Source organism: Paenibacillus sp. FSL P2-0136 (assembly GCF_037975325.1).
Taxonomy (GTDB): domain Bacteria; phylum Bacillota; class Bacilli; order Paenibacillales; family Paenibacillaceae; genus Paenibacillus_AQ; species Paenibacillus_AQ silagei.
Map to the genome: position 1 here is coordinate 5879566 of NZ_CP150244.1, position 115343 is coordinate 5994908.

103 protein-coding genes, 1 pseudogene and 1 riboswitch (1 of these 105 running past the window's edge) are annotated in these 115343 nt (G+C 52.9%); of the genes and pseudogenes, 33 read left to right on the forward strand and 71 right to left on the reverse strand.

Features of this window, described 5'->3' with window-relative positions; translation table 11 throughout:
* Positions 1-136: 136 nt before the first annotated feature.
* On the forward strand, positions 137-1111 hold the full coding sequence (locus tag NYE26_RS24900) for an NAD(P)/FAD-dependent oxidoreductase (RefSeq protein ID WP_036721965.1): 975 nt from the start codon (positions 137-139) through the stop codon (positions 1109-1111).
* Between the two features lie 132 nt (positions 1112-1243).
* Here NYE26_RS24900 and sda read toward each other — a convergent pair whose 3' ends face one another.
* Positions 1244-1387, reverse strand: coding sequence for a sporulation histidine kinase inhibitor Sda (sda, locus tag NYE26_RS24905; protein ID WP_036721967.1), 144 nt, complete (start codon positions 1385-1387; stop codon positions 1244-1246).
* Between the two features lie 327 nt (positions 1388-1714).
* Positions 1715-2377 (reverse strand): YheC/YheD family protein, encoded by a 663-nt coding sequence (locus NYE26_RS24910; RefSeq protein WP_036721970.1) that lies wholly within the window; start codon positions 2375-2377, stop codon positions 1715-1717.
* A gap of 199 nt (positions 2378-2576) precedes the next feature.
* Between NYE26_RS24910 and NYE26_RS24915 the strand changes: the two genes are divergently transcribed.
* Complete coding sequence (locus NYE26_RS24915) at positions 2577-2786, forward strand: hypothetical protein (RefSeq protein ID WP_036701644.1); 210 nt, start codon at positions 2577-2579, stop codon at positions 2784-2786.
* A gap of 341 nt (positions 2787-3127) precedes the next feature.
* A complete protein-coding gene (locus tag NYE26_RS24920) occupies positions 3128-5923 on the forward strand; it encodes an O-antigen ligase family protein (protein ID WP_339250908.1) in 2796 nt (931 codons plus the stop codon).
* A gap of 438 nt (positions 5924-6361) precedes the next feature.
* Here the strand turns inward: NYE26_RS24920 and NYE26_RS24925 are convergent, their stop codons facing one another.
* The 13 genes from NYE26_RS24925 to NYE26_RS24985 form a co-directional block, all read right to left on the reverse strand.
* The gene (locus NYE26_RS24925; protein ID WP_339250910.1) at positions 6362-6913 is read right to left on the reverse strand and encodes a GNAT family N-acetyltransferase; all 552 of its coding nucleotides are present in this window, start codon (positions 6911-6913) and stop codon (positions 6362-6364) included.
* A 23-nt stretch (positions 6914-6936) separates the two neighbouring features.
* A complete protein-coding gene (locus NYE26_RS24930; RefSeq protein ID WP_339250912.1) occupies positions 6937-7416 on the reverse strand; it encodes a DinB family protein in 480 nt (159 codons plus the stop codon).
* A 122-nt stretch (positions 7417-7538) separates the two neighbouring features.
* Positions 7539-8312 carry a VOC family protein gene (locus NYE26_RS24935; protein ID WP_339250914.1) on the reverse strand — a complete coding sequence of 258 codons (774 nt, stop codon included), beginning with the start codon at positions 8310-8312 and terminating at the stop codon, positions 7539-7541.
* Positions 8312-9127 carry a pyrroline-5-carboxylate reductase gene (gene proC / locus NYE26_RS24940; RefSeq protein WP_339250916.1) on the reverse strand — a complete coding sequence of 272 codons (816 nt, stop codon included), beginning with the start codon at positions 9125-9127 and terminating at the stop codon, positions 8312-8314. Before proC ends, NYE26_RS24935 begins: the two co-directional genes overlap by 1 nt.
* Before the next feature lie 16 nt (positions 9128-9143).
* Complete coding sequence (locus tag NYE26_RS24945; RefSeq protein ID WP_339250918.1) at positions 9144-9977, reverse strand: MetQ/NlpA family ABC transporter substrate-binding protein; 834 nt, start codon at positions 9975-9977, stop codon at positions 9144-9146.
* Positions 9978-9989: 12 nt separating this feature from the next.
* Positions 9990-11009 (reverse strand): uroporphyrinogen decarboxylase family protein, encoded by a 1020-nt coding sequence (locus tag NYE26_RS24950; protein ID WP_339250920.1) that lies wholly within the window; start codon positions 11007-11009, stop codon positions 9990-9992.
* A 27-nt stretch (positions 11010-11036) separates the two neighbouring features.
* Positions 11037-11696: a methionine ABC transporter permease gene (locus tag NYE26_RS24955; protein ID WP_036721991.1), complete on the reverse strand. Its 660-nt coding sequence runs from the start codon at positions 11694-11696 to the stop codon at positions 11037-11039.
* A complete protein-coding gene (locus NYE26_RS24960) occupies positions 11671-12714 on the reverse strand; it encodes a methionine ABC transporter ATP-binding protein (RefSeq protein ID WP_339250923.1) in 1044 nt (347 codons plus the stop codon). The genes NYE26_RS24955 and NYE26_RS24960 overlap by 26 nt, the downstream gene beginning before the upstream one ends.
* A 42-nt stretch (positions 12715-12756) precedes the next feature.
* Positions 12757-13917: an amidohydrolase gene (locus NYE26_RS24965; protein WP_339250925.1), complete on the reverse strand. Its 1161-nt coding sequence runs from the start codon at positions 13915-13917 to the stop codon at positions 12757-12759.
* A gap of 21 nt (positions 13918-13938) precedes the next feature.
* Positions 13939-14601, reverse strand: coding sequence for a GntR family transcriptional regulator (locus NYE26_RS24970; RefSeq protein ID WP_036722000.1), 663 nt, complete (start codon positions 14599-14601; stop codon positions 13939-13941).
* 302 nt (positions 14602-14903) lie between these two features.
* Complete coding sequence (locus tag NYE26_RS24975) at positions 14904-15386, reverse strand: hypothetical protein (RefSeq protein ID WP_339250927.1); 483 nt, start codon at positions 15384-15386, stop codon at positions 14904-14906.
* A 133-nt stretch (positions 15387-15519) separates the two neighbouring features.
* Positions 15520-16125 carry a hypothetical protein gene (locus NYE26_RS24980; RefSeq protein WP_339250929.1) on the reverse strand — a complete coding sequence of 202 codons (606 nt, stop codon included), beginning with the start codon at positions 16123-16125 and terminating at the stop codon, positions 15520-15522.
* Positions 16126-16297: 172 nt separating this feature from the next.
* The gene (locus tag NYE26_RS24985) at positions 16298-16657 is read right to left on the reverse strand and encodes an iron-sulfur cluster assembly accessory protein (RefSeq protein WP_036722005.1); all 360 of its coding nucleotides are present in this window, start codon (positions 16655-16657) and stop codon (positions 16298-16300) included.
* A gap of 381 nt (positions 16658-17038) precedes the next feature.
* Between NYE26_RS24985 and mqnE the strand changes: the two genes are divergently transcribed.
* Together mqnE and NYE26_RS24995 are read left to right on the forward strand one after the other, a co-directional pair.
* Complete coding sequence (gene mqnE / locus NYE26_RS24990; protein WP_339250931.1) at positions 17039-18145, forward strand: aminofutalosine synthase MqnE; 1107 nt, start codon at positions 17039-17041, stop codon at positions 18143-18145.
* A gap of 78 nt (positions 18146-18223) precedes the next feature.
* On the forward strand, positions 18224-19285 hold the full coding sequence (locus NYE26_RS24995) for an NAD(P)/FAD-dependent oxidoreductase (protein WP_339250933.1): 1062 nt from the start codon (positions 18224-18226) through the stop codon (positions 19283-19285).
* A gap of 14 nt (positions 19286-19299) precedes the next feature.
* Here the strand turns inward: NYE26_RS24995 and NYE26_RS25000 are convergent, their stop codons facing one another.
* On the reverse strand, positions 19300-19554 hold the full coding sequence (locus NYE26_RS25000; RefSeq protein ID WP_209875904.1) for a YuzB family protein: 255 nt from the start codon (positions 19552-19554) through the stop codon (positions 19300-19302).
* Between the two features lie 82 nt (positions 19555-19636).
* On the opposite strand from NYE26_RS25000, the gene NYE26_RS25005 reads away from it, so the two are divergent.
* Positions 19637-19885 (forward strand): NifU family protein, encoded by a 249-nt coding sequence (locus NYE26_RS25005; RefSeq protein WP_036701687.1) that lies wholly within the window; start codon positions 19637-19639, stop codon positions 19883-19885.
* A 182-nt stretch (positions 19886-20067) separates the two neighbouring features.
* Here the strand turns inward: NYE26_RS25005 and NYE26_RS25010 are convergent, their stop codons facing one another.
* The 14 genes from NYE26_RS25010 to NYE26_RS25075 all read right to left on the reverse strand — a co-directional run bounded on the left by NYE26_RS25010 (position 20068) and on the right by NYE26_RS25075 (position 36223).
* Positions 20068-20943 (reverse strand): MetQ/NlpA family ABC transporter substrate-binding protein, encoded by an 876-nt coding sequence (locus NYE26_RS25010; RefSeq protein ID WP_036722014.1) that lies wholly within the window; start codon positions 20941-20943, stop codon positions 20068-20070.
* A gap of 58 nt (positions 20944-21001) precedes the next feature.
* On the reverse strand, positions 21002-21661 hold the full coding sequence (locus NYE26_RS25015) for a methionine ABC transporter permease (RefSeq protein ID WP_036722016.1): 660 nt from the start codon (positions 21659-21661) through the stop codon (positions 21002-21004).
* Positions 21661-22677, reverse strand: coding sequence for a methionine ABC transporter ATP-binding protein (locus NYE26_RS25020; RefSeq protein ID WP_339250936.1), 1017 nt, complete (start codon positions 22675-22677; stop codon positions 21661-21663). Before NYE26_RS25020 ends, NYE26_RS25015 begins: the two co-directional genes overlap by 1 nt.
* 100 nt (positions 22678-22777) lie before the next feature.
* A riboswitch (SAM riboswitch) is annotated at positions 22778-22913 on the reverse strand.
* Between the two features lie 92 nt (positions 22914-23005).
* The gene (locus NYE26_RS25025; RefSeq protein ID WP_036722024.1) at positions 23006-23752 is read right to left on the reverse strand and encodes a Cthe_2314 family HEPN domain-containing protein; all 747 of its coding nucleotides are present in this window, start codon (positions 23750-23752) and stop codon (positions 23006-23008) included.
* Positions 23753-23778: 26 nt separating this feature from the next.
* Positions 23779-25551, reverse strand: a complete 1773-nt coding sequence (locus tag NYE26_RS25030) for a UbiD family decarboxylase (RefSeq protein WP_339250939.1) — start codon at positions 25549-25551, stop codon at positions 23779-23781.
* A gap of 61 nt (positions 25552-25612) precedes the next feature.
* Positions 25613-26548, reverse strand: a complete 936-nt coding sequence (locus NYE26_RS25035) for a COX15/CtaA family protein (protein WP_209875898.1) — start codon at positions 26546-26548, stop codon at positions 25613-25615.
* Positions 26549-26656: 108 nt separating this feature from the next.
* A complete protein-coding gene (locus tag NYE26_RS25040) occupies positions 26657-27001 on the reverse strand; it encodes a thioredoxin family protein (RefSeq protein WP_036722030.1) in 345 nt (114 codons plus the stop codon).
* An 86-nt stretch (positions 27002-27087) separates the two neighbouring features.
* Positions 27088-28716, reverse strand: a complete 1629-nt coding sequence (locus tag NYE26_RS25045; RefSeq protein ID WP_209875896.1) for a polysaccharide biosynthesis protein — start codon at positions 28714-28716, stop codon at positions 27088-27090.
* Between the two features lie 26 nt (positions 28717-28742).
* Entirely contained in the window at positions 28743-29228 is a 486-nt protein-coding gene (locus tag NYE26_RS25050) for a DUF456 family protein (protein WP_339250942.1), read from the reverse strand.
* 122 nt (positions 29229-29350) lie between these two features.
* Positions 29351-30130 carry a Cof-type HAD-IIB family hydrolase gene (locus NYE26_RS25055; RefSeq protein WP_339250943.1) on the reverse strand — a complete coding sequence of 260 codons (780 nt, stop codon included), beginning with the start codon at positions 30128-30130 and terminating at the stop codon, positions 29351-29353.
* A gap of 93 nt (positions 30131-30223) precedes the next feature.
* On the reverse strand, positions 30224-32338 hold the full coding sequence (locus NYE26_RS25060) for a penicillin-binding transpeptidase domain-containing protein (protein WP_339250944.1): 2115 nt from the start codon (positions 32336-32338) through the stop codon (positions 30224-30226).
* 33 nt (positions 32339-32371) lie between these two features.
* Entirely contained in the window at positions 32372-34438 is a 2067-nt protein-coding gene (locus tag NYE26_RS25065) for a penicillin-binding protein 2 (protein WP_339250945.1), read from the reverse strand.
* A 150-nt stretch (positions 34439-34588) separates the two neighbouring features.
* Positions 34589-35728: a transglutaminase domain-containing protein gene (locus NYE26_RS25070; protein ID WP_209875885.1), complete on the reverse strand. Its 1140-nt coding sequence runs from the start codon at positions 35726-35728 to the stop codon at positions 34589-34591.
* 51 nt (positions 35729-35779) lie between these two features.
* The gene (locus tag NYE26_RS25075; protein ID WP_036722049.1) at positions 35780-36223 is read right to left on the reverse strand and encodes a hypothetical protein; all 444 of its coding nucleotides are present in this window, start codon (positions 36221-36223) and stop codon (positions 35780-35782) included.
* Between the two features lie 253 nt (positions 36224-36476).
* Between NYE26_RS25075 and NYE26_RS25080 the strand changes: the two genes are divergently transcribed.
* Positions 36477-37655, forward strand: a complete 1179-nt coding sequence (locus NYE26_RS25080; protein ID WP_339250946.1) for an MFS transporter — start codon at positions 36477-36479, stop codon at positions 37653-37655.
* A gap of 109 nt (positions 37656-37764) precedes the next feature.
* A complete protein-coding gene (locus NYE26_RS25085) occupies positions 37765-38124 on the forward strand; it encodes a DNA primase (protein ID WP_036722053.1) in 360 nt (119 codons plus the stop codon).
* A 107-nt stretch (positions 38125-38231) separates the two neighbouring features.
* On the opposite strand, the gene NYE26_RS25090 is transcribed toward NYE26_RS25085, so the two are convergent.
* Together NYE26_RS25090 and cyoE are read right to left on the reverse strand one after the other, a co-directional pair.
* Positions 38232-38849: an SCO family protein gene (locus tag NYE26_RS25090; RefSeq protein WP_036722056.1), complete on the reverse strand. Its 618-nt coding sequence runs from the start codon at positions 38847-38849 to the stop codon at positions 38232-38234.
* A 31-nt stretch (positions 38850-38880) separates the two neighbouring features.
* A complete protein-coding gene (cyoE, locus tag NYE26_RS25095; RefSeq protein ID WP_036722057.1) occupies positions 38881-39813 on the reverse strand; it encodes a heme o synthase in 933 nt (310 codons plus the stop codon).
* Between the two features lie 206 nt (positions 39814-40019).
* Between cyoE and NYE26_RS25100 the strand changes: the two genes are divergently transcribed.
* Both NYE26_RS25100 and NYE26_RS25105 read left to right on the forward strand, forming a co-directional pair.
* Positions 40020-41024 (forward strand): metal-dependent hydrolase, encoded by a 1005-nt coding sequence (locus NYE26_RS25100; RefSeq protein ID WP_339250948.1) that lies wholly within the window; start codon positions 40020-40022, stop codon positions 41022-41024.
* 611 nt (positions 41025-41635) lie between these two features.
* Positions 41636-41827: a hypothetical protein gene (locus NYE26_RS25105; RefSeq protein WP_036701722.1), complete on the forward strand. Its 192-nt coding sequence runs from the start codon at positions 41636-41638 to the stop codon at positions 41825-41827.
* 1 nt (position 41828) lies between these two features.
* Here NYE26_RS25105 and trpS read toward each other — a convergent pair whose 3' ends face one another.
* Positions 41829-42818, reverse strand: a complete 990-nt coding sequence (trpS, locus tag NYE26_RS25110) for a tryptophan--tRNA ligase (RefSeq protein ID WP_036722062.1) — start codon at positions 42816-42818, stop codon at positions 41829-41831.
* A gap of 447 nt (positions 42819-43265) precedes the next feature.
* On the opposite strand from trpS, the gene NYE26_RS25115 reads away from it, so the two are divergent.
* On the forward strand, positions 43266-44237 hold the full coding sequence (locus NYE26_RS25115; RefSeq protein ID WP_339250951.1) for an aldose 1-epimerase: 972 nt from the start codon (positions 43266-43268) through the stop codon (positions 44235-44237).
* Positions 44238-44339: 102 nt separating this feature from the next.
* On the forward strand, positions 44340-44573 hold the full coding sequence (locus tag NYE26_RS25120) for an alpha/beta-type small acid-soluble spore protein (RefSeq protein ID WP_036701727.1): 234 nt from the start codon (positions 44340-44342) through the stop codon (positions 44571-44573).
* Between the two features lie 114 nt (positions 44574-44687).
* Here NYE26_RS25120 and NYE26_RS25125 read toward each other — a convergent pair whose 3' ends face one another.
* Entirely contained in the window at positions 44688-45062 is a 375-nt protein-coding gene (locus tag NYE26_RS25125; protein WP_339257611.1) for an O-methyltransferase, read from the reverse strand.
* A gap of 392 nt (positions 45063-45454) precedes the next feature.
* Positions 45455-47254, reverse strand: coding sequence for a M3 family oligoendopeptidase (locus NYE26_RS25130; protein ID WP_339250953.1), 1800 nt, complete (start codon positions 47252-47254; stop codon positions 45455-45457).
* A gap of 105 nt (positions 47255-47359) precedes the next feature.
* Here NYE26_RS25130 and NYE26_RS25135 point away from each other — a divergent pair, with 105 nt between their 5' ends.
* Together NYE26_RS25135 and NYE26_RS25140 are read left to right on the forward strand one after the other, a co-directional pair.
* Positions 47360-47551 (forward strand): YycC family protein, encoded by a 192-nt coding sequence (locus NYE26_RS25135; RefSeq protein WP_036722071.1) that lies wholly within the window; start codon positions 47360-47362, stop codon positions 47549-47551.
* On the forward strand, positions 47548-47778 hold the full coding sequence (locus NYE26_RS25140) for a hypothetical protein (RefSeq protein ID WP_036722073.1): 231 nt from the start codon (positions 47548-47550) through the stop codon (positions 47776-47778). The genes NYE26_RS25135 and NYE26_RS25140 overlap by 4 nt, the downstream gene beginning before the upstream one ends.
* Positions 47779-47897: 119 nt before the next feature.
* Here NYE26_RS25140 and NYE26_RS25145 read toward each other — a convergent pair whose 3' ends face one another.
* Both NYE26_RS25145 and NYE26_RS25150 read right to left on the reverse strand, forming a co-directional pair.
* Positions 47898-48602: a DUF2225 domain-containing protein gene (locus NYE26_RS25145; protein WP_235191738.1), complete on the reverse strand. Its 705-nt coding sequence runs from the start codon at positions 48600-48602 to the stop codon at positions 47898-47900.
* A gap of 29 nt (positions 48603-48631) precedes the next feature.
* Positions 48632-49015, reverse strand: coding sequence for a globin (locus tag NYE26_RS25150; RefSeq protein WP_339250957.1), 384 nt, complete (start codon positions 49013-49015; stop codon positions 48632-48634).
* A 441-nt stretch (positions 49016-49456) separates the two neighbouring features.
* On the opposite strand from NYE26_RS25150, the gene ylbJ reads away from it, so the two are divergent.
* The 4 genes from ylbJ (at position 49457) to NYE26_RS25170 (ending at position 54495) form a co-directional block, all read left to right on the forward strand.
* Positions 49457-50728 carry a sporulation integral membrane protein YlbJ gene (ylbJ, locus tag NYE26_RS25155; protein ID WP_339250959.1) on the forward strand — a complete coding sequence of 424 codons (1272 nt, stop codon included), beginning with the start codon at positions 49457-49459 and terminating at the stop codon, positions 50726-50728.
* A 132-nt stretch (positions 50729-50860) separates the two neighbouring features.
* The gene (locus NYE26_RS25160; RefSeq protein WP_036722084.1) at positions 50861-51658 is read left to right on the forward strand and encodes an NAD kinase; all 798 of its coding nucleotides are present in this window, start codon (positions 50861-50863) and stop codon (positions 51656-51658) included.
* A gap of 172 nt (positions 51659-51830) precedes the next feature.
* On the forward strand, positions 51831-53009 hold the full coding sequence (locus tag NYE26_RS25165) for a stalk domain-containing protein (protein WP_339250961.1): 1179 nt from the start codon (positions 51831-51833) through the stop codon (positions 53007-53009).
* Positions 53010-53043: 34 nt separating this feature from the next.
* The gene (locus NYE26_RS25170; protein ID WP_036722086.1) at positions 53044-54495 is read left to right on the forward strand and encodes a S41 family peptidase; all 1452 of its coding nucleotides are present in this window, start codon (positions 53044-53046) and stop codon (positions 54493-54495) included.
* A gap of 147 nt (positions 54496-54642) precedes the next feature.
* On the opposite strand, the gene NYE26_RS25175 is transcribed toward NYE26_RS25170, so the two are convergent.
* Both NYE26_RS25175 and lipA read right to left on the reverse strand, forming a co-directional pair.
* Complete coding sequence (locus tag NYE26_RS25175) at positions 54643-55320, reverse strand: YutD-like domain-containing protein (protein WP_339250966.1); 678 nt, start codon at positions 55318-55320, stop codon at positions 54643-54645.
* 459 nt (positions 55321-55779) lie between these two features.
* Positions 55780-56685: a lipoyl synthase gene (gene lipA / locus NYE26_RS25180; protein ID WP_339250968.1), complete on the reverse strand. Its 906-nt coding sequence runs from the start codon at positions 56683-56685 to the stop codon at positions 55780-55782.
* 233 nt (positions 56686-56918) lie between these two features.
* Between lipA and NYE26_RS25185 the strand changes: the two genes are divergently transcribed.
* A complete protein-coding gene (locus NYE26_RS25185) occupies positions 56919-58028 on the forward strand; it encodes a M23 family metallopeptidase (protein ID WP_339250970.1) in 1110 nt (369 codons plus the stop codon).
* Positions 58029-58089: 61 nt separating this feature from the next.
* Here the strand turns inward: NYE26_RS25185 and NYE26_RS25190 are convergent, their stop codons facing one another.
* Complete coding sequence (locus tag NYE26_RS25190; RefSeq protein WP_339250972.1) at positions 58090-59790, reverse strand: alpha amylase N-terminal ig-like domain-containing protein; 1701 nt, start codon at positions 59788-59790, stop codon at positions 58090-58092.
* Between the two features lie 116 nt (positions 59791-59906).
* Between NYE26_RS25190 and NYE26_RS25195 the strand changes: the two genes are divergently transcribed.
* Positions 59907-60935: a LacI family DNA-binding transcriptional regulator gene (locus tag NYE26_RS25195; protein WP_339250974.1), complete on the forward strand. Its 1029-nt coding sequence runs from the start codon at positions 59907-59909 to the stop codon at positions 60933-60935.
* Positions 60936-61114: 179 nt separating this feature from the next.
* Here NYE26_RS25195 and NYE26_RS25200 read toward each other — a convergent pair whose 3' ends face one another.
* From NYE26_RS25200 to NYE26_RS25210, 3 genes are all read right to left on the reverse strand, one after another.
* Positions 61115-61786, reverse strand: a complete 672-nt coding sequence (locus NYE26_RS25200) for an alpha/beta fold hydrolase (RefSeq protein ID WP_339250976.1) — start codon at positions 61784-61786, stop codon at positions 61115-61117.
* 163 nt (positions 61787-61949) lie between these two features.
* A complete protein-coding gene (locus NYE26_RS25205; protein ID WP_339250978.1) occupies positions 61950-62528 on the reverse strand; it encodes a hypothetical protein in 579 nt (192 codons plus the stop codon).
* Between the two features lie 23 nt (positions 62529-62551).
* Positions 62552-63088: a hypothetical protein gene (locus NYE26_RS25210; protein WP_339250980.1), complete on the reverse strand. Its 537-nt coding sequence runs from the start codon at positions 63086-63088 to the stop codon at positions 62552-62554.
* A gap of 956 nt (positions 63089-64044) precedes the next feature.
* On the opposite strand from NYE26_RS25210, the gene NYE26_RS25215 reads away from it, so the two are divergent.
* The 4 genes from NYE26_RS25215 (at position 64045) to NYE26_RS25230 (ending at position 71536) form a co-directional block, all read left to right on the forward strand.
* A complete protein-coding gene (locus NYE26_RS25215) occupies positions 64045-64863 on the forward strand; it encodes a DUF6385 domain-containing protein (protein ID WP_339250982.1) in 819 nt (272 codons plus the stop codon).
* A gap of 162 nt (positions 64864-65025) precedes the next feature.
* A complete protein-coding gene (locus NYE26_RS25220) occupies positions 65026-67095 on the forward strand; it encodes a glycosyltransferase (protein ID WP_339250984.1) in 2070 nt (689 codons plus the stop codon).
* The gene (locus NYE26_RS25225; RefSeq protein WP_339250986.1) at positions 67095-68912 is read left to right on the forward strand and encodes a glycosyltransferase; all 1818 of its coding nucleotides are present in this window, start codon (positions 67095-67097) and stop codon (positions 68910-68912) included. The genes NYE26_RS25220 and NYE26_RS25225 overlap by 1 nt, the downstream gene beginning before the upstream one ends.
* Before the next feature lie 515 nt (positions 68913-69427).
* Complete coding sequence (locus NYE26_RS25230; protein WP_339250988.1) at positions 69428-71536, forward strand: glycosyltransferase; 2109 nt, start codon at positions 69428-69430, stop codon at positions 71534-71536.
* A gap of 428 nt (positions 71537-71964) precedes the next feature.
* Here NYE26_RS25230 and NYE26_RS25235 read toward each other — a convergent pair whose 3' ends face one another.
* The 13 genes from NYE26_RS25235 to NYE26_RS25295 all read right to left on the reverse strand — a co-directional run bounded on the left by NYE26_RS25235 (position 71965) and on the right by NYE26_RS25295 (position 87411).
* Positions 71965-72855, reverse strand: coding sequence for a glycoside hydrolase family 43 protein (locus NYE26_RS25235; RefSeq protein ID WP_339250990.1), 891 nt, complete (start codon positions 72853-72855; stop codon positions 71965-71967).
* A gap of 33 nt (positions 72856-72888) precedes the next feature.
* Complete coding sequence (locus tag NYE26_RS25240; RefSeq protein WP_339250992.1) at positions 72889-74730, reverse strand: beta-L-arabinofuranosidase domain-containing protein; 1842 nt, start codon at positions 74728-74730, stop codon at positions 72889-72891.
* An 18-nt stretch (positions 74731-74748) separates the two neighbouring features.
* Positions 74749-75519 carry a carbohydrate ABC transporter permease gene (locus NYE26_RS25245; protein ID WP_209880110.1) on the reverse strand — a complete coding sequence of 257 codons (771 nt, stop codon included), beginning with the start codon at positions 75517-75519 and terminating at the stop codon, positions 74749-74751.
* Positions 75520-75575: 56 nt separating this feature from the next.
* The gene (locus NYE26_RS25250; protein WP_339250994.1) at positions 75576-76463 is read right to left on the reverse strand and encodes a sugar ABC transporter permease; all 888 of its coding nucleotides are present in this window, start codon (positions 76461-76463) and stop codon (positions 75576-75578) included.
* A gap of 21 nt (positions 76464-76484) precedes the next feature.
* Positions 76485-77888, reverse strand: a complete 1404-nt coding sequence (locus NYE26_RS25255; RefSeq protein WP_339250996.1) for a sugar ABC transporter substrate-binding protein — start codon at positions 77886-77888, stop codon at positions 76485-76487.
* Between the two features lie 128 nt (positions 77889-78016).
* Positions 78017-79783: a sensor histidine kinase gene (locus NYE26_RS25260; RefSeq protein WP_339250998.1), complete on the reverse strand. Its 1767-nt coding sequence runs from the start codon at positions 79781-79783 to the stop codon at positions 78017-78019.
* Complete coding sequence (locus tag NYE26_RS25265) at positions 79780-81375, reverse strand: response regulator (RefSeq protein WP_339251000.1); 1596 nt, start codon at positions 81373-81375, stop codon at positions 79780-79782. Before NYE26_RS25265 ends, NYE26_RS25260 begins: the two co-directional genes overlap by 4 nt.
* A 278-nt stretch (positions 81376-81653) precedes the next feature.
* Positions 81654-82490 (reverse strand): sporulation protein YunB, encoded by an 837-nt coding sequence (gene yunB / locus NYE26_RS25270; protein WP_339257614.1) that lies wholly within the window; start codon positions 82488-82490, stop codon positions 81654-81656.
* Positions 82491-83254: 764 nt separating this feature from the next.
* Positions 83255-83524, reverse strand: a complete 270-nt coding sequence (locus NYE26_RS25275; protein ID WP_339251002.1) for a hypothetical protein — start codon at positions 83522-83524, stop codon at positions 83255-83257.
* A 128-nt stretch (positions 83525-83652) separates the two neighbouring features.
* Complete coding sequence (locus NYE26_RS25280; protein WP_339251004.1) at positions 83653-84267, reverse strand: VTT domain-containing protein; 615 nt, start codon at positions 84265-84267, stop codon at positions 83653-83655.
* Positions 84268-84475: 208 nt separating this feature from the next.
* A complete protein-coding gene (locus NYE26_RS25285; RefSeq protein ID WP_339251006.1) occupies positions 84476-85363 on the reverse strand; it encodes a glycine betaine ABC transporter substrate-binding protein in 888 nt (295 codons plus the stop codon).
* Positions 85364-85378: 15 nt separating this feature from the next.
* Positions 85379-86215: a proline/glycine betaine ABC transporter permease gene (locus tag NYE26_RS25290; RefSeq protein WP_036732574.1), complete on the reverse strand. Its 837-nt coding sequence runs from the start codon at positions 86213-86215 to the stop codon at positions 85379-85381.
* Positions 86212-87411, reverse strand: coding sequence for a glycine betaine/L-proline ABC transporter ATP-binding protein (locus NYE26_RS25295; protein ID WP_036732571.1), 1200 nt, complete (start codon positions 87409-87411; stop codon positions 86212-86214). Before NYE26_RS25295 ends, NYE26_RS25290 begins: the two co-directional genes overlap by 4 nt.
* Before the next feature lie 255 nt (positions 87412-87666).
* Between NYE26_RS25295 and NYE26_RS25300 the strand changes: the two genes are divergently transcribed.
* Positions 87667-88221, forward strand: coding sequence for a transcriptional regulator (locus NYE26_RS25300; protein WP_036732568.1), 555 nt, complete (start codon positions 87667-87669; stop codon positions 88219-88221).
* A 260-nt stretch (positions 88222-88481) separates the two neighbouring features.
* Here the strand turns inward: NYE26_RS25300 and NYE26_RS25305 are convergent, their stop codons facing one another.
* Positions 88482-93635 carry a carbohydrate binding domain-containing protein gene (locus NYE26_RS25305; RefSeq protein WP_339251009.1) on the reverse strand — a complete coding sequence of 1718 codons (5154 nt, stop codon included), beginning with the start codon at positions 93633-93635 and terminating at the stop codon, positions 88482-88484.
* A 315-nt stretch (positions 93636-93950) separates the two neighbouring features.
* On the opposite strand from NYE26_RS25305, the gene NYE26_RS25310 reads away from it, so the two are divergent.
* Positions 93951-94976, forward strand: coding sequence for a LacI family DNA-binding transcriptional regulator (locus NYE26_RS25310; protein ID WP_036732636.1), 1026 nt, complete (start codon positions 93951-93953; stop codon positions 94974-94976).
* A gap of 241 nt (positions 94977-95217) precedes the next feature.
* On the opposite strand, the gene NYE26_RS25315 is transcribed toward NYE26_RS25310, so the two are convergent.
* Positions 95218-96234: a ketoacyl-ACP synthase III gene (locus NYE26_RS25315; RefSeq protein WP_036732566.1), complete on the reverse strand. Its 1017-nt coding sequence runs from the start codon at positions 96232-96234 to the stop codon at positions 95218-95220.
* Positions 96235-96438: 204 nt separating this feature from the next.
* Between NYE26_RS25315 and NYE26_RS25320 the strand changes: the two genes are divergently transcribed.
* The 4 genes from NYE26_RS25320 to NYE26_RS25335 all read left to right on the forward strand — a co-directional run bounded on the left by NYE26_RS25320 (position 96439) and on the right by NYE26_RS25335 (position 98929).
* Complete coding sequence (locus NYE26_RS25320) at positions 96439-97008, forward strand: TetR/AcrR family transcriptional regulator (RefSeq protein WP_051478698.1); 570 nt, start codon at positions 96439-96441, stop codon at positions 97006-97008.
* Between the two features lie 12 nt (positions 97009-97020).
* Complete coding sequence (locus tag NYE26_RS25325; protein WP_036732563.1) at positions 97021-97530, forward strand: flavoprotein; 510 nt, start codon at positions 97021-97023, stop codon at positions 97528-97530.
* Positions 97527-98165 (forward strand): hypothetical protein, encoded by a 639-nt coding sequence (locus NYE26_RS25330; RefSeq protein WP_036732560.1) that lies wholly within the window; start codon positions 97527-97529, stop codon positions 98163-98165. Before NYE26_RS25325 ends, NYE26_RS25330 begins: the two co-directional genes overlap by 4 nt.
* A 350-nt stretch (positions 98166-98515) precedes the next feature.
* Positions 98516-98929, forward strand: coding sequence for a hypothetical protein (locus tag NYE26_RS25335; RefSeq protein WP_036732557.1), 414 nt, complete (start codon positions 98516-98518; stop codon positions 98927-98929).
* A gap of 339 nt (positions 98930-99268) precedes the next feature.
* Here the strand turns inward: NYE26_RS25335 and NYE26_RS25340 are convergent, their stop codons facing one another.
* From NYE26_RS25340 to NYE26_RS25365, 6 genes are all read right to left on the reverse strand, one after another.
* A complete protein-coding gene (locus tag NYE26_RS25340; RefSeq protein WP_339251015.1) occupies positions 99269-100612 on the reverse strand; it encodes a glycoside hydrolase family 28 protein in 1344 nt (447 codons plus the stop codon).
* Positions 100613-100713: 101 nt separating this feature from the next.
* Positions 100714-101823: a glycoside hydrolase family 88 protein gene (locus NYE26_RS25345; RefSeq protein WP_036732550.1), complete on the reverse strand. Its 1110-nt coding sequence runs from the start codon at positions 101821-101823 to the stop codon at positions 100714-100716.
* A 113-nt stretch (positions 101824-101936) separates the two neighbouring features.
* On the reverse strand, positions 101937-102812 hold the full coding sequence (locus NYE26_RS25350) for a carbohydrate ABC transporter permease (protein WP_036732546.1): 876 nt from the start codon (positions 102810-102812) through the stop codon (positions 101937-101939).
* A gap of 21 nt (positions 102813-102833) precedes the next feature.
* On the reverse strand, positions 102834-103802 hold the full coding sequence (locus NYE26_RS25355; protein ID WP_339251019.1) for a sugar ABC transporter permease: 969 nt from the start codon (positions 103800-103802) through the stop codon (positions 102834-102836).
* Positions 103803-103918: 116 nt separating this feature from the next.
* Positions 103919-105478: an extracellular solute-binding protein gene (locus tag NYE26_RS25360; protein WP_339251021.1), complete on the reverse strand. Its 1560-nt coding sequence runs from the start codon at positions 105476-105478 to the stop codon at positions 103919-103921.
* A gap of 1006 nt (positions 105479-106484) precedes the next feature.
* Positions 106485-106781, reverse strand: coding sequence for a hypothetical protein (locus tag NYE26_RS25365; protein ID WP_339251023.1), 297 nt, complete (start codon positions 106779-106781; stop codon positions 106485-106487).
* Between the two features lie 197 nt (positions 106782-106978).
* On the opposite strand from NYE26_RS25365, the gene NYE26_RS25370 reads away from it, so the two are divergent.
* The gene (locus NYE26_RS25370; protein ID WP_339251025.1) at positions 106979-107185 is read left to right on the forward strand and encodes a ribbon-helix-helix protein, CopG family; all 207 of its coding nucleotides are present in this window, start codon (positions 106979-106981) and stop codon (positions 107183-107185) included.
* 141 nt (positions 107186-107326) lie between these two features.
* A pseudogene (locus NYE26_RS25375) lies at positions 107327-107611 on the forward strand (DUF6809 family protein).
* 105 nt (positions 107612-107716) lie between these two features.
* On the opposite strand, the gene NYE26_RS25380 reads toward NYE26_RS25375, so the two are convergent.
* Entirely contained in the window at positions 107717-108139 is a 423-nt protein-coding gene (locus tag NYE26_RS25380; protein ID WP_339251027.1) for a GNAT family N-acetyltransferase, read from the reverse strand.
* Between the two features lie 252 nt (positions 108140-108391).
* Between NYE26_RS25380 and NYE26_RS25385 the strand changes: the two genes are divergently transcribed.
* The gene (locus tag NYE26_RS25385; protein WP_339251029.1) at positions 108392-109534 is read left to right on the forward strand and encodes a Fic family protein; all 1143 of its coding nucleotides are present in this window, start codon (positions 108392-108394) and stop codon (positions 109532-109534) included.
* A 96-nt stretch (positions 109535-109630) separates the two neighbouring features.
* Here the strand turns inward: NYE26_RS25385 and NYE26_RS25390 are convergent, their stop codons facing one another.
* The 6 genes from NYE26_RS25390 to NYE26_RS25415 all read right to left on the reverse strand — a co-directional run.
* On the reverse strand, positions 109631-109795 hold the full coding sequence (locus NYE26_RS25390) for a hypothetical protein (protein WP_339251031.1): 165 nt from the start codon (positions 109793-109795) through the stop codon (positions 109631-109633).
* Between the two features lie 445 nt (positions 109796-110240).
* Positions 110241-111638, reverse strand: a complete 1398-nt coding sequence (locus NYE26_RS25395) for a transcriptional regulator (RefSeq protein WP_339251033.1) — start codon at positions 111636-111638, stop codon at positions 110241-110243.
* Between the two features lie 247 nt (positions 111639-111885).
* Positions 111886-112884, reverse strand: coding sequence for an NADP-dependent oxidoreductase (locus NYE26_RS25400; RefSeq protein ID WP_339251035.1), 999 nt, complete (start codon positions 112882-112884; stop codon positions 111886-111888).
* A gap of 425 nt (positions 112885-113309) precedes the next feature.
* On the reverse strand, positions 113310-113753 hold the full coding sequence (locus tag NYE26_RS25405; RefSeq protein WP_339251037.1) for a GNAT family N-acetyltransferase: 444 nt from the start codon (positions 113751-113753) through the stop codon (positions 113310-113312).
* Positions 113754-113787: 34 nt separating this feature from the next.
* Positions 113788-114249 carry a GNAT family N-acetyltransferase gene (locus NYE26_RS25410; protein WP_339251039.1) on the reverse strand — a complete coding sequence of 154 codons (462 nt, stop codon included), beginning with the start codon at positions 114247-114249 and terminating at the stop codon, positions 113788-113790.
* A 67-nt stretch (positions 114250-114316) separates the two neighbouring features.
* Positions 114317-115343 carry the 3' portion of an extracellular solute-binding protein gene (locus NYE26_RS25415; RefSeq protein WP_339251041.1) on the reverse strand. The gene runs 443 nt beyond the window's last position, so 1027 of the gene's 1470 nt are visible here — the last part of the coding sequence; its start codon lies off the right edge, out of view — the gene reads right to left on this strand; its stop codon occupies positions 114317-114319.

Sequence of the window (115343 nt, forward strand, 5' to 3'; positions counted from 1 at the left end):
CACACTTTTTCTTTGAAATCAAGGCCTTTGCAGGCAGGTGAGACTATGTTTATAATGAGTAGGTACGCTTGTATGGCAAATTGAAACTATCAACTCGGAGGTGTAATATTACGTGACATTAGAGCAAACCGTTCCTATGAGCGATCTGCTGATTATAGGCGGAGGACCAGCCGGTATGTTTGCCGCATTTTACGGCGGTATGCGCCAGGCTTCAGTAACCCTTATTGAGAGTATGCCCCAACTCGGAGGGCAGCTTGCTGCTCTGTATCCTGAGAAATATATTTACGATGTCGCCGGCTTCCCCAAAATTACCGCACAGGAGCTGGTGGACAACCTGTCCCGGCAGATGGAGCTGTTCCAGTCCGATATCCGTCTGGAGGAGAAGGTCGTATCGGTTGTGAAGCAGGGTGAGCGCCATTTCACCGTCACCACCGACAAGGCTGAATATCACAGCAAAGCCGTTATCATCACGGGAGGCGTAGGCGCATTTGAGCCGCGGCGTCTGGAGGTACCGGATGCACAGCGCTTCGAGAAAGCCAACCTGCATTATTTCGTAAATGATCTGAATGCTTATAAGGATAAAAAGGTGCTGATCAGCGGCGGCGGCGATTCCGCTGTGGACTGGGCGCTGATGCTGGAGCCGATCGCTGAACAGGTAACCCTGATTCACCGCCGCGATAAATTCCGTGCGCATGAGCATAGTGTAGAGAATCTGATGGCCTCTAAGGTAAATGTGATTACGCCGTCCGAGATCACTGAGCTTCACGGTGAAGAATTCATTACCAAGGTCACCTTGTCCCATATCAAGACCAAGGAAACTCAAGAAATCGAAGTAGACAGCGTTATTGTCAATTTCGGCTTTGTCTCCTCTCTGGGCCCGATTGCCGAGTGGGGAATCGACATTGAGGGCAACTCCATTGTAGTTGACTCCCGCATGGAGACCAGCATTCCGGGAATCTTCGCCGCTGGCGATATCACGACTTATCCGGGTAAGCTGAAGCTGATCGCTGTAGGATTCGGAGAAGCGCCGACAGCAGTCAATAACGCCAAGGTATATATTGATCCGGATGCGAAGCTGTCTCCGGGACACAGCAGTAATCTTAAGCTCTAGGTTGTCTATAACCTTATAGCCATAATAAAAGGGTATCCTTTCAGGTTGATTCCACCTCAACTTGAAAAGATACCCTATTCCTTGATGCTTGCGGTTTAAAGAAGTCCAATGCTGCAGGATGTGCTCTGATCTTTAATGCAGAACCGCATGGTCTGGAGAGTGTAAGTTCCGTTTGCGAATTTCAGCGAGAAGCAGGGCGATGAAATCATGCTCCAAATGCAGCTCTATCGCTCTGTGATAAGAGTCAAGCAGCATCTCATCCGACAATTCAACCATAACGTTCACCTACCTTTCCTTTATTTGGATCTGAATCTATCATAGCAAACTATCATTTTTCGAACAAGCGTTCTCATTATCCACAAGCTGCTGTGGAAATCCTGTGTATAATATGTGAGTAAGGGTTATAATGTCAGCAATTGCGCAGTGGACTATGGGGATAACAGTTATGCACAGGGCTGAAACCTGACATCTCCACACAAAAACTTTTTTAGAATGTTCATAATTGGCTGGGATATTTCTTGTTGTATTACCTCTGAATCTAAACAACTAAACGCAATATTATCCTATTACTGTATTTATCGTCAAATATAAAAATTTTATTAATTATTTTGGTCTTGTATTTACTTCCAGAATCCAAATCTTCCCCCGATGATCTACAGCATAGTCGAAGCCCAGTTCACCGATCCCCGGAAAATGCCGCTCCAGCAGCTCGGTACAGATTAGGGTCAGCCTGCGCATTTCCGCCTTTTTGGATGAGGTCCCCACTCTTGGCAATGATCTTCGCAGTCCCTGGCGGCAGCTGAGCATCGTACCTCCTTTGCAGAGATTCGTAACGAACAATCCCGGCCGGGCGACTCTCCCTACCATAGATCGGAACTCCCAGTGCTCGCCGTTCTTCACTACTTTGACCCGGTAATCAATCGGACGCCCGGAGATCCGTGCAAGGGAAATTCCCTGCTGGATCAAATATTTCCGTTTCACCTTGAATCTGTCCAGTGCCTGGCGCATGGAAGTAAAGTCTCCATAGATACGTGTGCTCTGCATATACGTGAAGCCATACCCCCTATGATCCCGGAACACCTTGATGACACCATATCCTCCTCCGCCTACAACCGGCTTGATGACAACATTGCCGTATCTTCCAAGCATCGCGGACAATCCGGCAGCACTATATTCCCGCGTTCTCGGAATGTAACCGGCAACCCGTGAATCGCTAAGCAGCGCCGCCGTCTTCAGCAGCTTGCTTGCCAGTTCTCTCCCCGCCATTATTTGCCCTCTCCTTTCGCATTCCCAGCCTACCCTATAGATTACTCACGAAAGGCCGTGCCCTCCTGTATGATTGTCCGTGGTATAGCAGGCCACAGCAAAAAAGGGCATATGGCTGCGGGGCCTTATGTCCCTGATTCATTTGACTGGAAAATCATTAAAATTCGTTGTATTATTGCCTGAAAGGGAGGGTTTCCTAATGGCTGAGTTTTTTGAAATCCTGTATTGGTTTGCGATGATCGGCATGTCTGTTGTACTGGCAGGAACGACAATACTCGTCTGTGCGCTTGGCTTCAAATTCATCAAGGACCGGCGCAGAGTGCTCGGTGCCGGCTGCATCGCCTTTTCCCTGGGGGCCTCCGCCCTGATCGTGTTCATGATTAACCTGAAATTCATTATCCCCGCCTGAAGCTTGTTCCCGGCAGCAGTGGCCCAGGATGCGGATTGCGCGTTCCCCTGCCGTCATTGCTGCCTTCGGGCGGAACTCTTAAGCGTCCATTCTTACATGAATCATAGATTCGCTCCGTTACCTTATTCTATGAAAACTGCTTCAGGCTGGCCTGTGCGGACAGACTGCTTCATTCGCTGAGCAGGTTCCGGCCTATTCCCCACTTTTCCGTTCCCTCCTCTCCTGCAAGACACTCCAATCTTTGAAATTTCCGTTCAGACAACAACTTTTTCACTTTATATCCGTAATATGTATGTGCAATAAATTGGAAGACCTACTATTTTGAAAAAGGAGATTCTATCGTGTCGAAACCTGTGTACGGAAAACAGGCGGCTTCTGTCAAAGCTACGGACAAGCTTTCAGGGGCAGCTTGGATGATTTGCGCTGCGTTCCTGCTGTTTTTTGGCTGGGCCGCTTTTCAGATCGGATTGTTCAACGGAATGAGGGCGGAGTTCGAGAAGCCTATCTATGTAGCTGCATTGGTGAGCGGGCTTCTGATGCTGGCCTCTGCGATCCTGTATCTCAGAACCTTCAAGCTGGAGAGTCAGCGTGACCTGCTCACTGCAGCGGCCATTCTGCTTCCCGTAACCTATGCCCTGTCGCTATTCGGCGCAGCTTCCCGGTACTCGGCGATGAACATGCTGTTCACCCAGTTCACCTATGCCGCAGTCTTCATCATCAGCATCCTTCTGCTCCGGCACAAGCGGCTCAATTCCGCCGTCCAGCATAGCGTGCTTACCCTCGCTTACCTGATCGTAGGCTTCGGACTGCTCAACTGGCTCGGAAGCTGGAAACTGGCTGGAAGCCTGGTGGGCTGGTTCTCAGAGACCGTAATTAACGGCAGGTATAACGATGCAGTTATGACTGATTCGAACGGCCTGCGCCTGACTTCCATTTTTCAGTATGCCAATACATATGCAGCCTTCCTGATGGCGTTTCTGTTCGTGGCCGTCTTCGCGCTGATCCGCTCCCGCAAATGGGCCGGACAGCTGTTGCACGGCTTCATGCTGGTGCCAATCATTGTCTCGCTGCTGCTTACCTTATCCCGTGGCGGACTCGTGCTGCTGCCGGTAGTATTCATCCTCCTGCTGCTCTTCCTGAAGCCTGTGCAGCAGATTCTGTGGATTGTACATCTCGTCATTGCCGGCCTATGCTCCCTTCTGATCACAAGCCCGGTCACACGGCTCGGCCTGGAGCTGAATGCGGAGTTCAACTCGTCTGCTGCCCTTAAGGGCTGGGGCTATCTGCTCGGAGCCTCGGCCATTGCGGGTGCGCTGAGCCTGGTGGTCCAGCGTTACCTGGCTCCTTGGCTGAGCCGCAAGCTCGGCAGACTCGAGTCCCGCCGCATGAGCGGATTGTGGATTCCAGCCGTCTCTGTGGCTGGCGTCGCGATCATCGCCTTCCTGTTCATCGGCACCAGCGCGCGTAATATTCTCCCGGCGAATATCGGAACACGGCTGGAGAATATCAACTTCAGGCAGCACAGTGTCCTGGAGCGTTTTACCTTTTACGAGGATGCCATGAAGGTCGTCAAGGATTACCCGGTACTGGGCGCGGGCGGCGGCGGCTGGGCTACACTCTATGAGCATTATCAGAACAACCCTTATCTGAGCCGCCAGGCGCATAACTTTTTCCTGCAATATCTGATTGAAGTCGGCATTGTCGGCTTTCTGGTGTTCATGGGCTTCATCCTGTTTATCTTCTACAAATTCAGCAGACAGTACCTGAGACGGGAGACCGATGACTATAACAACGGATTCTTCTATCTCATTATCGCCTTGTCCATTCTCGTTCACAGCCTGCTGGATTTCAACCTCAGTTATGCGTTCATGGGTATGCTCGTCTTCCTCTCTCTGGGGGGAATGGCTGTGGCCATGGAGAGCAAGCCGCTCCGCTTTACGTGGAACAAGCTGTGGATCAGAGCTGGCTATTTCACAGTACTCGGAGTCGGCACAGGCTACCTGCTCTTCCTGTCTCTGGGGTACATCCGGTCAAGCTCTGAGGCTTATGCCGCCAAGAAGCTGATCCAAGTGAGCCAGTCCTATGAGGAGATCAAGGCTCCTTTGGTAAAAGCACTCAACATCCGCCCCTACCACCCCGAATCCGCTATGTACTTGTCCTTGCTGGATCAGAAGGTGTATGAGCAGACCAAGAACGAGCAGTTCCTGGACGAGGCCTATGCGGTATTGACCCGTGCGCTGAAGGATGAGCCGTCCAACAAAGAGCTGCTGACCCAGCTCGCCAGCTACTATGACCTGAAGGGCGAGAGCGATGCCGCCTATCATGTCTACCTGGACAACGCGGACAAGTTCATGTGGGATATCAACTGGTATGCCCAGTTCATCAGCCGGGCTTCACTCCTTGGACAGCAAGCTTATTCCAAGCAGGATGAAGCCGGGCAACAGACGTATTTCGCTTCCGCGCTCTCCGCGTACAGACATGTAACGGACGGCATTGCGCATTTGAAAAGCCTCCCTCCTGAGCAGCTTCAGGGCCGTGAATTCTTCGTCACACCTACAATTGGCCTAAGCGCAGGGAGAGTACAATTCCTGTCCGGGGACAAGGACGCGGCTGCCGCGGCTGTGAAGCAGGGCTTCACGGGCGGATACGAGGATCTGACCGACAGCGAAAGCCTGTGGACAACCGCCTGGTACAGCGGAGTGATTGCCCGGTCCCAGGAGCTGGGAGCCGCAGCCCTGAAGCGGTCGCAGGAAGCTGCGGCCGAGGGCAAGCTGGAGATCAAGGACCAGGAGACGCTTAACAAGCAGCGGTATTTCAAAACCGGACTGGATGCCTATACCTACGCCGCCGCAGATCGGGATGCACAACAGCAGGGCGTTACCGTCACGCCGGATATGCTGCTGAATACCGGTAAAATCCAGTATCTGTCGCAGGACATGCAGGCCGCAGAAGCCACACTGAAGCAAGGCCTCAGTGAGGACTACAGCAACCCTGTCAACCGTGAGCTTGCCCGGTGGCTGCTGGCCGTTCAACAGAGACTGCAAAGCGCCCAGGATCAGGCGGTCTATCAGAAGCTGATCGCTGCTGACCCGGAAGAAGCGGCGAGGATTAATGAAGTGGCGGGAATGCCGCTGTAACCGTACAGTATCACTTGTGACATCAAGAACAGCAAAGAGCGCCTGCCTGCGGCAGTGCGCTTTTTGCTGTGTACGGGGGCTGAGCCGCTATGTTATGCCCATTGGCAACTGACAACTGTGCTCCCATGTGCCTCCTTATTTTTGCTAGTAGACCATCAGAATTAAACAAGTGATTTCATTCCATAAATGTGGTAGGAATGAAGCCGTGTTCGTAGAGAAAAAACTGGGATAAGTGTATTCTGCGCAACTAAAAACAGTGAAACGGGTGAACTTCCTCTTCTAATTGTAGTCTGTACAACTAAATTTGCCCGGATGGGCGAAAATCCAGGTATAGGGGCATTTTAATTGCACGAACTACATCTAAACTGAGATTTGGCGGCACATCGGACGATTTAGTTGTACGAATTGCAATTAAGCCTGCAGCTGCACCCTTCAACCCTACAGCCCGGCACGCGGGTGCAGCCCCCTATACTCATCCTCCAGAATCGAATATTGGTAGGAGTCCATCCACTTCTCTTTATGATACATATGTCCTCTAAGATGCCCTTCGTATGTCATGCCAAGCTTCTGCATCACACGCGCGGAACCGATATTCCCGGGACGGCAGGTGGCATAGATCCGGTGAAGCTCCAGCTTATGAAAGCCCAAGTCCAGCAGCACAGCAGCAGCCTCGCTCGCATAGCCCTGTCCCCAGTACAGCCTGTTGTAGCAATAGCCAATCTCTCCCTGGCCTGTTCCGGTAATATGCAGGCCGCAGCCTCCGATCAGCAGCCCGTTCTCCTTCAGAACTACCGCATACTCGAAGCCCTGGCGCGGCTCCTCCTGCTGCAATGTCAGCGTATGGCGGATATATTCGCCGGTATCCTCCAGAGAATTGGGCCCCCAGATCGAATGCGTTACTACTGCCGGATCAGATGCATACTCGTGTACCTGCCCTATATCCTCTGGAGTGAACTCTCTGATGATCAGACGTCTGGTCTCAAATTCCATATCTCTGTGGCCTCCTTACGCTTCTATTTGTCGAACAACCCTCTGCCAATCAAATTAGCTGTCACCGGCGGCTTGCCGATCTCCCGCGCCCATACCGAGAGCTGGCCGATATGATGGATCTCATGGGCGATCACATGCCGCATCACTTCCCCGTAGGGGTGGGGCTCGCGTTCCCCTTCATCCGTAATATCAACCATAATCCGGTCTTCCAGCTCATCCGACCAGCCATAGACAAACGGAGCCAGCTCCGCATGGCAGCGGGCGGAGAAATCCTGCACAAGCTCCAGGCTGGCGATTTCCCCGAATGCTGGAATTTCAATGACTCTCTCCTGAATGCCGCCGCAGATCCAGCCGTATTCAACCGCTACAATGTGATACAACGTGGGCAGGATATAGCCTAAGCCCCCGGTGCGCGGCTTCATCAATTCGTCCCTGTCCACCCCTCTGCACCAGTTGAACCAATCCTGGCGCACTTGCCAGTTATACTCAAATAGCTTCTGCATCCGCTGCCTCCATTCTCCATATATTCCCTTACTCCATTCTTGTGTCACACTTTAACATAAAACAGGACAGGCCCGCTACCGCTAATTGCGGCAACAGCCTGTCCCCTAAGCTTGTCCTGCATTTATTCAAACACGTACTCGCCTTCGCCAACAGTCAGCGTCTGTCCCTTCAGTTGAGGGGAGTTCGTGCGGAACACGATCCGGCTGAGCCGGTTCTCCTCCCCTGGCGTGAATTCAAACGTCTGGTCTCCGGCCTTAAGGCTGTAGCTGCCATCCGAACCATCCGCAGATGCGCTCACCGGAAGACCAAACAGTTCACTCCAGTGGCTGGCGGCAGCGGCCGGATCGCTGACCCGGAAGCCTGCACTGACGACCTCCACCTGGCCTGCAGGGTGAGGACGGTTGATTCCCGCACTGTTCAGACTAGCCAGCCGCTGCTCATCCCTCTCGTTCCACTGAATAATGAACGGATAGGGCAGTCCCTGGAAGTCACCGTCAATGGTCATCATCCGCCACTCGATCCACCGGCCCTGATCATCCAGACGGCGGCCGTCAATGACCGGCGACAATAACAACCCCGCTTGCCTCAGGGTTGCCTCAACAGCTTCAATATCATCCGTGCGCAGCACCACCCGGCTAAGCACTTCATGCTCCGGCAAAAGCGTGACGGCATCCCGCACCACCACATTATGCTTGGTCGCCCGTGCCAGCTCCAGGTTCTCGATGCCGAGGAACTCCAGGTAGGTGAGCCCGAAATAACTGAGGGCGTTATACGTTCCCCAATCCTTATGCGATCCGCCCCGGAAGGCTGTTAGTCCATGCTCCGCGAAGAGCTGAACCGGCTGGTCCAGATCATTCACATAATGTACAAGGTGATCCCATTTCAGTACGGCCATTACTTCTTCACTCCCAGCTCCGTGGTCCTCTTCACCGCGGCCAGTACACTCCGCTGCAATCCGGCAGCGAAATCACTGTTGTTCAGCTCATACAAGCCGTGCATACCGACGCCGCCAGGCGAGTTGTTGATATCCAGCAGTTGTCTTGGATGCAGTCCGGTCTGTTGCAGCATAGCCACCGCTCCCAGCATATTTTCCAGCGCCACCTTCCAGGCTTGCTCCCGCGGCAGTCCGGCAAGAACTCCGGCATCCGTGAAAGACTCAATGAAATAATAGATGTAGTTCGGTCCGGCTACCCCGAAGCCTGTGAAAATATCAATATAGGATTCCTCCAGAACCTGCACCTTGCCGAAGCCCAGCAGAAATGCTTCTACCTGCTCCAGAGAAGCGGCAGCATTCAGAGCTACACCGCTGTATCCATAACCGGTATCGGTCAAGGTATTCGGGATCACGCGGACAATCGGACGTTCTGCTCCGAAATAATCTCCAAGCTGGGCAATCGTTACCCCCGCTACAATCGATACAATGACCGCAGACGGTGAGGCAGATTGCTGGATCAGAGTTCCAAGTGCAGCCAAATTATCCTGCGGACGAACAGCGATAACGATCAGCTCTGCCCCGGAGAGGCCCTCTTCTTGCGTGCTCTCCGTGTTTACATTATATTTGGTTTTTAGAAGCTCAAGCCGGCCCTCATTAATATCTGACACACTGATCTGTCCGGCAGCCAGCGTGCCTCCTGCCAGGCAGGCCCGGATGATCGCTTCCGCCATCTGCCCGCCGCCAATGAAATGAATCTTGCCTTTTGACACTTCCATTCACTCCCTGATTAGATTAGTTATTGGCCCAAGCCTCCGGCAGAATGAACCCGGCATATTTCTCCTGTCCCAGGATGTATTCCTCGAACTCCTTGGATTCATACGCAGCCTTCAGATCCTTGGCCCACGGGGTATCCTGGTCCTTCTTGTTCACCGATACGATGATTCTGTGCTGCATAGGCGTATTCTCAATCTTCAGCGCATCTGTAATCTTGCGGTCGGGAGCGTTAGCGATATAATTCCCGTTCACTACACCATAATCAACGTCCTGCAGCGAGACCAGAATCTGTGCCGGGTCCAGCACTTTCAGGTCAATCTTGAACTTGTCCGGCTCCACGCTGTTGACATTGAAGTCCGCTACCCCGGCGCCCTCTTTGATCTTGACCCAACCCAGCTCCTCTAGAATCCGCAGCGCGCGCTCCTGATTAACCGGGTCGTTCGGAATCGCGACGGTAGTGCCGTCCTTCACATCGTCAAGCGTCGTGTGGTTAACCGAGTACAGCCCCTGCGGTGCACCTGGAACATAAGCAATGCCTACCATATCGGCGCCAATTTCCTTATTGATCGCATCCATATAGGCCGTACTCTGGAAGATACTCGCGTCAATCGAGCCTTCCTTCATGGCCGGGTTGACCTGCATATTCTGCGAGAAGGTTTTGATATCCACAGTATACCCTTTCCCTTCCAGGATCGGGAGAATGGATTGCCGGAACTGCTCCTCATACGTACCTACGCCGAATCCGACTGTGATTTCCTTTTTATCCCCGGAGCTTGCCGCTTCCTTATTGTTACCGCAAGCCGCCAGCACCGCCATCGAACTAATCAGTAGAACCGCCAGTAATTTTCTCATCACTCTCATCCCCTATCCTAATACTGTGTTTTTAAAATGCACTAATGCCTCGTCTGTAACCGTCAGCGGAATGGCGCAGTTGGGCGACAGAATAAACGGCTGCCCCTTCATCTTGGCCATGGCTTCCTTAGCCTGCTGTTCAATCTGCTCCAGATGATTTCCGGCAAACAGCCCGTGATCCACTCCGCCCACCTTCGTAGCCTTGAGATCGGCGTCCAGCCCGGGATTGCCTTCGGCTACCGTATCCCAGCTGATCCCGTCAATCCGGTAATCATTGAATTTCTCAGGCTGGGCATGAGCACCGCAGGTATGTAAAATATTCTTGCCATAGCTCGCCGCCTCCAGCACGATGGAATCATACGGTCTCGACAGCTCATCGAACATCGCTTCATCAAATAAGCCGGGGTGGGCTGTGCCTGTCACCGCATAGAACAGTCCATCTGATCCCGCCTGCCGCAGCTCCTGCACATAATCGGCCAAGGTTAAGGCAATCGCATGCAGGGCATGATGCGCAGCGGCACGGTGTTCCTTGAAGAGCGATTCCAGCGTCACCGGCTGCTCAATCCCGAATACGGTCTCCGTAACATAAGCAGAACGTCCTACTATGAACAGCAATACCGTGAGCGGTGAGAATACCGTCTGAATCAGCGGCGTATCCGGCAAGCCCTGGCGGATCTTCCTTACCGCCTCCAGATGCTCCAGCAGCGAAGGGGTTTGTGCGGCTTTTTTCACCTCAAGATCCCAGAGATTCGCGGCTGCCGGAACTGCCGTAGTCAGCTGTCTCGGAAATACCGTCCGGTAATCTGCGAAGTTATACTCATTTCCCCAGGCTTCCGCCAGATAGGTCGCTCTCGGGTTGATTTTCACCCAGTCCCAATCATATTTCTCCGTAAAAGAAATCGTAGACGACGCCAAGTCCTCAGCGTTCTGCTCCTTGTCAATAAAGTGGCGCCATCCGCTGATCATCGGCCGGTCCGCAAGTTCCCCGGATAAGATCGCCTGAAAACGCTCCTGCTTGCTCCATACACTCATCTGCCTATCCCCTTTGTCTCGTAATCTCTAGTAACGGCGAATCTTGCGCGCCAATGTGTTGCCCAGGGACTGAATACCCTGCACCAGAATGATCAGAATAATAACGGTAGCAACCATGACCACCTTGTCAAAACGCTGATATCCGTACACGATAGCCAAATCACCAACCCCACCGCCGCCTACGGTTCCGGCCATTGCGGTTGCCCCGATAAGCCCGATGGTCGCTGTGGTCAGGGAGAGGATCAGCGAGCCAATCGCTTCCGGCAGCAGGAAGTACCATATGACTTGTAACGGCGTAGCTCCCATTGCTTCCGCTGCCTCTAGAATACCCGGATTGACCTCCAGCAGAGAATTCTCCACCAGCCGTGCGATATAAGGTGCGATGTAGATAATCAGCGGAACAATCGCGGCACTGGTCCCAATCGAAGTATGAACAATTGCCCGTGTTACCGGAATGATAGCGACAAGTAAGATAATGAACGGAAGCGAACGGATAATGTTGATCAGCGGATTGAGCACCGTATAGAGCGCCTTATTCTCCAGTACCCCGCCTGGGCGGGTAATGACAAGCAGGATGCCAAGGGGGACCCCCAGAAGCGAACCTACAAAAAGCGACACGCCCACCATCTGAATCGTTTCAATAATTGCCTTCAGGAATTGCTCACTTGTGATCGATGTCGAGAACATAGGACTTCACCTCCTCTACCCGGACCTCATGCTGCTTCATGTAATTCAAGGCCGCTTCCATCTGTGCCGGATCACCTTGCAGTTGAACGATAATCGTACCGAGCGTCGTCTCTTGAATCTCTGTCGTATTCGCAAACAGAATGTTAACCTTGACGCCATAGGAGCGGATGATCTCATACAATACAGGCTCAGAAGCGCTCTCTCCGGCAAAATTCAGCTTATACACCCGGCTCCCCTGCTCAGTCTTCAGAGTTCTGCGGACGCTTGAGGTCATACTGTTCTGAATGACTGTTTTGACGAAATTCTGCGTCGTCTGATGCTTCGGTTCTCCGAACACATTCAGCACGCTGCCCTGCTCGATAATCCGTCCCTCTTCCATCACCGCTACCTTGTTGCAGATCTCCTGAATCACCGACATCTCATGCGTGATGATCATCACGGTGATGTTGTATTCCGCGTTGATCCGCTTGAGCAGCTGCAGGATGGACTGTGTCGTCTGCGGATCCAGAGCGGAAGTAGCTTCATCGCACAATAGTATGGAAGGGTTCGAGGCAAGCGCCCGGGCAATTCCAACCCGCTGCTTCTGTCCCCCTGACAGCTCGCTCGGATAGCTTCCAGCCTTGTCGCTTAGCCCGACGAATTCGAGCAGCTCCTCCACCCGCTTGCGGATTTCCGCCTTGCTCTTTTTCAGCAGAACGAGTGGAATGGCCACATTGTCGAACACCTTTTTGGACTCCAGCAGATTAAAATGCTGAAAAATCATGCCGATGTTTTTCTTGGCTGCCCGCAGCTCTTTGTCGCTGTACGCGCCCAGATCGTACCCGTCTACCAGCACCTGGCCCTCAGATGGCCGTTCCAGGTAATTGACCAGGCGGATTAACGTGCTTTTTCCGGCTCCGCTGTAGCCGATGACTCCGAAGATATCGCCCTTCTCCACCTTCAGGCTAATCCCCTTCAGCGCTTCTATCTTCACCTCTTTGCGGGTGAACGTCTTGTACACATTCCGTAGTTCAATCATAGTTGTTCCCCTCAATCATCTGGTAAATTTAGGATTCAGGATTCAAGTCTGCTGTTTCAGCTTCGCAAGCGCCTCTTCTGCCAGCAGGGCGAAATACTTAGCCGCCGGCAGGATGGCCGCCTCATCGACATCGAAACGGGGATGATGCAGCGCATGGTTCGGGCCGGTACCAATGTTCACAAAAGCACCCGGGATCTGCTGCAAATAATAGGCGAAATCTTCTCCGCCCATCTGCGGCGGAATATCATGTACCTCATAGCCTGATTGTGCCGCGACCTCTTTGGTGAAGTCTGTCCATCCTCCGTGATTGACCGTAGCGGGCGGGCCGGGATACCAGTGCAGCTTCGCCTCTGCTCCGGCTGCGGCTGCAATCCCTTCTATGATCCGCGTCATTTGGGCCGGGATGCTGCTGCGGATCTCTTCGTTATAGGTACGTACTGTACCTTCCAGCTCCACCTTCTCCGGCAGGACATTCCAGGTGAAGCCCCCGTTGATCCGGGTCACACTGAGCACGACCGGCTCTTGCGTGTTATTCAGGCGGCTGACTACGGTTTGCAGCATCGTAATGATCTGCGCGGCAGTCACAATGGTGTCTACCCCTTTCTCCGGTGTAGCGGCGTGAGCGCCGACCCCTTGCACCGTAATCTCAAAGCGGTCCACCCCCGCCGTTAAAGCTCCCGTTCTTGTGCCGAACGCCCCGTTAGGCAGGTCCGGTGAATTATGTAATCCGAAGATGGCCTCCACCCCGCTTAGCCCGCCGGATGCCAGTACATCCTCCGCACCGTGTCCCGTCTCTTCAGCCGGCTGGAACAGGATTCTGACCTTGCCCGGCAGTTCATGCTCACGCTGCTTCAGCAGGCTGGCCGCGCCCAGGATGACAGCGGTGTGGAAGTCATGGCCGCAGGCATGCATGGCTCCCGGAATCTCTGATGCGAACGGCAGGCCCGTCTGCTCCTCAATCGGCAGGGCATCGATATCGCAACGGATCGCTACTATGCTGCCATCACCTTTCCCCACCTCTGCGATCAGCCCGGTCTTCAGAGGAAGGTCCAGCACACGTATTCCCGCTTCATTCAGCCATTTACGCAGCTTCTCCGTGGTTCTGTACTCCTGATTGCTAAGCTCCGGTTCACGGTGCAGGTTCCTCCGCACTTCGGTTAGCCGGGCTGCCAGTGCTTCTTCCGTCTCATGCTGTGGTCTCATATTCCTGTTCTTCCCCCTTCATTACGTATGTTCAATTCCTCTAATCCGCTCCAGTGCAGTCGCGAGGCTGCTTAAGATATGCTCCCGCATCGCCCGCTCTGCCCCCTCCTCATCCCTGGCTACAATCCTCTGCAGAATCACAAGATGCTCCTCATCCGCCTGCGTATTCCAGTCCCCGTGCAGAGAGACATAACGGCAATACCGGAGGGAACGGTCTCTTAGCTGGTTCAGCACCTTCTCAAAAGTCTTCAGCGCGCTGATCTCCCACAAGTAATCATGGAATTCGAAGCCATAGGATACAACATCCTGCTGATCCCCCATCTGGAAGGATTGCTTCAGCTTCTCCAGAATCAGCGTTAACCGCTGAATATCCTTGATAGTAGCGTTTCTGGCAGCGCTTCTGGCGATATGGCCTTCAAGCATGCTGCGGATCTGGAAGATCTCTTCGACCTCCTTAATCGTTAAAGGGGCTACCCGCAGCCTGCCGTTGGGCTGGCGCACCAGGAAGTCCTCATTCTCCAGCCGCTGAATCGCTTCCCGTAACGGAGTCCGGCTGACCCCGAGAAGTGCCGCCAGGCTCTCTTCGTTAACCGCCTGATCCGGCTCCAGCTCGCTATCTATTATTTTTTGCTTAAGTGCATAGTAGGTATTATCCTTCGACAATCTTCGTGAACGCATTTCCATAGATTTCATTGCTCCTCGCCACTCATTTGCGGGTCGCCCGGTCAACTGTATAATTGTATACAATTAATAAGAGGAGAGAGATTTAAGATAAAATGAAAGTATCGGTTGAAAATCTCTCTGTGCAATCAAGCTTTTTTCATACTATAATCCCATTATCCCCACTAGTCAAGTATGTTTTATAGGGTAATTGCGAATCGACACGAATTGGACAAAAAAACCTGAAGATGCAGGGTATTCCCTAACACCTTCAGGAGGCTAATCTTCCGCATGCTACGGCTGCCTTCAGGATCGTGAGTTTGACTTTAATCACTTACCTGAACAGACTTTCGATCTGTTTCTATTTTATAGATTTCACTACCTTCTCCGCTTTGAACCGAAAATTCCGCAATCGCCGAAATTTCGTATGTGCCCGATTTTTCAAACCGATATTGAGAACTTTCTGAAATGATATCTCCATCCGACATTTGACGTAAAACTCCAACATCCTTTCTTGCACTTGAATTAATCACCTTGTCGGTATTATCCCGTACGGCAAAATAAAATATCGGTTCTCCAGTTGTAATCTCCAGATCCCGTCTAGCTTCATTTTTTAACTCAACAGAAATTTTAAGTTCCTGATTTGCTTTAACTTGTTCCGGAATTGAGATATGAGCTGAAAAAAGTTCGCTTTTGATATTTTCTGAGGCAGATGGGATAGGTCTCGTCTTGGCAGCTATGGATTCATTCGGTTCCGAGGAATCGCACGAAATTAAGGTCATGAAAAGGAGAATAATCAGGTTGTTCAAAATAAACACCTCCAACTTCATTAACGTAATGGAAGCCTGGATTAGACGTTGTGGAAAGTGGATTGTTTGAGATATAGCGTAAACGATAAATAACCCTCCAACACCTAATAGGTGTGGAGGACTATTCACCTTACTAAGGTTCAAATACTATCTCATCACTTGCCTCACCCATCTTGAACGGGTGACTGTATTCTTTGAACCTAAATTGAATTCCTGAAATCTCATCAGGTAAGGGTGGAGAGACTACATATTTATATGATGCATGATCTGATCTGCTTCCACCATTAATCATTCGGCAATCATATTGGTCATTAATATATAGTTCGTAATGCCTATGTTGATGAGAGTTGGAGTCAATATCCTGCTCATTGTCCCAATCAATATTTAGTGTTAATACACTTGCATTGGTGTATTGTTTCATAGATGTTAGAGTATAGAAACGCTCCCCTTTCACGACTGATTTCAGAATTGCAATGTGTTGTCTAAATCCGGCTGGTTCGATCATTGGTTTAAATTGTTTTTCATTCATCATACTTGAGAATAAGGAGTTTAGGAAATCTTCATAGAGTTCAAAGGCTTCTGACCATTTAGTAATATACTCAAGCGGAGGAAATCCTGGATTATTATCCGAGACTTCCTTTCTCTTCTTGATCAAAGAGCAAATGTCTTGATCGATATCAATAATCCGTTCATCATAATGCTCTGTTGGACGTTCAAATGGCATTCTCATTCGTATCATTGTTACCCTCCTCGCAGATCCATTAATTGTTTCATCACCATATTTTAACATATAATGGTTTAAGTCAACATAAAAAACCTCCTAATTAAGTACAGTTTGCACCATACATAATTAAGAGGTCTCGAAAGCCATAATCCACGCTTACTTTATCAATAATTCAGCATTCACAGGTTTAGCAAGGCTCCGCCGCCGGATTCCCTGCTTCTTCCTTCGTGCGGAACGAGGAGCCGCAGCCGCATGTAGCGCTGGCGTTGGGATTATTGATGGTGAAGCCGCCGGTCATGCCGGATTCCTCGAAGTCGATCTCCAGGCCGTTGAGGTAACGGATATCGTCTTTGCTGACGACCACCTTCAGACCTGCAACGTCCATGTAGATGTCCTGCTCAGTCTCGGTATCATCGAAGCCCATCGCGTACGAGAATCCGCTGCAGCCCCCGGCGGTTACGCCCAGACGGAGAAACATATCCGGCACTTCCTGCTCCGCAAGCATGGCCTTCAGCTGGCCTGCCGCTGTCTCACTTATGTTAATCATAATAACAACCTCCTTAGGGTTCATTGTATTGGAATCAAGCAGCCTTCAGGCTGTACGTAATGAAATCAATGCCTTGCGCGAGAAAAGAATGAGTATGATGTATATCATTTTCATCGGCTCTTTCAATCAGTATACTCCACTATTCTTCTGCCCTCAAGTCGTAAACCGGGCGCAGGTAAGCCATTTATCCCGGAAGACCTGCAGTTTCTGGCGGTTGCTCACCCTACGGGAGAAGTTTATAATGAGAAAAGCGATAAATTTTCGAAAAATTGTCACGGGGGTTGCAGTTAACCTCTATTTATAATGCCGGCTGTTGCCGGATATTCTCAGGTACACGATTATGCGATGCAATTGCCTCGCCAACCTTCAGGAGGAACTTATATGTCTACCCTTATTACACCCCACACAGATGCCCGGATGGCGAACATCATTGAGAAGGTTCGCGGCGGAGAACGATTGAATTTGGAAGACGGCGTTTATTTATATGAGAGCAACGATCTGTTAACGATCGGGCAACTCGCTAATGAAGTCAACATGCGAAAAAACGGGAATAAAGTCTATTTTATCGAGAACATGAGTCTATATTTCACCAATGTCTGCGAATCCCGCTGTGCCTTCTGCAATTTCCGCAAGGATGAAGGCGAAGAAGGGGCCTACACCCTCTCCGGCCAGGAGATGGTGGAGTATGTGCAGCAGCATATTCATCCCGGCGTGCGCGAGTTCCATATTGTAGGCGGGCATAATGATAATGTGCCCTTCCAGTACTATGTTGATTCGCTGCAGGCTCTGAACGAGCATTTCCCTGAAGTGACTCTCAAGGCCTATACAGCGGCAGAGATCGACTTCTTCACCCGCATCAGCGGACTTAGTATCCGTGAAGTGCTGGAGCAGCTGCGCGCCGCCGGACTGAAGACCCTTACCGGAGGAGGGGCAGAGATTCTGTCTGACCAGTACCGCAAAAAAATGCGCGTCGACAAAGCCAATGTCGAGGAATATCTCGAGGTGCACCGCACCGCCCATCACCTTGGCATGAAGACCCATACCACGATGCTGTACGGGTCGATTGAGTCCCGTGAAGACCGCATCCGCCATATGCTGCAAATTCGTGACCTGCAAGACGAGACCGGCGGTTTCATGGTATTCATTCCGCTGTCCATGCAGCCTAAGAACAAGAATGCTGGCATTATGCGCCGAAACTCCGCGAATGAGGATCTGAAGACCATTGCCGTCAGCCGCCTGATGCTGGACAATTTCGATCACATCAAGGCCTACTTCATTAATATCGGGCCCCAGTTGACCCAGGTTGCCTTGAACTTCGGCGCTTCCGATGTGCACGGAACGATCCTGAAGGAACGGATCAGCCACGCTGCCGGCGCGCTGACACCGGAGGGCTTGACCCGGGATGAGCTGATCTGGCTCGTGAAGGGCGCAGGACGGATTCCTGTAGAACGGGATACCTTCTATAACGAGATCAAGGTATACGAATAAGAACAGAACAAGCTTACCTCAGCCAGTGAACGCAGAACTGCCTTGTCCATTATGTACCCGAAAGGAAGATCAGTTGGCATGAGAACCCTACTTGTCTTGGGCGGCGGCTACGGCGGTCTTGCCCTCATTCAGCAACTGCTGGATAATCATCTCCCCCCTGATGTGGAAATCATCCTGGTGGACCGGATGCCGTATCAGGGGATCAAGACCGAATATTATGCACTGGCCGCAGGCACCGTCACCGATTACCATTTGCGGATTCAATTCCCGGTGCACCCCCGCCTGACCGTACGTTACGGGCAGGTGGGTTCCATTAATCTGGAGAGCAGGCTGGTCCTGCTCGATTCCGGGGAGCCGGTAGCCTATGATATCCTGGCGATTGCCCTCGGCTGTACGGATAATTACCATAACATTCCGGGTGCCGAGGAATACACCTGCAGTATTCAGAGCTTCGCCGGAACCCGGGAAACTTACCGCCGGCTGAACGATGTGAAGCCTTATGGAACCGTCAATATTGTCGGCGGGGGACTGAGCGGCGTAGAGATTGCCTCGGAGCTGCGGGAGAGCCGGCCGGATCTGAATATCTCTCTGATGGACCGGGGAGAACGTATTTTATCTTCTTTTCCGGCCAAGCTGTCCAGATATGTCGAGGAATGGTTCAGTGAGCATCAGGTGGAGACGATTGGCGGAGTGTCGGTCTCTCATGTCGAGAAGGATGCCATCTTCAATGGCACCCAAGCTATTCCGGCAGATGTGACGGTATGGACTGCCGGCATTCAGCCGGTGCAGGTCGTGCAGCAGCTTGAGCTTCCGAAGGACCGCGGAGGCAGGCTCATTGTGGGGGAATATTACAATATCGCTGAATATCCTGAGGTCTATGTGATCGGGGACTGTGCCAGCCTGCCCTTCGCCCCCAGTGCACAGGCGGCGGGTGCCCAGGGCGAACAGGTGGGCCAGATTATTCAGGCGCTATGGCGGGGAGAAACCCCGAAGCTGCATAAGATTAAGCTGAAGGGAACTCTCGGTTCACTCGGTAAAAATGCCGGCTTCGGCCTGATGGGCCGCCGCTCCGTCATGGGCCGGGTCCCGCGCCTGCTGAAGAGCGGCGTCCTGTGGATGTCCAAACGCCATTTCGGCTAAAGAATCCCGGCGGCTTAGTCTATCTCCAGGTTATCCCAGGCCTCTGCCTCTCGTATAGCGGCTTCTATGGCCTCTTCCAGAGCAGCGGGGGAATCAGCCGTAATGATCTCCCCGTCAACCATGGCGAACGGCTGGAGATAACACTCTCCGCAGTTGTTCAGACAGCCGTATTCCACTACATCATATTCAGGGTTTTGCTCCAGCTTAAGCTTGAGCGGTTCAGTGCCGTGGCCGATGTTGCTGGCACAGAATTCTATAATTGGTCTCATGATGATCTCCCTATTCTGCCTTAACCATTTTATTTTTTAACTTTTTGTACTATAATAAACATACGAAAGGAGTGATTGAGAAATGAGTGAGAATGTACAAAGCGCAACCATGTACGATGAAGTACTGGAAGTCCTTGATAAACTTCGTCCGTTCCTGCAGCGCGATGGCGGTGACGTGGAACTGATTGATGTTGAAGACGGCATCGTTAAGCTGAAGCTTATGGGTGCATGCGGCAGTTGCCCAAGCTCCACGATCACGCTAAAAGCCGGGATCGAACGCGCCCTGATTGAAGAAGTAGAAGGCGTGGAAGAAGTCGTTCAGGTATTCTAATCCCGTTTCATAAACCATCCCGGCCTCCGCTAAGAGGCCGGGATTTTTTTTATTATAGAGGATTTCGTCTGTAGGATCAACCACCCGGCGATTCAAAAAGACCAGAAGCCGCTCCGCCAGCCATTTCTGGCTACGGGCTTCTTCTGGTCTCATTAGATTATTCCGCTTCCCTAGGCTTAAGCTTAGAATGCCGGGATAATTGCTCCGTCATATTGCTTTTCGATGAATTCCTTCGCTTCCGGGGAAGTCAGCGCTGCTGCCAGCTTCTGAATGGCATCGGAATCCTTATTGTCAGGACGGGCTACCAGCAGGTTAGCATACGGGGAATCTCCGCCTTCGATGAACAACGCATCCTTCGTAGGAGACAGCTTGGCATCCAGTGCGAAGTTGGTGTTGATCAGCGCCAGGTCCACTTCATCCAGCTGACGGGGCAGCATGGCTGCATCCAGCTCAATGATATCCAGCTTCTTAGGGTTCTCGGTGATATCCGCTTTGGTGGAAGCAATATTGGTGTCATCCTTCAGCTTGATCAGACCGTTCTTCGCCAGCAGAATCAAGGCGCGGCCTCCGTTCGTTGCATCATTCGGAATCGCAACCTTCGCACCTTCTGCCAATTCATCGATCGATTTGATCTTTTTGGAATAGGCGCCAAATGGCTCTACATGAACAGCAGTTACAGATACGAGATCTGTGCCGTTCTTGGTGTTCTGATCATCCAGGTAAGGCTTGTGCTGGAAGAAGTTCGCATCGAGCTGCTTCTCGGCAAGCTGTGTATTGGGAAGAATATAATCTGTGAATTCTTTGATCTCCAGCTTAATGCCTTGGGCTTCAAGCAGTGGGGCAATTGCTTTGAGGATCTCCGCATGCGGTACAGGAGAAGCACCAATCACCAGGGTTACCGGGTCCGCAGCAGGCTCTGTAGTCGGCTCTGCAGCAGCCGCTTCTGTAGGTGCCGTTGTCGCAGCAGAATTCGTGGTGTTATTCGCCTTGTTGTTTCCGCAAGCGGCAAGCACCAATATCAAGGTCAGGCTGAAGAATGTAAGCAGTACTTTTTTCATCTGTAAATCCCCCTCTAATCCATATGGTTTATTGAATAAGGCTATATGTGGACGTACCTTATTTCCGTGTAAAATGTCTTACCAGCCGGTCACCGGCCATTTGCAGCAGCTGCACCAGAATCACCATCAGCGCTACCGAGATAAGCATGACTTCCTTCTCATAGCGGTAATATCCGTAGCGGATCGCCAGGTCACCCAGTCCGCCGCCGCCGATCATGCCGGACATTGCGGTATACGAGACAAGGGTCACAACAGTAATGGTTACACCGGCAAGCAGACCCGGACGAGCCTCCGGCAGCAGCACGCGCATCACGATCTGCCCGGTGGACGCTCCCATGCCCTGCGCTGCTTCAATAATTCCCCGGTCAACCTCCCGCAGTGCCGTCTCCACCAGTCTGGCGAAGAATGGCGCCGCGCCGATCACCAGTGCCGGAATCGTCCCAAGCACACCAATCGAAGTGCCCATAATGGCCTTGCTGAACGGAATCAGGGCAACCATCAGAATGATAAAAGGAACCGAACGCAGGATATTCACAACGAAGGATAATACCGAGTAAACCACCCTGATAATAACGTTATTTGACTTGCCCCATAAATATAACACAATTCCAAGCGGTAAACCAAGGATTATTGTGAATATTCCTGAAATAGCGATCATTTTGAGTGTAGCAATCGTAGCTTCCAGCATTTCTTCCCAATTGATTGTGCTAAAATCCATTACAAAATCACCTCCACATCAAGACCTTGCGCTATGAGCTCAGCGAGCGTGGCTTCGACCGCACCCTCAGGTCCTTCGAACCGGACGATCAGCTGGCCGTAAGGAACATCCTTGATCGTAGAGATGGTGCCATGAAGAATGGCGAAGTGAACCCCGGTTCCCTGAACCACCTGTGAGAGCGTCGACCCGTAAGTCTTTTGCCCGAGAAAAGTGATTTTGACCGACTTCGTGTAACCTGGCTGCACAGCATCAATCGCTTGCCGGAGCGGTCCGTCCGACTGGGTCTCACTGCGGATGAATTCCTTGGTAACCTCATGCTTCGGCTTCAGAAAGACCTCGGCCACTTCACCCTGCTCCACAATACCGCCGCCATGGATCACGGCAACACGGTCGCAGATGCTCTGAATGACATGCATCTCATGGGTAATCAGCACGATGGTCAGATGGAATTTGCTGTTGATATCCATCAGCAGGCGCAGAATGGAGTCTGTGGTCTGCGGATCAAGCGCCGAGGTCGCCTCATCGCATAACAGAACATCCGGATCACTTGCCAGCGCCCGGGCGATTCCGACACGCTGCTTCTGTCCGCCGGATAGCTGAGCCGGGTACTTATTCCAATGCTCCTCCAATCCGACCAGGGCGAGCAGTTCCTTGACCTTTTGTTCAATCTCGTTCCTTCCGGCTCCGATCAGCCGCAGCGGAAACGCGATATTATCATAGACTGTAGCCGATGAGAGCAGATTGAAATGCTGAAAAATCATTCCAATCTTACGCCGCTGCTCCTGCAGCTGTCCCTGGCTGAGCGCTGTCAGCTCGACACCGTCCACCCACACCTCGCCCGCAGTCGGACGTTCCAGCAGATTAATGCAGCGGATCAGCGTGCTTTTGCCGGCCCCGGAGTGACCGATCACCCCGAAGATTTCCCCCTTCTTAATCGACAGGCTCAGCGCAGAGAGTGCAGTTGCCTGCTTACTGCCTTTGCCATACACCTTGGTTATATCCTTCAATTCTATCAACCGCTGCGTCCCCCTTCTGTTCTAGCTTCCATCATTGCAAAAAAGACCCCCTACGATCCATGCAGATCGCAAGAGGCCCTGTGTGTATAATGACAATGCCTTCTCATCTGCCAAAACCCCCGAATCCGGCGGCATTGTAGGAATTAGCACCATGACATTTGGATGCAGCGTAAGGCTGTATTCAAACCGGTTGCCGGGCTTCATCGGGCCTATCCCTCCGCCGCTCTCGATAAGATCATAGTATGAAGTTATAGACTCCGTATCCTGTCAGAAGTTAATGTATGCCTAAGTATAATTCAGTTTCGAGATTTTTGTCAAAGGTAAGTTTTTACGGACGGGCTTGTCCGGATTTCGGGCCTGGGGCCGCTTTGTTCTTGTGCCATTGTTCATTCCCGTAGCTGTATGCGGCGGCCAGTGACTGGCATACCATCTCCAGGCTCTGCTTCAAATCCTCCAGGTGGCTGTCGAGATCCTCCAGACGAATCTTGTCATGCAATCCCTGGTGACGCTGCCAGAGGTCGTCGGTCATCTCCGCGTTCATGTAATGGATCTCAGCGTTGCGCCGCTTGCGCAAATTCTCAACCGGCTCCCGGTAGGAATTCCTGATTCGCTCCAGCTTCTCCGCCAGCGGATGATGCGGGTGAAGCAACTGAAATTGCCTCAGCACCGTGAAATAAGAGAAATGCGTCTTCACCTTGCCTGTATTGAGATTGTACAGATTATTCAGCACCGTGCCCAGCTTGTCCAGCAGCGAGAAGACACGGATGAAGCCATCCTTGTAGAAATACACATATCTGGCGTACTCCCCCTGCTCCGTGGACGACATGTCGTCCATATAACCGGCTATCACTGACTTCCGGAAAAAGGCTGCTGCGAACCAGCTCTGCTCCAGCTCATCCAGAGAGGAGATCAGGCCGCGTGTCCAAATTTCCAGCTTGCGGTATTCATGGTCATGGTCTTCATGTGCCGCCATCTCCTTGCGCAGCATGGAGGCTGCCTTCGCCATGGACTCCATAGCTTCAGCCAGCACACCGCTGTTCACGCGGGGCGGCTCTCCAAGTAACGTCCGCAGCATATTTTGACCCTCCTTAAAATTCACTTCTACGCCAGAGGAAAATAACGGTTCCAGTTGCGGTCTACCCGCTTCGCAATATCCTCGCTCGGAGCCAGTTCCTCCGGGTATCCCGGCTTCATCCGGGCATCTATAATGATCGGCAGTGTATAGCTGACGCTGCCCCGGTGTACCCCGGCCGCCGAATAGATATCATCCGCCGGATTGAAGCGGGTGAATACGGTCCACAGGAAGGAGGTCTGCGTGCTTACCGCCTCTTCCGCCTGATCCACCAGCACAATCAGCGGCCAGGCGGTCTCCCTCTCCTTGAAGGCAGCCACCAGCCGCTCCGGCAGCTCCGGGTCCTCTTCATAGGATGCACCGGAAACGGCTAAACATCCTCCGCAATAAGGCACAGCGGCGGTGATTGATGGAAGCAGACCCTCTGTATAGGTCCTTGGCAGCTCACGGACCGGGCTGCCAATGCCCGCCATCACCGCCTTACTGCCATGATTCAGCTTACGTCCGGTATAATCCAGTGTATCCATGGAGGTATTGGCAAAGATCGTCAAATCCGATTGTGGATTGAAGCGCTCAAGCACCGTTTCCAGCAGCTTGGGGAAATCCGTTAGCTCCACCTGCACATTAGTCAGCAGCAGGAATTTGGTTAAGGAGAGCTGACCTTCCCCTAAGATACGAAACGCTGACACCATATACTCACGGGGATAGCTTTCCCTCACAACCGCTGAGGTCAGTGAATGCGAACCGGATTCGGAGTAGGACCAGAGCGCTTTGACCGAAGGAATCAGCATAGGATAGGCTGGAGCGAGCAGCCGCTGCAAATAATCCTTCAGATAATAATCCTCCTGACGCGGCTTGCCGGTGATGGTCGCCGGGTAGATGGCATCCTTGCGGTGCCACATCCGCTGAACATGCATGACCGGGAAATCATGCTGCATGGAATAGTAGCCGGACTGGCTGCCGTAAGGCCCTTCCGCTCTCCGCTCCAGCGGAGACACGCGTCCCCGGATGGAGAATTCCGCCTCAGCCGGAATCCGGTGCCCGCCCAAGGGGTCCTGCACCATGGGAAGCTTGCCGCCCAGCATCAGCGAAGCCAGCATCAGCTCCGGAATCCGTTCCGGCACCGGTGCCACTGCCGCTGCAATCAGGGCCGGCGGCCCGCCGATGAAGACAGACACCGGCAGGGTCTCGCCGAGAAGCTCTGCCTGCGAGTGATGGAAGCCGCCGCCCTTGTGAATCTGCCAGTGAATACCTGTGGTGCTGTCGTCATACATCTGAATCCGGTACAGTCCGAGATTATGATCCTTGGGGTTGGTGATATTCTCCGTATAGACCAGAGGAAGCGTGATGAACGCCCCGCCGTCCTTAGGCCAGGCCGTAATCCGGGGCAGCTCCTTCAGCGGATCGCTGCTGCTGCAGACGCCGAGTACCGGAGCCTCTCCTTGCGGTATATTCTTGGTTCCTGCCCTCAGCAGCTCCAGCAGCACCGTCTTCTCCCGCCATAAGCCGGCGCCTGAAGGCGGAATCAGCTGATCCATCGCCGTTGTCAGCGACTTCAGCAGCTGCTCCGGTCTTGTCCCAAAGGCCTTGTTGACGCGCTGAACTGTACCGAACAGGTTCGTAGCGACCGGGAACGGTGTTCCTTGCACGTTCGTGAACAGCAGTGCCGGGCCTTCCTCCTCCACCACCCGGCGGTGAATTTCGGCAAGCTCCAGATAAGGATCAACAGGGGTATCTATCACTGCCAGATCCTTATCCCTGCGGAGCTGCTCAATCCATTGTCGTAAATTACCGTATCGCACTATAGCGTTCCTCCTCAAACAGGACCTTATGCTTATCCCATCCACCGTTGCCGTTTACTTATTACTTGCTGCCCCTGCCGGCTCCGCTTAACTGCCAGACCCTTACACTCATGTAGCACAGAACCCCGAAGAGTCCGGAGATCAGCACGATATGAGACAACGCAGCAAATATGTACAATCTTTCATTATTCAATGTGTATACTACTGCGGCTCCGCTGAATACCTGCATCAGGCATAACAGAACTGCCGCTACTCCCAGAGCCCTCAGCTCCGGCAGCTCCTTATGCTTCCAGAAGGCCAGATGCCCAAGTATAGCCGTCAGCAGGAACAGAATCGCCGCCGCCATCCGGTGAATGAATACAATCCCTACTCCGCCGCTCATCTCCGGAATCCATTGTCCGTTACACAGCGGCCAGCCGGAACACCCGCCTTGGGAGCTGGTATGGCTTACGTAGGCCCCGATGTAGACCACGATATATGAATATACTGCAGTAACCCAGGTTAAGTTGCGGAAGGCTGGGCGGACTTTGGGACTTCCTGTGCTGAATTCCGCTCCTGGAGCGAATGTCCGTCTGGTCCCAAGCGCCAGCATCAGCGAACCGGCGAAGGCAATCAGCGAGAAGCCCATATGCAGGGCCATAACCGCAGCCGACTGCGATTTCACTACTGCAAGCGCTCCCATCCCGCCTTGAACGATGACGAAGATCAGGGTCAGCAGGGCATAAGCCAGCAGATCTCTGCGGTGCCTGGCATAACGCCAGAAGGCAACCATGGAAGCCAGGGACAGCAGGCCAGCCAGGCCGCTGAACAAGCGGTGGGTATATTCAATCAGAGAGCCGATGGTATAGGCCGGAATCAGCTTCCCGTGGCACAGCGGCCACTGATTTCCGCATTCCAGTCCCGAGCCGGTCTTAGTCACCACAACCCCGCCGAACAGCGCCATGAACATAATGAGACAGGTCAGATAGCTGAGCCATTTTAATTGAAGTGTCGTCAATAGTATCACCCGTATTGTATAGGAATGAGTATGAAACATATAAATGCTTATATTATTAGAAAAAAAGCACCGCTTCTGCTCGGATAGGGCGAAAGCGGTGCTGCGTAATTACTTGTGAATGCTGAGATAAACGTCCAGCGCCGTATCAAGGAACTTCTCGATTTCCTCCCGGGACTTGCGGAGCTTGTTCACAAACCGGACCAGTTCCCGTCCATCGGTGTACGCGACAAAGCTTGGAATGCCCAGTATATTCTGTTCCTGGCTGACATCGCCTACGGCATCAACATCCACTTCGACCAGGGTAAGACGCTCTGCATATTTCTGTTCCACATCCGGCATGAACGGATCAATGAATTTGCAATCCACACACCAATCTGCCTTGAAGACTGCCACCGTCAGGCGCGGAGACTGAATTGCCACCTGGAACTGGGCAGGCGAGCTGATTTTGTCCATTTATTGACCATTCCCTTCTATCAGAAAGTTACACAAGAAGCTTGCTCTTTAAGTGAAGCAAAATGTACGGAATAAGTCAAACATCATTATTCACCGGCACGAACACGGGCGGGCTGCAATTTCATTAAAGGACCCAGCAGCTTGCGCAGCGGACGGGGATAACCGGCAATCTCCTGGCTGCTGAGTACACCCAGAATGATCAGGAGAACCAGATACACAATCACGACTGCCGCTCCAACCACCAGACAGGTAATCAGGAAGGCCAGACGGGCCGGCATAAGATCAGTCATCAACAGGCCTGCTTCATTCAGACCATAGCCGATGCCTGCCGAGGCCAGAACCGCAATGGAGAAGCCTCCCCAGCGTTTGCCGAGAATGGAGAAGGGTACGATTTTTTTGAGCATCCGCAGATTCAGCAGTGTAATGACAATGAAGCACAATGCCGTAGAGCCGATAATGCCGTAGATGCCGAACCACTGGCTGAACAGGAAATTGGAGCCAAACTTCACGAGGATACCAACAAGTACATAATACATAGATATCCGCGATTTGCCCATTCCAAGCAGGATCGAGTTCGTGGTCATCATCGTAATCTGGAAAATGGTGCCGAGCGTCAGCATGGCTACAATTCCGCTGCCATCCAGTGTTTTGAACAGCAGGCCATTAACGGAATACGCCGCCACGACCAGTGAGAGCACAACCGGTGTGCCGGTTAGAATGGACACCCGCATGGCGAGTGTGACCTGACGCTGCAGGTGCTGTTCATCTTTGCGGGCGAAGGCGGCAGATATAATCGGAATCAGCGATGCACTTAGGGCGATCGACAAGACCGGAGGAATCCCGGCCACGCTCTGTGCCCTGCTGCCGAAGATCCCCAGTGTCCACGTAGCTTCCTTCAAGCCGATTTGTCCGCTAAGCAGCGGCACAATAAAGGTTGTATCAATGAAGTTCACTACAGGCACCGTAACGGAAGACAATACAATTGGTATGGACAGCTTGAAAATATCCTTGTAAATCTTCAGCAGCGGGATACGGGCTTCACTCGATTCATATAATGCAACCTTCTCCTCGCTGCGGCGCAGCTTCATGGCATAATACAGCATCACGCCGAAGGCGCCGATACTGCCGAGCACACTCCCGAAGGATGCGCCTGCTGCCATCCAGGTGTTGCTGTAACCCTGGCGCAGCAGAATGAAGGCAAGCAGAATGGCCGTGGATACCCGGGCAATCTGCTCAACAATCTGTGAGATGCCGCCGGCCATCATATTGTTACGCCCTTGGAAATACCCGCGCATCATCGCGATCGCGGGGAATAGCAGCAGCGCCGGGGCAATCGCCCGTATGGCCAATGTACTCTCGGGAACCTTGCTGGATTCCGCATAATAAGGAGCAGCTATGTAGAGCGCCACACTCATAAGCACACCAACCACAGCCGCAAAAATCAGCGCCGCCCGGTACACCTGCTGTGCTTCCTGCGGGCGGTTCAGCGCATAGCGCTCGGACACCATTTTACTAAGTGTGCTGGGAATTCCCGCTGTCGCCAGCGGCAGCAGCAGCAGATACACGTTGTTGGCTTGTGTAAACGCAGCGTTACCGACTTCATTGAATAAATGCTCCAGCGGCACCCGCTGGGCAAGCCCGAGGACACGGGCCACCAGTGCGGCTGCCGCCAGAATAAGCGTGCCTTTGACAAAGGATTCTTTCTTGGTGGACAAGCTGTTTCGCCTTCTTCACAATAAATTTAGTAACGTCCGATCCAGATAAAGAAGAGGACGATCATCACAATCTGCAGAATAATCTTGACGACTGTGCTGCTGAACAGCCCGAGCAGAGCGCCGAAGCTGACCTTAACCGCTTTACCTGCCTTCTCGCCGGCAATCAGCTCGCCGATGAAGGCACCCAGGAAGGGGCCAATCAGCAGGCCGAACGCCGGAATCAGGAACGGACCGACAATCAGACCGATGGTGCTGCCGATCACCGAGGCGCGGGAGCCGCCGAACTTCTTGACGCCCCAGGCCCCGACCACGTAGTCGGCAACGAACAGAACGACAACGATCAGGGTCTGGGCAATCCAGAACCAGGGACCGAAGGAGTCGAAGGAAAAGAACCAGCCATATACAAAGAAAGCCAGGTAAATCGCAAGCGCCCCCGGCAGGATCGGATATACCGCCCCCGCCAGCCCGATTGCGAATAAAGCAATGATCAGAATCCAGCCCAGAATTGTCAATTCCCTCAACTCCTTAAGTTTGTTTCGATAGGTAAACTCACTGGAATTCTCTAATGGTGTTGGTCATTATCTTTTCATGTATTACGTTAAACCTTTCCAAACCACTTTACTCGCCCCTCAGCCTAAGCCTGCTTAGAAATCCTGCCCGCCGAGGTTCCGGCCTCTGTCAGGATGTACTTCTGGATCACTTCCGCGATCCCGTCTTCATTATTCGTAGCTACTACCGCATCCGCTTCCTGCTTGACAGCTTCCTGGGCGTTACCCATAGCCACTCCAAAGCCGGACTGCTGGATCGCTGCCAGGTCGTTGAGGCTGTCGCCTACGGCAACAACCTGGGACATGTTAATGCCGAGCAGCTTGCATACTTCAAGGATGCCTGAAGCCTTATTGACGCCAAGCGGATTAATCTCCAGGTTGAACGGCGAGGAGTTGGTGATCTCCAGCCCGCCCAGCTCCTGCAGGCGCATCAGCAGCTTATGACGGATATCGTTATCCTCGGTGGAATAGCCGAATTTCAGCCATTCCCTGCTGTCAATCTCCCCATCCCAGCTATCCCGGTTGTACACTTCATCTACGGAGTAGGCCCAGAACCAGATATCGAATTCTTCAGCGATCTTGTGCATCTCCCGGACCAGTTCAACATCCATCAGGGACCGGCGATACAGCTCATGAGGCGCACGCCAGACTTCACTTCCGTTGACCATGATCATCGGAGTATTCAAGCCAAGCTGTTCAGCATACGGCATCGCACTGCGCGAGGAGCGTCCGGTAGACAGGCAGACATGTACGCCGGCTTCCATCGCTTTTTTGATCCATTCCACCGTAAGCGGGGTAATCTTCTGTTCGTCGTTCAGTAGGGTTCCATCCATATCCAATGCTAGCAGGCGGTATTTGGCAGTCATTTGCCACCCCTCCATTCTTGGTTGCTCTTTCGTTTGAAGGCAACCGTATATTTGGTATTACGCAGATCCATCTCCTACTCGATTATAATATCATCAGTTTGTTGCAGGAGTATTATCGGCACTGTCACCGGAAGCAGCGCCGTCATTTGAGTTCGCTGTTTTCAGGCTTTTCTTAGGCACACCGTCCAGTCCGTACTCCCAATCATAAGCATCGAAAATTTTACGCGCAACCGGAGCGGCACTGTTGGAGCCGAAGCCGCCTTCCGGAATGACCACAGCCACCGCTAACTTAGGATTATTACGCGGGGCGAAGGCAATAAATACCCCGTTATCGCGTAATTGTCCTTTTCCCAGCTGCTGTGAGGTCCCTGTCTTACGGGCAAAATCATAAGGGAAATCTGCGAATGCGGAGACCTTACTGTTCATGCCCTTTTTAATCTCTCTCCAATAGGACTTGTCAAAGGTCGTCACTTCATCCAGCACCTCGCGCTCAAACTTCTTGACCACCTTGCCCGATGAATCCGTAATCTTGCTGACAAGCTGCGGCTTAATCCGCACCCCTTCATTCGCAAGCGTCGAGGCATACTGGGCTAGCTGCAGCACCGTATAACGGCCCTGCTGTCCGAAGGAGGCATAGACCAGCGCGGCTTGCGCACTGCCCGCTGCCTTAGTATCTGTGTAGTTGATCTGTCCCAGGTATTCATTAGGCAGACCGCTCTGCGTAGATACGCCCAGGCCGAATTCTTTCATATACTTATCCCAGATATTAATGCCCTCACCCTTGTAATGCTCATAAAGCTTCTTACCGACCATATCCACCATGAACACGTTGGAGGAATCCTCAATCGCCTTAGCCGGACCCATCCGGCCGTATACGTGACCCGAGGAATTTCGGACAGAGGATTTATCATCCTTACCGAAATAGGCAATCCCTTTGTCAGTGTACGTATACGAAGTGCTGAAAAAGCCTTCATTCAGACCGATCAGCACCGTCAGCGGCTTAATGGTGGAACCGAGCAGTACCGTGGAACCAAATCCATGACCGGACAGGCCGGAAGAATACGGGGTGATCGTCCCGTTCTGGTAATTGCCCATGATCTTGTTCCATGTATCTGAATCCAGCTTCTCCGCTGTCCAGACATTGGTATCGTAATCAGGCATACTGGCCATGGCCACGATATTGCCGGTATCGACCTCCATCGCCACGGCGTAGCCTGTCTTGGCGTCAGGATGAGTCTTGCCCTGTACAGAGTTGCGGTGCAGCCAATTAATCTGTTCGGTGATGGCCTGCTCCGTCTTAAGCTGAACATTCTTGTCAATCGTCATCCAGATGTCATTACCCTTGACAGGCGGCACAACCTCTTCCACCTTCTCGGCCATGTTCTGCGGATTCACCGAGATGACCTGATAGCCGTTCTTGCCGCGCAGCTCCCGCTGATATTGCAGCTCCAGACCGTCGAAGCCGACGAATTCATCGTCTTTATAATTCAGGCCGGGATCTGCGCCGATCTTCTTCATGGCGCTCTGAATATTCTTGTAGATGTTGAGCGTATTGGAGGATTTGAAGGGCTTGATATAGCCGACCGTCTGCACGGCAACGGTATCCTTGTCGTAATGACGCACGCCTTCTTCTACGATCTCCAGACCGGGGAACTCGCTTTTGTGCTCCATGAAATAGGCGATTTCCTTGGTGGTCAGACCGGATTTGATCTTGCGGGCCATATAGCCCGAATATTTCTTGAAATATAAATCCAGAGAATTAATCACTTCATTAACGGTCAGCTTCTCGCCGTTCGGGTCGCCATATTCGTCAAATTTCGCAACCAGATTATTCGCCAGCGCATACGCATTGGCTCTTGCCTCCGGCTTCAGCGAGCTGATCCCCGTCTCCTTGTCCACCGCCTTGGCTGTATATTCTTTCGTAAGCGTAACATACAGCGTTTGAACGGAGGTGGAGTAGGCAATTTGCTCGCCTGCGGCTGCGCGGATGCCTCCACGGATGGAGGCGAGAGGGACACTTTTGGTATCCCGGCTGGTCTCCACCTCGGTAAGCGTCGGTCCCTCAACGAATTGAATAACTGCGAGACGAATAATAATCACACAAAAAATGACAAACGTGCTGAAGAAAAACACGTTAAGCCGCAGGCCAAGCGAGCTCTTGCTGTCCTTCTCTTCCGGGGGGGAGGCCTGCTTTCGGAAAACACCCACAGTTTTTCACTCCTCTACATCAAAATAAACCGTTTAATCCACCCTTGACTCTGGCACATTCTTCTTAGGGACTCCATCCAGTCCATACTCCTGGTCATAGGCTTCAAAGATCCGGCGGGCTACCGGTGCTGCACTGTTCGCTCCAAAGCCGCCTTCCGGAATAATCACGGCCACCGCAAGCTTAGGATGCTCACGCGGAGCATAAGCAATGAATACCCCGTTGTCTCGGGTGGCCCCGAAGGCTTCCATCTCAGAGGTTCCTGTCTTGCGGGCGAAGTCATACGGGAATCCGTCAAACGCCTTAACCTTAGTATTCATCCCGCGCTTGATCTCCTTCCAGTAAGAAGGGTGAAACGAGATGCTGTCCAGGACTTCCCGTCCAAATTGCTTAACCGTCTTCCCATCGGGATCTGTAATCTTACTGACGAGCTGGGGCTTAATCCGCACACCTTCATTCGCAAGTGTTGCCGTATACTGGGCAAGCTGCAGTGCGGTGTATTTCCCCTTCTGGCCGAAGGAGGCAAGTACCAGCGCTGATTGGGCAGAGCCTGCCTTCTTCGGATCAAGATAATCGGCAACTCCGGCACTTTCACCCGGAAGCCCGCTTTGCGTAGACACCCCAAGGCCGAATGCCTTCATATATTTATCCCATATGGCAATGCCTTCTCCCGGATACTTCTTGTACAGGGCATTACCGACCCACTCTACCATAAAAGCATTCGAGGACTCCTGAATAGCCTTCGCTGGACTAAGCGGGCCCAGGACATGGCCGGAGGAATTCCTGACCGAGGAGCTGTTATTCTTACCGAAATAACCAATCCCTTTATCCATGTAAGTATCCCCGGTAGTGAATAAGCCTTCTTCCAGACCGATCAAGACACTTAACGGCTTAATCGTGGAACCCAGGAAGATCAATGACTTCAGCCCGTTACCGGAGATACCGGAGGAAATATCTGTAATCGTCCCGTTCTGATAATAGTCCTCAATTTTGGCCCACACTTCTGTCGGCAGCCTCTCAGCATTCCAGACATTCGTATCATAGTCCGGCATATTCGCCATTGCCACTACATTGCCTGTATCGACTTCCATCGCAACGGCATAGCCGGTGAGCGCATCCTTATGAAGCTTCCCCTGTACAGGGTTGCGGTGCAGCCAGTTGAGCTGATCCATAATCGCCTGTTCTGTTCTCATCTGCACCTGCTTGTTAATCGTCATCCAGATATCGTTGCCCTTGACGGGCGGGACCAACGCGATAACCTCTTCGGCCATATTCTGGGCATTGACAGAGATCGTCTGATACCCGTTCTTCCCTCTAAGCTCGCGCTGGTATTGCTGTTCAAGACCATAGATGCCGACGAACTCATCTTCCCTGTAGCTAAGTCCCGGGTCCGCACCCGTTTGTTTCATGGCGCTGCGGATATTTTTGTATAAATTATATCCTGTTTCTGTAGAACGGAATTGCTTCATATAACCAACCGTTTGGACAGCCACCGTGTCCTTGTCATAATGGCGGATACTCTCCTCCACCACTGACACCCCGGGATAACGCTGCCTGTTCTCCATCAGATGGGCGACTTCCTTCATCGTAAGACCGGCCTTGATCTTGCGCGGTACATACCCCAGTGACTTCTTGTAATCAAGGTCCAGCAGTTGCAGGATATCCTCCTTAAGCAGCTTCTTCGCAGAAGGGTCACCATACTGTTCAAAAACGGATGACAGCCCCGCCACCAGCGCCTTCGTATTTGCCTTGGCTTCAGCAGTGGGTTCATATAAGCCGGTGTTCTTATTCTTGACCTTCGCGGTGTATTCTTGGGTTAACGTAACGAATAGCGACTGAATCGGTGTGGAATGTGCGATGTCTTCCCCGCCCGCCGCGTGAATAGTCCCCCGGATCGCCGCAAGCGGAACATCCTTGGTCTCCCGGCTGGCCTCCACCTCGCTAAGCTCGGGACTCTCTACAAACTGCAGTCCCGCAAGCCGGATCATAATGATCACAAAAATAAAAAAAGTGCCAAAGAAAAACAGATTTATGCGTAAGCTCAGGTAGTTGCGGGTCTCTCCATCACCTGGGCCGGAGCCCGGCTTACCGAACCATCTCACAGCAAGTCCTCTCCTTGTATGGTTTGCAGTACTGCTTATCCTTCAGATCAGGGGCAAGAGCTAACGGTACCGTCCTTTGAAAGGACGGCACAGCCGTCTCCACTTGCCCGCTGTTATTGTACCATAGATACAAGAGCGTCCGCTTCCTTCTCAGAGGATGTTCTCCTTGATATGCGTGGAGTCGAAATCCCCCGGATTGAACCAGTTGCCGCTGCTGGCCCAGGTGGAATCGAGCGGAATCCAGGCTGCGCTGCTGCTGATATAGACCTCATTCCAGGCATGCGGGCCATAACCGCCTTGACCGTCATAGCCCTTGCCGGTGACGACACGCACCTGAAGACCTTGCGAGCGGGCCATCATGGCATAGAGCCGCGCGTAATCAATGCATACCCCAAGCCGTGTATCCATCGTATCCTGCGGGGTCTGCTCGTGCCAGATCCGTCTCTCTTCATAATTCTTCGCCTTGTTATAGTCGTAGGCAATACGCGAGCCTACCCAGTCATAGAGCAGCCTGGCCTTTTCTTCATCGCCGCTTGCTTGTCCGGCGATCTCTGCGGCTGCACCGGCAATATCCGCCGAAATATCATGGTCAATCACCTCATATTTACGACGGAGAATGTCACTCATCTCGGCGGCTACCGCCTTGGTCAGTACCGGAAGCTTGCCTCTGACCTGTTCACCGGCCAGCGGCTCAAATACCGCTTCCGCACTCTGGCTGTAGACCGGTGATGATTGCACATAGCGGCTGAAGCCGCTGTCCGGGTTCAGGGCGACACTGATGAACAGGACAAAGACCAGCACCATGGCCCGGGTAAGCCCTGCGGCGGTGCCAAGCACTGCCCCGACCAGCCGGCTGGCGCCTGTGATCCGCCCTGAGCCCCTCCCGGACTGGCGCGGCAGGCGAAACGGCAGCAGCAGGAACAGCAGACCCAGCAGCAGACGAATCAAGGTATAGCACAGCAAGAGCAGCAACAGAAACCGCACTACCGGTGAATTCGCCAGTACAGAGGCACCGGTATAATATAGCTGCTGCCATTGGCTTAGCTTGTCCTCCGGCGGAGTAATGCCGGAAGCCCAGTTCCCGGCAGCAGGCGAGAGGTATACGGCTGCGGGAATCGCCATCACCAGCGAAGCTGCCGCAAGCACTCCTGATCCGAGCATGCCGAACAGCCCTCCGGCTGCTCTGCGGAAGCCCCGGCCCCAGCCCTGCAGTGCAGAGAAGAGGACGATCAGCAGCAGAACAATGGAGATGATATTGGCTTCACGAAGACTTTCTATCCAGGTATTCAATGAATCACTCCTCCTTCTGCTGCTGCAGGTAACCCTGAGCCCGCTGCACTATTACTTGCCCGCCTGCTTCCGGGCTTCGTCGATGAAGGTCTTGGTTGTATCCGTAACGCTCCACTTCCCGAGGCTGACTCCGCGGAAGACCACTTCCACCTTGTCCTCTGCAGCGGAGCCCTTCACCTCCAGATTAGGAGTAGTGATGGTGAAGGTGCCGTCACCGCCGGAGGTATAGACCGCCTCCTGCGCTTCTTTGAGCATAACCTCCTGCGCCTCATTCTTCAGCGTGCTGACTGTCCCGTCCGCCACTTTGTTAACGGCATTACCGATCTGATCCATGGTCACCCCGCTATAAATGAATAACCCCACCACAATAACGACGACGATAGCCCATTTCAGCATAGTCTTAACGATGTTAACGACTGCGAACAGCAGGACAAGCGCAATAACAATAACAAGCCAATTCTCTCTGATAAACTGTGACCACACTTCCGGATTCATCAATTTCACAACACCCCAATCGCAAATTTCGCCACTCCGGGACGCTGTCCCGTCAGACATTTCATTAATATTAATTATTATACATGAATGACCCTTATAATTCATGGTTGCCGGAATGCAGAACTGCATACAGGGGCTGGCCAAGAAAATGGTATAAGCCCCCGCTGCCGCACGTAAAGTACAAGTAGGCTGTTCCCTCTGCTGGAATCCGTTCCGTCATCAGCGGCTGGCCGCTAATCTGGAGGTGTTATCCGTGAAAACTGCAATGTGGCTGTACCTCTTCATGTTCCTGGCGTTCTTCGATTTACATGCCCAGTACCCTATCCTGACACCCTTTGCCATGTCCCTGGGAGCGGGCCCGGCCTTCATCGGCTGGATGATGGGGATGTATTCCCTGACCCACCTCCCGGGCAATCTGCTGGCCGGTGTACTTGTAGACCGCAACGGCAGCCGCCGCTATATCGTATTCGCCCTTACTGTAGCAGGTCTGATCCTGCTTCTGCAGGCGCATGCCCAGCTGCCCTGGCATCTGCTCCTGCTGCGGGCAGCGAGCGGGTTCGCCCTGGCGTTCCTCTCCCCTGCCTGTATGACTCTCTTGGCCTCGCTCTCGTCTGACCCTGCGACCCAGGGTAAATACATGTCAGGCAACGGAATTATTCACACGCTAGCTTCGGTTGTCTCCCCTGCCGCCGGAGCCTTCATCGTCGCCAAAGCCGGTTACTCCGGCACGTTCAGTACATTGGGGTGGCTCCTGATCTTCACCGGTGTGATGGCCTTCTTCAGTGTGCCGAAGCATAATCCGGCCCTGGCCCTGCCGGGGCCAGTACTCCCGGTGAAGGAGAATCTGCCGTCTGGGGCGGCCGCTACCGGCCAGCCTGCTGTCTCCAGGCGTTACTATCTGCTGCCCTTCTTCGTATCCTGCTCCCAGGGCGTACTGTTCTTCGAGCTTCCGCTGTCACAAGGACAAGACGGGATGGTCTCTACCGGAATTCTGCTCTCCCTGCTCAGCCTTGGAGCGCTGGCGACCCTCTGCCTGTTCTTCCTGAACCGCCTCTCGCCGGGCATCCGCATTGCCGCTGCCTTATTGGGGATGGCTCTCTGCTTCTTCACCCTGGCTGCCTTCCGCAGCATCCCGGCCGGAGTGGTCCTCTTCCTGCTCGGCTCTGCCAAGGGCGTGTTGTTCCCGGCTATGGCCTCCCTCTTCATCAGCCTGGGCGGCGCTAGGCGGCTGGGCCGGACCTTCTCGCTGCAATCCATCGCCATGTCCCTCGGGGCCTTCGCCGGACCCGTCGCTGCCGGGCAGCTAAGGGAGTACGTGTCCCCGTACTTCATCGCCTTCGTGCTGCTGATGACAGCTCTCCTGCTGCTGCCTCCGGGCAGATCCGGCCGCCTCTCCTCCTACGCCCCCGACTGGAACAGCCCTGCCGCCTGAATGCGACATTTCCCGGGGAATGAATACATATTGTTCAACAAGCTGTTAAAAATAGCGCAGCTTAGGTACAATATCGTCATAACAACTAAGATCCGGGGGCTGATTGCATATGTCCATCACCATTATTGTCGAAGGCAAGAACGACCGCAGCAGACTGAGGCGGCTGCTTGAACCAGAGGTCGACATTCTGTGCACCTTCGGTACGCTGAATACCCTGAAGCTGGAATCCCTGCGGAATACCATCCGGGACGGGGAAGTCTACCTGTACATGGACAATGACAGCTCAGGCAAAAAAATCCGTGCAGTCCTGCGTGATGCCTTTCCCGATGCCATTCATATGTATACCCGCAAGGGTTATGCCGGCGTGGAAGGGACTCCGGATGAATATAACATCACCCAGCTGGAGAAGGCCGGACTTGAAGATTTCATTATTTACCCCCAGCCGTATCCGCAGGGTATAGAAGGATAATTCATCGCATGAAGCATATACATTCTTAACCTTTCACCACAAAACGAGGGTGTCCTGTGCAGCAGCTCCACTGCTCCACGGACACCCTCGTTTATTGCGTTCCTGTGCTATTCACGGGCCAGCTTCTTAACCGTTCTGGCCAGGAACTCCGGCGTTACATTCTCCGTATCCCCGGCATCGTACAATCCCCGGAGCCGGTTGTTCTTGTCCACCAGGCCAATAAGGTTCGCGTGGGCGAAATCATCCTTGCTCGTGCCGTAGATCAGCACCTTGAAGGACTCCGCTGCCAGCTTGCGTACCTGCTCCTGATCCCCCCGCAGGAAGTACCAGCCGTTATAATCGGCATGGAACTTGTCGGCGAAGGCCTTGATCGCTTCCCTTGTATCATTCTTCGGATCGAAAGATATCGAGACGAATTCAACGTCTTTGCCGAAGCTGCCGTCTTTAACCAATATATCCTGCGTCTCTGACAGCATATAGGTGGTAATCGGACATACATCGGGACAGACCGTGAAGAAGAAATAGACCAGCCTTGCTGTGCCTGCCGTATCCGCCAGACTGATCTGCTTCCCGTCCACATTCTCCAGAGAGAAGTCCTGTACCTGACCGATGACAGGCAGCTTCTTCTCACCGAACCCAAAGGACTGGACTGCCAGATAGCCAGCCATAATTATTGCAATCAGCAGCAGCAGCCAGGTCCACTTGTAGCGCTTCAAGGTCTGCACAGGACGCCCTCCCCCTCTATCCTAAGAATACTTACACGTGAATGGTATTCAGCACCAGGGCAATCAGACTTAACGTCAGATAATTAATGGAGAAGAGGAAGCTTTTCTTCGCCCATACCTCATCATCCTTTGCCTTGAATCCGATTAGAGTTAAGTAGAGCCATGCCACCGACAGTCCCAGTGATACAATCAGATAATATATACCTGCATAATCATAGGCGTACATCAGCACAGGCACCGGTAGCAGCAATGCCACATAAGGAATCATCTGGAATTTGGTGCGGCGCGTCCCCTTCACAACCGGAAGGAGCGGAAATCCTGCTGCTCTGTATTCCTCCTTGCGGCGGATGCCAAGGGCCCAGAAATGGGGCGGTTGCCACAAAAAGAGCATTGCGAACAGCAGCCAGGCGCCGAGATCCACTGTTCCTGTAACAGCCACATAGCCGATGACAGGAGGCATGGCTCCCGAGATCGCACCTACCGAGGTGCTCCAGGTGGAGGTTCTTTTGAGCCAAAGGGTGTACACTACAACATATACGAACATGCCGACTATGCCGAATAATCCGGCTAGTACGCCGCAGAAGGCGAACAGCACGCCCAGCCCGGCAATGCCGAGCCCAATGCCATAGATAAGTACCGTTGTCGGCTTCAGCCTTCCTGTAGGCAGCCCGCGTTCCCGGGTCCGTTCCATCTTCATATCCAAATCGCGGTCAAAATAATTATTGAAGACACAGGCTGAAGCCATGACCAGCATGGTGCCGAGCAAAGTCAAAATCAGACGGCCATACTGTACATCCCAGCCTGATGCCACCCAGTAGCCTGCGAATGCCGCAATCAGATTGGAGCGGATAATGCCGGGCTTCGTAACGGTAATAAAGTCGCGCCAGCTTGCACCTTCCGGTGGAGACTTGGCAGACATTGATGCGGAATCAGAAGAAGCTTGATATCTCAATTGATTGTCCACGTATCGGGTTCCTCCTTCTAGGGAACTTCTTACACTCCGCTATTAACTTTATCATAGCAAACTGGGAAAGACTTTGACAATCATTGACCAAGATGTTCATTAATTCGACAATTACGTGACGATATTTATTTTCCCGTCCTTAAATAACTTAGCCCAATAATGGGTAGTTATTAATAGAGAACTTCCGTACAAAGGAGATCTGACTAATGGATACTGCCACACATTTTGTTATGGGACTTGGACTTGCAGGTCTGTCCTTCGTCGATCCGCTCGTCGCTTCGAATGGAACGCTTGCCGGAGCGGTGATGGTAGCTACTGTACTGGCTTCTCAGGCACCGGATGCCGATACCGCCCTGCGTCTGAAGGATAACGCGGTATACATCCGCAATCACAGGGGGATCACCCATTCCCTGCCCTTCTTACTGCTGTGGCCGGCATTGATCACCGTGGTCATCGGGCCGTTGTTCGGCTTCACGGACCTGAGCACCTTAAGCCATATCGCACTCTGGAGCTTCATCGGCGTTGCCGTCCATGTATTCTCCGATCTGTTCAACACCTACGGGACTCAGGCCGCACGCCCGTTCACCGAGAAATGGATCGCCTGGAACATCATCCATATCTTCGATCCGTTTATCTTCGGCAGCCATGCAGCGGCGATTATTCTCTGGATCAGCGGACTGGTGCCGCCCGCTCCCCTGTTCATCACCTTGTATGTCTGCATCGTCTTGTACTACATCTGGCGGACCCTCGTTCATGCCCGCATTACCCGCAGCATCAAGAACAAGGATGTTCACCATAATGCAGGCGACCGTTACTATGTGATCCCAACCATTTCGCCAACGCGGTGGAATCTGGTCAAAGCCAAGCCCGACGGAAGCTACAATGTCGGGCTGCTGAACAGCGGACGGCTGGAATGGTTCAAGCATGCGGTGTGCTCCACTCACCCCGCTGTCGAGCGTTCCAAATCCCATCCGGATATTCAGGCCTTCCTGTACTTCACCTCGTACGCTGTCGCGGAGGTGGAGGAGCTGCCCTCTGGTTATATTGTACGCTGGGGAGATGTCCGTTATTTACACCGTAAGCAATTCCCGTTCGTGGCTGTACTGGTAATGGACCATGAGTATAAAGCGCTGAATACTTATGTCGGCTGGCTGAGCAGCGAGAAGCTGGATGAGCGCTTCGCCGTTGATCCGGGAACCGTCAAGCTGTAGGAAGTTTTTTGAAGACAGGTGGCATCTGCCGGGGCAGGTGCCTTTTTTAATTACATTAACTACCTAAAATGCATAAACGAATTAAAACTACAACCAGCTCCAGACAAGCAAGCCTTCAACACTTAGTAATTATTTGTAATATAAGTGTCTTCATCACGGACAGTCTGCTGTTGCAGGGAATGGAGTTAAGCCCACCTGTGCGGTCAAAGTTCACGCCGAGATGTTGTAAATATTGCAACTCTGGAACAGGGATTAAGATGTCGCTGTAGGGATTGTTGCATGAAATGCAGGAATTTCCCCGCTCCGCCGTTTGGGGGAGGAAGATTGTGGCCTTTTGTGCAACATTATTTGATTTGGAGCGATTTATTAATCGAGATGTTGCAATTTGTGCAGGATTATGCAGCTCACCTAATACGTTATAGACTTTATTTAACGGGGATCTATTCTCTTGCCCCCCTCTTGACGTAACGGGACCGCATAAGGCACAATCAACAACAAAAGCGGTTACAATTCAAAGCCTATACGCTCACTTTACGTGAAATCCCGGCATGCTGCGAGCACACCGGGATTCACTTGTACATTATTTGAAGCAGAAAGGAAGGCTGGAACATATGGGTAAAGGTCTGTCACTGTGGTTCGCCTGCTCTTCAATTCTACTCCTCACAGCAGCTTCCATCTCGATCAGCTATAACATTTGGCTGGCGCTGCTGCTCGGCGCGCTGTGCGTGCTTAACATCGGCTGGGGCTTCATCGTCAAGGCCAGGCTGAGACGCAAGGCGGAGAGCAACCAGCCGACCCCTTAACTTAACGGGTAGGCAGGAAGCCCATCCGTTCCTTCACGCCCTCCAGGGTACGGGCGGCACTTATACGTGCACTTTCGGCACCCTGAGCCAGAATATCGCTGAGCATCCCTGAGCTGCGGATGTCCTGATATCTTTGCTGGATTGGCTCCAGCAGCGCTACGACCACTTCAGCCAGCTCTTTTTTGAAGCCGCCGTACATTTGGCCTTCATATTTGTCGGCAATCTGCTGCAGGCTCATTCCCGAGCACTCGGCATAGATGCTCATCAGATTGCTGATCTCCGGCTTAGCCGCCGGGTCGAAAATAACCTCACGGCCGGAATCCGTTGTGGCCCGGCTAATCTTTTTGCGAATTACATCAGGCGGGTCCAGGAGTCCGATTCTGCTGCCGGGGTTGGGATCGCTTTTGCTCATCTTCTTGGTGCCGTCATCCAGGGACATGATCCGCGCCCCGACCTCCGGAATGTAAGGCTCAGGTACGGTGAAGAAGTCACCGAACCGGTGATTGAAGCGTCCCGCCAGGTCACGTGTCAGCTCCAGATGCTGCTTCTGGTCTTCGCCTACCGGTACCAGATCCGCATTGTAGACCAGAATGTCGGCGGCCATCAGCGACGGATAGACGAACAGACCTGCGCCTACGGATTCTTTGCCGGCCGACTTATCCTTGAACTGTGTCATCCGTTCCAGCTCACCCATGGCAGTGAGCGTAGTCAGAATCCAGCCCAGCTCGGCATGCTGCGGCACATGGGACTGCATATAGACATGCGCGATCGATGGATCAATGCCTGCTGCCAGATACAGCGCGGCTACCGATTCCGAATTCTCGCGCAGGGCTGCAGGGTCCTGGGCTACCGTAATGGCATGCAGATCGACCACCATGAAGTAACATTCGTATTCCTTTTGAAGCTTGACGAAATTCTTGATTGCCCCGATATAATTACCGAGTGTGAGTGAACCGCTGGGCTGTATGCCCGACAATACTTTTTTAGCCATCCTCTTATCCTCCATCATCATTATGATTGTCCGCTGGTGCAAGGAACGCAAAAAGGCCCCACATCCGCAAGGGACGTGAGACCGTGGTACCACCCTTATTCGCTGCCTGGAGTCCCCGGAGGGATCTATGCAAACAGCCTTGGCTTCCGTTAACGGGGAAGAGACGGCCGGTCTACTTAGGGCTTCAGCAGCCTGTTCGAGCGCGGCGCTCAAGGGTCCATTCAGTCAGAGGTGCACCACCGGTTCACATCAGCCACCGGCTTTCTGGAGGTACAGTCCATGCTTACTTGTCCCTGTCATCGCATTACTTGTGTTAATTGATGCCTCCATCATAGATCGGCCCGGAGAAGTTGTCAAATCCCTAACCTCCGCCGGATAAATCTGGTATGATAAAGGTATTCGTGTGTATGTAATCCGATTACAGCTTATCAAAGGAGCATATCTCTTATGAAACAGGTGACCAAAGGGCAATGGAACGGTTATGATACGTATATTTTGCATAGCCGGGAACTGGAAGTCACGCTTCTGCCCAGGCTGGGTAATAACGTAATTTCATTATGGGACCGCACCATGGAGCGGCAGATCCTCCGTCAGCCTGAAGAAAGCGACTTGGCATCATATATGCAGAAGCCTTATCACTTCGGCCTTCCGCTTCTTGTGCCGCCTGGCCGCATACGCGGCGGAAGCTTCCTGTTCGACGGAACAAGCTACCAGTTCGACCGGAATGCGGGAGAACATCATATTCACGGGCTGCACCGCACCCAGGCTTGGTGTGTCAGTGATATTGAGGAGGACGAGTTCGGCTGTGCGGTCACCACTGAGTTCATAACCACAGATGATCCGGAGTGGATCAGACAATTCCCTGAGCCGCTGAAGCTTGAAATGACCTTCCGGCTTCAGGATGACCGGCTGCAGCAGACGCTCAAGGTCACTCATCTCGGCAGCAAGCGTGTTCCTTTTGGCGCAGGCTACCATACCTGGTTCATGCTTGACGGAACCCCGTCCCGCTGGAATGTTACCCTTCCTGCCGGAGCCGTCTGCGAGCTGAGTGAGGATCTCCTGCCTACCGGACAGCTATTGCCGCTCGGAGAGCTTACGAGCCTGCACACCCGGCTGAATCTTCAAGGTGCGGACCTGGATACCGTCCTGCGTATAGCAGAGGGCCAGCCTGCCGAGGCCGTGCTGATGCGCGATGATGGATACGGGCTGCGTTACTCAGCCGATACTGACTTCTTCCGCCACTGGATTCTATATACCAAAGGCGAGGCCGACCAGTTCCTGTGCATTGAACCGCTCACCTGGCTCCCGGATGCACCTAATCTCCAGCAGGACGCCTCCGCTACCGGGCTGATCACGCTTGAACCCGGACAGACGCTGGTGCTGGGGGGCACCCTGCAGATGATCTACCCGGAACGATAAATTTCATAATAATTACCATCCTATAAAACTTCAACATCCGTGCATGAATTCTCCCTCCCGCGCTCATACTATCTTCACAACGGGCGAAGGAGGTGAGCACACATGGGTCAAGCAGGTCAACAAAGTCGTGGTAGCCGTTCTAACAACCTGGTCGTTCCTCAAGCGAATGCAGCGCTGCAGCAGTTGAAATATGAAGCAGCACAAGAGCTTGGAGTAACTATCCCGGCTGACGGTTATTATGGGAACTATACTTCCCGCGAAACAGGTTCTTTGGGAGGATATATCACCAAACGTCTGGTGCAACTGGCAGAGCAACAACTGTCCGGTCGTTCGTAATTGCTACCTTATCTTTACAAACCGTCTAAGCCGTGAGGCATAGACCGAGCAGCTTCACAGCCCTCCCGCGCTTCTCGTCGAAGCGCAGGGGGGCTTTTCTATATGTATATAGAATCAGCCGAAGGATTGATCCGAGACATCGCCGTGGCTGTTGCGCGGATAGCGGATCATCAGATTCGCCATATTGTAATTGGACTCCAGCGTGGCATCCACCACCACCATCCCCTGGCATACAGCAAATTCATAGCTGATCTCTCCATGTGTCCACCGTTTTTTATATTTCAGGCTCTCCAGCGCCATGACGCGGAATGAGGATTGCTGGCCTGAAGTCAGCCCCTCCTGCCCGGCTGCGAAGCTTCCGCTGCGTCCGGCGAGCGGATTGTGGCGGACCCCGAACTTGCCGATGATATTATTCCTGATCTGTACAAATACGGTCCCTGAATTCAGTCCTGACAATTCCTCCTGCAGCTCATGAAATACCAGATCCATCTGTCTTGCAAGCGATAATTGTTCCGTCCTCACATGCATTTCCTCCTAAAAGTCTTGTGGGTGATGCAGCCTCATGGCTCTGCCTCACACAACACTTGCTTCGTAAGCAGTTGTTTGAATTTTGTGGGTCTAGCAGCGCTTATATAAGGCTTTAGGCTCATTATAGGGTACTAATTAAACACGCACAACATTATTCAACATAATTGGGTTATAATCCCTATAAATGCGCAAATTATTTAGTATTAATAGCAATATACAAACTTTTGTCGCCATTTATCGACAAATAAACAGCATAAAAAGACCCCTTAATCGGGGTCTTTGCACATTCACACCATATTCAACCGCCATCATTTTACTGTAAAAAAGCAATTCGTCTCATTTTCGACAAATTCTTAGCCGCGTTGTTCCGTCATTTCCAGGAATTCATTAATATCGGCAACGATTAAATCTGCAGCCCCCTGCCAGAAATCCGGCTTGGACAGATCAACGCCCAGATGCTTCGACACCAGATCCTCCAGCGTCATCACTCCGGTATCCTGCAGCAGGCTGTCATATTTACCGGCAAAGGAAGCCCCTTCCTCAAGCGCGAGCCGGTATAGACCGGTGCTGAACATATACCCTACCGTATACGGGAAGTTGTAGAACGGCACATCTGTGATATAGAAATGAAGCTTGGACGCCCAGAAATGAGGATGATATTCGGAAAGAACCCCGCAGAAGGCTTCCTTCTGGGCTTCCTCCATCAGCGCGGACAATTCCTCACTGCTTACCAGACCTGCCTTGCGCTTCTCATAGAAGCGGGTCTCGAACAGGAAGCGGGCATGGATATTCATGAAGAACGCCACACTGTTCTGGATCTTCGCTTCAAGCAGCGCCAGCTTCTCCTCACTGTCCGTCGCAGATTTCACCTGCGCATCCGATACAATGACCTCCGCGAAGGTGGAAGCCGTCTCCGCCACGTTCATCGCATAGTTCTGGTTGAACAGCGGCTGGTCCTCCAGCAGGAAGGAATGATAGGCATGGCCCAGCTCATGCGCAAGTGTGGATACATTGGACGGCGTACCGCTGTAGGTCATGAAGATGCGGGATTCCTTGCTCTCCGGGAAGGAGACGCAGAAGCCCCCCGGACGCTTCGCGGCCCGGTCTTCGACCTCGATCCAATCCTTGTCGAAGGCGCGTTCGGCGAAATCCGCCAGCTTCGGACTGAATTTGCGGAACTGGGTCACGATGTCGGCGGCTGCCTGTTCATAAGGAATTTTGCCGGAGGACTTGCCGACTGGCGCATCCACATCGACCCAGGCGAGTGACTCCAGACCCAGAATCTCCGCCTTGCGCTTCAGATAAGATACCAGGGCAGGCTTGCTCTTCGTGATTACATCCCACATGACATCCAGGGTCTCACGGGACATACGGTTGATGCCCAGCGGCTCCTTCAGCACATCCTCCCAGCCGCGGCCCTTGTACAGCTTCAGGCGGAAGCCTGCCAGATGATTCAAGGTATCTGCACAATAGTCGGCCGCCCCGCCCCAGGCTTCTTCCCATTTGCGGAACATCGTACTGCGGACCTCAGGATTCTCATCCGCCAGCTTGTTGAAGGCTTGCCCGGCAGAGAGCAGCTTCTCTTCCCCGTCTTCTTCACAAGGAATCTGGATCTGTCCGACAATCGTCTCATAATGCTCGCTCCAGCCATGATAGCCGTCAACGGCAAGCTCAAGTGCCAGGCTCTCCAGCTCCGGGCTCATCTTCTCACGGGCCAGATTCCGGCTCTCACTGAGCACGAAATTCAGCGGGGCAATCTCCGGCCGGGCCATCCACTCGGCCCATACCGCGTCAGAGGTCTGCCGGAGCACGTTATCGAAGGCAGAGCTGATGCCCTCATAACCGGCGCGCAGCCCCGTTACCTTGGAGGACAGTCTCACCGCCCCTTTGTCGAGCTGATTCTGTGCACCCAGACAGCCGGCGAATTCCGAGGCCTGTGTAAGGCGTCCGGCACAGCTCTGCAGCAGCTCAATGACCGGGTCCAGCCCCTTCGTTGAAGCCGTATCAGCCGGTGCGGCAGCGGCAGCCACCTGTGCGCGCAGGCGCTCAATATCGGATTCGAGCTGGCTCAGGAAGCTCTCAAACTGCGGGGAGGCAGAGCCTCCCGGAAAAATCGATTCCAGCTCCCATGTCAGTGATAACGGTTGTTTCATATATACTCACCATTCCTTCGTTATAGAGTAGTTTTCTTTGTATTTGCGGTACAGCCATGGTAAAGTGAATCATGATACTCCACTAATTGTAAGGAGGGCATCCTGATGAAGCCACTGCAAATATCGCCGGAGACGGCCATCACCTTATCGAAACAACTCGGCGTTCCGCTGGAACACCTGATGCATATGCCCCAACATATCCTGCTGCAAAAGATCGCTGAATTATCCAAGAAAGCTGCTAGCGAGACCCCCGAAGGCAGCGTGCCTGCTCCCTCTGACGAGAAGGACAAGCAATGATCCCCTTCAGCCATACCTGGCCTTATGACATTATTCTTGGCGACATGTACGTGCAATACTGCCCCTTCTGCGACCATGAGAATGTTCTTCTGCCGATGAAGCCGCGGGAGCTGCAGCACGTGCGTGACGGCAAAAAAAAGCTGCTGGTCTTTCCCTGCTGCAGTGCAAGTCCCACCGTCATTGATAATGACAATGACTACTTGTTGTTTGACCGGGCGGTCCGCTAAACGCGGTTGCCGGCAGTTCGCCCCGCTTAAGCGGGCAGAGGCGTAGAAGAGGCATCCCTTCTACGCCTTTTTGCGTTCCGGTATACCGGATAGACACTCTAACACCCTCACTCCGCCTTCTATGTACCTGCGGGAAGCCCGTCCGGATCAACGTCCAGCCCGCGCATCTGCTCACGCAGAATGGCCCATTGCTCGCGCGAAGCCCGGATCATGGCCGCGTCCGTAATCCGCTGGTCATTAATGACCCTTGAGAACCACCGCACAGCAGCGGCGAACTCCCCGATCCGGCGGTTCAACTCACCAATCAGATACATCAGCCGCGCATCATTACCACCGGATGAATCATTCTCGAACACCTTCACATACTCATCCAGCGAATAGGCCAGGAAACGCTGCTCCTGCACCGAATCCCCTTGATAACGGTACAGCCAGGCAATATGGTGAAGCAGGCTGGCTATAATACGTTCCTTGTCCTTAATGCTCTGCGCGCAGATCAGCGCCAGCTTGTACGTCTCCAGCGCCTCCTCCCAGCTACGCTTCTCTCCGAAGTCGCGGGCTTGCCACCGTCTTCCTACTTGTGCATCGAAGGACTTGCGCTGCCAGTCAGCCAGCTTGTCTGCAGAATTCTCCGTGGAGGCAAAGCCGCACTTTGGACAGACCCGAACCACATAATAATCGGGATTCTCCGCCTTGTAATAGGAGCAGAAGTCCGCATCGCGGCGGATGGCCTTCTTAAGGCTGGGACGTACTCTTGAGGTTGAAAATTCATGTTCACAGTTACAGCAGGTAACCTTGATCGAGTAAAGCGGTATTAATTCCGGCACGGGTGCCCTCATCCTTTCACAACTACACTTTATTCATGGGGCATATTGACAAAATGATGGGCGGGACCCGCCAGCCGGCTCAGGACAAACGTACGCAGGGACTCCTCCACACCAATCTCCTCCAGCGCCGCCTTCATGCAGGCGAGCCAATCCTCCGCCAGAGCAGGAGTGATGGGGACATGCATATGTCTGGCTCTCATCATGGGATGGCCGTGCTGCTCGGAGAACAGGGCAGGGCCTCCAAAGAATTGGCTCAAGAACTGATATTGCTTCTCCAGCACCGGAGTAATATCTTCAGGGAATAACGGACTGAGCTGCGGGTGAAGCTGCACCTTGGCATAGAACACAGTCACCAGACGGCGAATTCCCTCAGCGCCTCCCAGGCTGTCATACAGGCTCTCTTTCGGATTCATTTGGAGGTTTCGCCTTCTTCCATATTAATCTGATAAGCAGTTGCTTATCATTATACCAAAAAACAGGCTGCACAGTTATCCCTGCCTTAAGACATGCCTGCTAAGCCTATGAAAATAAAAATTTGAACAAAAAAAAGGCGCCAAACCGGAGTTCAGCGCTCGTAAGCTAATCAGTATGTTCTAAAATCTTCATCACCAGGCGGGACAAGGGAGACCCGGATCACATATACAAAAGCACAAACGAGCACTCCGGCAACTACACTCATCACCATCACTCCATCCCTGAAAATCTATCTCAACAAGATGTGCATTAATTAAGTTTATAATACCATAATTTCAATGAAAAAGCACCGGTAAATGTAACCGTTTTCCTCGTTTTTTTTGTGCTGTTTGTCCAGCTTTCGGCATACAACTAAGCATAGAACTGGAGGCGAGAAACCGATGACTCTGAACAAAATCGCAAGCCCGCTGCTCGGGATCGTGCTGGCGGGCTGTATGCTGCTGATGCTGATCCATCCCGCCAGCTCCCTGGATGCGGCGCTGCGCGGGCTCGCCGTCTGGTGGGATGTGCTGTTTCCCTCGCTGTTCCCGTTCTTCGTCATCTCTGAAATTATGTTGGGCTTCGGCATCGTCCATCTCTTCGGCGCTCTGCTTGATCCGCTGATGCGCCCGCTCTTCAATATACCCGGCAGCGGCGGCTTTGCCCTAGCAATGGGATATGTATCAGGATACCCTGTCGGCGCGAAATTAACCGCCAAGCTGCGCGAGCAGGGAATGATCAGCAGAATCGAAGGCGAGCGGCTCGTCGCCTTCACGACCTCCTCGGACCCGATTTTCCTGCTGGGTGCGGTCTCTGTCGGATTCTTTCACGATGCCTCTCTGGGGCTTGTGCTTGCCCTTGCCCATTACGGGGGAGGGCTCATCGTAGGTCTGCTGATGTCCTTCCATGGCCGGGGCAGGCCGGAAGCAGCAGCTGCGAACACCGCCCTCCCCCATTCAGGCAGCTCTTCTGCATCTCCGGAAGGACAAGGCCCCGGCAGGCTGCGGACTGCCCTGAACGCGATGGAAAATGCGCGCCGGGTAGACGGCAGAAGTCTCGGCGAGCTGCTGAAGAGTGCCATTACCTCCTCACTCCAGCTTATTATTGTTGTCGGCGGCCTGGTTGTCTTCTTCAATGTGCTGATGGAGCTGCTTGCGCGTGCCGGCGTAATGTCCGCCCTGTTCAGCATGACCGGACGGCTGCTGTCGCTGGCCGGCTTCCCGCCTGAGCTCTCAGCCGCCTTGGTCAGCGGCTTATTCGAAGTGACGCTCGGCGCCCGGTCGGCTGGTGAAGCTGCCGGAGGCGTGCCGCTGCAATTCAAGGCTGCGGCGGCAGCGTTCATCCTCTCCTGGGGCGGCTTGTCGGTTCATGCACAGGTCGCCAGTATCCTGAACGGTACCGGACTGCGCTATCTCCCGTTCATGGCCGCCCGCCTGATGCATGCCCTCCTCTCAGCGGTTCTGCTTCTCCTGCTCTGGAAGCCGGTAGTCAGCTCGGGACTGGCTGGTCAGTGGTCCATACTACCCGCCGCCTCCGGGCTGGCCGCTCCAGAAGCCGCTCTAATCAGCAGCATCAGCCTGCTCTGCCTTCTGCTCGCAGTCATGCTGGCCCTGTCGCTGGTGGTCTTTCTGCTGGGGAAGCTTTGGCGGCAATCTTATGCGCACCGCAGCTAATTCGATATGTCACGGCTCTGCTGATGCAGCACTGAAGCGGATTCCGGCTTTTCACAGCGCTAATATTGTGTTCCGGGTCAAGATTGATTATGATCGGTGTATGACTGAATTACACAAAGGAGCCTGTACACCTTGAGATATTATGTTCTGGACCGCGGAGATGAATTATCCATCCAACTAGCGGAGCAATTTCACAAGCTGGCGCAAGGCCGGAATCTGGAGCTGGATGCCAAGTCACCGGAAATCGTGATCTCGATTGGCGGTGACGGCACGATGCTGCACGCTTTTCATACGTTTATCGATCAGATCCCGAACCTCGCATTTGTTGGCGTGCATACCGGCCATTTGGGCTTCTATGCGGACTGGCAGGCCGAAGAGCTGCCGTCCTTGATTGATTACATGTGCGGAGAGGTTGGGCCGCATAAACCCCGCATCGTACAGTATCCGCTGCTCGAACTGGAAATACATAAGAAATCCGGCTCCAGCAAGCACATTGCCCTGAACGAATTCACCCTTAAGGGCGTGGACGGAACGGTTGTGATCCAGGTGGATATTAATGATGTGACCTTTGAGATGTTCCGCGGGGACGGCCTGTGTGTATCCACACCTTCCGGCAGTACCGCTTATAACAAAAGTCTGGGAGGCGCTATGGTACATCCCTCGATCGAGGCGCTGCAGATTGCTGAAATTGCCTCCATTAATAACCGGGTATTCCGCACCATGGGCTCGCCGCTAATGCTGCCTAAGCATCATCACTGCGATATCTTCTCGCGCAAGGATCAGCGCCTGCTGCTGACCATTGACCATAATAATATTCCGGTGGATGATCTGATTTCGGTACGTGCTCAGGTCGCTGACAAAAAAATCAGCTTCGCCCGTTACCGCCCTTTCCCGTTCTGGAACCGTGTCCGGGAGGCCTTCTTGGTCTAGTTAGTATTTGCCGATAAAGCCGGAGATGCTCCCGATCTCCGGCTTTATCATGCCGGCTGACGGGAACTCTACTGAGCCTGGCAGTATCCCGTAGAATAAATAGACAGACGGAATTTCCAAATGGTATAATGGTTCTATTTTACAAAGTTTTCTATTTGAAGGAGCGAATCTATTGAAGAAATTAGTATCCCTGCTAGGCATCAGCCTGCTGGCCCTTGTGCTGGCGGTTCCCGCTTTTGCCGCAGACAAACCCATTAAGGTGTATATTAACGGCAGCAATCTTGCCTTCACAGCAGGGACTCCGTATCTGAAGAATAATACGGTGCTCGTGCCTTTCCGCGTTGTTTTTGAGAAGCTTGGCCTGCAGGTGCTGTGGGACTCCAAGGCGGGTACGGTAACCGGCACCGGAACAGGGCTGGATATCAGCCTTAAGGTAGGCAGCAAGCGGGCCAGCGTCAATGGAACCGTCAAGCAGCTTACAGTTGCTCCTGTATCGAACGCCGGGACCACTTACATACCCTTGCGCTTCATTGCCGAAGCCACCGGGGGCACAGCGGTCTGGGATGCAGCCAACCGCAGCGTGAAGATCACCGTATCGCCGTCCTCCGCCTCCAGTGAGCAGGAGATCAAGGTTATCATTCAATTAGCTAACCAATATTATAATGAAGAGAAGGCCAGCAGCTTCTATTCGATTGTCGATGCAGGGGCAGACAAACCAGAAGCTGTAAGCAATATGAATTCCCAGTTCGAGCTATATGACATCAAGAACACGATTGAGAGTCTTAAAGTCCTCAGTGTTACAGGTAATGAAGCTACAGTCTATACTGTCGAAAAAGCAGTACGAACCGGCGGTTATTATACTCCGGATGAGCAGTACGAATATTTATATACACTGATCCGTCAAGACGGCGCGTGGAAGATCTCCGAAATGGAGCTGCAGGAATCCTCTGTGCTGCTGACGCGCGAACAAGGCATGAAGCCCGCTGTGCTTCCACAGGGCGATCAGACCGGAATTAAGGATACGCTAAGCAAATACTACCAGGGTATGAATGCCCGCAATGCAGATGCAGTCCTTGCCGTGATGACCTCGTACGATAAGGAAGAGGATGACTCTTACAAAGAGGAGCTGCGTGATTATTTCAAAACCTACGATCTGAGCTATGCGGTGACTTCCTCCAATGTCTTCTATTACACTGACTATGAAGCCGCAGTCTATACGGAAGTGGTGATTACGGACGGTGAATCGAAGGAGACCTATACCCAGTCTCTGATCCTCCTGCTCTCGAAGCCGGAGAGCGGTGCCTGGACGATCGACACTACTTATCATATCGGCTTCGACGCGCAGTCCTAAATTCAAAAATTCATCTAAAGGATGTAATGAACTCATGAAATCAGCCAAAATCGTTACCGCACTCTTAAGCGGCTGTCTGGCACTATCCATCGCCTGGGCCCCTGCTGCTTCAGCTGCAGATGCTGCTGCCTCTACAGAAGCGGCGCAAGCCTCGAAGACGGAGATCATCAATGAAATTATGCAATATCTGGAGTATTACAACGTTGAGGGTGTGGACCAGGATACACTTATCCGCGGTGCAATTGACGGTATGGTAGGCACATTGGAAGATCCTTATAGCCAATACTTCACGAAGGAGGAGGCTGCTGACTTCGGTCATCAGGTCGATCTGGAATATGTCGGCATCGGTGTCCGGCTGATGTATACGGCCAAAGAGCTATATATTGAAGAGGTCATGAGCGGTTCACCGGCCGAGGCCGCGGGGCTAAAGCGCGGCGACTCCATTCTCAAGATCAACGGGGTGCGGGTGGCTGATACGAACGGCGATGAGCTGAGCGGTAAAGCGGGTACGAAGGTCTCTCTGCTGATTCAGAGAAACGGAGCTAACAAATCCTATACGGTAACCCGCAGTGAAATTGCTACAAGCTCCGTGACCAGCAAGATGCTTAACTCTAAAATTGCTTATATCTCCATCAACGGCTTCACCCAGACTGCCGATGAGGAATTCTCCGCAGCGCTGGACAAAATGCGTTCAGGCGGCATGAAATCGCTGGTTCTTGATCTGCGAGATAATACGGGCGGTTATATGGACAGCGCCCAGAATATCGTCTCAAAGTTCATGGATTCCGGTATTATGATGTACACCTCCGATCAGACCGGTACACTGAAGCCGGTCGCAATTACGAACGGCAGCAAGATCGGCGTGCCCGTGGTCGTATTGACCAATGAATATACGGCCAGCGCCTCCGAAGCCTTAACCGGTGCACTTCGTGACAACAAGCTGGCTACAGTTGTAGGCACGCGCTCATACGGAAAGGCCCGGATTCAGAGCCTGATTCCCATGTCCGGCGGCGGCGAGCTGAAGCTGACCACCATGAAGTATCTGACTCCGAACAAGGAGGACTTCAACCATATCGGGCTTGCGCCTGATATCGAGGTCAAGGGCAAAACTGCCCAGCTGATTACCGCTCTGCAAATTGCCGGCATGAAAGAGATTGTCGCGTCTGGTGACCATCATATTCTGGATATCAACGGCACTGCTTTTGCCGGAAATGTAGGTCTGATCAAGCAGGGCGATAAGGTGTATGCTGCCTCCCGTGTCCTCGCCGCACTAGTGGAGAATGAGGTCTCCTGGGATGCCAAGAATAAAAAGGTAATGCTGACCACCGGCGCCGGTAACGTATTCGGGTTCACCCTGGCCTCCAAGGAGGCGCTGTTCCAGGACGGAGAGTCCTTCATCGAGCTGAATGCCTTCAAGAAAAAGTTCCCTGCGCTCGTATGGAGCTACAATGCTTCACTGAAACAGCTGAAATTAGCTGTGAAATAGAATCGTCAGAGGTTTTCCGCGTACATTTGGCCCGTGCCCTCTCGCCCGCCCATAGAATTAGAAAAAGCCCCTTCAGCTAATGTGCTGAAGAGGCTTTTTGAGTTACATTGAGAAACCGGGGGTACATGCTGTCCCCTTGGCTATCGTCTAGTTGTCCTGCTTGTTCTGGTTACTATCCTGTCTGCTCTGGTTGTCCTGCTTCTCCGGTCTATCCTGCTTATTCTGATTCGCCTGCTTGTTAGACCGGTTGGAATGATTGTCTTTGTGTTCTCTGTTCTGCCGGGCATTATTCGGTTGGCCTTGCTGGCCTCTGCCCTGGAACTCTTTATGGTTCTTCTTGCCCTGGCCTTCTTTGTTGCGGTGATTGCGGCTCTGGTGTTCACGCACCGGTCTATCTTTGGTTACATGCTCCCGGCCTGCACTCTTCGTCTGCGGCTCCCGGTGTTCTTTTACCGTTACCATCTGTTCAGCATCCTGCTCCAGATCCTCGTCTAGCTCCGGCTCCGGGATTTCCTTGATCAGAATATCCTTGAAGCTTCCCTCCTGCGGGGACTCCTTCAGCTTATGCAGCACAAAGTACGCACAACCAAAGTTACAGTATTCATTAATATAATCCACCATGCCTGAGATGGCCGTGTCCCGGTTCACTTTAGGGTGATTATCCCGGTAAAAGCCTTTGAGGCGCAATTGGCTGTAGCCCCAGTCACCGATGATATAATCGTACCGGTCCAGCACTTCGCTGTATCTTCCGCGAAAAGCCTCAGGGTTCCAGCCATCCTTATGATCGAGCATCAGCTCGTAACCTTTTCCACCTATAACGATCAAGCGTGTGTCGCCTGCCTTTCAAATGAGAAATGGGGGGCGTTGATAAGCCGTCATTCCGCGGGATTTTGAATTTCCGGCCGCTGTTGTGGTCTGATTTCTTCCATTTAACCGCTGGGCGGTGAAATCAGACCACAAAGGCGGACGCTGACGCTCCTACAATTTCAAAATCTCTCTCCATGACTCCATCAACGCGAAGGGGGTGCAACCGCCACCCAAGAACCTCGCCGCAATTGCGGCATTGGTTCTTTCAGCCTTTCAAACCCCTTTTAAAACCTAAGCCTTTAAACCTTAAAGCTTGAACCTTAAAGCTTAAAAGCAAAAACCTTCAAAAACAAAAACCTAAAACAAAAAACATTCTGTGACTTCGTCATGCGGGGGAATTTGCACAGCAAATTCTAACAAAAGATCAATTGCTCTACGAAATACAGTGTTACCGTATACAGCGTTGCCGCTAAATACCTATGCCTGTGAAACGGAACGCGCCTCACGGGCCACGGCAGCAGACTTTACCTGCTCATGGGCACGATAAGAGCTGCGCACCAGCGGGCCGGCCTCCACATGGCTGAAGCCGCGCTTCAAGCCCTCTTCCTTCAGCACCGCGAACTCCTCCGGCGGATAGTATTTCTCCACATTCAGATGCTTCGGCGAAGGCTGAAGATATTGTCCTAATGTCAATATATCACAATCTACGGATCTAAGGTCATCCATCGCCTGCAGAATCTCATCCCACTCCTCACCGACGCCAAGCATAATGCTCGATTTGGTCGGAATCTCCGGCTTCATCTCCTTGGCCCGGCGCAGCAGCTCCAGGGAACGGCGGTACTTGGCCCTGGCCCGGACACGGTCGGACATCCGCTCCACAGTCTCGATATTGTGATTCAGGATATCCGGACGGCTGTTCATCACGGTCTCCAGGCTCTCGCGGTCCCCCAGAAAATCAGGAATCAGCACTTCAATGCTGCATAGAGGAAGGCGCTTACGGATCGCGGACACAGTCTCGGCAAAAATCGCCGCACCCCCATCCTTCAGATCATCGCGGGCCACGCTCGTAACCACACAATGCTTAAGCTGCATACCCTCGGCAGCCTCTGCCACTCGTTCCGGCTCCAGCAGGTCCAGCTCGGTCGGCAGGCCTGTATTCACCGCACAGAAGCGGCAAGCGCGCGTACAGATATCCCCCAGAATCATGAAGGTCGCCGTGCGGTTAGCCCAGCATTCATAAATATTCGGGCAGCGCGCTTCCTCGCATACGGTATGTAACGTCTTCGAGCGCATCATACCCTTGATTTCCTGATATTCCTCACCGGTGGTTAACTTGATTTTGATCCAGTCTGGCTTGGGCTGTTTGGCTGTTCGATTAGTCAAAGTGATGAGACCCCGCTTTCGATCTGAATGTCATGTCAATTTATTTCACAGTCAAAAGTTGCTGCCTCATATTATAGCATGTGAAGTAGTCCTTTGCCTGTTTTTGTGAACCTTGGAGCAGTCATGGATAAAAAAAGTCCTTTTGCTTCAATCTAAAGAAAAGCACCTGGCCCGAGTGCCGCTTCCGCAAACCTATATGCAATTCATGCGCCCAAACGCAGGAGGATGAGATCATGCTGGCCTTAATAAAGAGCCCCTACACCCGCAGAACCTTGATGTGTATGTCTGCCGCCGCCCTGCTCTGGAGCGGTAGTCCTGCCGAAAGCACCCAAGCTGCCCGTTATCATACAATTCCCGAACTGAGCTCGGGCAGTCCTGCTCCCGCAGACAGCAAAGAGACTGCCGCCGCTGACCGCAAGCAGCTATTTGAGCAGATGAGTGCGGCAACTGGAATTCCCTGGTACCGCTTCGCTGCCATCGATCAGTATGAACGTTCCATCGCCAGGAAAAGCAAAAAAACAGCCGCCGCAGATAGCACTTCTGCAGCGGCCAAGCCAAGGCTTACCGGAATTATGATTCCGGCGCCTGTATGGTCCGGCCCGCTGAACCCGGATCAGGACGATAAGCAACCGGACTCCATCCGCTTCTTCGGCGGCTTCGGGGTGGACGGATCAGGGGACGGCATCGCCGATCCCGAGAGCGATGCCGATGTGCTCTACAGCATGGCCCGCCACCTGCTCAAGTACGGGGATTCCGCTACGGATTTCAATATAGGGATCTGGGAGTATTATCACAACGGGCGGGCCGCCCAGCGCGTCTCCCAGTTCGCCAAGCTATATGAGCATTTCGGACGGCTGGACCTGTCCGGCAGTGCATTTCCGCTGCCGATCGGGACCAATTATGCCTACCGCAGCACCTGGGGAACCGGGCGGAGCTGGGGCGGCGCGCGCATTCACGAAGGCACGGATCTGTTCGCGCCGCATGGCCTGACAGTGCGCAGCACCTGCTTCGGCATTGTCGAGACCAAGGGCTGGAACCGCTACGGCGGATGGCGCATCGGTATCCGCGATATCGAGAACCGCTACCATTATTATGCCCACCTGATGGGGTATGAGAAGTCCCTGCTGCGCGGGGATATCGTCACTCCGGGACAGACCATCGGCTGGGTCGGCAGCTCCGGCTATGGCAGCCCGGGCACACAGGGCAAGTTCCCGCCCCACCTGCATTATGGCATCTACCGTGACCGCGGCATTACGGAGTGGGCCTTCGATCCTTATCCGCTGCTCAAGCAATGGGAGAACAAGGAATTCCGGCTGCTGAGACAAAACAAAAAGAAGAAATAACACCCGCTTGCTGCGTCCCTCAGAGTCCGTTACTCTTTTACCGTGGACAGAGGGTTACAGGTTAGTGCAGCATCAGACAGCCAAATGGCTCGATCTCCACAAGAAGCTTGCTTGAGCTGCGGAGGGTGAGTCCGCTTAACAGCTCAGTCAGCACTTTGGTGTCCGAACGGTAGGCGGGCAGCTCCAGATGGTAGCGGTTGGGGGAGTTATTGATAATTAGCCCCATCCGATCCTGCCCGCTGCGCCGGACATAGCCAAGGATCCCCCGCGTCTCATCTGTGAACCAGGGGCGGAAGGCCCCACGGCGCAGCACCTCATGCTCTGTTCTCAGCGAGATCAGCCGCTTGTACCAGTCCAGCAGTCCGGTATGCTGAGCCTGCTCCTCCCAGAGCATCGGCCGCCGGCAATGCGGGTCTGTAGCGCCTTCCATTCCAACCTCATCCCCGTAATAGATCATCGGCAGCCCAATATAAGTCATCTGGAAAAAGACAGCCAGCCGCATCCGGCTCATTGCCGTAGCTTCCCGGTCCCAGCCCCGGCCCCCCTCCTTGCAGGCGGTCAGGAAACGCAGCGTATCGTGGCTGCCCAGCAGCTGGAACATCGCCGAATTGGCCTGATCATTGTACAAGGCCTCCTGGTGCAGCAGCTGCTCCATGAACCGCGACGGCCCCGCAGACTGCGCTGCAAAAAACTCCAGCACCGCATCCCGCAGCAGGTAATTCATCCCGCCGTCGAACTGGTCTCCCCGCAGCCAGGGCCCGGAAGCATGCATAATCTCGCCGATCAGCAGAAGGTCCGGGAATTCCGCCTTCAGCTCCCGCCGCAGTCTTGTCCAGAAGGCCGGAGTCACCTCGTTGGCCACATCCAGCCTCCAGCCGTCGATCCCCGCTTCCCGCACCCAATACCTGGCTACGTCCATCATGTAATCTGCTACCTGGGGATGATCCATATTGAGCTTAGGCATACTCGCCTCCGCCTTGGCGAAGGTCTCATAGCCGGGAGCCGGCGCCCCGCTGACCGGGAAGGAATGGATATAGAACCAGTCCTTGTAGCGCGAAGCCTCCCCATGCTCCAGCACATCCCGGAAGGCAAAAAAGGTATCGCCGGAATGATTAAAGACCGCATCCAGCAGAACCTTCATTCCCAGCCGGTGGGCAGTCCCGACCAGCATCTTCAGATCCTCAAGCGTCCCGAATCCAGGGTCTACCTTATAGTAATCGGAAGTATTATACTTATGCCCGGAAGGCGATTCAAAGATTGGCGTCATATAAATAGCAGTCACGCCAAGCTCTTGCAAGTATGTAAGCTTGTCTGTAATGCCTTGAAGCGTCCCCTGATGGTAGCTCTCGGGGTAAATCTGATAGACCACCGTGTCTGAACTCCAGGCAGGCAGCGCAATAGCCTGCGGGCGGTGAATATAGGCATATTGAAAGGCACCCGCCTGGTCCCTGTTCTCCGAGCTTCCCCGCTCCCCATACCATAGGTATTCACCTGCGGGATTCCCGATGTGGAACAGATACCGGCATTTGCCAGTCTCGGCAGGAATAAGGGCTTCATGAATGTCATACGCTCCGGCACAGCCGATCCGCTCCATCTCTTGCGGAAGCTCATGGCCGGGTGAATCATAACGGTCAGCGTGGACAACCGTGCAGGACAAGGACTGTCCGCTCTGCACGAATAGTCTGAGTTTAAGCAGGCGGGGGCCTGCCGGGAAGGCAAAAGGGTCCTCCGCTGTGTGATATACGAATAACCGGGTAAGCATACTGTATAGTCTCCTTTTATGCCGCATAGAGCAGTCTCAGCAACTGTGTTATTATGACAGGTAGAACAAGGTTCGCCATTAGGGCGTACCATACCGTAAGGACGGGAGGGAAAGCTATGAAAGTTACTATTAAGGATATCGCCCAGGCAGCGGGTGTCGCCAAATCCACTGTATCCAAGGTCATGAACGACTCTCCCAAAATATCCGAGGAAACGAAGGCCCGGGTCCGGGACATCATCAAGCAGATGAACTATACCCCAAGCAGCATCGCCACCGGACTTGCCAGACAGAGCAGCAATACGATAGCTATCCTCATTGATATGTCCAAGGAAAGCGAGTTTCTCAATCAGTTCTTTTATAACATTATCGGCGGGGTGGAGAGCATCATTGGTCCTCTGAAATATGAGCTGACCATTGCCAATATCCAGCATGACCATGCGGAGGGGCATTTCCTGCAGAGGCTGGTGCTGAATAAGCGGGTGGACGGCATTATTGCCAACACCTCGGTGCTGACTCCTGAGCTGTGCGCGGAGCTGAACCGGCTTGAGTTCCCCTATATCTCCATCGGTGAGATCAACGCTCCGGGAATCTGGGTCGATTGCGACAATGAGCTGGGCGGATTCATGCTGACCCGGCATCTGCTGGACCAGGGCTACCCGTCTGTGGCCTTCATCGGCGGCGAGAAGGATGAGCCGCTCTTCCTGCGCCGTGCAGCCGGCTATCAGCGGGCACTCAGCGAGGCGGGAATGGCTGTGCAGAGCGGCTGGATCATCAATGGCCGGGCGGTGGAGGAGGATGGCTATCAGGCAGCCAAGCAGCTCCTGCAAAGTGCGAATCCCCCCGACTCCATCGTCTGCATGAGTAACTTCTCTGCTTACGGCGTGCTGCAGGCGGCCCGGGAATTGAATATCTCCATTCCTTCACAGCTGGGCATTGCCACGTTCGATGAATATCCCTTGTCCCCCTACACCACTCCTCCGCTGACTTCACTCGATATGGATACCTTCCAGCTCGGCGCATCCGCAGGACGATTATTAATGGACAAGCTGGATAACAAAGAAGCTGCTGTGAGCGGACAACTGCTGGAGCCGGAGTTGATTCCCCGGTTATCTTCCAAGCGAAGCGGCGGAGATGCTGCGGAATAACTAACGGAATCACGCAATAACGGAATAGAAGAATAGCGGGAGGACGGTAATCATCCTTTTCAATAGGAAACCGGTTTCCTTAAGCTGAAAATACCACGCCCCCTCCTCAATGTCAACGTATAATCATAAAAGCAGCGACAGACCGAAGAACCCTTTCCAGCCCTGGAAGGGTTCTTCGTCTACCCGGAATCGCCGGCGCGGCGGATAAACCGGAGCACTTCATCCATCATGGCGGGACTCTCCGCGCTATGGCAGACCATATGTCCGCTTTGCTCCATAATCAGCACCTGTCTGCGTTCCGAGGGGATCGTCTGCCGGAGATAGTCCGCACCTTTGAATTTCACCAGATGATCCCGCCTGCCCTGTACAATCAAGGTCGGCACCTTCAGCTGCGGATAAACCTCGAAGCTCTCACGCACCAGCCGCTGGAACTCCCGCGTGGCTCTCATGGGTGTAGAACCCCATTTGCTGAGATAATTCCGGAGCATCTCCGGGCGGACCAGTGTGCGCAGAATCTCGGCCGGGTTGAGCGGATACACCGGGGTTGACAACAAGGTGAGCGACTGAATCCTGGAAGCATACTGAACGGATAGCCGAGATGCAATCAGCGCTCCGGTAGAGAAGCCGATCAGATGCACTTTTTCGACGCTTGAGAATAGCTGCTTCAGCTCCTCCTCGGCGCTTAGCTGCCAGTCCCCCCGGCTTGAATGGAGCAGCTCCCTTCTGCTGCCTCCATGTCCATGCAAGGTAAACATTCTGGCCGCATATCCGTTCGCCTCCAGAAACTGCGCAAGCGGAGAAATCTCGTATTCGCCTCCGGTGAAGCCGTGTATAAACAGACAGCTCTCCATGCTTCCTCCTCCCAATCTTCTAATTCATCCATTTATAGAAAAATAAACCTTAACCACGCTGAAGTCAAGTGGGCACGGTTTTGCATAGCGTGAATATACCCCCCTTACAATTTCAAAGTCTATTCTCTCAAAGCGGCTATAGAGGTACTGAAGCATTGGCCCGCTATCTCTCCCACCAGTTCAGGCTTAGCGCAGATATAATCGTCCCGACTGCCGCGCTTGATGAACTTACGCTGATGCTGATGACATTGTTCGGAGGGACTATAATACTGCCAGTAAAAGCCGGACTGAACACTCCCGGAGCAATCTGATAACTCGCCAGCACGTTGCCCCCGGAAATAGCTGCGGTGGAGGACTGGACCGTCATGCTGCTTGCTGCCGCGCTGGCCAGATTATTATTTACCGGCGTCACCGTGGACGGTGAAGAAATTGTGCCTCCTTTGACAATGGTAAAGCTGCCAGAGATCGAGGTCAGCACCGAGGTGCCGCCGATACTGCCGCTGATCCGGGACAGATACAAGGTCCGGCCGCTGCCCGCAGGATTACTGATGCGGACTGAAATAACAGCCGAGAGAAGCGACAGCACGATCGTTGCCGAGTTCGAGGCATTCGCCGAGAATAATACGGCGGCCTGCGAAGCGCTGATCTCTGGCGGGGCACTGATATCCGGGGCACGGAAGGTGTTCGTCATTTCCACATAGACCGGCTGGTCATTGTCATTGATTACATAGTTGTTGGGCATGGTTCTTCTCCTCCTCTTCCGTTCTAAAATTCCCACCAGCTGATGTTGCCTGTTGCCGCAGTACTCCCTGACGCAATGGTTACCGATATCGTAAGAGAGTTGCCGGGAGGCAGGATCATCCTGCCGTCCATATTAAGGATGACCGGACCTATGGCCAGCAGCATCGACATTAATGTTGCCGGAGAACCTGTAGGCGCAGCCGTTGCGGTCCGGGCAGTGCCGACGCTTGTGACCGAGCTCCCGAAATTATAGTTGACCGGGGTGACTGTTGATCCACTCACCGTTGCATTACGCAGCAAGGTTAAGGTGACCGACGCTGTTCCCGTGCTTGCGATGATGCGGGAGATATACAAGGTACGTCCGCTGCCGCCGGGATTAGCTATCTGCATGACAAGCGGGGTTGAAGTACCCACCGTGGAGGCAAAAGGAATCCCAAACAATAAACCTGACATCGCGGCTCCCGCTTCAGGCAGAGTATCGATCCCGGGTGCAATATAGGTGTTAACCTGCTCGGTATACAGCGGCTGGCTATTCTGATTAAATACAGTCTCATTCGGCATATTCTCACTCCTTCTGTCGGTCTAGCATATTTTCATAGTATGCGAAGCTGTCCGGCAGGTTGTTTGGCGGCTGCGTATTTTTGCAGGGCTAACCCAGTCATTCTCTTAAAAGCTCCATATCCTAATATCACACCATTCGAATGGTCCTGTCCAACTCATGCTTCTCTCTATTAACCCGGCAGCCTATACATGCTTATGGACCCAGACGACGGTTTGGGTCTTTTCATGAGCAGGCTGACGGCAGAAATCGCCCACAGAAAGGATGACTCCATTTGCCAAATTTCAGTTCATTTCAGGCCAATCCGGATAATTTGCGCACACTTATTTTTGGGCGGGACCCCTCGACCCTGATCGACCGGCCGCTAACTACGGATACCAGCGGGAACCTGACCACCGTCATTTTGAACGGCACCATCTCTAGTATACTTGGTGCGACTATCACTGCTGGTACTTTAACATCTGCTGGTACGGTGACCAACCTCTTAGACGGTACGATTACTAGCGTGCTTGGTGCGACTATCACTGCTGGTACTTTAACATCCGCTGGTACGGTGACCAACCTCTTAGACGGTACGATTACTAGCGTGCTTGGTGCGACTATCACTGCCGGTACTCTATCATCTGCTGGTACAGTGACCAACCTCTTAGACGGTACGATTACTAGCGTGCTTGGTGCGACTATCACTGCTGGTACTTTAACATCTGCTGGTACGGTGACCAACCTCTTAGACGGTACGATTACTAGCGTACTTGGTGCGACTATCACTGCTGGTACTTTAACATCCGCTGGTACGGTGACCAACCTCTTAGACGGTACGATTACTAGCGTGCTTGGCGCGACTATCACTGCCGGTACTCTATCATCTGCTGGTACGGTGACCAACCTCTTAGACGGTACGATTACTAGCGTGCTTGGCGCGACTATCACTGCTGGTACATTAACATCCGCTGGTACGGTGACCAACCTCTTAGACGGTACGATTACTAGCGTGCTTGGTGCGACTATCACTGCTGGTACTTTAACATCTGCTGGTACAGTGACCAACCTCTTAGACGGTACGATTACTAGCGTGCTTGGTGCGACTATCACTGCTGGTACATTAACATCCGCTGGTACGGTGACCAACCTCTTAGACGGTACGATTACTAGCGTGCTTGGCGCGACTATCACTGCTGGTACTTTAACATCGGCTGGTACGGTGACTAACCTCTTAGACGGTACGATTACTAGCGTGCTTGGAGCGACTATCACTGCTGGTACTTTAACATCTGCTGGTACGGTGACCAACCTCTTAGACGGTACGATTACTAGCGTGCTTGGTGCGACTATCACTGCTGGTACTCTATCATCTGCTGGTACAGTAACGAACATCCTCGCTGGTACGATTACTAGCGTGCTTGGTGCGACTATCACTGCTGGTACGCTGAGCAGCGTAACGTCTATTTCCCAGCGCAGCTTCATTGAGCTGCCTACAACGGCAATTGCAACCTCGGATACCTATACGCCGCTGCCGGCCAACAATACCAGTGTCCTTGGCACCTATTCCTACTTCATTGTGAATACCGGAGCCAATCCGGTGAATACACGGGTCGAGATCAGTGCAGACGGAACCAACTATTTCGTCGATACGACCGGAGACAATCCGCTGCCAGCAGGTTCTGTAGACGTTATTGTGCCTGCCCGGTTCCTGAAATACACCCGCCTCTCCTATCAATCCGCCACGCCGGGTGCGGCTTCTACGCTTAATGTTATTTTTGATGCACAAGGAACGTAAGCATAATTTCCGTCATACGATGCAGGAGCCAAGAGTGCATGGATACCCATGTACTCTTGGCTGTGCGTTATTCCGCATCTACATAAGACGGCAGCAACGCATATACATTCTTAATTTTGCAAAATACCCGGAGGAATTAAGGCCCGCGAAGGAGGAACGATCTTGAATCAATCTGCCAAACCTACACTAGGAGTACAGCTCATAGTCAACAATGAAGCCGAGCTGCTCCCACGTTGCCTAGCTAGTCTGCAGGGCGCCGATGAAATCATCGTGGTCGATACCGGCTCCACGGACCAGTCCGTGGAAATCGCCCGGAGATACGGGGCAACGGTCATTGAAGCCCAGTGGAACCACCATTTCTCAGACGCACGCAATACCGGTCTCTCCCATGCGGCCAGCAGTTGGATACTGGTCCTGGATGCAGATGAAATCCTTCAGACTTCCATAGATTCAATCAAGGAGATTCTCGGAGGCAGCACAGCCGAAGCGTACACGGTGCGCATAGAGAACCTGCTGGGAAGCAGGCCCGAGGATCGTCTGTATCACCATCCTGTGCGGCTGTTCCGGGGTGGGCAGGGCTATCTTTTCAGCGGGAGAATTCACGAAAGTGTAGAGTCCTCTATTCTCACAAAACATGGGTCCGCCTCCATTAAGGCCAGTCCAATAGAGATTCTTCACTTCGGCTACCTGCCCCCGGTTATGAGCGCCAAGCATAAAATCAGCCGCAACGAGCACCTGCTGCGGCTTGCGCTTGCAGAAGAGCCTGACGATGTGTTCAGCCGTTATAATCTGGCAGTCACCTGCTGTCAGGACGGACGGCTGGAGGAAGCCGGAGAACTGCTGCGCCAGAGTCTTACCCTCGCTCCGCTTCAGGCTTTTTACCGTCCCTCGATCATTCGCGATCTGTGCAAAATCGATCTGGCCGCCGGTCATGTGAAAGCGGTCGACAGCCTGCTGACCCGCGAGCTGACACGTTATGGAGATTATCCCGACCTGCATTACATGCAGGGCCAGTCCTGGGAGAGCCAAGGATTCTATGAGCGCGCCGTCCAGTCTTACCAGCACGCCATAGATACCTCGTCTGCCCCGGCTCCGCGCAGAGCATACGTCACTGAACAGGGCATGGACAGCTTCCGCCCGCTGCACCGGATGGGGGCCATTTTCCAGCAGCTCGGGAAGCAAAAGGAGGCCGCGCAGCTGTACCATCGTGCGCTTCAGCAGCACTCCCTGTATCTCCCCGCTTTGGAGGGGATCGCTGCTGCTTTTCAGGAGCTGGAGGTGCCGGAGGGAGAGATCGCCGCACTCTTGATACAGCTGACCGGCACAGCACAGCGTGCTGCCAGAACCGCAATTATCGGTACTTTATATCGGCTGGGCGCTTATAAGGCAATTGCAGAGCTGCCGCCTGCGGTCTGCCCGCTGGAGGAGGACACCTTGCTGTTCCTGCTGTCTTCCTGGATTATTACCGGAAAATATCATTCGTTCAGGAAGACAGCCGACAAGCTGCGGGCCGGCACTCTACAGCTCTCAGCCGGAGGATTGAACACAGAAACGGTGCGGCAGCTATGGCTCCTTGAAGCCATGGTGACATGGGAACTGGGCGAGAAGCTGCAAGAGGAGCTCTGGCTGCAATCACCTGCGGAAGTGCGTTCCGAATTACTGGAGATCGATGCAAGGTTGTCGTCCGATGCTGCCGTGCAGCAAGCGGAGTTCGCCGCCTTCGGGGAATCCCCTCTGCTTGCCGAGGTCATCCGGCTTGCTGTGAAGCACCAGTTCATCGCCCTGGGCAAGCGGCTGGTTGGACGGTTTCCGGGACATACAAGCACTCTGGCAGAGGCGCTCTATGAGGAAGGCTGGCGTGCAGAGGCGGGGGAACTGTTCATTGGCCTTGCAGGCAGCAAGGAAGCTTCAGGGGCAACCCTGCGATATCTCGGAGAACTTCTCATAGATAAAGGGCATTATGCGGAAGCTGCCAGCTGGTACCGGCTTGCCTTGGGGGAATCCCCTGCAGACGATGCAGTTAGCACCGGACTGGCGCTCTGTTATCTTCATCTGGCGGAGCAGCGTCTCGCAGAAGCTGTAGAACGACTACAGGGGAAGGGGCAACAGCCTCATGGCCCGCTTCAGGAGGACAGTGCAGCGGTGGCTCAATCCATCGCGGTGCTGCGCCGCACCCCTTGGCATACGAAGTGGAATTACACCCAACGGCAGAGAGGAGCAGGTCTGAGCTAATGACCACGAAACCACACCAACCGCTGATTTCCTTATGCATGATTGTCAAAAATGAAGCCGACAACCTGGCCCGCTGTCTGCGGAGTGCGCGCGGGGCTGCGGATGAAATCATCATTGTGGACACCGGCTCCACCGACGCCACCCGATCCATTGCCCGCAGCTTCGGTGCCCGGATCATCGATTACCCGTGGAACGGGGATTTTGCCGCCGCACGCAATGCCGGGCTGGCCCTGGCACAGGGTACCTGGATTCTGGTGCTGGATGCAGACGAGGAACTGGATCCGGGGAGCCGGGATGAGCTGCTGGTGTGCGCGAAGCATACGGAGTATGAGGCTTTTTTTGTGCGGATTCATAATCATCAGGGGATGGAGCGCGCTTCGCAGACCCTTACGGTTAACCCGATTCTCCGTATGTTCAAGAACCGCCCGAATTATCGCTTCAGCGGCATTATTCATGAGCAGATTGCGGCTTCCATTGTGCAGGAGACCCCGGCGGCCGCGATGCATATGAGCACCGTGATTGTTCATCACTACGGCTATGCCGACGGAGTTGTGGAGCGAAAAGATAAAATCAGCCGTAATCTCGGATTGCTGAAGCAGCAGTTGGAGGAGAGTCCCGGAGATGCTTTTCAGCATTTCAATCTGGCGGTTGAATATATGCGGCTTGGCGATTACGGGCAGGCGCTGGAGCATATCGGCACCTCGCTGAACCTGGCCGAGCCGGGCACCAGCTATATTCATCTGCTCTATAAATACAAAGTCCGCTGCCTGGCGGTAACCGGTGATTACCCGGCTGCGCTGGAGGCCTGCGGGCAGGGAAGCTCGCTCTTCCCGGACTATCCCGATCTTCACCATCTCAAAGGTGCGCTGCTGCTGCAGGTATCAGCCTTAGCCGAAGCCAAGGCTGCGCTATGCAGGGCACTACAGATCGGAGCCTCCCCTCCCCTCTATCATACAGAATCCGGGTTAGGCACATATCTCACCCACACGCTGCTGGGGCAGGTCTGCCAGCAGATCGGCGAAGACCATGAAGCGGCAGCCTGCTTCACCAGGGCAGCCCAGCTCCAGCCGGAGCCCTGGCTGCTGATTCCCCGGCTCACGCGCCTGTTCAAATGCACGGGCCGCGAGCCCGAGCTTCACGGCTGGCTGGCCGGGCAGCTGCCCGGCATCCTGACGGAGCAGCGCCAGGAGCTACTGCGCCTGCTGGTAAGGGATGGCTGTTACACAGCGGCGGCTGATATGCTTGAGGGCGGTGTGGGGTCTGGTGTGGCGGCGGGAGAGATGGATGCGGCGATACAGAGTGCGGATGAGATCGATGGTGTGATGCAAGATGCGGGAGCGGTGGATGTTACGGCGCAGAGTGCGGGTGAGATCGATAGCGTGATGCAAGATGCGGGAGCGGTGGATGCTACGGCGCAGAGTGCGGGTGAGATCGATGGCGTGATGCAAGATGCGGGAGCGGTGGATGCTACGGCGCAGAGTGCGGGTGAGATCGATGCTGGGGTAGGTGCTGGAGCGGTAGATGATGCAGCGCTTGAGGTGCCGCCTAGCGCTGATTTGTTGAAGCTGTTGCAGCGGGCGGAAGCAGCTTCCGCAGCTGAGCTGAGCTACGATGATATCACCGGGCTGCTAAATCATCCTGCAGTTAACCCGGCGGACGGGAACACCTCACTCCCCTTATCTGCTATTGCTGCGGCTGTGCAGCCCTTGATTCTTTTGGCTGACAAGGTTCTGGCTGCGCTCGTAACTTCGGCCATATATTCACCGGCGGCTGCGGCTGCGCGTCTCACTCTTCCGCTTCCCAGATCAACCGATTAGTATGTCATCAGATGATCGGAGTTGCGATAAGCCTTAATTGTATTTGGTACAACTAAAACGCCTGATTGGTCACCAATTTCCGGTTTTGTTGTACTTCGTACATTTAAACATCCGTTGATTCTTCCCTCTCCCCTTTTTGGGCAGATTTAGTTGTACAGACTACAGTTATACAATGAAAGTGTGCCTTTTCGCTCGTTTTAGGTGTACGTTCTGCAACTATCCCTGCATAGTCCGTTTTTATTCAGCAGAGTGTCAGTTGCCTGGGCGTTGCGGACTGAGGAGCGTTTATTTTGCAGAAAACGCATGACTGGGAAGAGTTACGGACTCCACGGCGCTTAAAGGCGGATATGCTGCCTTAAATCATCGGTTAGAGTGATAATAGGTTCCTCTGAGTCCGCAACTCCGTAAAAAGTGCTGTTTTTTTGAAAATAACGGCTCTCCAGTCCGTAAGGAGTATACCCGCTTGCTTTGCACCCCTACTTTTTCAATCAATGTTAGAAAGGAGCTTATAGACTATGGATACTCCCGGGATCTCGCTCTGCATGATCGTAAGGAATGAGGCGCAACATCTGGAGCAATGCCTCCTGTCTGTTCAGGGTATGGTCTCGGAGATTATTATCGCGGATACCGGATCAGAGGATAACAGTATGGCTATCGCCGGCAGGTTCGGTGCCCGGGTAATCAGGCTGCCCTGGGAACACAATTTCTCCAAAGCCCGTAATCATACCCTACAGCTGGCCTCCTATGGGTGGATTCTGGTGCTGGATGCAGATGAAGCCCTTGCTGACTGGAAGCCAGAGGAGTTAAAGCTTCTGCTGGAATCGGAGCGTGCGGACGGGTATTTCCTGCCTTTTATTCATTATGTAGGTGATGCCTCCGGGCGCGAATACGTGACAGACAATGTTTGCAGACTCTTCCGAAACGATGTACGTATCTGTTTTCGCGGCAGCATTCATGAAGAGGTAGCCTCCAGCATCTGGAGCCTCCCCGGAGGACATATTGCTTATGCCCGTCTGCCTGTCCACCATTACGGCTATCTGGATGATGAGCTTCAGCGCAAAAATAAAGCCAGCCGCAATCTGGAGCTGATCCATGCTGCGCTAGAGCTTGAGCCCGGCAGTGTTCCCCTGCGGTACGCACTGGGGACGGAATATTACCAGCAGGGCAAGTACCCGGCTGCGGCGGACCTGCTACTGCCGCTCCTGGAAGAAGCTCCGCCCGACTCCGGCTATACCGCCGACCTGTATCTCAAGACAGCTTTTGCCCTCCAAGCGGGCGGGCGGCCTGCGGACGCGGAGTCTGTCTATCAGGCCGGGATTGGGCTGTACGCAGATTTCACTGATCTGCTGGAGAGCTATGCGGGTCTGCTGCTGGAGCAAGGGCAGGTATGGCGGGCATACCCTCTGCTCCAGCAGGCGCTGGACAGCGGGGATACCGCACATAAATACCCTTCCTCCTCCGGCAGCGGAACCTACCGCACCCGCCTTTCCGCCGGGCGGGTCTGCGAGCAGCTGTTCCTCTACGAGGAAGCAATGGAGCATTACAGACAGGCGATCGGCTACGCGCCTGATGACGTAACCGCCTGGGAGCAGCTGGCCACGTTGTGCCTGCTGTCCGGGCAAACGGAGCAGCTGACGGTGTTCACGCGTCAGCTGCTCCCTGCCCTGCCCCGGCGAGTGCTGAGCAGGCTGGTGCCTGCCGCACTCAATGCCCGCGCCGCCCCGTGGCTGGCGGCGCTTCTCGCAGCACCGCATCTGCCGGAGGATATCCGGCAGGTGCTTCAGGTGCTGCTGGGGACGCTGTTCCGGGACCCGGAACAGCCCGGGGCCGCATCCGCTGAGCTTGCGCGGATGCAGAGAGGTGCGCCGGATGACCCGTGGGTATCCGGCTATCTGTGGGCCTTGTCCTGCCGCAGCAGCGGAATCGCCGCGGCAGGACAAGGCCTGGGGCGGCTGGCGGGGCAGCAGCCCGGCCCGGCGGAGCATCGGGCAGGCTCTAACAGCATGCAGGAGCGCCAAGTCGCCTCCCCCCATGCTGAAACCAGCCATTCCAGGCTGCCACAATGCCAAGCCGAAGAACAAGAAGACCCTTCTGTTCCGGCAGAATGTTCCTTCCCGGCCCCCGATATCGGCAGCTTAGCCGATTCGGAACACCGCGCAGACACACCGCTTAGCTCTACAGATTTTTCTTACGCAGCACAACTGCTGCTTCAAGCAGGCGCTTGGGACACATTGCTCCTGCTTGGCAAGCCCTTTGGCGCTGCACACTTTCTCTGGAGCAGACTTCCCCTGCCGCTGTTGCAAGGAATGCTGCATGCACCTGCTTCATTTAGATTACAGTGGTGTGCGGAATATACCGGGCAATCTCAGTACCATAGATTGCCCGGGGATGCTGCCGAATGGCTGCTCTATGCAGCCATAGCTCAATCCTGCGGGCAAGCTCCACAGCTTACGTCAGACGATGAACAGACGCTACTGCAATCCGGCAGCGCTGCTGCAATAACTGGCCTCAGTTATTACATGCTGCTGCTTGCAGCGGAGGTTCACCCGGAGGGGAGCATCGCCGCTACTGGCAGCATTCCGTGGCTGCTGCTTGTGAAGTCGGTGCTTCAGGGTGGGGGATGACGGGAACTGAATTGTCTTTGCCGCCCAATGTTTGGAATGTAATTTTTGACTTTTGCAAATCAACTGTATAAGAAACAATTTCATTATCATGAATATTTTGCATTCGTCCCCAACCTCCCAGTGAAAATCCTGCTCAAAATACAACATTACCCTGCTCATCCCGGCTACATTCCAAAATTACTGCATAAAAAGCAGGATTTTTCATCCTCCAAACGCTTAGCGGGGGCAATTCTTGCATTTTATACAACAACTCTATCATATCCCCGGATATCCCGGTTTCCGAGTTGCAATTTGTACAACATTATGGGAATACAGGGGGAATAACATTAATTGAATGACGCATTCCTCTCCGGCACCACGACAAAAAAGGCCCCGTCATAAGCCAAGGCCTCATTCCTCCTGTATTCACCTACGATAAGCCGACAAGCTTACCACCGGTCGGTCATCCTTACCGGCTTGATAACGCCTGCACCGAGTTCCAGTCTGTCGATGCATAACATGCGGTTGCCCGGCTCCCGGTCTCCGATGAGTCTGCGGTGATAGACGATCAGCCATTCATCGCGCTCCGGCAGATGCAAATATCCATGATGGCCGGGGCCTTCCGCCACCGGCTCCTGCCTCTCCAGTATGGTCCCCAGGTTCGGGAATGGACCAAGCGGGTTGTCGCTTACGCCATAAGCGACCCGGTAGGTCCCGTTGGTCCATCCGCCCATTGACCACATCAGATAATACAGGCCGTCCTTCTTGATCATACACGGCCCCTCCACATAACCCGGCGGAGTGACGGAACGGATGACCTCTCCGTCCGGGAACGGAACAAACCCCGTCATCTCCTCATTCATCCGGGCCACGTTGCAATGGCCCCAGCCCCCGTAATACAGATAGATTGCACCGTCATCATCCTTGAACAGATGAGCGTCGATCGGCTGTGCGCCGTGAATGAACCCGCCGATCAGCGGCCGGTGGAGATACCCTCTGTAGGGGCCTTCGGGAGCATCCGCAACAGCAATCTCCAGCCCGCCGGCTTCGCCGTCCTTCTGGATATCGTTCGAGGCAAAGACCAGATAATGCCGGCCGTGATGCTCAATCTGGGTCGGAGCCCATACCGCTCTCCAGATCCAGGGGAAATCATCCATTTCGATGATCCCCTCGTGGGTCGTCCAATGAATCAGGTCAACGGAGCTGAAGGCATCCAGATTCATCTGCCGGGTATATTCCGTGAAGGATCTGGTGGCATACACATAATGCCTCCCCCCATATGTTCTGGCCTCCGGGTCAGCATACCAGCCCGGGATAACCGGGTTCGTAATTCCGCGCAAGCGAATCTCCTCCTTTGCTCTGCACTAGCGAATTCAATAGCTGTACAGGCCACTTCCTTCCCGTTCCCGGACCCAGACCTGCATGAAACCAGGCTCCCTGTTGTCCCAAGCATAATAGGGGATGAACCTGAGCGGCCTGCCGTCTGCATCCCGGCTCTGCAGCACCGTCACCCCGCCCAGCAGCTCCGGCAGATGCTTCACCCGAAACCTCGCTCCGGCCGGCAGGGAGAAGGCATCATAGGAACTGCCGGGATGGTCCGTCTGCTCCAGACAATATACAACGGGTCCCCGCTGTACAGCAACCCTCCCTCTGTCCGCCTCCACCTCCGGTCTGGCCCGCACCTTATTCACGGGCAGCTCCAGCTCAAGCACCACCGTATCCCCCGGCGACCAGTTCCGCTCCAGCACGATATACCCCTGATGCGTCAAGGCTTCCGCCTCCCCGATGCTGATGCCTCCCGCTTCTACTAGGTATCCGCTGCACCACTCCGGTACCCGCAGCCGGATACTGAATTCGGCGCTTGCAGCAAGGTTCACCTCAAGCTCTATCCGGCCATCCCAGGGATACCGGGTGCTTACCTTCAGCCTGACACCCAGCCCGCTGCCGAGCACCAGTTCCGCTTCGCTGTTCATATATTGATTCACCGCCAGGCCATCCTCTGTAACAGCATAGGCGTACTGGCCCAGGGATGGCAGAAAGCGGGCCAGATTGGTCGGACAGCAAGAGGTTTCAAACCATGGGACACGATGATGCCCGCCCTGGGAAGCAAGCGGATTCTCATAGAAGTACTTATCCCCGGACAGGGAGATTCCTGACAAGGCGCCATTATAAAGCTCACGTTCCACCACATCGGCATATTTACCGTCCCCGAACGTCAGATTCATCCGGTGATTCCAGAACACCATGGCAATGGCGGCGCAGGTCTCGCAATAGGCGGTCTCATTGGGCAGATCATAATCGGAGGTGAAACCTTCATTGTGCCTGGACGGCCCAATGCCGCCCGTTACATACATGTTGCGCTCCACCGTATGTGTCCAGACCCGGTGCAGAGCCTCCGAATAAGCCGAATCTCCAGAAGTATGGACAATATCCGCCATGGCCGTATACAGATACATGGCACGGACGGCATGGCCGGTGACCTGCTTAATATCGCGGACGGGGACATCGTCCTGGCAATAGGCCGGTCCCCACTCCGGATTATCCCAGATCGCGCCAACACCATAGCCATGGCCGCGCTCCTCCAGCAGCCAGAGTGCCAGCTTCCAGTAGCGCTCACTCTGCGTCACGCGGTACAGCTTCACCAGTGCCAGCTCGATCTCCTCATGCCCCTCCACCCAGTGCCGCTTGCCGGGGCCGAACACCTCGTCAACATGATCGGCCAGACGGCAGGCTACCTCCAGCAGCTCGCGCTTGCCGGTGGCTTCATAATAGGCAACCGCCGCTTCGATCAGATGGCCGCCGTTATACATCTCGTGCTTCTCCATGTCCGTCCACTTGCCCTGGGGATTCTCCAGGGTAAAGTACGCACACAGATACCCGTCTTCTTCCTGCGCAGCCGAGATCAGCCCGATGATCCGGTCAGCCTCAGCCTCCAGCGCCGCATCCCGCTCTGACATCAGCGCATAGGCAATGCCTTCAAGCACCTTGTAGACATCTGAGTCGTTATAATATTTGCCTTCGTAATGCCCTTCCAGCAGTCCTGCTGCCTTGGCGAAGTTATTGATGCGGCCGGTCTCCTCACATTTGGACAGGCAATCCGGCAGCGTGGTCTGCCGGAGCACCTTCAGACGCGGCTTCCAGAACTCGTCATTGATAGTTACACAGGTGAAGGACACATCTTGCCAGGTATGAATCTTCGATTGTTGCTCTGCCATTTCTGTTCCCCGCCTCCTTTATCCTTTTAATCCCGTTAAGGTTATGCCCTCCAGGAAGTACCGCTGTCCGGCCAGAAACACAATGACGCAGGGCAGAACGACGGTCGCCGAGGCCGCCATCAGCAGATCCCACTGCGCGGTATAGGTGCCCTGGAACATTTGCAGGCCCAGCGCAAGGGTGAACCATTTGTCGCTTTTCAGATAGATCAACGGTCCCATGAAGTCATTCCAGGAGGCCAGGAAGCTGAACAAGGCCACTACGATAATCGCGGAACGGCTTAGGGGAAAGATGATCCGGGTATAGATCTGCCAGTAATTCGCCCCGTCCACATAGGCAGCTTCATCGAAATCGCGCGGAATGGTCAGATAGAATTGCCGGAGCAGGAAAATATTGAAGATCCCCCCGCCGAAATAAGCGGGCACAATCAGCGGATACAACGTATCGTAGAACCCCATCATCTGCCAGCCCAAAAAGCTTGGGATCATCGTCACCGCCGCCGGCAGCATCATGCTGGTCATCAGGACCGCGAACACCGCATCCCTGCCCTTCCACGGAATCCGTGAGAATCCGAAGGCTCCGATGCTGCTCGTAATTACGGTTCCCACCAGCACGGTGACCACGATGATGAGCGTATTCTTGAAGAAGACATCGAACGGCAACACCGTAAGCGCCTTATGGAAATTGCCCCATTGAAACGGCTTCGGTATCCATTCGGGGGGCATGGTGAATATCTGCGATAAATTCATCAGCGAGCTGCGGATCAGCCAGACAAACGGAATGATGAACATACAGGAGATTAGGATCAGCGCCCCGTAACCTGCGGTAAGTGAAAGCTTCGATGGCCTCAAGCCCGGCCCCCCCCTTCGTAATACACCCATGACTTCGAGGTTCTGAAGACGATGAAGGTGAAGAACAGAATAATGACGAACAAGATCCAGGCCAGCGCGGACGCATACCCCATCTCGGCATCCCGGAAGCCTGTTCTCCACAAATAAAATACATAGAACAAACTCCGGTTATTCGGTCCGCCCTGCGTCAGAATGTAGGCTTCGTTGAAGACCTGGAAGGAACCGATAATCGTCATGATTGTATTGAAAAAGATTGTCGGGGTGACCATCGGAACCGTCACATGGCTCAGCTTACGGAACCAGCCCCCTCCATCCACCTCAATGGCCTCATAATACTGCCGGGGGATGCCGGATAGTCCGGCGAGGAAAATAATCACCGTGCTGCCGATCCCCCAGAGCGTGGTAAGTACGACCGAGGGGATCACGCTGCCTTCGCCGTACAGCCAGTTGCTGGTCGGCAGATGCAAGCGGCTCAGCAGTGAATTGATGAGGCCCAGGTCAGGGTTAAGCAGCCACATCCAGATCATGGCCGAGGCCACCGCCGGAACAATGCTCGGCAGGTAGATGATCGTACGGAAGATAGCCCTTCCCTTTACATTGAGATTCAGCAGCAGCGCAATCCCGAAGGAGATGAGAATCACCGCAGGCACACGCAACACGACGAAATAGAAGGTGATCCCCAGCGATTTATAGAACAGCTCATCTTCACCTGAGAACAGCCGCAGGTAATTATCCAGACCGGTGAAAGCGGTCTGCTCTTTGAACACATTATAGTTAGTCATGCTGAGCACCAGGCTGGCGATCATGGGACCCAGCGTAAAAATGGCAAACCCAAGGATGGCGGGGGCGGTGAACAGCAGCCCGTAGAACATTCCTTTTCGCATACTGGCCTCCAGTCTTGTTGATTATTCCTTGATATCGCGCCGTCCCTTAATCTGGGCCTGGACCTTTGCCGCGATGGAGTCCATCGCTTCCTGGGCCGTCTGCTGGCCGAGCCACACCTTATCCAGCGCAGGATTGACCAAGTCCATAATATTGTTGAAATTCTTCACATAGCCGGTCGGGGTCTGATGCCCTTTGGTCAGAATCACATCGACAATGGCTTCCTTATAGCCGGACGGTCTGGCGTCCAGATTCTCCGTCCATTTGGCCAGTAGCGCAGGATCGGTGTACCAGTCCTTGGGAGATGGCATCCAGGTTCCGGCTGTAAGCATGTCAATGGAGGCTTCGGGATCGAGCAGCGCCTTCAGCAGCTCCCAGGTCTCCTGGGGATGCTTGGTGGATTTAAAAATGGAGAACATGCCGCAGACCACGGTGGTGACCGGCTCCTTCATTACAGGCATGACCCCGACATTGAAGTTGAACTTCGACTGGGCGAGGCCTGCACTGGCCCATTGCCCGTCTACCGTCATCGCTACCTTTTTGGTCTGGAGCGCCACATTGGTGGCCGGAATGTTCTTGGACTGCACTGGTGAAGGAGAGACATGGTGGACATTCATCAGGTCGGATATTTTCTGGAGCGCCTCCACCGCCTCCGGCTGGTTCAGCCCGAAGGTTTTACCGTCTGCAGAGATGAAATCCCCGCCGTTGGAATAGATGAAGTTGCTGTACACCCCCCACCAGGTGGAGATATTTGCTCCATATTGCTTGATTCTGGTCGGATCGAAGCCTTCCTGGTCCGCTGTTTTGCCGTTCATGTCCACGGTCAGCTTCTTGGCAACCTCGACGAATTCATCCCAGGTCCAGGCATCCGCCACATTGGACGGAGGAGGTTCAATACCGGCGTCCTTGAAGATATCCTCATTGTAGAACAAGGCGAAGGATTCGGGGCCGGGGCCGATTCCGATAACATTGCCCGGCTCCAGGGAATAGGTAATATTGGGAACCAGTGTATCCGGACTGATGTCGGCATCCGTATCCAGGAATTCCTGAAGATTATAGAATTTGCCCTGCTCCGCCATCGGAAAAGCAATGGTGCCCGATTCCATCATGGCAATGTCCGGAACATCATTCCCGGCGACCATGGTCGTCAGCTTAGTATCATAATCGGCGGCAATATGCTGAAGCTCGACCTTGACGCTCGGATGCTTGGCCTCGAAATTCTGAATCGCTTTTTTATAAGGAGCCACTTCCTCCGGCGAGCCCCAGACCGTCATCCGCAGCTTAATATTCTCCTTCGATCCGGAATTCCCGGAAGATGCGGAAGTGTCAGGGCTTGCAGTATTAGACTTTGAGCACGCAGACAGCACGGCGGCAAGCATCAGAACCAGAGCCAATGTGATGAAGACTGATTTCCTGGGTTGCGACATATTCGGAAGCCCCTCTCGATTTCTAAGTTCAACGGGTTCATAGCTGCAGTCTATGATGTCTTTATTATAAAATATAAGATAGCGCTTACATAACCCTAATCTCTTTGGATTGGTGGACCGGGATTGGCTTATAGCGGCAAAGTAATCACTACCTTCGTGCCTGTCCCCGGAGTCGAGAAGATGGATATCCCGTACTCGCCGCCGTAGGTCATCTGAATGCGGTCAATAGTATTCTTAATGCCCACGGAGGAAGATTTCTGATAAAGAATCCTGTGTATCGTCTCATCACTCATGCCCCGGCCGTTGTCAGCTACCTCGTAATGCCGGGTTCTGCCGTTAATCCAGCCGCGGATTCCAATGAGTCCGCCAGAGCCGATCTGATCGAAGCCGTGAAGAATCGCATTCTCCACAAAGGGCTGGAACAGCAGTCTCGGCACATCGTACGCCAATAGCCGCGGGTCCATATCATACTCCACGGTGAACTTGTCCTCGAAGCGGATTGACATAATATAGAAGTAATTACTCATCCAGCTCATCTCTTCGGACAAAGGTACGGCGTCCCATGTCTTCCGGGAGGTATAATGCAGCATGTTGGACAGACAGACAAGCATCCTGCTAAGCTCCTGCTGATCATTCTCAATTGCCGTCCAGTTCATCACATTCAGCGTATTGTACAGGAAGTGCGGATGCATCTGCATATTCAGCGCCTGTATCTCAGCCTCTTTCTCCTTCAGCTTGATCTCGTAATTCTCCGTCACCAACAGCTGAATCCGGTCATTCATCCGGTTGAAGCGCTGCGTCAGCACGCCGAACTCGTCATGGCTCACCACATCCACGCGGGTCTGGAAATCTCCCTCGCCCACCGATCTCATCGCGCTGAGCAGCCGCTTGATGGGCTTAGTGATTTTACCTGCAATGAAATAAGCGAGGATCAGAGCCACAATCCCCATCACAACAGCCAGTACAGTAATAGATGTCCGGATCACCGGCACCAGGCTGCTCACCAGCCCTGCCTCTGGTATCCACACCACAGACATCCAGCCGGTCACCTCCGAACGGTCGAAGCAGACGATCACCGCTTCGCCGTCCAGCTTCATTCTCCGTGCCCCGCTGTTCTCCCGCTGCAGCTTGTCCAGCCCTGCCTCCTTATAGATCTGTGCAACCTGACCCGGCTCACTGCTGGCGACTACCCTGTCCTGCGGATCAAGCACCATGTAGCGCGAGTTCCCCGGAAGGCTGTCTGCATACAAGGATTTAAGCACCTCGGATTTGAAGCTTATGGCAAGTACGGGGCGCTCCACTCCGGCATCCATTTTGGCAAGCTTCGTATTGCTCAGATAGGTGAAATCCAGCAGGCGTGTAGCCGAGAAGAGATAACGGAACTCCAGATTCCCGCCTTGCAAATAGGACTGGTTGAACATGGACGCGAACTCATAAGTAGGTATCCATACCAGCTTCCCTCCCGCCTGCCGGGCCATACGGTATATATCCGATTGCGTCGGTTCTCCTTGAGGCAGGGGTTGTCCGAAGGTGAAGTAGGAGGTCCATAGCTGGTAGGCAAAGATATCCTGGTTCTGGGAAAAGGTTTTGCCGAGCACAGCCGTCACCTGCCGGTCGGCTGCGAACAGCTCCGCTTCATTCGCGGGGTCCAGCTGGTTGAAGATGCGGAACAGATCCTTATCGAGGAACAAGGACATGCTGTTCTGGTCCACGATCCGCAGCTTGGTGTCCATGACTTCATTATTCTTCCTGACAATCTCATATACATTCTTCTGCGCCTGCTCTGTGATAATCTTCAGGCTGGTCCGGTAGAATAAAGCCCCCAGAACGAGCAGGGGAATGGCGATCAGCAGAATATAGCTGGCCAGCAGCCGGTAACGGAAGGTGATCTTCATGCCTCACGTTTCCTTTGCGACAGCGCATGCTTATAGGCTTTGGGCGACATGCCGTAATACTTCTTGAATACGCGGCAAAAATATTTCGTATCCTGAAATCCGCATTCCAGGGATATCTCATATATTCGGAGCGGCTCCCCGGCAAGCAGTACCTTGGCCCGCTTCATCCGGGCCGCCGTCACATGCTCCGAGAACGTTTTTCCCGTCCTGTTCTTGATCAGTGTACTGAAATAAGAGGGGTTAAAATGGAAATGCTCAGCTGCCCGCTCCAGTGTAAGCTCCTCCTTCATATGCTGCTGTATCCAGCTTAGGCATTCAGCGATCATGCTCTCCCCCTGATCCTGCCGGGATACGGTTAAGGCCAAATGCGCTTCCCGGAGTGCCTGCCCCAACTGGGCCACCAGCTCCGGGTACGAGCGGCATGAGCGGATAAGCAGCGTAGCCGTACCGGTCAGCATCTGCTGCGCTCTCTTATCCAGAATGTCCTGATGCTCACTCCGGATCTGCAGCAGCATTAGCGATGCCTGTTCCTTCAGCAGCATAGGGCTGGCATGTCCACCGTCTGCAAGCTGGCAGAGGGCTTCCACACAAGCTTCCAGAACAAGCGCAGCATCATCCATTTTCAACGCCTCATAGACCTTGCTCCAGTCAGGAACGGCCTCGCGGTAAGAAAACCTGATCTCATCTGAAAACAGCAGCCCCTGCCGGAAATCATAGAAGTTGTAACTGTTGGCCGTTCTGGCTGCCAGATAGGATCGCGGCGCTTCTTCCCGGAGGGAACGGCATTCCGGGCCAATCCCGTGGATGAGCTGTCCGGTATGCGCCCAATCCGCCGCCAAGGAACGGGCAATGGACCGGGCTTCTTCCCGCTTGTCCCCGGTAAGGGCTTCCAGGGTAATCAAGGTAACGGCGGCAAGAGGGCCGTCCTCCGTCATCCCGCTCAAGGGAATGGTGATGGCTTCCCCCCACCTGCCCCAGGCCTGCTCCAGAGCACGGATGAACACGCCGCTGTCCTGTCTCTCCCCGCTGTCCTGGCAGGAGTTCAGCTCCGAATACACTGCGACACCGCTCTCCCGCAGCCAATCATAACCGTCCAGCTCCGCCAGCTCGGCCAAGGACGCACTGCCGTTCAGCCAGGACAGCATGAGCCGGTTCAGATAGGCGGAAGAAGCGAGCTTAAGCCGGTGCTGCATTTCTTCCTCTTCACGGCGCTGCCTCTTTTCCGCTGTCAGCAGAAGGTCGATCCGGCTTAGGACATCCGCTACCTGGTCAATCTCCACCGGCTTCAGCAGGTAATCATAAGCCCCATAATGAACTGCCTTCTGCGCATACTCGAACAGATTGTAAGCGGATACCATTACGACCTTGGTCCGGATACCTTCAAGCTTAAGCCGTTCCAGAAATTCAAGCCCATCCATTCCGGGCATACGGATATCAGTCAATATAGCTTCCGGGCGGTGGGCTTTCACCATTTCCATAGCGGACAAGCCATCCTGCGCCGCCACCACCTGATCCTCCGGCCGAAGGCGTCCGATCAGATTGACCATCCCTCTAAGATGTCTGGACTCATCATCTACAATCAATATTCTCATTAGTCTCAGCCCCCCCAAGATTGGCTTACAGCCCCTTTCAGCCGCAGCGTTGCCCTTATTATAGAAGCCATTCCGGTCCATTCCTAGTGGATTCATATTGGAAAGGTGGATTTGAATACTTACCTCATCGTCCTCATCGCACCGGCAGCCTGCCAACTAATTCCGAACTTTATCCGCATTAGCCCGTATCAACCCATCCGGCACAATAAAAAAAGACCCCCATTTAGCCATTAAATGACCACAGGAGCCCTTACCCCGACATTATCCCCGCTTCTCCCCTACTCCGACCCGTCCCCCGTATTTCCGCCTCCCCCGGACGCATCCGGCGCATTGTTGCCGCCTGCGGCAGGCGTCGGGCTCTCCCCGCTGCCCGCATGTCCGCCTGATCCGCCCGAGCCTGAGCTGCTGTTGCCGCCGCCTGAAGGTGTGCCTTCCGTGCCGGAGCTGCCCTTCTCAGTGTTCAGCGAAGGAGCCGGAATAGCGATGCCCGGGGCGCTGCTGCCGTTCTCGCCGACCGGCTTGCCCTGATTGTCATAGTAGTACATTGGAACGTCACCGACTACCATCAGGTAGGAGACGGGGATCTCTGTGTCCACCACCTGCGGCTCCATGTCAAAGGGGATTACGACCGCTACCTCGGTCACAATGTGAATATAGACCTCAACCAGAATCATATTGATTCCGGCATTTTGCTGCCGGGTATTCAGCTCCACCTTCACGGCCCCCTGAGGTTCGATCTTGATCGGAATATCGGGTCCAAAGGAGGCAATCAGCGGGCTGCCAAGCGCCTGGCCCAGCGGAATACGCTCGCTGCGGTTATGCAGCTCCTGCAGTGTGGACTGTATCACCTCGGCGGCTTGCGAGGTAATCCGCATATGCTCCTTATAGTTGAGCATGAAGCCGGAGATTTTGCCGCTCTTATCCGTCTTCCAGTCAATCAGCGCCTCAGCATTCCCGCCGTCCGCCACCTGGGACGTAATCGCCTTGTTAATGGATTCCGTGGCGATCTGCTTCACCCGGATCTGTGCCAGATGGAGAATCGGCGGCTTCAGGTGCTGCTCCACATAACGCAGCCCCTGCAGCACCGCCAGAAGCAGCAGCAGGCTCAGAACGATCCAGAATCTGCCCCGTCTGCGCGGCTTCTGCCCCTTGCCCCCGGCGGCTTCCTGACGCTTCCCGTCCCTGCTGCCGAACAAGCGGAAGCCGCCGCCGCGCCCGGACTTGCGCCAGACCCGCTGGCCCGGAGCACCCGCTGCTCTCCCGGACGGCTTCGCAGTCCCGTAATCTGCTTCACTCCCGTCCAGCCGGACGCCGGACCTGGAGGGCTTCGCCACGAAGCCCCCGCTCCGTCCCCAGCTCCGGCCAGGCAGACCCGCGCCGGGTCTTGAAGGCTTCGCTTCGAACCTTGCTCCCGAACCCGCACCCGGCGGCCGGATTCCCGCTCTGGACGGTTTGGCCTTGAAGGCCTGGCGGCGCCCGCCCGGCCCCCTCAGACCGCTTCCGCTGAAGTCCGGCAGCCGCAGACGCCCGAAGAGCGGTACGCCTGCGCTCCGTTTCCCCCATTTTCTGATTCTGCCCATGCCCTGCAGTCCCTCCCGACATTCCTGCGGTCAAGCCGCTCCCTGTACTAATAGGCTATTCGGCGCACACGCAAAATAACCCCACAATGTGGGGCTTTCGCTTTGGTGTTTGCTTGTATCCAAGAACCAGATCACCCTAACGAGTGAAATTGGTCCCATTCATTGCGATATTCAGCCTGTATTTGATCCATTCTGAGGGTTGTCTCCCTCACCGCCGCTTGTATGGAGCAGCATTGTTGCACTTCTTGCAGGATTTCTCGAAATTTGTTACTGGCTGTGGCCACATGATTCGCTTTTACTCATACATCCGGACCACACGCCTCTGCCGCACTGAATGTGGTCGGTTTTTCGACCATATCCGGCCCACACGCCTCTGCCGCACCGAATGTAGTCGGTTTTTCGACCATATCCGGCCCACACGCCTCTGCCGCACCGAATGTAGTCGGTTTTTCGACCATATTCGGCCCACACGCCTCTACCGCACCGAATGTGGTCGGTTTTTCGACCATATCCGGCTGTTCGGTGAAATCAGAGAAGTCATTCCTATTACTGGCCCAGAATATAGTCATCCTGCCGATGCTCCAAGACACTTACCCCCAACTTTATGCACAACTTATCCACATCGGACGCAAATCATAATTTCCTAATCCACAAAAAAAAGAACCTCCCCGCGGCACCACACCGCAGCAACGTTCTTCTAATGCCCCGCCCGTTTGCGCTTATCCTCCTGAAGATGCCCCCAATGCAGCCGGACAAAGATAGCAAGCAGAATCAGCATAAATACGCCATACCACAACAGAAAACCATTCCAGTCCTCACGCGGGACAATGAGCGAGGAGCTGAGCGTACCGAACAGCCAGATAAAAGACAGATTGCCGAGCACCGTCCCCCAGACAAAAGCCGCCGGCTTCATCGGAGACACGGCTGACATCAGATTGATGATATTGCTGGGCACAATCGGAATCGTACGCAGCAGCACCAGGGTCCAGATGCCGTAACGGTCCAGATAGGTCTGCCATTTCTCATACTTCTTGAGCTTGTAGCCCCATTTGCGGTCGAACCAGTCGAAGAGATAGCGCCGGAAGAGAAAATAGACAATTACCGCGCCCAGGTTGCAGGCCAGCCAGCTGACAGCCATCCCGCCGATCACTTCGAATACAGAGACATGCAGCACAATCAGAATCGCCAGGGGGAAAAATCCGAACAAGCTTTGCAGCACGGCGAGCGGAAAGGTAGCAAAAACAATATACGGGCCGCTAAGTCCCAGACTTTGCAGCAGCCAGTCAATCCAGGCATTGATGATCTCGGTCATAGAGCGCTCTCCTTCCCTGACTCTTAGCAGCATGTAAAGGAACCGCTCATTAATGTTGAAGAAAAACACCCCTTGCGGGGTGTTTATTGAACATCTAACTATAGATTCTGCGACATCAGCGTACAAGTTACAGAATTGTTGCTTATTTTCTCCCATCATAGCACACATCGGTCATCGCCGCCAGATCACTGAACCCTACAGAGTTCACTTAAGCAGAGATACCAGCCGTCCACTCATTAACCTTGGCTTCATTACTCTCTACCCATTCCTTGGCCGCTTCTTCAGGCGATTGTCCGCCCTGAATCTTGACCATAACCTGCTCCATATCCTCTGCAGTCCATTTGAATTGGCTCAGGAACTTGTGCACATCAGGCATATCTTCCTTCAGACCTGAGCGGACCATCGTATGAATCTGCTCGGCACCGCCGTAGACATTCTTCGGATCGTCCAGGTACTTGAGGTCCATGTTGGCGAACATCCAGTGCGGAGTCCAGCCAGTGACTACAATTGGTTCATTCTTGTCAAAAGCCTTCTGCAGCTCCTGCGCCATTGCCGCCGACGAGCTCTCCAGCAGCGTATAATCGCTCAAGCCGTAGGCTTCGAGCGCTTTTTCCGTGGCCGTCATAATTCCGGCCCCCGGCTCAATTCCGATAATCCGCTTATCGAGCGTTGCCGCTACTTCTGCATTATTCAGATCTTCAATGGAGTTGATCTCCATATAGGCGGGAACGGCAAGCCCGGTCTTCGTTCCATCCAGATTCACACCGGCATCCTCAATGTCCTTGCCGTATTTCTCCAGATAAGAGGCATGCGTGCTTGGCAGCCAGGCGGCTACCATGGCATCTGCGCTTCCGTCAGCAATCCCGGCCCACATCGGTCCGGCATCGACCTGCAGCATCTCCACCTTCACGCCGAGCTTCGTTTCCAGCACTTCCTTGACTACGTTAGTACTGGCGATCTCGGAATCCCAGGCCACATAAGCCAGCTTCACCGTACTATTGTTATTATTGGACGAACAACCTGCTACCAGAATTACTGCCATCAGCAGCATGAGCATCATTAGCGGTTTGCGCTTTATCGATTGGATTCTTTTCATATTAATCATACACTCCTATTCTTGTGGTTTGGATTTGAAGAGCTTCTGGGTCAGACGATCCAGCAGAATGGCAATAATAACAATCGCAATCCCCGCCTCGAAGCCCGCACCCGTCTTCGCCTGTGATACTGCACGGTATACATAGGCACCTACACCCTGGGCACCGATCATGGACGAGATGACGACCATAGACAGCGAGAGCATAATCGTCTGGTTAATCCCGGCCATAATGGTCGGGAGCGCGATCGGCAATTGCAGCTTGAACAGCTTTTGCCCTGCGGTTGAACCGAAGGCATCCGCCGCTTCCACCAGCTCCGGTGAGACCTGGCGAATCCCCAGGTTCGTTAACCGGATCGTTGGCGGAATAGCAAATATAATAGAAGCAATGACGCCGGGAACAACACCCAGCGAGAAGAACGACACGGCTGGAAGCAGATATACGAACGCCGGCATCGTCTGCATGAAGTCTAAGATAGGGGTGGCAATGTTCTGGAAAGTCCGGCTCTGTGCACACAGCACTCCGAGCGGAACCCCGATCACTACAGCCAGCAGAGAGGCTGTCAGTACCAGGGCCAGCGACTGCATCGACGGTCCCCACAATCCAAGATTGTCAATCAGGAGCAGTCCGACCACCGCAAACAGCGCCATCCGCCATTTGCCGATCCAGTAGGCCAGAGCTGCGATCAGAAGGGTCAGCACCATTGCGGGCAGGAAATTCAGCGCCGCATCAATCCCGCTCACCATTCCGCCAATCACAGCATGAATGATATCAAATATAGGGCCGAAGTAGGTCGTGAGCCAATTTTCAATCCATTCTACGCCCTTTCCGAGCGGTATTTTAGGTAAATTCATGAACCAATTCCTCCTTCAGGAACCGCGTTACCGGCCAGGGCAGACAACACGGCCCCTTTGATAACAATGCCCTTCAGCTTCTCGCCTTCCCCCACTACAGCAACGGGCAGATGCGTCTCCGACATCAGCTCGAACAGATCATTCAGCAGGGTATCCGGCTGAACCCGGGGAATGTCGCGCAGCATCACATCCAGAATACTGCGGTTCTCCTTCAAGGCCTGTGAGGCATTATCCGCTGTCAGCAGACCTTGCAGCCGCATCTCATTATCTGCGACATACAGGCTGGAGACCCCGCTGTCCCGCATGAGCTGCAGGGCTACCCGGGGACCGCGTTCCGGGCGGATCATCTCCGGCTGGCGCATCACATGGGAAGCGGTCAATACTTTGGACAGATCCACATCCTCCACGAAGCGTTCCACATATTTGTTCGCAGGCTGAATCAGAATTTCTTCCGGCGATCCGATCTGGACAATGACCCCGTCCTTCATCAGGGCAATACGGTCCCCGATCCGCAGCGCTTCATCCAGATCATGCGTGATGAAGACAATCGTCTTCTTCACTCTGGATTGCAGCTCCAGCAATTCCTGCTGCATATCCTTGCGGATCAGCGGATCAAGCGCACTGAAGGCTTCATCCATCAGCAGAATGTCAGGATCATTGGCCAGACCGCGCGCCAGGCCGACACGCTGCTGCATGCCTCCGCTGAGCTGATCCGGGCGGTGGTTCTCCCAGCCCTTCAGCCCTACAAGCTCAAGAGCCTCCATGGCCAGCCGGGTTCGTTTGCTTTTCTCCACGCCCTGGACTTCCAGTCCGTATTCTGCGTTAGCCAGCACACTGCGGTGCGGGAACAGCGCGAACTTTTGAAAGACCATGCCGATATTCTTCCGCCGGAATTCCCGAAGCTGCTCCGGATTCATCTTGACAACATCCTTACCCTTGAACAGCACCTGTCCTCCGGTAGGCTCAATCAGCCGGTTCAACAGACGGACGAGCGTGGATTTACCACTGCCCGACAATCCCATAATGACAAATATTTCTCCCTCTTCAATGCTGAATTCGGCTTTATTCACACCGACCGTCAGCTTGGCTTCCCGGGCGATCTTTTCTTTGGACCAGCCTTGTTCTAATAATGGAAGCGCCCGTGCTGCATCATGACCGAATACTTTGGTTAACTGTTTCACCTCTATAATTGCCATGTTGACCTCCTTCTCTCCTTTTACTTTCGGGTTAACGCTACTGACCTAGTGTAACGGACTTACGAAAAAATACGCAAAGCTCATATTCGCTAAGAATTGAGTGTACAGTTTTAACTTTACGTACTTTACGTATAGAATACTCTGTTTAACGCCGGATTCCGTTCCGGATGAATTCTTTACTTCTTGCCGGAGATTTGATTACAATACACTAGGAGAGACATGCAGAATGTCAGCCTATTCCTCAGGAGGGACATCATGAACGATTTAGAGGGGCTTTTGCCCGAGCAAATAGAAAAAATCAGCAAAGCCCGTGAACGGGTCATCGACTCTATCGGCAAAAATATGGATTTATACGGCATCACCCTGTCCATCGGGCATTTATACGGTTACATGTACTTTAATGAGGGCCCGGTTACACTGGATGAGCTAAGCAGCACCATGGGCATGAGTAAGACCTCCATGAGTACTGGAGTACGTACACTGCTTGATTTGAAGATGATCGATAAAGTCTGGGGCAAGGGCACCCGCAAGGATCTGTTCGAGGTGGTTCCCGACTGGCATCAGAACTTCAGCGATTACTTCTCTATTAAATGGAGAAAAGCAGTTGAAGGGAATATGACCGCCCTTAACAAATCACTCGCCGAAATCCGGCAAATGAAAATTGATTACGCGGACGAGCCCGACCTATCGCGCCTGCTCCACACCGACGAGCTCAAGATTGAAGAAGCCATTAAATATTACCGCTGGCTGCTGAAGCTGATCGAAGCGCTGGAGACCGGCAAGATTTTTGAATTAATCCCTAAAGAATAATATCAGCTATTGGCGTTCAAACTATTCTGCTCATGCTGAAAAGGCTGTATGTTGTTTTCCACATACATTTGAGCCATCGCCTACGTTTGAGCACAATGTATGTTGTTTTCCGCATACATTCGGGCCATCGCCTGCGTTTGAGCACAATGTATGCTGTTTTTTACTTTCATTTGATCCCATATAAGTATCAAAACGGCCGCGACCCTTGAATTCAAGGATCACGGCCGTTGTCACATGCCATGGTGCGTTCTTTCGTTAGCTTACGGGTTCTCGATCAGACTGACATCATCGATGTAGATATGATTGCCTGCTTCGATAGCCGCATTCGTCTCTGCGCTGTTTCCGGGATTCAGCCCCAGCAGAAAGACCAGATGAACCCCTGCATCCGTTCCGCCGTTCATGGTGAAGGTGTAGCTGAAGCGCTGCATTTCGCCCGTTAAAGAAGCGGCGGTTGTCTGCAAATATTTCGTATAATCTCCTCCGAAATGCTCGACTGCTACTTCAATCTGCCGGTTGATATCCGAACGGGCGCTGAAGGCCAAGGTATAGCTTTTACCCTGAGTCAGCTTCAAATCTCTGTAATCTACCTGAGCGGCGTAGTTGGCAGAGCCCGTGAAGCCCAGCGACACCTCAAGCTCCCCATTCTGGACTGCGGCATTTCCGGTGCTCTCGAAGTACTGGGTCCAGCCTTTAAGGGCAGGCTGCGCATCGAATGTGCCGTTATCCAGTGTCCCGCTGGCAGGCTCGGTGTCCGGTCCGTCTGTTACCTTTCTAAGCACGATATCATCAAAAGAAATCGTATGCGCCGTATGGTTCGCCGTTTTATCTTCACCCAGCGTGGCGCCGATCAGATAGTTCAGCTTCAGCGGATTGGCGTTCGTCACACTGAACTGAGTGCTGTAAGTCGCCCATGTGGCTGTAATGTCGAACTTCGCCTGAGCCGCCTGGGCAGAGGTTCCGCTATATTCCACGATAATCTGCCGGGGAACGGTAGATTTCGCTCTGAAGCTCAGCTCATAGGTTGCGCCAGCTTCCAGCGGGATTTTCTCCTGATAGAGCTGGGTGTGCCAGGCTTGTGACCCGGCCGCCGTGATCAGCACCTCCGCTGCTCCGTTCACCACTTGGAAGGACGAGACTCCACCTTCACCGGACCAGGTGGACCAGCCCGAGATGCCGCCGGTGAATGATCCGTTGACGACCAGATTGTTATCATTCGCCAGTATAGTCTGAGCCACACTAGCATTGACGTACCCTTCGGCTTCCACGGTAATGTTATAGCTTCCCTCTGCCGGGAAGGCCGCAGGCTGAATTGTGATTGCTCCCGGCCCTACATCGTACAGCTCCGCCGCAAGCGTAACGCCATTCACCTTAACGGACTTAATGCTGCCGGACCATTCTGCTTTCGGGATGAAGGTCAGCTCAATCGGCTGTGATACCCGGTTGGCTGTGGAATCTGCGAGCAGCTCCTGCGGCTTCGCCGGGGCGTCCTTGATCTCGAATCGCACATTGTCGATGATGATATCATGACTTTGCGGAACGCTCACACCCCCTACCTTGCCAAGCAGGAATTTCAGCGAGAGCATATCATTCGCCCCCTGCCGGAATTCGAACCGGTAATGCTTCATCTCTGGTGTCAGCTCCACCGTCTTATCGATGGAAGGGGAATAGCTCGCATTCTCTGCCTTCACATTCATCTGCCGGGCCACGCTGGCACTGGCATCGAATTCAACCACATAATCGAGGCCCGCCGCTGCCTTGAGGTTATTCTGGAAAAGCATCACCGAATACGCCTGATTGCCGGTATTCGTAATGCTGAATTTGGCTGCTCCATCCACCGCAGCGGCAGTGCTCTGGCCGCCGTCTTCTGTCAGCAGCCGCTCCCAGCTCGTAAGCCCGAAGCTGAAATCCCCGTTCAAAAGCGGGTAATATGTCAGATCAGGATCATAATAGGAGCTGGTGCGTACCAGCACGAATTGATCCAGAAGGACCCTTCCTGCTGTCCCGTCAAGCCGCAGTACGAATCGTCCAAGATGATCCGTGGCCCCCGCGAGATTCTTGAACAGCGCTTCAACCTGCTGATGTCCTGCATTCAGCTGAACCGGCTCCGAAGCATAGACTACGCCGTCATTGCCTTGCAGTTCGACTACAGCTGTCCTTGCGGAGAAGCTATCGGCCTCGAAGGTCAGCTTGTAATCCTGGCCTTGCACCAGGAAGATTCCCTTCTGTTGCAGCGTAACCTCGCTGCCGCCGGTGTCTGCGTCTGTAATGTCCAGCTTCAGGCGGCCGTCAGCCTCAACCCGCGGAGTAACCTCCGCACCTCCTGAAGCAGCAATATGCCAATAGCTCATCCGGTCCGGTTCTCCCAGATCAAAGCTGCCGTTGTAGAGGTGGTTGCCGCTGCCGAGCGGCGCCTTGGCGCTGTCATGATCGAAGGGAATGCTGCTGATCTCTTCAAGCCGTGCATTGCCAAGCCATACCGGGGAAGCATTGGTCCCCAGATTGAACTCGATCCGCGCGGCATTGTCCGAGCTCTCCTTCATCTGGAACATCGTCTCGTAATGCTGAAGCTGCGGGGTCAGCGCTGCCTTGAACGCTGGAGAATAAGACGGGAAGCCAAGCGATGCGCCACCTGTCAGCCGGGCGGTCAGCTCGCGGGTCGTATCCGTTCTGGCATCGAAGCTTAGCTTGTAGAATCTGCCCTTTGCCAGCGACACAATCGCCTGCGGCTGGATCGAATAAGAGTTGCCGCCCGGCTTCAAGATGTTTACCTTGAGCAGATTCACGCCGCCGGCCTGCTCCAGAGATAGAGCCGCATCTGCGCCTTCATCTGTGTAGAGTACCCAGTGGGCTGTATTCGGGATGCCCATCCCGGGATCTCCTTCTACCTGCTCCGTGAACCCGCTGTTATAAATGAAGTTCCCGTCTGCCAGCGGCGGCTTCGCTCCCTCCAGATAAGGCTCCTTCGCCAGCTCCACCGGTACCGGCTGCCGGTATTCGCGTCCAGTCAGCTCATAGATTCTGACATAGTCAATCTCCATGGAACTCGGAAATACGGTCTCATCCGTAGGGTTACCGTCAAAGTTGCCGCCGACTGCCAGATTCATCAGCAGGTGGAACTTCTGGTTGAACGGTGCCGGATACGCGTTGATAGCCGGCTGTCCGCTGCTTTTGCTGTACCAGTCATTCTTGGTCGAGAACAGCACCCCGTCCACATACCAGCGGATCTCTCCCGGCTCCCACTCAATGGAGTAGGTGTGGAACTCTTCAATGGTGGAACTGCCAGGCAATACATACTCCTTGCCGGAATAGACATTATCCGGCCACTGGGAACCATAATGGATCGTTCCGGCAACCACATTCGGACGGCTGCCCCAGCCTTCCATAATATCCAGCTCCCCGGAGGCCGCCCAATTGCCGTACACATAATTCTCCGGCAGCATCCAGATCGCCGGCCACAGCCCCTTGCCAGCCGGAGCTTTCGCCCGGATCTCGAATTTTCCGTACATTTTGCTGTACAAGCCATTGGTCTTAATTCTGGTGGAAGTGTACGGCTTGCCGCCTACTGCTTCCTTATGTGCGGTAATGATTAGCTTACCGTCCTGCTCTTTCACATTCTTCGGATCATTGGTGTAATACTCCAGCTCATTATTGCCCCAGCCCGGATTCCCGACAGCGGTGCCGTCTCCGAGATCATAGGTCCACTTCGCAGGATCAATGGCATTGTCATCGAATTCATCATTCCACACCAGACTCCACGGATCAGTGGTTGGCGCTGGTGTGGGTGTTGGACTTAGTGTTGGTGTCGGCGTTGGGGTTGGTTCCGGTGTCGGTATTGGTGTCGGCTCTGGCGTAACCTCCGGTGTCGGTATTGGTGTCGGCTCCGGCGTAACCTCTGGTGTCGGTATTGGCGTCGGCTCTGGCGTAACCTCCGGTGTCGGTATTGGTGTCGGCTCTGGCGTAACCTCCGGTGTCGGTATTGGTGTCGGCTCCGGTGTAGCCGTCGCTGTCACTCCGCCACCGGCGGCCACAGGCGGCTGGCTGGCCTGCGGCGAGGCCAGATTGAGATTGCTGCGGCTGCCTGGCATGAGAGCAATGCCCCCGGCCGTGACAGCCTCGGCCTGATTCAGCACAGTACCGAAGCTGCCGCTGCCTGTAATTGTAGTGCCCCGGGCACCGGCTGTAAGGAGCAGCTCAGCCACCTGCGCCTGATTCATCAGCACCAGCTTGCCGGGAGTGCCCCAGATCAGCTTGGATAGCTTGCCTGACAAGCTCAGCGTGAGGTTGCCTCCGGCCGCATCAGCGGTGGATACAACCCCATAATTGCCAATAAGAGTGACCGTCTGCTCACCTGCCGGGAGGACAACACCAGCGAATCCCTCCCCGGTAAGCGCAGCTTCTTCAAGGATAGCACCGGAATCAAGATGTACCGTTCCCGCGGATGTTGTCCCGCTGGCAACGATGCGGACACTGCCCTTCGGCTTCGCCACCTGCACGGCCCCAAGGCTGCTGTCCGTAAGGCTTACGCCCTGCCCGCCACCGCCGCGAATATAGGTTGTGCCGGTAACCTGCACCCCCTGAAGCCGGATCACTCCTTCCCCGATCCCCTCGGTAAGATAGAGATTTCCTTCTATGATAGTGTCCCTCAGTGTAATATCCTCATGGCTCAGCACCACATTGCCCTTCACCTTGCCCAGCTTCACTTCCCCGGCGGCGGAGCGCAGCTCCGGCACCAGTGTATCCGCCAGCTTCGCCAGCTCGGCACGGGTGATCCTCCCGTCCGGCTTGAATAAGCCTCCGGGATAGCCCTGCATATAACCGGCTGCCGTAAAAGCATCCGCCGCAGCGCTAACTGCACTATCGGCTCCCGCCAGGTCGCTGTACATGCCCTTGGCTTGACGCTCAGTCTCCAGCCTCAGTATCCGCTGAAGCGCAAGGACCGCCTCCCCGCGTTTCAGCGGAGCCGCAGGTTCGATTCGCTGATGTGCGTCTGCACTCAGATACCCCGCTGCTACCGCTTTGGCGATATCGTCCTTGTACCAGGCCGCCGCCGGGATATCCGCCGGAAGCACAGCCGCCATATCCTTATAGCCAAATATACGGTTGACGATTGCCGTAAATTCTGCCCGGGTGACCTGCTGCTCCGGCCGGAAGCTGCCGTCCCCGTAGCCGGAGATCACCCCGCTGCGGCTCCAGCGCTGCACCGCATATGCCGCCCAGCTGCCCTCTTTTACATCGGTAAACGCTTTCAAATCATTGGCAGCCAAGCTCCCGCTCTGCAAGGCGGCTGTGGTCTCCGCAGACGCTGTCAGTCTGCTCTGAACAGACTTCGCCTCAGCCCCGCCGCTGCCCAGCGGCGATAGAAGTCCCGTAACGATGACAGCGGCCGCTAACAACGCTGATATATTTCTTTTCATTCCGTGTATGCCTCCTCAGGATTAGAGTCTCCTCTTACCGCATTTCCATCGCCCCGCTGCCTTCAAGTTGCTCTCAGCTCAATCTAAAGTACCCTCAAGCCCTCTGACCGAAATCGGTTTCGATTTTCTCCGTGCCATTCCTCTAAACGCAATTAACCTTTGACTTGTTTCGGCAAGTTGAATAGACTCTAGAAAGGACTGCTGTTTGACAGCAGAGAGTGTCCAAGTGAACGGTCAGTAGCCTTGATAAACCCTGGCATACCCGTCTTTTGGCCCTGTTATAACTATGAAGCGGGGGTGAGCATAGCCATGCAAATGAATATCAAAAAAATCGCCGAAATGGCCGGGGTCTCTGTATCGACTGTCTCCAAAATCATGAATAATTACAGCGATGTTTCCGAAAAAACGAAACGAAGAGTGCTCGAAATCATCGAACAAACCGGATATACCCCCTCAAGCTCCGCCAAGACGCTGGCTACCAAGAAATCGAATCTGATCGGGGTTATTTTTGCCGGTGAGCTAAATGTGGAATTTACCCATCCTTTTTTTGTTGAGGTGCTGAATTCGTTCAAGAAGCAGATGGGGGTTCTGGGGTATGATCTGATTTTCTTCTCGAATGAGAAGTTCATTAACAGCGGCGATTACTACTCGCGTTGCCTGCATTTCCATGTGGACGGCTGTGTCATTATCTCGGGAGAACAGATGGAGCCTGCGATACAGGAACTCGACCGGAGCCATATTCCCTGCATCGGCGTTGACCTGGAGCTGACCGGCAGGAAATCCGGCTATGTCATGTCAGACAATTACCAGATTGCCTCCAAAGTGGTGGAGCATTTCTACCTGCTCGGACACCGGGAGCTTGGTTTCATAGGCAGCAGAGCGGATTCGGATATCTCCAACCGGCGCGAAGCAGGGTATGTCAGAGCCATTGCCGGCTTCGGCCTGGTCATGAATCCTAAGTGGTTCGTGCATGGTGATGATTTCTTCGAGCCCAGCGGGTATGCAGCAATGAACTCGTTAATTGAATCGGGAGATTTGCCAAAAGCGGTCTTCGCCGCCTCCGATCTCCTCGCCCTCGGCGCAGTCCGCGCCTTGAAGGAGCAGGGTCTGCGTGTTCCTGAGGATGTAGCTATCATCGGTTGTGACGATATCGAGGCCTGCCAGTATACCAGCCCTACGCTGACTACCATCCGCCAGAACAAGGAACGCCTGGGTGTGCTCGCCGCCCATATGCTGTTCGATCTCATCAATAACCAGTCTGAAGGCGGCTCATTTGTAGTTGAACCGGCGCTGATCGTCCGTGAATCCTGCGGCAGCGGGCTGAACCGCTTGAACCGCTGAACGCCTAAACCACTGGATCGCCGTAACGCTGAACTTCTGCCTTTCCCGGATCTGCCCTTCAATCCCTCCCCTCCAGCCCAGAACAATAGCTTGGCTGCATTCCGCAACTACCTGAGAACGCTTTCGATACTATAATCGCTCATTTACCGGACAGCTTCAAGGCACCGTTTTTCTGGTTTTGGGGACCATTTTTCGGCTTGGCCCCCGTATTAGCCTGTCCATGCTCTCTATCCTGGCCGCATTACAGCGGAGTAGGCTCAGCCACCTGAGGGTCCAGCGACAGTCTGACCAGTTGGCCCGCATGGGTAAGACCCGCACCGAAACCGTACAGCAACACCTGCTGGCCGCTGCGCACCTTCCCTTCGCGGATGCCCAGATCCAGCGCAAGCGGAATACTGGCTGCCGAGGTATTACCGAAGGCTTCAAGACTGTATAATGCCTGCTGCAGAGGATAGTTCAGCCGTTCACAGATGGGTTCAATCATCCGCAGATTGGCGCTGTGCGGGATGAACCAGTCTACTTCCGCAATATCTGCTCCGGCGTTCTTCAGCACCTGCTGTACTCCCTGCGGAACCGTACGGACCGCCCACTTGAATACTTCCCGGCCATTTTGCACCAGCAGCCCTGTCCCGGAGAGCTCCACTCCGTTCACCTTCTCCGCCAGCCCTGTGCGATAGACATGCTGCGCTCCGCTTCCGTCACTCCCGAGATGGTATCCCATGAAGTCGTCCTGCGTCCCGCTCCCGCTGCGCTCCACCAGCACAGCCCCTGCTCCATCCCCGAACAGAATGCAGGTACTGCGGTCCGTATAATCTGTGATCTTGGATAGCGTATCGGCACCAATGACCAGCACCTTATGATGCAGTCCCGAAGACACCAGCGCGTGAGCCGTATGCAGAGCATATACGAATCCGGCGCACGCGGCGCTCAGATCGATCGCTCCCGCAGTCAGCGGAATGCCAAGGGTATTCTGCACAATGGACGCTACAGATGGAAAAGAGAAGTCTGGCGTGCTGGTCGCCACAAGCACCATATCGACATCCTGCACACTTTTGCCATAACGCTTCATCATATCCCGGACGGCAGCTGCACACAGATCACTGGTATATTCATCCGCGCGGCTGATTCTGCGCTCCCGGATACCCGTCCGCTGCACAATCCACTCATCATTGGTATCCACCATCTGCTCCAGATCCTGATTCGTAAGTCTGCGGGCCGGCACGTAAGATCCGATCGCTGTTATTTTTGCACCTGTCATTAGATCCACCTCAGCTTTTGATTTTATTAGTATCTGATATTAGTACTTGGTACTAATTATAACCTGCTCCTGACTATTTTGCAAAATGTATACCCGGAATCGCCCAGCAGCAATCAAATCTTAACATTGTAAAGATCACAAACACATGCTACAATCTTTACAATGTTAAGATGACAGACAAGTATGAAAGGAAGAATGCATACCTTGAAAGATAAACCTTACCACCGCGGCAATTTACGCAACCAGCTGATCGAAGCTGGCATCAAGCTGATTAACTTGGACGGCATGAATAGCTTTTCCCTGCGCAAAGTAGCCGCCGAATGTGCAGTCAGCCATACCGCTCCCTACAGCCATTTTAAAAATATAGATGAACTGGTAGCCGCCATGGGGGAGCATGTCACGAGCCAGTTTATGGACACTCTGCATGCCTCGGTTCAAGGCCAGGAGGGGAACCCTGATACGATTATTCTGCTGGGGCAGGCCTATATTGATTTTTTCATAGAGCATCCACAGTATTTCCAGTTTCTGTTCTACCATTCAGGCATCGTTATTGATCTGGACAACTACGATTCTGACAGCTATCCGCCATTTGCCCTGTTCCGGACAACGGTCTATGAAGTGTTCCGCAGCAGCGGGCTGCCGGAGTCGGAATTCACCAAGCACCTAGTTACACTCTGGTCCATGGTGCATGGAATTACGGCTTTGCTTACTAATAACGGAGTGCGTTATTCTGGCAACTGGCGCGATCTGCTGGAGCTTAAATCTATCTTTTAGGGAGATGAAGTCTTGAGAACGATCATACACGATCTGCAGGAGCAAGAATTCGCGGGCTGGCTGGGGGATACGGCGCAAGAGGAAGTAACGGTCATCTCGGATAGCGGTGCGATCCGTTCGTGCATGGGCTGCTTCGGCTGCTGGACCCGGACTCCCGGGACATGCGTCATTAAGAGAGATGGCTACGACAATCTGGGCGAGCTGTTCTCCCGCAGCGATGAGCTCATGATCATCAGTAAATGTATGTACGGCAGCTATAGCCCCTTTGTGCTGAATGTGCTGAACCGGAGCCTCTCCTACATGCTGCCCTATTTTGTCACCACACACGGGGAGACACATCACCGGCCCCGCTATAAGCACCAGTTCAAATTATCCGTACATTTCTATGGCAGTGACCTTACGGAGGGTGAGCAGCATACGGCCCGAATGCTGGTCGCGGCAAACGGCCTGAATCTGTATTCGTCAGAGAACAATGTCTATTTCCACACCAGCCCGCAGCACATTAAGGAGGCCCTCCAATGAACATCGCGCTGATTAACGGCAGCCCCAAGCCAAACGGCAGCAACTCGGGCATACTGCTGTCCATGCTGGAGCCGCTGATTGCGGACGGGAACGAACTGCACCCCTATACGCCGAATAAAAGACCGCTCACTCCTGAAGAATACAGCGAGCTATGCCGCATGGATGTGCTGGTTCTGGCCTTCCCCCTGTATTATGACGGAGTTCCGTCACACTTGTTCCAGCTGCTGGTTACCCTGGAAGGATATTTGAAGACCGAGCGCGAACGGGAGATTTACGTCTATGCGCTGATTAACAACGGCTTCTACGAGGGACAGCAGAACCACATTGCGGTGGAGATCCTTAAGAATTGGTGCACGCGCGCCGGTGTTCACTTCGGGCAAGCCATAGGCCAAGGCGCCGGGGAAATGCTGGGCTCCCTGGATAAGGTGCCTCTGGGCCGGGGGCCGCTGAAGAATCTGGGCCGTGCCATGCATAGCCTGGCCGAGAGCATCCAGTCCAGAAGCGCCGGGGAATCCCTGCTCTTCAGCCCGAACTTCCCCCGCTTTGCCTGGAAATTCTATTCCACCCGTTCCTTCTGGCACCGCACAGCCAGGGAGAACGGACTGAAGCCGAAGGATCTGCGGCGGCGGATGTAACGAATACTGTAACTAATTGCATACTGGCGGTGGCGGGCTGCCGTACCCGACTAAGGTACAAGTGGAGGACTAAATTTAGGACTTAATTAGGACTTAATTGCACTCCGTACATCTAAATCACCTGATATTCCTCCGATGATACGTTTAGTTGTATTTCGTACACCTAAATTCCACCAATACCGGCCTTATCCCCCATTCAGGCAGATTTAGTTGTACAAACTACATTTAGAAGCGGCGAACCTTCCTTTTCACTGTTTTTAAATGTACAGAATGCAACTATCACTTTGTTTGTTTTTTTGCAATCGTAGTATAGAATACCTGTTACATAGTCTGCCAAAAAGGGGATGCTTATGAACAGGATAGGAAAGTTATTATTAGCACTTATAATGATAATCACTGGGTGTAGTAGATTTAACCCCATGCCTTTACCAGAAATGAGCGCTACTTTGGAGACTGGTGAAGTTGTTCCTGTGGATATTAGTACATATAGTTGGGGTGCCAAAGAATTATACGGTGGTCCATGGGAAGCTATGGAGGAGAAAGATCCCGAGATCATTCCTGGCGGATCTACAATTAATATACAATTTGACTCTACACCTGATTCCATACTAATAAGAGAACACTTTAGTAAATACAAGTTCAAAGATATAACCGATTCTAACCAATTTAATATCCCGGATGATAAAGGGACCTACATTTATGGAGTAATGGCTACTTGGAAGAAAGGTTCCGCGATTTATGCCTTAAAAATTCAAGTTGAATAAGAAGCACTTAAGTTTTGAACTTGAAGCTTCACCGTCACTGCGGTGAACATTTGGACTTCCGGCCGCTGTTGTCCCCAGATTTCTTGATTAATATCGCTGTTCGCGAGTGAAATTCGGTGACAAAGGTGGTCGCTACCGCTCCTACAGTTCCAAATTTCCCCTCCGCTTCTTTTGCTTTTTGTTTATTTCTTTAGTGCTTTTTAATATGAATAGTACAACTTTTATTATCCCCAAAGAGCCCGGGCCCCTAACAGGACCAGGCTCTTTGGCATACCGCTATCTTGCTGAATTTAGAGTATTTCATCTCCAGTAATTCGGCGGCCCATTGGCGTTACATTCTCACTTCACCGGCAACTCCACACTAACCTCCTCCACCAGCTTCTCCGGCTTGACCGTGTTCCTGGAGCGGCAGTTCAGGAACTCCACTTCTTCCCCATTCTCAACATAAAAGGCCGGGCCGTCATGGTTCTCAATTGTGACCTGCTGGAACTGCACCTCGCGGACATTGCCGAGGAAGAAGCCCCGGCGCTGCATGTCCTGAAGTCCTGCCATCATATCCGGCTGGCCGGGTACCGCGTGCTCCGCCATCGAGATATCGATGTTGGTGAAGGTGATTTCCGAGACGGCCTGCTCCGCCAGCCCGTACAGGAATCCCGCCGCTGCATGGACATTGCGGGCCGTAATATTGGCATAATGAATCCGCCGGAACTGTGGGGTCTCCTCCGTCACCGGATACGGGTTCTTGTCCCAGACGTATTTCTCCTTGCCCCGGGGCCCACAGAAATAGTAGAGATTCAGCGTGAAGGGACAGATCACATCCTCCATCACAATATTGCTGATCCGGATATCCTCAATAATTCCGCCCCGTCCCCGCCGGGATTTCATGCGGATGCCGCGGTCCGTCTGCTTAAATACACAATTGCTGATCGTCACATTGCGGATATCGCCGCTCATCTCACTGCCCAGCACCACCGCTCCGTGGCCGTGAACCATCACGCAGTTCGTAATCGTGATATTCTCGCAGGGAATCCGCTCCTTAGTATCCTCGGTGCCTGCCTTAATGGCAATACAGTCATCGCCGACATCGATATGGCAGTTGCTGATACGCACATCGCGGCAGGATTCGGGATTGATTCCATCGGTATTCGGCGAATCTGCCGGATTCAGAATCGACAGATTATCGATCATCACATTGCTGCAATTAATCGGATTCACCGTCCAGCTTGGGGAATTCACCAGCGTCAGATCGCGGAGCGTCACCCGTTTGCAATCATCGAAACCAATTAGTCTCGGACGGGGATACTCCAGCTCTTCCGGGCGGCTGCGGTGCTTTTCCCACCAAGGTTCTCCATTCCCGTCAATGGTTCCGCTCCCGGTAATCGAGACATTCCTCAGGCCCGCTCCGTAGATGCAGGCGGCATGAACCTCCCGCTTCACCCCTTCCCACCGTGATTCCACGGCAGGATAATCCGCCGGATCGGTACTGAAGGACAATACCGCACCGGGGCTGACATGCAGCTCAATATTGCTGTATAGACGGATTGCGCCGGTCAGGAAGGTACCGGCCGGAATATATACCGTTCCGCCACCGGCACTGCGTGCTGCTGCAACCGCGTCCGCAATCGCTTGCGTTGCCGGTACTCCGCTGTCCCGCTGCGCTCCGTAGTCCACTATGTTATACACTGTCCACCTCCATTCTTGTCATCCGCTGTCGGGCTGATCCAGGCAGCTTCCGGCTCTATTGTGCCTATGTCTGAACCGGCAGCCCTCTAACTCCACTCCGCTTATGCCGGATACAAATCCTGCATCTCCACACAGGCCATCACCAGCGCGCCCACGCCATGCAAATCATTGCTGACCTTCGGACGGGTTACATAGTTACGGTAATCTCCCGCCGAGGTTCCGATGCAGATATCCGGCAGCAGCAGCCGGCCCTGCTCATCCCACTGGAGCACCTGAATTAAGCCTTCGTAGCCTTTACGCGCTGCTTCCGCCGCTTCATCCGCAATTTCAGCCGGAAGGATACCCAGCTTCACTGCTCTGGCAATCGTGTAGACGAACAGACAAGAGCCGGAGGTCTCCAGCCAATTATCAGGTTCATGTCCCTTATCCACCACCTGATACCACAGGCCGCTCTGCGGGTCCTGATAACGGATCAACGCCTGTACGAATCCGCTTAGCTCGGCTGCAAGCTCGGCCCGTCCTGGATCAGTCTCCGGCAGTTCATCCATGAACTGTGAGACGGCAAGCCCGTACCAGCCAAGCGAGCGGCTCCAGAATTCCGGCGAGCAGCCGGTGGTAGGATTCGACCATGGCATGCGGCGGCTCTCATCCCAGGCATGGTAGAGCAGGCCGGTTGCCTCGTCCTTCATGTATTTGCGCATCAGGCGCTCCTGGTGCAGCACCTCGGCCCGCAAGGCATCGTCTCTATAAGTATTCGCGTACTTCAGCGAGAACACCCCGGCCATGTACAGCCCGTCCAGCCACATCTGGTGCGGATATTTGTCCTTATGCCAGTACCCGCCCTCGGAGGTCCGGTTCAGCGTCAGCAGCAGATGGCGGAGCTTGAACGCAGCCTCCCGGTATTTCCGCTTACTGGTCCGTTCATACAGTGTGAAGAGCAGCAGCCCCGCCTGCACGGCATCCAGCTCATCCCGGGCAAAGTCGAAATTCCCCTGTTCATCCACCAGATCATCCACATACTGCTGGATATAATGGATGTAGCGGTCCTCCCGGAGCGTCTTCCACAGCAGCTCCATCCCGCACAGGAATACGCCCTGATGATAATGCCAGCGGTGCGCAGGCGGGAGTTCTCCCGCCTGATACGTATCCATTAATGAATCACAGGCCTTTTGTGCCCATTCAATCGGTGTTTGCGGCAGACTGCCTATCATCGTAATCCCCCTTCAATTGGTCAGAATATCCGGCGGCCCCTCTATCTCAGCGACCCTCCTTCCATCCTTCCATCCTTCCATCCTTCCATCCTTCATCCTTCAGCCGTCAGTCATCAGCCCTTCATCGAGCCCAGCATCGCACCCTTGGCAAAATGCTTCTGCAGGAACGGATACACCATCAGAATCGGCAGCGTAGCGACCACGATAACCGCCATCTTGATCGTCTGATCCGGCGGCGGAACCGTGCCGTCCAGTGTCGCACTATGATCCATCCCGCTGGCCAGCACGACAATCTGCCGCAGCAGGACCTGAATCGGCCATTTGGCGCTGTTATCCAGATAGAGAATGGCGCTCATATAAGTGTTCCAGTACGTCACGGCGTAGAACAGAGAGATCGTGGCAATCGCTGGCAGCGACAGGGGCAGCACGATTTTGAACAGAATCCCGAAGTCATTGCAGCCGTCAATCTTGGCCGATTCCTCCAGCCCCTCCGGAATGTTCTGAAAAAAGTTCTTAAGTATAATCATATTGAACGCACTGATCGCGGAAGGAAGAATCAGCGCCGCATACGAGTCGATCAGCCCCAGCTCCTTCACCACGAGGAACGTAGGAATCATCCCCCCGTGGAACAGCATCGTGAACACCACCAGGAAGTTGAACACCCGGCGGCCGTCCAGATCCTTGCGGGAGAGACCGTAGGCCATCAGCGCCGTGATGAACATACTGAACAGCGTGCCTATCAGCGTGACTCCAATCGATACCCCTAGGGCTCTGAAGATCGTATTCGTGGAGAAAATAAATTTGTACGCCTCTAAGCTCCATACCTTCGGAATCAGCACAAACTTGTTGGCAGCCAGCTCAGCACTGGTTGTGAAGGAGCCTGCTACCACGTGGATGAACGGCAGCACCGTTACCAGTGCGATCAGGGCAAGCAGTATAAAGTTGACGGCAGAGAATAGTCTGCCGCTGAATGTGCGGTCTTCTACCATTTGAATTCCTCCTGCGGCATTTTAATATACGCCTTCTTCTCCTATTTTCTTGGACACCTTATTGACGGTCATGACCATGATCAGGCCCACAATCGACTTGAAGAAGCCGATGGCTGTACTGTAGCTGAACTGCCCTTGCCGCAGACCGGCGGTGTAGACATACGTATCGATAATTTCCGCAACCTCGCGGTTCATGGAGTTGAGCAGCAGGTAGACATGCTCGAAGCCCAGGTCGAGAACGGAACCGATTTTCAGAATAAACAGGGTGATGATCACTCCCCGGATGGCCGGAAGCGTAATATGCCAGACCTGTCTGAGCCGTCCGGCTCCGTCCATACGCGAAGCTTCATAGAGCCCCGGATCAATAGCCGCAATGGAAGCCAGATAGATAATCGTCCCCCAGCCTGCTTCCCGCCAGATAACCTGAAGGATATACATCGGCCGGAACCAGCCCGGACTCAGCAGGAAATTGATCTTGGCGAATCCGAAGTAAGCCAGCAGCTCGTTGATAATCCCCCCGTCCATCGTCACCATGACGAAGGAGATCGAGACGACGATAACCCAAGACATGAAGTGGGGCAGATACACCAGGGTCTGGAAGAATCTTTTGAAGAAGGTGCCTCTGAGTTCATTAAGCATCAGGGCCAGAATAATCGGAATCGGAAAATAAATCAGAATATTCATCCCGAACAGAATCAGCGTATTGGCTAATATGTTCAAGAAATCAGGCTCGGTGAACAGCCGGCTGAAATGCTTCATGCCCACCCATTCGCTCCCGGTAATCCCTTGGTAAGGCTTGTAATCCTGGAAGGAAATAATCAGTCCGTACATCGGCAAGTATTTGAAGATAATGAAATACAGCACGCCGGGGATGAGCATGACATAGAGCAATTTGTTGCGCCACAGCCGCTTCTTCAGCTCACTGCTGCTCTTGTATTTCTTCGGCTGCGGTTCGGGAACTACGCGGGGCGGGGCGGATACTTCCTGCATGATTCTCTTCCTTTCTCTGTAAATTATTCTATAGTAGAAAAAAAGGCTGCCGGAGCGCTAACCCGGGGCAGCCCTCTTCCTGTGTTCAGTCCGCTGTTATCGCGGCTGCGCTCTGTTTATTTTTTGTACGCGGCATTATATTCTTCGATGATCTTCGCCCCGCCCCGGCTCTTCCAGTTCTCGACTTCCTTCTCGAAGCCGGCCTTATCAAGCTGACCATACATGTACTTATATGTGGCATCCGCAATAATCTGCTGAAGCTCAACGCCCTTGGACGTATAGGTAGCCGAGTCGAGCGCCGCCGTAGGATCTGCGACCCCGTATTTCACGTTCTCCAGCACCAGCTCCTCTGCATGAATCCGGCCCGGCAGCACGTTTAAGCTCTGGTACATACCGTTCGTTTCGTATTCGCCGATGACGCTGTCCTTGAAGCCTTTGACCTCACGCTCGATCAGCTCTTTATTGTCGGTCGCTTTGGCCTTGCCGTCCACCACGGTATAGTGTGTGCCTTCAATGCCCCAGTACATCAGGTTCGATACTTCAGGAGTCATCATGTAGTCAAAGAACTTCAGAATCTTCTTCAGCTCCGCTTCATCCTTCACCGCCGATTTCGGGAACAGCACGACGTTGTTATAGCCGGGAATCATCCACTGGGCGAACTTGCCGTCAGGTCCAGCCACCATACTATGCGTATCCAGCACGGCATCCGGCACGTTCTTGATCAAGTCTTTGTTCAGGGAATCGATGTCCTGCATCGAGCCGCCGATATAGAGCCCGGCTTTGCCGCTGGTGAACATATTGACCGCATCCGTCTTGCTGGTTGCTGCGAAGTCCTGGTTCATGTAACCGCCTTCACGCAGCTTTTTGAAGAAATCCATAGTATCGATATATTGCGGAAAAGTGAACTCTGGCGCAAGCTGGCCATCCTTCTCCGCCCAGTTGTTCGGGGTGCCGAACCAGGAGGAGACGGTTTTGAACGCACCATACACCAGCTCGTTGCGGTCAACAACACCGATGGTATCCTTTTTCCCGTTGCCGTCCGGGTCCTGCTCGGTAAAAGCCTTAGCCATCGCGAACAATTCCTCCGTGTTGGCCGGTGCTTTCAGTCCCAGCTTATCCGCCCAATCCTTGCGGTAGATGATGCCCTGGCGGGCCAGCGGACGGCCGATATACAGGGTATACAGCTTGCCGTCGACCTTGGTGTTGTTCAGGATCTCCGGCTTCAGCTTGTTCAGGTTCGGGAATTCGCTGAGCAGCGGACCGATTTCCCAGAACTGTCCGTCCTTAATCGCTTCCTTCATCTGCAGGAAGGTCGTCTGATTCTTCAGATACGTCACCTGCGGCAGGGAGCCTGTGGCGAACGAGGAGTTCAGCTTCTCCTCATACGTATCGGCCGGGAAGAACTGGTAGGTCAGCTTCGTATTCGTCAATTTCTCCACTTCATTCTTGATCGTATCCGGTGGAGTATCTGTCGTATTCAGCGGCAGCATAATCTTGATCTCTGTCGGCTTCTCCGGCTCTGCGGCCGGGTCCGTGGTTGCGGTTGTGTTGGTCCCGGTGCTGGCGCCCGGGTCTTTCGTGGCTGCCGCCTCTTTGTTGTTGTTACCGCCGCAAGCGGACAACACGCTGAGTGTCAGCAGCGAGCTTAGGAGCAGGGTGAAGGATTTTTTCGTCATTCCTCTTTGACCTCCGTTTAACTTGTATTGGTTACAAGCCTCACATTACGCTCTGCGCTGGATTACGAAAACAATCATTTGCTCATAAAGGTGCGCAGCGGCGGGAGGTGTGGGTTAATGATTATCGTGTGATGGGGGGATAGGCATTGAAAGCTAAGTGTGTTGGAGCGATGGTCGAGCAGCGGCGGGCGGTATTGAGGTGCAGCTGCGAGGGGCGGGATTGCGGTGCATGGCGGGAGTGGCTGGGGGCGGGACTGCGCTGGCAGGGCACGAAGCGGCGGCGGGCGGGACTGCGCTGGCAGGGCGGGTGCGGCGGTGGGCGGGACTGCGCTGGCAGGGCGGGTGCGGCGGTGGGCGGGACTGCGCTGGCAGGGCGGGTGCGGCGGTGGGCGGGACTGCGTTGCGGGTGGGGGTGGCGGCGGGCGGGACTGCGTTGCGGGCGGGGAGCGGCGGCGGGCGGGACTGCGTGAGCTTTGGACTTCCGGCCGCTGTTAGGTTTGGATTTCTTGATTCGGACCGCTACTAGCGGTAGAAATCCAAACCTAAAGGCGGACGCTACCGCTCCTCCAGTTCCAAACCTCCCTCCGTCCCTTTCTGCCGCTCCAGAGGTAGGTCCTTTCAACGTATATCCTTGATAGGGGAGCAAAGGGAATAGCCCCGCCGCTTCGCGCGGCGGGGCCTTGGATCACAAGCTGCGGGTAGAGCGGTGAAGCAAGATGCGGCGGCGGGCGGGACTGCGTGGCGGGCAAGGCGGCGGGGCTTCGTTGGATAAGAGAGCTGATTAGTCTGCTATTACTCAAAATCCTGCACAAATTACAACATTCCGCTCGTAAAACTAACTATATTCGAAAAATGTTGCAGAAAAGGCAGCATTCTTTCTCTTCTAAGCAGCCCACAGAGAAAATTCCTGCATTTCGTGCAACATTCCTTTGTAGTGTCCTGACATGGGTAACTCAGAGATGTATTATCTGTAACATTTTAAGGAAACAAATTAATGTACGTTGTTCTAAAGATCATAGTTAGGTACGTATTCAAACCGAATAGATAAATTTCCTTCCGCATCATATCCCCAATAAGCGAAGACATAGCAATTAGAATATTTATCTGTATTCTGTTCTAATCTTGCGGCTTTTACAGCTTCTACATCGTGAGCATCCACTAGCCAACCGCTTAAGTCTTCGATATACCAACCATGTTCATTATTAGCGCAATCATTCCCTTCTCCTGAATCAAGCACAAATTCTTTTCCAATCTCACGTGCCTTTGAAATAACATAATCCATATATTTGTCACTTGGCTCCAAAACCTTACCTCCTATGAAGGAAATGGTGTGTAGTTCACACTGAAATAAAAAAAGGGCATCTAAACTTATTTCCAGTCTCCATAACATCTATGCTTGTCTAGGCATATAGTTTCATCAAAGTTAGCAGCATTTCGCATAAGAAGGTAGGGGAAATATGAAGGAACTCATTGACTTTTTGTCCGGTCAACAATATATTATTGTCAGGACAAAAAAAGGGTGATGAAATGTCCGCTAAAAAGATTGGGCGTCCACTATCTGATAATCCCAAAAGCAAAAAGATTGAAATACGTGTCGATCAGGAAATTCTGAGCAAGCTTGATGCTTCTGCAGAAAAGCTTAATATGTCACGTTCCGCAATCGTTCGCAAGGGAATTGAAAAGGTGTTTGACGAGCTCCAAAAATAAAAAAAGGAAGCAGCGTAAGTCCCAAGAAGAACACGCTGCTTCCTAACCACACATCCGCTTGGATAAGCAGACTGCATAAATATCCTACCATGTGCAGGAAGCTCATTCAAGCGATGCGATGAACATAATGGGAGGACAAACATGAAAACAATTTTAGAAGCCCTGTACCATGGGAAGCTTCAACCCAGTGAGACCATTGTGCCATCACATCCAGAATATCGTTCCGCATGCAAACTGGTAGCAGCAGAGACACAGCAATAGCGCGAACGGTTGGGCGAGGAAGTGTTTAGAGAGCTGGAGGAATATTTGGACTTGTGCGACAGCGTGAACAACATGCATGTAGAAGCTGCCTTTCGTCATGGGCTCAAGTTGGGGGCAAACTTATTAATTGAAGTTACAGGTGATCGGGAAGCACTATTACCTTAAGGGGCATCCATCTATTCACGGACAATCCGGTCAATCATAGACCGGATTGCCCCGGATTCGATATATAATCGACTGGCCCGTATCATTCCCGGGAGAAGTGCGGCATTAGACCAACTCTGAAATAAACATAGGCGTAGCTCCATGCTCACTCGAAAATCCACACTTATAATAAAATTCCACTGCACTCGGATAAGAAATTAGCACTTTATTTTTATATTCTTTATATCGATCGAGCATAGTGGTCATCATTTCTCTACCTACTCCTTTCCCCTGGTAACTGGGATTGATAAGCATATAATGGAAATACACTGTTAAAATACCATCAGACAGAGCATTTACCAGGCCAACGAGCTTTTCTCCATCCCAAGCCGCCACAATGGAATGAGAGTTTTGAATTGCTTGCAGAAGCTCATTCGGATATTTCCCGGACTCCCAATTGACCGATAGAAATAACTCTTGAAGCGCCTCCTTAGTGATAAACTCAATATTTGAAGCGTAACGGATACTCATCTCAGCACCATCTTTCATTCATGTTGGTTAGATACAGATCTTTTCCTCTGGTCAGATTAACATTGAACAGATATAAAGATAATGGAACGTTTGAAGAAATATTTGTACTAATCAGCATAGTTCTAAAGAGTGTCTTCGCGCGGCGGGGACTTAGTGTAGACTGGTTTAACAATATAAAACCATGTACATAATAGATGTAATCGAATACAATAAAATTAGCTTTAAACCCTTGATATTATTGAATATCAAAGTGTAAAAGGTGGTGTAATAGTGACTTACGTATTTGCATATAAACATTTCGACAACGCAAAAGACAGGTTAGTGTATCAGCCGAACATAAATCCTTTTGATTACGAGATTCAGCAGCTTATTTTAGAAGCGGAGAGGAATATAGGTGCATTAGCAAGACTCGGCTTAAAAAGCCATCCTTTAACGCCCACTATTTTACGTAACTCTTTGGTTAAGACAGCACATTTCACTACCAAAATCGAACAGAATAAACTGGAATTCAAAGAGGTTGAACAGCTTTATCAAAATTACAAAAAAAATCCAATGACGATTAAACAAAAAGCTCAAATCGAAGTTAAAAACGTTTTTGAAACTTATGAGTACCTGTACACCTTAAATCCAACCCTTGACTTTTCAGATATGGATGAGTCTGTACTAAAGAAAATACAATATATTTTAATGAAAGAATTGACCGGTTATCCCGAAGGATATAGAAATATTCCCGTAGCTCTTCATGATGGTGATGGACATGTCAGTTATCAACCGCCAGCCTTTAATGAGGTCCCGCGTCTCATGCAGGCTTACTTCGCTTGGCTATATACCAGCGTAACCGGATACAGTAACCCGTATGATACTGCAAATGCTGATTTTAATAAAAAGCTCCATCCACTCATCATTTCTGGAATAACTCATCATTTAATTGGCTACATCCATCCTTTTCCTGACGGTAATGGAAGAACCGCTCGTGCATTTTCTACCTTGGTCGGGTTGATTCATAGTGATTTAGCCACCATTAAGGATGCATTTAGTGTTGAGGAATTCTTCGATAAAAGAATTGAAGATTACTATGATACGCTGATGGAGGCCACACAAGGTAATTTAAAACCATTCATTGTTTTTTATCTGGAGTGCGTAAACGCATCACTTACGAAGGTTCTTAGACAACTGCAGCGTTACGATAAAATCAAACATACTCGTGAATTGCTGGGCAAAGGACATGCCAAAACGATGTTTGAGTGGATTAGCAGGATGGAGGATGGAGAAGTTTTCCATAGACAATTATTTGATAATACACTGGATGCCTCGTCCTCAAGTATTGCGAAGAATATTTCAAAACTTAAAGAACTGGGCGTAATTAAATCAGGTAAGGGCCGCGGAGAATACATCGTCTGTATCACAGATTAGTCCCATATCTAGGCCCCACCGCTGAAGCGGCGGGGCTGCTTTTGCATCAACAGCTCCATTCTGGAGATGAGGATATTTCTGCAATTCGTTCATTGTTTAAGTCACATTCTTTCCTTGCTCCATCTGTTGAATGGATTGTTTTAACCATTTGACGTTGGACGGGTTATAGAAAGGATCAGTCTGAGTTGTGATTTCAAAAGGAATTCCGCTTCTTTTTTTCAAGTCTTCATCAATCCGAATATTGATATTGGTTTGAGCCATGCTAAACACCTCCTTCATAAGTATTGTTTACATCGTAAATTAAAACAGGGTCAATCTGCTGCAAAGGTTCGCCAATAATGCGGATCTTTTTTTAATTAACATATACAATTTAGGTAAATAAGCTTGACTGATGTTACTGAAAAATCCCACCACAAGAAGCTGTAGCAGGACTTTAAGTTAAGCTTATAGGATGATACTGTTCTAAGGGTTGGAGGAATTAATCAGCCTTCCCCGTGATTGAATAGTGAAATTCCAGGAGAGCCAGGTACGTTTGGCCCTACTACAATCGGTACTAAAACAATGCTAAGAACCGTAAGAAGTATAACGACCCTTTTCTTCATGAGAATCTCCTCCCAAAATAAGCTAACCGTCACCATGAGTATATAAAGTTATGCCAGAGGAAATCGGTATGCTTGGCACTGTCACAATTGGTACGAAAATAATACTAAGAACCGTAAGAAGTATAATTGCCTTTTTCTTCATGAGAACTCCCTCCCAAAAGTAAAGTATGATATTGCTCCCTTATCTCTTGACTGGCAATACTTCTAAACCTTTCAAACAGAGTTACACTTTCCAGTATATACTTCTCATTGTTTATCAGCTGGAAATTTTTTATTGTTTTTAACAAAAAATCAAAACCTTTAGGATGATCACCTTTGTGTAAATGGTAAAATGCAAGTTCATACATTAATGTAGCCCGACGATCAAGTGCCAACTTCCGGTTATATCTCCCCACTATTACTTCATCAATATCTGCTTGAATTTCTTGATTGAAATAATTTAGTATATCATCAACATTTAATTGATACTTATTGGCTACCCTAACAACATTTAGAAGCCCAGTTACCTGCTCTTCTTTATGCTTCTCTATATAGATTTTATATCGTTTAATAATTTCCTTTTCCCCGCTCCAAAGTCTTGCTAGACAAGTATTAGCTTCAGACCATTCCTTAAACAGACTCTTCCAATGCTCAGCCTCAGCCCCCTGTTCTCTCACCCAGTTTAAATCAGTATACCGGCTTATGTAACCCAAAGCTCCCTCATAGTCACCCTGCTCATCACAAACATTACCCCGCAACAAGTCACTGTAGGCGATATAGAAAAACAGCGGTCTGCCGGGGAGCTTCGCGGGTTCTGATGCTCTTTGTTCGTGCTGGACCTTCAGGTCATACTGTATCCTAGCCTTATGCCCCATCTTGGCAGCATATTCATCGACCTTATCCCAGCGCTGTAAAGACCGGTATGTATTGGCAAGCTCTTTGAGTGCATCGAGCTGATCGACTTCATCCAACCGTTCCACAAAAGGCTCGAACCGGTTGGCAGCCCACAGGTTCCGGTTCTGATCATCACTGAGCGTAATGGTAAACAGCCTGAACTGGCATAGCGCCAGCCGCTCTGAATGCTGATAGCGTTCGGCTTCGGCGACAATCTCGTAAATTGCGGCGGCAGCTTCCTTTTTCCCGTCCATAAACAATTCTTCTGCACTATCAAACAGCAGGGGGGCGTACGCCAGATTGTCCATAATATGGCGGGCCATTCGTTCAATACAGTCCAGCTTGTTCAAGTCGGCACAGCGGAGGAGCATCGGTCCAATCCTCCGCCAGTCGGAAGAGCCGCCGATAATATAATCATTGATGTACAAGTCATAGAAATATCCTTCCTCTTGTCCCATGGCCAGAGTAATCCGGTCCAACTGCTGCATCGCAATAGGCCGGTGCCCACGAAGGATATTGCTGAGTGTCCCGGAATGAAGCTGAGAACACTTGGCGAATTCCGTAATCGTCAATTCCTTATGCCGCAAATACTCCTCCAGTTCCGATAATATAGTAGTCGTTGCCTGCAAGTCCTAACCACCCTTCCTCTTCAATTTGTGATTTATAGAATAAAATTCCTTTTATGTTATACAAAATATACCAGTGGTCGATTCATTAATCAAGTACTAATTATGTATTTTTCCTAAATTTTAAAATTTTGGCATTACGGTTGCCATTCTGATGAAATTGAGTCTTATTTGTGTTAGGTACTACGCAAAAACGGCTACACTATCCCCCAAAGGATGGCGTAACCGTCGTGGAGCTTGGATAACTGTATCACTTTATCTTCAATATAATCTTACCTTTGGCTCTGCCGGATTCGGAATACTCCATCGCTTTCTGCGCTTCTGCCCAAGGGAATACGCGGCCAATCACAGGCTGTATTGCTCCTGATTCGATATATTCAGTAATAAGATCCAATTGTCGCCCGCTCGGTTTCATGAACAGGAAGCTGTATTTCACCTTGTGCTGGCGTTCCAATCTTGTAAGACTCCGGGTGACAAGCCGCAATAGATTAGTCTTCAAGAAGCCTAACCCGTATTCTTTTCCAAAACGGGCATTGGGCAGCCCTGATACCGATACGACTTGTCCCCCAGGTCTGACAATGCGGAATGCTTTCTCTAACGTTTCTCCGCCAATGGTATCGTATACTCCGTCATAATCGTGCAGCACTTGATCAAACTGCTCTGTTTTATAATTGATGACCTGATCGGCTCCAAGTGACTTCACGAGTTCAGCACCGGCTTCACTTGCAGTAGTTGCAACGTATAGCCCCATCGCTTTGGCAAGCTGAATTGCGAAGGTACCTACTCCGCCCGCTCCCGCCTGAATCAATACTTTTTGTCCAGCCGACAGCTGTAAAATATCATGCAGTGCCTGGTACGAGGTGAGTCCTACGAGCGGAATAGAAGCCGCTTCTTCAAACGATAGGTTACGGGGCTTCAGCGCGATATCGTCCTCATGAACAGCGATATACTCCGCGAAGGTGCCGATTCTGCTTTTTCTGGGCCGGCCGTAGATTTTATCGCCTCTTTTGAATTTCTTCACCTTATCGCCCACCTGGATAATCACACCTGAGAAATCATTGCCCAAAATAAGCGGCAGCTCATATTTCAATAACATACGCAATTTGCCATCCCGGATTTTGAAATCGATCGGATTGATACTTGCTGCATGGATTTCTGCAAGTACATCCTGCTCACCGATTTCCGGCATTGGGCGGTCCGCTGACAGAAGCGGGGTTTTTCCGTATTTTTCAATAACCAGGGTTTTCATAATGGAACCTCCAGCTTGTGTCTAATAAAACCGTTCAATGAACTCTTCGATATGATTCACCACATTTTTCAGCGTACCTAGGTTCGTTCTGACATCCATGTAATAAAAATTTTTGGAGCCTTCTTCTGGCACATCCTGAAATCCTCCTTGATCAAGCGGGCAGCTTGCTGCTTATCCATGTCACTCCCCCTCTCCTTCCGCCTTCCGTTCAAAAAAGTGAACCGTTTGCTGCTGAGTATGGCATACATGGATGGGTCCTGCAATATCAGGAAAGAAAATCGAGACCACAAGGTAATTTTTCACATGTGTCAGATCAGCCAATCATACACATTAAAAGAAAAAAACCTGCAAGTTCCAAAGCGGAACTGCAGGCATTATCTAATTCCTCTAAGTTCCAACGCTGGGCTGGATAACGGTATTGAGCATCACATCGTATACGCCAATATAATATCCCCGTTATCTTCAAACTCCCCAGTCTCGGTGAATCCTACACTCTTATAGAGCTTATTAGCCGCTAGATTAATCGGGATATGCGATACCCTAATCTGTGTGCAGTCCTCGCAGCTGCTCAGCATCTTAATGACCTCTTTAATTGCTGCTTTCCCGTATCCTTTACCCTGAAATCTCCCGTCAATCATAAATCTCAGAATCCAATAGTAACCGTCTGTATATCTTTCATTATCAAAAAGGATAAATCCAACCATCCTTCCCTCAGCAAAAATACCGTAGGGTACCGATGTGGGCTCATTTACCGCATGCACAAGTGAATCTGCATTACTTGCAACCAAGTCCAACTGCTCCGTGCTCACGCTCAATTGAGTACATTCGTGTTCCAGCTCGGGGGTAATCTTATGTAATTGAATATTCACGGTGTAATCTACCCTTCATTATAAATTTGCTACTTCAGTTAAGCAGGAGATTATAGATTCTCTCTCCATCTTGGTTCAAAAGTTGTTCACTGATAAATCCTAATTCTTCATACAACTTCATTGCAACTGAATTTCTTTGTTCCACAGTTAAGGATATTAAGCTACACTTCGGATGGATTTCTTTAATGAATTTAATGATTTCTACCATAGCTTGTTGCCCATAGCCTTTTCGTTGGTGCTTGTGGTCAATCTGAAACCCGCCGATCCAGTAATTATCTGAGCTGCCAGGTGTATATGAAATGTAAAAGAAGCCAATGATACTGCCGTCTATGGACAGAATATACGGATCTAACGCTTCATCCCACGGCTTGATATAAGCATACGCGAGCGACTCCATCACTGAAGGAACGAAGTGCCTATGCTCTTTACAGACAGATATCTCTAGAGCTTCTTCCCAATTCTGGGCGTTCACAGGTTGGATAACGATTGGTTTCATGTTTTCTCCTTATATCAACAGTTGAGGTATAAATATCATCCTATCATAATATTGGTAAATTATCCTCTCACTCCTCCCCCTCCCGCGCCTTCCCCTCCGCCTCCCCGTACTCCTGAATAATCAGGCTGCCGCCGCTGGCGTGCCATTTCTCGACCTCCCCGGCGAAGCCGGCGGCGTCGATGTTGCCGAGAATATAATTGTAGGTGGCATCCACGATGATCGCGGACAGCTCGGCGTTCTTCTCGTCATAGGTCGGCGAGGTTAGCGAGACGGTAGGGTCATCGACCAGAAACTGCTCGTTATCCCGGCTGAGCTGGTCGGCCAGGGCGGTGAGCTGCTCCTTTTGTGCGACCTCCTTGATATGGGTATTGCCTACATCAGCGATCATCAGGGAATTGAGCGGATTGACCTCATACACCCGAAGCTGGGACGTTTCTTCCGGAAGAATCACTTTGCCTTCCCCGTCCAGCTTATAGTGGCGGCCCTCGAAGCCGTAGGCCATCAGGCCCGCTACATCCTCATCCATCGTGCGGTCGAAGAATCCCAGCACCTGCTTCAGCTCCTGCTCGGTAGCAATGGCTTTACGTGAAAAGAGGTACAAGCCGTTGTACTTCGGTATGGACCATACCTTATATCCGTCCGGCCCTTTAATCCTGTTAATCAGCGTCAGCTCTGCTTTGGGGTTGATCGCCTTGGCCTCAATGGAGAGCCGCTGCACATCCGTCATACTCCCGATGAAGATCCCGGCCGTTCCCCGGATGAATTTGTCCCGCTGCACTTCCTTGCTGGTCAGGGCGAAATCCTGGTTAATGATCCCTTCCTTGTATAATTTGCGCATGAAGTTCATCGTGTCCATATATTCAGGGGTGGCGAATTCCGGGATGAACTGTCCATCTTCGATTTTCCAGTTATTCGGCGTGCCGAAATAGGAGCTTAACGTCTTGAATACCCCGTACACCAGATCGTTACGGTCCACCAGTCCGAGGGTGTCTGCCTTGCCGTTGCCGTCCGGGTCATTCGTGGTGAACTGCTTCATCACCTCATAGAGTTCCTCCAGCGTTCCGGGCGGACTGAGATGCAGCTTCTCCAGCCAG

Excerpts from the sequence above, each read along its gene's own strand:
- NYE26_RS25170 (WP_036722086.1), top strand. The coding sequence starts at position 53,044 with ATGAAATCAGCCAAAATCGTTACCGCACTCTTAAGCGGCTGTCTGGCA.
- trpS (WP_036722062.1), bottom strand. The coding sequence starts at position 42,818 with ATGGCTAAAAAAGTATTGTCGGGCATACAGCCCAGCGGTTCACTCACA.
- NYE26_RS25230 (WP_339250988.1), top strand. The coding sequence starts at position 69,428 with ATGGATACTCCCGGGATCTCGCTCTGCATGATCGTAAGGAATGAGGCG.
- NYE26_RS24930 (WP_339250912.1), bottom strand. The coding sequence starts at position 7,416 with ATGCAGAAGCTATTTGAGTATAACTGGCAAGTGCGCCAGGATTGGTTC.
- NYE26_RS24970 (WP_036722000.1), bottom strand. The coding sequence starts at position 14,601 with ATGGAAATGCGTTCACGAAGATTGTCGAAGGATAATACCTACTATGCA.
- ylbJ (WP_339250959.1), top strand. The coding sequence starts at position 49,457 with ATGACTCTGAACAAAATCGCAAGCCCGCTGCTCGGGATCGTGCTGGCG.
- NYE26_RS25115 (WP_339250951.1), top strand. The coding sequence starts at position 43,266 with ATGAAACAGGTGACCAAAGGGCAATGGAACGGTTATGATACGTATATT.
- NYE26_RS25075 (WP_036722049.1), bottom strand. The coding sequence starts at position 36,223 with ATGAATCCGGAAGTGTGGTCACAGTTTATCAGAGAGAATTGGCTTGTT.
- NYE26_RS25335 (WP_036732557.1), top strand. The coding sequence starts at position 98,516 with ATGAACAGGATAGGAAAGTTATTATTAGCACTTATAATGATAATCACT.
- NYE26_RS24945 (WP_339250918.1), bottom strand. The coding sequence starts at position 9,977 with ATGAGAAAATTACTGGCGGTTCTACTGATTAGTTCGATGGCGGTGCTG.
- NYE26_RS25010 (WP_036722014.1), bottom strand. The coding sequence starts at position 20,943 with ATGAAAAAAGTACTGCTTACATTCTTCAGCCTGACCTTGATATTGGTG.
- NYE26_RS25295 (WP_036732571.1), bottom strand. The coding sequence starts at position 87,411 with ATGGCAATTATAGAGGTGAAACAGTTAACCAAAGTATTCGGTCATGAT.
- NYE26_RS24915 (WP_036701644.1), top strand. The coding sequence starts at position 2,577 with ATGGCTGAGTTTTTTGAAATCCTGTATTGGTTTGCGATGATCGGCATG.
- NYE26_RS25140 (WP_036722073.1), top strand. The coding sequence starts at position 47,548 with ATGATCCCCTTCAGCCATACCTGGCCTTATGACATTATTCTTGGCGAC.
- NYE26_RS25200 (WP_339250976.1), bottom strand. The coding sequence starts at position 61,786 with ATGGAGAGCTGTCTGTTTATACACGGCTTCACCGGAGGCGAATACGAG.
- NYE26_RS24995 (WP_339250933.1), top strand. The coding sequence starts at position 18,224 with ATGAGAACCCTACTTGTCTTGGGCGGCGGCTACGGCGGTCTTGCCCTC.
- NYE26_RS25210 (WP_339250980.1), bottom strand. The coding sequence starts at position 63,088 with ATGCCGAATGAGACTGTATTTAATCAGAATAGCCAGCCGCTGTATACC.
- NYE26_RS25310 (WP_036732636.1), top strand. The coding sequence starts at position 93,951 with ATGAATATCAAAAAAATCGCCGAAATGGCCGGGGTCTCTGTATCGACT.
- NYE26_RS25280 (WP_339251004.1), bottom strand. The coding sequence starts at position 84,267 with ATGACCGAGATCATCAATGCCTGGATTGACTGGCTGCTGCAAAGTCTG.
- NYE26_RS24925 (WP_339250910.1), bottom strand. The coding sequence starts at position 6,913 with ATGGAATTTGAGACCAGACGTCTGATCATCAGAGAGTTCACTCCAGAG.
- NYE26_RS25040 (WP_036722030.1), bottom strand. The coding sequence starts at position 27,001 with ATGGACAAAATCAGCTCGCCTGCCCAGTTCCAGGTGGCAATTCAGTCT.
- NYE26_RS25130 (WP_339250953.1), bottom strand. The coding sequence starts at position 47,254 with ATGAAACAACCGTTATCACTGACATGGGAGCTGGAATCGATTTTTCCG.
- NYE26_RS25240 (WP_339250992.1), bottom strand. The coding sequence starts at position 74,730 with ATGGCAGAGCAACAATCGAAGATTCATACCTGGCAAGATGTGTCCTTC.
- NYE26_RS25300 (WP_036732568.1), top strand. The coding sequence starts at position 87,667 with ATGAACGATTTAGAGGGGCTTTTGCCCGAGCAAATAGAAAAAATCAGC.
- NYE26_RS25005 (WP_036701687.1), top strand. The coding sequence starts at position 19,637 with ATGAGTGAGAATGTACAAAGCGCAACCATGTACGATGAAGTACTGGAA.
- NYE26_RS25345 (WP_036732550.1), bottom strand. The coding sequence starts at position 101,823 with ATGATAGGCAGTCTGCCGCAAACACCGATTGAATGGGCACAAAAGGCC.
- NYE26_RS25015 (WP_036722016.1), bottom strand. The coding sequence starts at position 21,661 with ATGGATTTTAGCACAATCAATTGGGAAGAAATGCTGGAAGCTACGATT.
- NYE26_RS24980 (WP_339250929.1), bottom strand. The coding sequence starts at position 16,125 with ATGATACGAATGAGAATGCCATTTGAACGTCCAACAGAGCATTATGAT.
- NYE26_RS25135 (WP_036722071.1), top strand. The coding sequence starts at position 47,360 with ATGAAGCCACTGCAAATATCGCCGGAGACGGCCATCACCTTATCGAAA.
- NYE26_RS25250 (WP_339250994.1), bottom strand. The coding sequence starts at position 76,463 with ATGCGAAAAGGAATGTTCTACGGGCTGCTGTTCACCGCCCCCGCCATC.
- NYE26_RS25185 (WP_339250970.1), top strand. The coding sequence starts at position 56,919 with ATGCTGGCCTTAATAAAGAGCCCCTACACCCGCAGAACCTTGATGTGT.
- NYE26_RS24985 (WP_036722005.1), bottom strand. The coding sequence starts at position 16,657 with ATGATTAACATAAGTGAGACAGCGGCAGGCCAGCTGAAGGCCATGCTT.
- NYE26_RS24955 (WP_036721991.1), bottom strand. The coding sequence starts at position 11,696 with ATGTTCTCGACATCGATCACAAGTGAGCAATTCCTGAAGGCAATTATT.
- NYE26_RS25305 (WP_339251009.1), bottom strand. The coding sequence starts at position 93,635 with ATGAAAAGAAATATATCAGCGTTGTTAGCGGCCGCTGTCATCGTTACG.
- NYE26_RS25190 (WP_339250972.1), bottom strand. The coding sequence starts at position 59,790 with ATGCTTACCCGGTTATTCGTATATCACACAGCGGAGGACCCTTTTGCC.
- NYE26_RS24950 (WP_339250920.1), bottom strand. The coding sequence starts at position 11,009 with ATGAGTGTATGGAGCAAGCAGGAGCGTTTTCAGGCGATCTTATCCGGG.
- NYE26_RS25120 (WP_036701727.1), top strand. The coding sequence starts at position 44,340 with ATGGGTCAAGCAGGTCAACAAAGTCGTGGTAGCCGTTCTAACAACCTG.
- NYE26_RS25205 (WP_339250978.1), bottom strand. The coding sequence starts at position 62,528 with ATGCCCAACAACTATGTAATCAATGACAATGACCAGCCGGTCTATGTG.
- proC (WP_339250916.1), bottom strand. The coding sequence starts at position 9,127 with ATGGAAGTGTCAAAAGGCAAGATTCATTTCATTGGCGGCGGGCAGATG.
- NYE26_RS25105 (WP_036701722.1), top strand. The coding sequence starts at position 41,636 with ATGGGTAAAGGTCTGTCACTGTGGTTCGCCTGCTCTTCAATTCTACTC.
- NYE26_RS25315 (WP_036732566.1), bottom strand. The coding sequence starts at position 96,234 with ATGACAGGTGCAAAAATAACAGCGATCGGATCTTACGTGCCGGCCCGC.
- NYE26_RS25150 (WP_339250957.1), bottom strand. The coding sequence starts at position 49,015 with ATGAATCCGAAAGAGAGCCTGTATGACAGCCTGGGAGGCGCTGAGGGA.
- NYE26_RS25000 (WP_209875904.1), bottom strand. The coding sequence starts at position 19,554 with ATGAGACCAATTATAGAATTCTGTGCCAGCAACATCGGCCACGGCACT.
- NYE26_RS25100 (WP_339250948.1), top strand. The coding sequence starts at position 40,020 with ATGGATACTGCCACACATTTTGTTATGGGACTTGGACTTGCAGGTCTG.
- NYE26_RS25390 (WP_339251031.1), bottom strand. The coding sequence starts at position 109,795 with ATGGCTCAAACCAATATCAATATTCGGATTGATGAAGACTTGAAAAAA.
- NYE26_RS25085 (WP_036722053.1), top strand. The coding sequence starts at position 37,765 with ATGTCCATCACCATTATTGTCGAAGGCAAGAACGACCGCAGCAGACTG.
- NYE26_RS25195 (WP_339250974.1), top strand. The coding sequence starts at position 59,907 with ATGAAAGTTACTATTAAGGATATCGCCCAGGCAGCGGGTGTCGCCAAA.
- NYE26_RS24900 (WP_036721965.1), top strand. The coding sequence starts at position 137 with ATGAGCGATCTGCTGATTATAGGCGGAGGACCAGCCGGTATGTTTGCC.
- NYE26_RS25260 (WP_339250998.1), bottom strand. The coding sequence starts at position 79,783 with ATGAAGATCACCTTCCGTTACCGGCTGCTGGCCAGCTATATTCTGCTG.
- NYE26_RS25245 (WP_209880110.1), bottom strand. The coding sequence starts at position 75,519 with ATGTTCATCATTCCGTTTGTCTGGCTGATCCGCAGCTCGCTGATGAAT.
- NYE26_RS25330 (WP_036732560.1), top strand. The coding sequence starts at position 97,527 with ATGAACATCGCGCTGATTAACGGCAGCCCCAAGCCAAACGGCAGCAAC.
- NYE26_RS24935 (WP_339250914.1), bottom strand. The coding sequence starts at position 8,312 with ATGGCCGTACTGAAATGGGATCACCTTGTACATTATGTGAATGATCTG.
- mqnE (WP_339250931.1), top strand. The coding sequence starts at position 17,039 with ATGTCTACCCTTATTACACCCCACACAGATGCCCGGATGGCGAACATC.
- NYE26_RS25025 (WP_036722024.1), bottom strand. The coding sequence starts at position 23,752 with ATGCTGCGGACGTTACTTGGAGAGCCGCCCCGCGTGAACAGCGGTGTG.
- NYE26_RS25125 (WP_339257611.1), bottom strand. The coding sequence starts at position 45,062 with ATGGATCTGGTATTTCATGAGCTGCAGGAGGAATTGTCAGGACTGAAT.
- NYE26_RS25055 (WP_339250943.1), bottom strand. The coding sequence starts at position 30,130 with ATGACTGCCAAATACCGCCTGCTAGCATTGGATATGGATGGAACCCTA.
- NYE26_RS24910 (WP_036721970.1), bottom strand. The coding sequence starts at position 2,377 with ATGGCGGGGAGAGAACTGGCAAGCAAGCTGCTGAAGACGGCGGCGCTG.
- NYE26_RS25410 (WP_339251039.1), bottom strand. The coding sequence starts at position 114,249 with ATGAAACCAATCGTTATCCAACCTGTGAACGCCCAGAATTGGGAAGAA.
- NYE26_RS24965 (WP_339250925.1), bottom strand. The coding sequence starts at position 13,917 with ATGAGACCACAGCATGAGACGGAAGAAGCACTGGCAGCCCGGCTAACC.
- NYE26_RS25225 (WP_339250986.1), top strand. The coding sequence starts at position 67,095 with ATGACCACGAAACCACACCAACCGCTGATTTCCTTATGCATGATTGTC.
- sda (WP_036721967.1), bottom strand. The coding sequence starts at position 1,387 with ATGGTTGAATTGTCGGATGAGATGCTGCTTGACTCTTATCACAGAGCG.
- NYE26_RS25265 (WP_339251000.1), bottom strand. The coding sequence starts at position 81,375 with ATGAGAATATTGATTGTAGATGATGAGTCCAGACATCTTAGAGGGATG.
- NYE26_RS25275 (WP_339251002.1), bottom strand. The coding sequence starts at position 83,524 with ATGACTATATTCTGGGCCAGTAATAGGAATGACTTCTCTGATTTCACC.
- NYE26_RS25355 (WP_339251019.1), bottom strand. The coding sequence starts at position 103,802 with ATGCAGGAAGTATCCGCCCCGCCCCGCGTAGTTCCCGAACCGCAGCCG.
- NYE26_RS25290 (WP_036732574.1), bottom strand. The coding sequence starts at position 86,215 with ATGAATTTACCTAAAATACCGCTCGGAAAGGGCGTAGAATGGATTGAA.
- NYE26_RS25400 (WP_339251035.1), bottom strand. The coding sequence starts at position 112,884 with ATGAAAACCCTGGTTATTGAAAAATACGGAAAAACCCCGCTTCTGTCA.
- NYE26_RS24960 (WP_339250923.1), bottom strand. The coding sequence starts at position 12,714 with ATGATTGAACTACGGAATGTGTACAAGACGTTCACCCGCAAAGAGGTG.
- NYE26_RS25350 (WP_036732546.1), bottom strand. The coding sequence starts at position 102,812 with ATGGTAGAAGACCGCACATTCAGCGGCAGACTATTCTCTGCCGTCAAC.
- NYE26_RS25285 (WP_339251006.1), bottom strand. The coding sequence starts at position 85,363 with ATGAAAAGAATCCAATCGATAAAGCGCAAACCGCTAATGATGCTCATG.
- NYE26_RS25255 (WP_339250996.1), bottom strand. The coding sequence starts at position 77,888 with ATGTCGCAACCCAGGAAATCAGTCTTCATCACATTGGCTCTGGTTCTG.
- NYE26_RS25360 (WP_339251021.1), bottom strand. The coding sequence starts at position 105,478 with ATGACGAAAAAATCCTTCACCCTGCTCCTAAGCTCGCTGCTGACACTC.
- NYE26_RS25380 (WP_339251027.1), bottom strand. The coding sequence starts at position 108,139 with ATGAAAGATGGTGCTGAGATGAGTATCCGTTACGCTTCAAATATTGAG.